Origin of the sequence: Streptomyces sp. NBC_01454 (assembly GCF_036227565.1) — a bacterium.
In the GTDB taxonomy this organism is placed as follows: Bacteria; Actinomycetota; Actinomycetes; order Streptomycetales; family Streptomycetaceae; genus Streptomyces.
Genome location: NZ_CP109460.1, coordinates 733,505 through 845,539, shown reverse-complemented (window position 1 = coordinate 845,539; position 112,035 = coordinate 733,505). Strand labels below are relative to the sequence as shown.

At 70.6% G+C, this 112,035-nt stretch carries 117 protein-coding genes and 3 pseudogenes (1 of these 120 running past the window's edge); 82 read left to right on the top strand and 38 right to left on the bottom strand.

Annotated elements, in window-relative coordinates:
• Window positions 1-7: 7 nt before the first annotated feature.
• Genes OIU81_RS03570 through OIU81_RS03545 form a run of 6 tightly spaced genes read right to left on the bottom strand, consistent with a single transcriptional unit; the run spans window position 8 to window position 16,369 of the window.
• Entirely contained in the window at window positions 8-1,786 is a 1,779-nt protein-coding gene (locus OIU81_RS03570) for an NAD(P)/FAD-dependent oxidoreductase (RefSeq protein WP_329143723.1), read from the bottom strand.
• A complete protein-coding gene (locus OIU81_RS03565) occupies window positions 1,767-5,717 on the bottom strand; it encodes a non-ribosomal peptide synthetase (RefSeq protein ID WP_329143721.1) in 3,951 nt (1,316 codons plus the stop codon). Before OIU81_RS03565 ends, OIU81_RS03570 begins: the two co-directional genes overlap by 20 nt.
• Window positions 5,714-7,369: an MBL fold metallo-hydrolase gene (locus OIU81_RS03560; RefSeq protein ID WP_329143720.1), complete on the bottom strand. Its 1,656-nt coding sequence runs from the start codon at window positions 7,367-7,369 to the stop codon at window positions 5,714-5,716. Before OIU81_RS03560 ends, OIU81_RS03565 begins: the two co-directional genes overlap by 4 nt.
• Complete coding sequence (locus OIU81_RS03555) at window positions 7,366-8,100, bottom strand: hypothetical protein (RefSeq protein ID WP_329143719.1); 735 nt, start codon at window positions 8,098-8,100, stop codon at window positions 7,366-7,368. The genes OIU81_RS03560 and OIU81_RS03555 overlap by 4 nt, the downstream gene beginning before the upstream one ends.
• Window positions 8,101-8,150: 50 nt before the next feature.
• The gene (locus OIU81_RS03550; protein ID WP_329143718.1) at window positions 8,151-15,125 is read right to left on the bottom strand and encodes a non-ribosomal peptide synthetase; all 6,975 of its coding nucleotides are present in this window, start codon (window positions 15,123-15,125) and stop codon (window positions 8,151-8,153) included.
• Window positions 15,122-16,369 carry a KamA family radical SAM protein gene (locus OIU81_RS03545; protein ID WP_329143716.1) on the bottom strand — a complete coding sequence of 416 codons (1,248 nt, stop codon included), beginning with the start codon at window positions 16,367-16,369 and terminating at the stop codon, window positions 15,122-15,124. Before OIU81_RS03545 ends, OIU81_RS03550 begins: the two co-directional genes overlap by 4 nt.
• 336 nt (window positions 16,370-16,705) lie before the next feature.
• Between OIU81_RS03545 and OIU81_RS03540 the strand changes: the two genes are divergently transcribed.
• The 7 genes from OIU81_RS03540 to OIU81_RS03510 all read left to right on the top strand — a co-directional run bounded on the left by OIU81_RS03540 (window position 16,706) and on the right by OIU81_RS03510 (window position 24,320).
• Complete coding sequence (locus tag OIU81_RS03540; RefSeq protein WP_329143714.1) at window positions 16,706-17,953, top strand: hypothetical protein; 1,248 nt, start codon at window positions 16,706-16,708, stop codon at window positions 17,951-17,953.
• The gene (locus OIU81_RS03535) at window positions 17,950-19,218 is read left to right on the top strand and encodes a 3-isopropylmalate dehydratase large subunit (protein ID WP_329143712.1); all 1,269 of its coding nucleotides are present in this window, start codon (window positions 17,950-17,952) and stop codon (window positions 19,216-19,218) included. The genes OIU81_RS03540 and OIU81_RS03535 overlap by 4 nt, the downstream gene beginning before the upstream one ends.
• Before the next feature lie 3 nt (window positions 19,219-19,221).
• On the top strand, window positions 19,222-20,310 hold the full coding sequence (locus OIU81_RS03530) for an isocitrate/isopropylmalate dehydrogenase family protein (RefSeq protein WP_329143710.1): 1,089 nt from the start codon (window positions 19,222-19,224) through the stop codon (window positions 20,308-20,310).
• Window positions 20,307-21,374 carry an agmatinase gene (gene speB / locus OIU81_RS03525; RefSeq protein WP_329143708.1) on the top strand — a complete coding sequence of 356 codons (1,068 nt, stop codon included), beginning with the start codon at window positions 20,307-20,309 and terminating at the stop codon, window positions 21,372-21,374. The genes OIU81_RS03530 and speB overlap by 4 nt, the downstream gene beginning before the upstream one ends.
• Complete coding sequence (locus OIU81_RS03520) at window positions 21,371-21,895, top strand: hypothetical protein (RefSeq protein ID WP_329143706.1); 525 nt, start codon at window positions 21,371-21,373, stop codon at window positions 21,893-21,895. The genes speB and OIU81_RS03520 overlap by 4 nt, the downstream gene beginning before the upstream one ends.
• Window positions 21,892-23,499, top strand: coding sequence for an MBL fold metallo-hydrolase (locus tag OIU81_RS03515; RefSeq protein ID WP_329143703.1), 1,608 nt, complete (start codon window positions 21,892-21,894; stop codon window positions 23,497-23,499). The genes OIU81_RS03520 and OIU81_RS03515 overlap by 4 nt, the downstream gene beginning before the upstream one ends.
• 137 nt (window positions 23,500-23,636) lie before the next feature.
• Window positions 23,637-24,320, top strand: coding sequence for a nitroreductase (locus OIU81_RS03510; RefSeq protein WP_329143701.1), 684 nt, complete (start codon window positions 23,637-23,639; stop codon window positions 24,318-24,320).
• A 143-nt stretch (window positions 24,321-24,463) separates the two neighbouring features.
• On the opposite strand, the gene OIU81_RS03505 is transcribed toward OIU81_RS03510, so the two are convergent.
• Window positions 24,464-25,741: a cation:proton antiporter gene (locus OIU81_RS03505; RefSeq protein WP_329143698.1), complete on the bottom strand. Its 1,278-nt coding sequence runs from the start codon at window positions 25,739-25,741 to the stop codon at window positions 24,464-24,466.
• A gap of 130 nt (window positions 25,742-25,871) precedes the next feature.
• A complete protein-coding gene (locus tag OIU81_RS03500) occupies window positions 25,872-26,702 on the bottom strand; it encodes an AfsR/SARP family transcriptional regulator (protein WP_329143696.1) in 831 nt (276 codons plus the stop codon).
• A gap of 788 nt (window positions 26,703-27,490) precedes the next feature.
• Here OIU81_RS03500 and OIU81_RS03495 point away from each other — a divergent pair.
• Complete coding sequence (locus OIU81_RS03495) at window positions 27,491-31,204, top strand: BTAD domain-containing putative transcriptional regulator (RefSeq protein ID WP_329143694.1); 3,714 nt, start codon at window positions 27,491-27,493, stop codon at window positions 31,202-31,204.
• A 41-nt stretch (window positions 31,205-31,245) separates the two neighbouring features.
• Here the strand turns inward: OIU81_RS03495 and OIU81_RS03490 are convergent, their stop codons facing one another.
• Together OIU81_RS03490 and OIU81_RS03485 are read right to left on the bottom strand one after the other, a co-directional pair.
• The gene (locus tag OIU81_RS03490; protein WP_329143692.1) at window positions 31,246-32,901 is read right to left on the bottom strand and encodes an APC family permease; all 1,656 of its coding nucleotides are present in this window, start codon (window positions 32,899-32,901) and stop codon (window positions 31,246-31,248) included.
• Between the two features lie 236 nt (window positions 32,902-33,137).
• On the bottom strand, window positions 33,138-33,296 hold the full coding sequence (locus OIU81_RS03485; RefSeq protein ID WP_329143690.1) for a hypothetical protein: 159 nt from the start codon (window positions 33,294-33,296) through the stop codon (window positions 33,138-33,140).
• A gap of 492 nt (window positions 33,297-33,788) precedes the next feature.
• Between OIU81_RS03485 and OIU81_RS03480 the strand changes: the two genes are divergently transcribed.
• Window positions 33,789-35,006, top strand: a complete 1,218-nt coding sequence (locus tag OIU81_RS03480; protein WP_329143688.1) for an MFS transporter — start codon at window positions 33,789-33,791, stop codon at window positions 35,004-35,006.
• Window positions 35,007-35,061: 55 nt separating this feature from the next.
• Here the strand turns inward: OIU81_RS03480 and OIU81_RS03475 are convergent, their stop codons facing one another.
• Both OIU81_RS03475 and OIU81_RS03470 read right to left on the bottom strand, forming a co-directional pair.
• Entirely contained in the window at window positions 35,062-35,733 is a 672-nt protein-coding gene (locus OIU81_RS03475; protein WP_329143686.1) for a DUF6445 family protein, read from the bottom strand.
• 47 nt (window positions 35,734-35,780) lie between these two features.
• Window positions 35,781-36,215, bottom strand: a pseudogene (locus OIU81_RS03470) (cbb3-type cytochrome c oxidase subunit I); the annotation flags it as partial.
• Window positions 36,216-36,631: 416 nt separating this feature from the next.
• Between OIU81_RS03470 and OIU81_RS03465 the strand changes: the two are divergent.
• Window positions 36,632-38,347 carry a sensor histidine kinase gene (locus tag OIU81_RS03465; protein WP_329154868.1) on the top strand — a complete coding sequence of 572 codons (1,716 nt, stop codon included), beginning with the start codon at window positions 36,632-36,634 and terminating at the stop codon, window positions 38,345-38,347.
• A 78-nt stretch (window positions 38,348-38,425) separates the two neighbouring features.
• Here the strand turns inward: OIU81_RS03465 and OIU81_RS03460 are convergent, their stop codons facing one another.
• Complete coding sequence (locus OIU81_RS03460; RefSeq protein ID WP_329143684.1) at window positions 38,426-39,166, bottom strand: response regulator transcription factor; 741 nt, start codon at window positions 39,164-39,166, stop codon at window positions 38,426-38,428.
• A 167-nt stretch (window positions 39,167-39,333) separates the two neighbouring features.
• Between OIU81_RS03460 and OIU81_RS03455 the strand changes: the two genes are divergently transcribed.
• Both OIU81_RS03455 and OIU81_RS03450 read left to right on the top strand, forming a co-directional pair.
• Complete coding sequence (locus tag OIU81_RS03455; RefSeq protein ID WP_329143682.1) at window positions 39,334-40,680, top strand: globin domain-containing protein; 1,347 nt, start codon at window positions 39,334-39,336, stop codon at window positions 40,678-40,680.
• 259 nt (window positions 40,681-40,939) lie between these two features.
• On the top strand, window positions 40,940-41,449 hold the full coding sequence (locus OIU81_RS03450; protein ID WP_443073921.1) for a pyridoxamine 5'-phosphate oxidase family protein: 510 nt from the start codon (window positions 40,940-40,942) through the stop codon (window positions 41,447-41,449).
• Between the two features lie 79 nt (window positions 41,450-41,528).
• Here OIU81_RS03450 and OIU81_RS03445 read toward each other — a convergent pair whose 3' ends face one another.
• The 3 genes from OIU81_RS03445 to folE form a co-directional block, all read right to left on the bottom strand.
• Entirely contained in the window at window positions 41,529-42,173 is a 645-nt protein-coding gene (locus OIU81_RS03445) for an NUDIX hydrolase (RefSeq protein ID WP_329143680.1), read from the bottom strand.
• A 29-nt stretch (window positions 42,174-42,202) separates the two neighbouring features.
• Window positions 42,203-43,471, bottom strand: a complete 1,269-nt coding sequence (locus OIU81_RS03440; protein WP_329154864.1) for an MFS transporter — start codon at window positions 43,469-43,471, stop codon at window positions 42,203-42,205.
• 301 nt (window positions 43,472-43,772) lie between these two features.
• Window positions 43,773-44,306: a GTP cyclohydrolase I gene (gene folE, locus OIU81_RS03435; protein WP_329143678.1), complete on the bottom strand. Its 534-nt coding sequence runs from the start codon at window positions 44,304-44,306 to the stop codon at window positions 43,773-43,775.
• 1,373 nt (window positions 44,307-45,679) lie between these two features.
• Between folE and rph the strand changes: the two genes are divergently transcribed.
• Window positions 45,680-48,295, top strand: coding sequence for a rifamycin-inactivating phosphotransferase (gene rph / locus OIU81_RS03430; protein ID WP_329143676.1), 2,616 nt, complete (start codon window positions 45,680-45,682; stop codon window positions 48,293-48,295).
• Window positions 48,296-48,586: 291 nt separating this feature from the next.
• Here rph and OIU81_RS03425 read toward each other — a convergent pair whose 3' ends face one another.
• The 3 genes from OIU81_RS03425 to OIU81_RS42225 form a co-directional block, all read right to left on the bottom strand.
• Entirely contained in the window at window positions 48,587-48,901 is a 315-nt protein-coding gene (locus OIU81_RS03425) for a VOC family protein (protein ID WP_329143674.1), read from the bottom strand.
• A gap of 140 nt (window positions 48,902-49,041) precedes the next feature.
• On the bottom strand, window positions 49,042-50,088 hold the full coding sequence (locus tag OIU81_RS03420) for a cytochrome P450 (protein ID WP_329143671.1): 1,047 nt from the start codon (window positions 50,086-50,088) through the stop codon (window positions 49,042-49,044).
• Between the two features lie 78 nt (window positions 50,089-50,166).
• Window positions 50,167-50,244 (bottom strand): tryptorubin family RiPP precursor, encoded by a 78-nt coding sequence (locus OIU81_RS42225; protein ID WP_353962383.1) that lies wholly within the window; start codon window positions 50,242-50,244, stop codon window positions 50,167-50,169.
• Window positions 50,245-50,563: 319 nt separating this feature from the next.
• Here OIU81_RS42225 and OIU81_RS42220 point away from each other — a divergent pair.
• The 3 genes and pseudogenes from OIU81_RS42220 to OIU81_RS03410 form a co-directional block, all read left to right on the top strand.
• A pseudogene (locus OIU81_RS42220) lies at window positions 50,564-50,644 on the top strand (transposase); the annotation flags it as partial.
• A 96-nt stretch (window positions 50,645-50,740) separates the two neighbouring features.
• Complete coding sequence (locus tag OIU81_RS03415; RefSeq protein WP_329143669.1) at window positions 50,741-50,872, top strand: hypothetical protein; 132 nt, start codon at window positions 50,741-50,743, stop codon at window positions 50,870-50,872.
• A 237-nt stretch (window positions 50,873-51,109) separates the two neighbouring features.
• Window positions 51,110-51,319, top strand: a complete 210-nt coding sequence (locus tag OIU81_RS03410) for a DUF6243 family protein (RefSeq protein WP_030069632.1) — start codon at window positions 51,110-51,112, stop codon at window positions 51,317-51,319.
• 126 nt (window positions 51,320-51,445) lie between these two features.
• Here the strand turns inward: OIU81_RS03410 and OIU81_RS03405 are convergent.
• Both OIU81_RS03405 and OIU81_RS03400 read right to left on the bottom strand, forming a co-directional pair.
• A pseudogene (locus OIU81_RS03405) lies at window positions 51,446-51,893 on the bottom strand (MFS transporter); the annotation flags it as partial.
• 143 nt (window positions 51,894-52,036) lie between these two features.
• Complete coding sequence (locus OIU81_RS03400) at window positions 52,037-53,101, bottom strand: NAD(+)/NADH kinase (RefSeq protein ID WP_329143667.1); 1,065 nt, start codon at window positions 53,099-53,101, stop codon at window positions 52,037-52,039.
• Between the two features lie 315 nt (window positions 53,102-53,416).
• Between OIU81_RS03400 and OIU81_RS03395 the strand changes: the two genes are divergently transcribed.
• The 3 genes from OIU81_RS03395 (at window position 53,417) to OIU81_RS03385 (ending at window position 55,518) form a co-directional block, all read left to right on the top strand.
• Window positions 53,417-53,542 (top strand): hypothetical protein, encoded by a 126-nt coding sequence (locus OIU81_RS03395; RefSeq protein WP_329143666.1) that lies wholly within the window; start codon window positions 53,417-53,419, stop codon window positions 53,540-53,542.
• 157 nt (window positions 53,543-53,699) lie between these two features.
• A complete protein-coding gene (locus OIU81_RS03390) occupies window positions 53,700-54,101 on the top strand; it encodes an RICIN domain-containing protein (protein WP_329143664.1) in 402 nt (133 codons plus the stop codon).
• Window positions 54,102-54,537: 436 nt separating this feature from the next.
• The gene (locus tag OIU81_RS03385; protein WP_329143663.1) at window positions 54,538-55,518 is read left to right on the top strand and encodes a hypothetical protein; all 981 of its coding nucleotides are present in this window, start codon (window positions 54,538-54,540) and stop codon (window positions 55,516-55,518) included.
• Window positions 55,519-55,763: 245 nt separating this feature from the next.
• On the opposite strand, the gene OIU81_RS03380 is transcribed toward OIU81_RS03385, so the two are convergent.
• Window positions 55,764-56,129, bottom strand: a complete 366-nt coding sequence (locus tag OIU81_RS03380; protein ID WP_329143662.1) for a peptidoglycan-binding domain-containing protein — start codon at window positions 56,127-56,129, stop codon at window positions 55,764-55,766.
• Between the two features lie 232 nt (window positions 56,130-56,361).
• Window positions 56,362-60,066, bottom strand: coding sequence for an nSTAND1 domain-containing NTPase (locus OIU81_RS03375; protein WP_329143660.1), 3,705 nt, complete (start codon window positions 60,064-60,066; stop codon window positions 56,362-56,364).
• Window positions 60,067-60,333: 267 nt separating this feature from the next.
• Here OIU81_RS03375 and OIU81_RS03370 point away from each other — a divergent pair, with 267 nt between their 5' ends.
• A complete protein-coding gene (locus OIU81_RS03370; RefSeq protein WP_329143658.1) occupies window positions 60,334-61,278 on the top strand; it encodes a peptidoglycan-binding protein in 945 nt (314 codons plus the stop codon).
• Window positions 61,279-61,414: 136 nt separating this feature from the next.
• Window positions 61,415-62,620: a GH25 family lysozyme gene (locus OIU81_RS03365; protein WP_329143657.1), complete on the top strand. Its 1,206-nt coding sequence runs from the start codon at window positions 61,415-61,417 to the stop codon at window positions 62,618-62,620.
• A 320-nt stretch (window positions 62,621-62,940) separates the two neighbouring features.
• On the opposite strand, the gene adh is transcribed toward OIU81_RS03365, so the two are convergent.
• The 3 genes from adh to OIU81_RS03350 all read right to left on the bottom strand — a co-directional run bounded on the left by adh (window position 62,941) and on the right by OIU81_RS03350 (window position 67,329).
• Entirely contained in the window at window positions 62,941-64,464 is a 1,524-nt protein-coding gene (gene adh, locus OIU81_RS03360; protein WP_329143656.1) for an aldehyde dehydrogenase, read from the bottom strand.
• Between the two features lie 67 nt (window positions 64,465-64,531).
• Window positions 64,532-65,857: a GAF domain-containing protein gene (locus tag OIU81_RS03355; RefSeq protein WP_329143654.1), complete on the bottom strand. Its 1,326-nt coding sequence runs from the start codon at window positions 65,855-65,857 to the stop codon at window positions 64,532-64,534.
• Window positions 65,858-66,048: 191 nt separating this feature from the next.
• Entirely contained in the window at window positions 66,049-67,329 is a 1,281-nt protein-coding gene (locus tag OIU81_RS03350; protein WP_329143652.1) for a glycoside hydrolase family 18 protein, read from the bottom strand.
• Window positions 67,330-67,675: 346 nt separating this feature from the next.
• On the opposite strand from OIU81_RS03350, the gene OIU81_RS03345 reads away from it, so the two are divergent.
• The 3 genes from OIU81_RS03345 to OIU81_RS03335 all read left to right on the top strand — a co-directional run bounded on the left by OIU81_RS03345 (window position 67,676) and on the right by OIU81_RS03335 (window position 71,358).
• Window positions 67,676-68,848, top strand: a complete 1,173-nt coding sequence (locus tag OIU81_RS03345) for an acyl-CoA dehydrogenase family protein (RefSeq protein ID WP_329143650.1) — start codon at window positions 67,676-67,678, stop codon at window positions 68,846-68,848.
• A 246-nt stretch (window positions 68,849-69,094) separates the two neighbouring features.
• The gene (locus OIU81_RS03340; protein ID WP_329143648.1) at window positions 69,095-70,231 is read left to right on the top strand and encodes a hypothetical protein; all 1,137 of its coding nucleotides are present in this window, start codon (window positions 69,095-69,097) and stop codon (window positions 70,229-70,231) included.
• Window positions 70,228-71,358: a phosphotransferase family protein gene (locus tag OIU81_RS03335; protein ID WP_329143647.1), complete on the top strand. Its 1,131-nt coding sequence runs from the start codon at window positions 70,228-70,230 to the stop codon at window positions 71,356-71,358. Before OIU81_RS03340 ends, OIU81_RS03335 begins: the two co-directional genes overlap by 4 nt.
• A gap of 37 nt (window positions 71,359-71,395) precedes the next feature.
• On the opposite strand, the gene OIU81_RS03330 is transcribed toward OIU81_RS03335, so the two are convergent.
• Window positions 71,396-71,812, bottom strand: a complete 417-nt coding sequence (locus tag OIU81_RS03330; RefSeq protein ID WP_329143645.1) for a hypothetical protein — start codon at window positions 71,810-71,812, stop codon at window positions 71,396-71,398.
• A 209-nt stretch (window positions 71,813-72,021) separates the two neighbouring features.
• On the opposite strand from OIU81_RS03330, the gene OIU81_RS03325 reads away from it, so the two are divergent.
• From OIU81_RS03325 to fxsA, 5 genes are all read left to right on the top strand, one after another.
• Window positions 72,022-72,462 carry an Lrp/AsnC family transcriptional regulator gene (locus OIU81_RS03325; RefSeq protein WP_026170119.1) on the top strand — a complete coding sequence of 147 codons (441 nt, stop codon included), beginning with the start codon at window positions 72,022-72,024 and terminating at the stop codon, window positions 72,460-72,462.
• Between the two features lie 56 nt (window positions 72,463-72,518).
• Window positions 72,519-74,168: an amidohydrolase gene (locus OIU81_RS03320; protein ID WP_329143642.1), complete on the top strand. Its 1,650-nt coding sequence runs from the start codon at window positions 72,519-72,521 to the stop codon at window positions 74,166-74,168.
• Between the two features lie 529 nt (window positions 74,169-74,697).
• The gene (gene lnt, locus OIU81_RS03315; RefSeq protein ID WP_329143640.1) at window positions 74,698-76,371 is read left to right on the top strand and encodes an apolipoprotein N-acyltransferase; all 1,674 of its coding nucleotides are present in this window, start codon (window positions 74,698-74,700) and stop codon (window positions 76,369-76,371) included.
• On the top strand, window positions 76,368-77,123 hold the full coding sequence (locus OIU81_RS03310) for a polyprenol monophosphomannose synthase (protein WP_329143638.1): 756 nt from the start codon (window positions 76,368-76,370) through the stop codon (window positions 77,121-77,123). Before lnt ends, OIU81_RS03310 begins: the two co-directional genes overlap by 4 nt.
• Window positions 77,124-77,205: 82 nt before the next feature.
• Window positions 77,206-77,793, top strand: a complete 588-nt coding sequence (gene fxsA, locus OIU81_RS03305) for an FxsA family membrane protein (protein WP_329143636.1) — start codon at window positions 77,206-77,208, stop codon at window positions 77,791-77,793.
• Between the two features lie 110 nt (window positions 77,794-77,903).
• On the opposite strand, the gene OIU81_RS03300 is transcribed toward fxsA, so the two are convergent.
• From OIU81_RS03300 to OIU81_RS03285, 4 genes are all read right to left on the bottom strand, one after another.
• Window positions 77,904-78,281: an RNA polymerase-binding protein RbpA gene (locus tag OIU81_RS03300; protein ID WP_006601711.1), complete on the bottom strand. Its 378-nt coding sequence runs from the start codon at window positions 78,279-78,281 to the stop codon at window positions 77,904-77,906.
• A 305-nt stretch (window positions 78,282-78,586) separates the two neighbouring features.
• On the bottom strand, window positions 78,587-79,927 hold the full coding sequence (locus OIU81_RS03295) for an MFS transporter (protein ID WP_329154862.1): 1,341 nt from the start codon (window positions 79,925-79,927) through the stop codon (window positions 78,587-78,589).
• Window positions 79,928-80,184: 257 nt separating this feature from the next.
• Window positions 80,185-81,474, bottom strand: coding sequence for an integrase (locus tag OIU81_RS03290; protein ID WP_329143623.1), 1,290 nt, complete (start codon window positions 81,472-81,474; stop codon window positions 80,185-80,187).
• A gap of 420 nt (window positions 81,475-81,894) precedes the next feature.
• On the bottom strand, window positions 81,895-82,257 hold the full coding sequence (locus OIU81_RS03285) for a hypothetical protein (protein WP_329143621.1): 363 nt from the start codon (window positions 82,255-82,257) through the stop codon (window positions 81,895-81,897).
• 248 nt (window positions 82,258-82,505) lie between these two features.
• Between OIU81_RS03285 and OIU81_RS03280 the strand changes: the two genes are divergently transcribed.
• The 23 genes from OIU81_RS03280 (at window position 82,506) to OIU81_RS03170 (ending at window position 93,830) form a co-directional block, all read left to right on the top strand.
• On the top strand, window positions 82,506-82,751 hold the full coding sequence (locus OIU81_RS03280) for a helix-turn-helix domain-containing protein (RefSeq protein ID WP_329143619.1): 246 nt from the start codon (window positions 82,506-82,508) through the stop codon (window positions 82,749-82,751).
• Between the two features lies 1 nt (window position 82,752).
• The gene (locus tag OIU81_RS03275) at window positions 82,753-83,172 is read left to right on the top strand and encodes a hypothetical protein (RefSeq protein WP_329143617.1); all 420 of its coding nucleotides are present in this window, start codon (window positions 82,753-82,755) and stop codon (window positions 83,170-83,172) included.
• A gap of 104 nt (window positions 83,173-83,276) precedes the next feature.
• Window positions 83,277-83,510: a hypothetical protein gene (locus OIU81_RS03270; protein WP_329143615.1), complete on the top strand. Its 234-nt coding sequence runs from the start codon at window positions 83,277-83,279 to the stop codon at window positions 83,508-83,510.
• Entirely contained in the window at window positions 83,507-83,941 is a 435-nt protein-coding gene (locus OIU81_RS03265) for a DUF6195 family protein (RefSeq protein WP_329143613.1), read from the top strand. Before OIU81_RS03270 ends, OIU81_RS03265 begins: the two co-directional genes overlap by 4 nt.
• Entirely contained in the window at window positions 83,934-84,338 is a 405-nt protein-coding gene (locus OIU81_RS03260; protein ID WP_329330846.1) for a hypothetical protein, read from the top strand. The genes OIU81_RS03265 and OIU81_RS03260 overlap by 8 nt, the downstream gene beginning before the upstream one ends.
• Window positions 84,335-84,703, top strand: coding sequence for a hypothetical protein (locus OIU81_RS03255; protein ID WP_329330844.1), 369 nt, complete (start codon window positions 84,335-84,337; stop codon window positions 84,701-84,703). Before OIU81_RS03260 ends, OIU81_RS03255 begins: the two co-directional genes overlap by 4 nt.
• Complete coding sequence (locus OIU81_RS03250; RefSeq protein WP_329330842.1) at window positions 84,700-84,921, top strand: hypothetical protein; 222 nt, start codon at window positions 84,700-84,702, stop codon at window positions 84,919-84,921. Before OIU81_RS03255 ends, OIU81_RS03250 begins: the two co-directional genes overlap by 4 nt.
• Before the next feature lie 44 nt (window positions 84,922-84,965).
• A complete protein-coding gene (locus OIU81_RS03245; protein WP_329330841.1) occupies window positions 84,966-85,211 on the top strand; it encodes a hypothetical protein in 246 nt (81 codons plus the stop codon).
• Complete coding sequence (locus tag OIU81_RS03240) at window positions 85,208-85,528, top strand: phiSA1p31-related protein (RefSeq protein WP_329330839.1); 321 nt, start codon at window positions 85,208-85,210, stop codon at window positions 85,526-85,528. The genes OIU81_RS03245 and OIU81_RS03240 overlap by 4 nt, the downstream gene beginning before the upstream one ends.
• Window positions 85,525-85,827, top strand: coding sequence for a hypothetical protein (locus tag OIU81_RS03235; RefSeq protein ID WP_329330838.1), 303 nt, complete (start codon window positions 85,525-85,527; stop codon window positions 85,825-85,827). Before OIU81_RS03240 ends, OIU81_RS03235 begins: the two co-directional genes overlap by 4 nt.
• Window positions 85,824-86,063, top strand: a complete 240-nt coding sequence (locus OIU81_RS03230) for a hypothetical protein (RefSeq protein WP_329330837.1) — start codon at window positions 85,824-85,826, stop codon at window positions 86,061-86,063. Before OIU81_RS03235 ends, OIU81_RS03230 begins: the two co-directional genes overlap by 4 nt.
• Complete coding sequence (locus OIU81_RS03225; RefSeq protein WP_329330836.1) at window positions 86,060-86,191, top strand: hypothetical protein; 132 nt, start codon at window positions 86,060-86,062, stop codon at window positions 86,189-86,191. Before OIU81_RS03230 ends, OIU81_RS03225 begins: the two co-directional genes overlap by 4 nt.
• A 91-nt stretch (window positions 86,192-86,282) precedes the next feature.
• Window positions 86,283-86,624: a hypothetical protein gene (locus OIU81_RS03220; RefSeq protein WP_329330834.1), complete on the top strand. Its 342-nt coding sequence runs from the start codon at window positions 86,283-86,285 to the stop codon at window positions 86,622-86,624.
• Complete coding sequence (locus tag OIU81_RS03215; protein WP_329330832.1) at window positions 86,624-86,920, top strand: hypothetical protein; 297 nt, start codon at window positions 86,624-86,626, stop codon at window positions 86,918-86,920. Before OIU81_RS03220 ends, OIU81_RS03215 begins: the two co-directional genes overlap by 1 nt.
• A gap of 134 nt (window positions 86,921-87,054) precedes the next feature.
• The gene (locus OIU81_RS03210) at window positions 87,055-88,092 is read left to right on the top strand and encodes a hypothetical protein (RefSeq protein WP_329330830.1); all 1,038 of its coding nucleotides are present in this window, start codon (window positions 87,055-87,057) and stop codon (window positions 88,090-88,092) included.
• 63 nt (window positions 88,093-88,155) lie between these two features.
• Window positions 88,156-88,587 (top strand): hypothetical protein, encoded by a 432-nt coding sequence (locus OIU81_RS03205; RefSeq protein WP_329330828.1) that lies wholly within the window; start codon window positions 88,156-88,158, stop codon window positions 88,585-88,587.
• A gap of 66 nt (window positions 88,588-88,653) precedes the next feature.
• On the top strand, window positions 88,654-89,775 hold the full coding sequence (gene bet / locus OIU81_RS03200) for a phage recombination protein Bet (RefSeq protein ID WP_329330826.1): 1,122 nt from the start codon (window positions 88,654-88,656) through the stop codon (window positions 89,773-89,775).
• A 71-nt stretch (window positions 89,776-89,846) separates the two neighbouring features.
• Window positions 89,847-90,371 carry a hypothetical protein gene (locus OIU81_RS03195; RefSeq protein ID WP_329330824.1) on the top strand — a complete coding sequence of 175 codons (525 nt, stop codon included), beginning with the start codon at window positions 89,847-89,849 and terminating at the stop codon, window positions 90,369-90,371.
• Window positions 90,368-91,336 (top strand): exonuclease domain-containing protein, encoded by a 969-nt coding sequence (locus OIU81_RS03190; RefSeq protein WP_329330823.1) that lies wholly within the window; start codon window positions 90,368-90,370, stop codon window positions 91,334-91,336. The genes OIU81_RS03195 and OIU81_RS03190 overlap by 4 nt, the downstream gene beginning before the upstream one ends.
• 71 nt (window positions 91,337-91,407) lie before the next feature.
• A complete protein-coding gene (locus OIU81_RS03185; protein WP_329330821.1) occupies window positions 91,408-91,773 on the top strand; it encodes a hypothetical protein in 366 nt (121 codons plus the stop codon).
• A gap of 133 nt (window positions 91,774-91,906) precedes the next feature.
• Entirely contained in the window at window positions 91,907-92,758 is an 852-nt protein-coding gene (locus tag OIU81_RS03180; RefSeq protein WP_329330819.1) for a hypothetical protein, read from the top strand.
• A complete protein-coding gene (locus OIU81_RS03175) occupies window positions 92,755-93,027 on the top strand; it encodes a WhiB family transcriptional regulator (RefSeq protein WP_329330817.1) in 273 nt (90 codons plus the stop codon). The genes OIU81_RS03180 and OIU81_RS03175 overlap by 4 nt, the downstream gene beginning before the upstream one ends.
• Window positions 93,024-93,830 carry a hypothetical protein gene (locus tag OIU81_RS03170; RefSeq protein ID WP_329330814.1) on the top strand — a complete coding sequence of 269 codons (807 nt, stop codon included), beginning with the start codon at window positions 93,024-93,026 and terminating at the stop codon, window positions 93,828-93,830. The genes OIU81_RS03175 and OIU81_RS03170 overlap by 4 nt, the downstream gene beginning before the upstream one ends.
• A gap of 53 nt (window positions 93,831-93,883) precedes the next feature.
• On the opposite strand, the gene OIU81_RS03165 is transcribed toward OIU81_RS03170, so the two are convergent.
• Window positions 93,884-94,090 carry a hypothetical protein gene (locus OIU81_RS03165; RefSeq protein WP_329330812.1) on the bottom strand — a complete coding sequence of 69 codons (207 nt, stop codon included), beginning with the start codon at window positions 94,088-94,090 and terminating at the stop codon, window positions 93,884-93,886.
• Between the two features lie 202 nt (window positions 94,091-94,292).
• Here OIU81_RS03165 and OIU81_RS03160 point away from each other — a divergent pair, with 202 nt between their 5' ends.
• The 9 genes from OIU81_RS03160 (at window position 94,293) to OIU81_RS03120 (ending at window position 99,666) form a co-directional block, all read left to right on the top strand.
• Window positions 94,293-95,207 (top strand): hypothetical protein, encoded by a 915-nt coding sequence (locus OIU81_RS03160; RefSeq protein WP_329330810.1) that lies wholly within the window; start codon window positions 94,293-94,295, stop codon window positions 95,205-95,207.
• Window positions 95,191-95,808 (top strand): DnaA ATPase domain-containing protein, encoded by a 618-nt coding sequence (locus tag OIU81_RS03155; protein ID WP_329330808.1) that lies wholly within the window; start codon window positions 95,191-95,193, stop codon window positions 95,806-95,808. Before OIU81_RS03160 ends, OIU81_RS03155 begins: the two co-directional genes overlap by 17 nt.
• On the top strand, window positions 95,805-97,175 hold the full coding sequence (locus OIU81_RS03150) for a replicative DNA helicase (protein WP_329330807.1): 1,371 nt from the start codon (window positions 95,805-95,807) through the stop codon (window positions 97,173-97,175). The genes OIU81_RS03155 and OIU81_RS03150 overlap by 4 nt, the downstream gene beginning before the upstream one ends.
• Window positions 97,172-97,477 (top strand): hypothetical protein, encoded by a 306-nt coding sequence (locus OIU81_RS03145; RefSeq protein WP_329330805.1) that lies wholly within the window; start codon window positions 97,172-97,174, stop codon window positions 97,475-97,477. Before OIU81_RS03150 ends, OIU81_RS03145 begins: the two co-directional genes overlap by 4 nt.
• A complete protein-coding gene (locus OIU81_RS03140) occupies window positions 97,474-97,671 on the top strand; it encodes a hypothetical protein (protein WP_329330803.1) in 198 nt (65 codons plus the stop codon). Before OIU81_RS03145 ends, OIU81_RS03140 begins: the two co-directional genes overlap by 4 nt.
• Complete coding sequence (locus OIU81_RS03135; protein ID WP_329330801.1) at window positions 97,668-97,979, top strand: hypothetical protein; 312 nt, start codon at window positions 97,668-97,670, stop codon at window positions 97,977-97,979. Before OIU81_RS03140 ends, OIU81_RS03135 begins: the two co-directional genes overlap by 4 nt.
• Entirely contained in the window at window positions 97,976-98,980 is a 1,005-nt protein-coding gene (locus tag OIU81_RS03130; RefSeq protein ID WP_329330800.1) for a DNA cytosine methyltransferase, read from the top strand. The genes OIU81_RS03135 and OIU81_RS03130 overlap by 4 nt, the downstream gene beginning before the upstream one ends.
• Window positions 98,980-99,231, top strand: a complete 252-nt coding sequence (locus OIU81_RS03125; protein ID WP_329143558.1) for a LuxR C-terminal-related transcriptional regulator — start codon at window positions 98,980-98,982, stop codon at window positions 99,229-99,231. Before OIU81_RS03130 ends, OIU81_RS03125 begins: the two co-directional genes overlap by 1 nt.
• Before the next feature lie 99 nt (window positions 99,232-99,330).
• A complete protein-coding gene (locus OIU81_RS03120; protein ID WP_329143556.1) occupies window positions 99,331-99,666 on the top strand; it encodes a hypothetical protein in 336 nt (111 codons plus the stop codon).
• A 166-nt stretch (window positions 99,667-99,832) separates the two neighbouring features.
• On the opposite strand, the gene OIU81_RS03115 is transcribed toward OIU81_RS03120, so the two are convergent.
• Complete coding sequence (locus tag OIU81_RS03115) at window positions 99,833-100,120, bottom strand: hypothetical protein (RefSeq protein ID WP_329143553.1); 288 nt, start codon at window positions 100,118-100,120, stop codon at window positions 99,833-99,835.
• Between the two features lie 158 nt (window positions 100,121-100,278).
• Here OIU81_RS03115 and OIU81_RS03110 point away from each other — a divergent pair, with 158 nt between their 5' ends.
• From OIU81_RS03110 to OIU81_RS03025, 18 genes are all read left to right on the top strand, one after another.
• On the top strand, window positions 100,279-100,692 hold the full coding sequence (locus OIU81_RS03110; protein WP_329330797.1) for a hypothetical protein: 414 nt from the start codon (window positions 100,279-100,281) through the stop codon (window positions 100,690-100,692).
• Between the two features lie 68 nt (window positions 100,693-100,760).
• Window positions 100,761-101,144 carry a hypothetical protein gene (locus tag OIU81_RS03105; protein WP_329330796.1) on the top strand — a complete coding sequence of 128 codons (384 nt, stop codon included), beginning with the start codon at window positions 100,761-100,763 and terminating at the stop codon, window positions 101,142-101,144.
• Between the two features lie 80 nt (window positions 101,145-101,224).
• Window positions 101,225-101,413, top strand: a complete 189-nt coding sequence (locus OIU81_RS03100; RefSeq protein ID WP_329330794.1) for a hypothetical protein — start codon at window positions 101,225-101,227, stop codon at window positions 101,411-101,413.
• A gap of 549 nt (window positions 101,414-101,962) precedes the next feature.
• Window positions 101,963-102,214: a hypothetical protein gene (locus OIU81_RS03095; RefSeq protein ID WP_329330792.1), complete on the top strand. Its 252-nt coding sequence runs from the start codon at window positions 101,963-101,965 to the stop codon at window positions 102,212-102,214.
• Complete coding sequence (locus tag OIU81_RS03090) at window positions 102,211-102,342, top strand: hypothetical protein (RefSeq protein ID WP_329330790.1); 132 nt, start codon at window positions 102,211-102,213, stop codon at window positions 102,340-102,342. The genes OIU81_RS03095 and OIU81_RS03090 overlap by 4 nt, the downstream gene beginning before the upstream one ends.
• Before the next feature lie 53 nt (window positions 102,343-102,395).
• Window positions 102,396-102,686 carry a hypothetical protein gene (locus tag OIU81_RS03085; protein WP_329330788.1) on the top strand — a complete coding sequence of 97 codons (291 nt, stop codon included), beginning with the start codon at window positions 102,396-102,398 and terminating at the stop codon, window positions 102,684-102,686.
• Entirely contained in the window at window positions 102,686-102,931 is a 246-nt protein-coding gene (locus OIU81_RS03080; RefSeq protein WP_329330786.1) for a hypothetical protein, read from the top strand. Before OIU81_RS03085 ends, OIU81_RS03080 begins: the two co-directional genes overlap by 1 nt.
• A gap of 83 nt (window positions 102,932-103,014) precedes the next feature.
• Entirely contained in the window at window positions 103,015-103,365 is a 351-nt protein-coding gene (locus tag OIU81_RS03075; RefSeq protein WP_329330784.1) for a hypothetical protein, read from the top strand.
• A gap of 16 nt (window positions 103,366-103,381) precedes the next feature.
• Complete coding sequence (locus OIU81_RS03070; protein ID WP_329330782.1) at window positions 103,382-104,056, top strand: DUF6205 family protein; 675 nt, start codon at window positions 103,382-103,384, stop codon at window positions 104,054-104,056.
• Window positions 104,057-104,106: 50 nt separating this feature from the next.
• On the top strand, window positions 104,107-104,433 hold the full coding sequence (locus OIU81_RS03065; protein WP_329330781.1) for a hypothetical protein: 327 nt from the start codon (window positions 104,107-104,109) through the stop codon (window positions 104,431-104,433).
• Entirely contained in the window at window positions 104,430-104,561 is a 132-nt protein-coding gene (locus OIU81_RS03060; RefSeq protein ID WP_329330779.1) for a hypothetical protein, read from the top strand. Before OIU81_RS03065 ends, OIU81_RS03060 begins: the two co-directional genes overlap by 4 nt.
• Window positions 104,558-104,821: a hypothetical protein gene (locus OIU81_RS03055; protein WP_329330777.1), complete on the top strand. Its 264-nt coding sequence runs from the start codon at window positions 104,558-104,560 to the stop codon at window positions 104,819-104,821. Before OIU81_RS03060 ends, OIU81_RS03055 begins: the two co-directional genes overlap by 4 nt.
• Window positions 104,821-105,318, top strand: coding sequence for a hypothetical protein (locus OIU81_RS03050; RefSeq protein WP_329330775.1), 498 nt, complete (start codon window positions 104,821-104,823; stop codon window positions 105,316-105,318). The genes OIU81_RS03055 and OIU81_RS03050 overlap by 1 nt, the downstream gene beginning before the upstream one ends.
• A gap of 128 nt (window positions 105,319-105,446) precedes the next feature.
• Entirely contained in the window at window positions 105,447-105,650 is a 204-nt protein-coding gene (locus OIU81_RS03045; protein ID WP_329330773.1) for a hypothetical protein, read from the top strand.
• A 211-nt stretch (window positions 105,651-105,861) separates the two neighbouring features.
• A complete protein-coding gene (locus OIU81_RS03040) occupies window positions 105,862-106,161 on the top strand; it encodes a hypothetical protein (RefSeq protein ID WP_329330772.1) in 300 nt (99 codons plus the stop codon).
• Complete coding sequence (locus tag OIU81_RS03035) at window positions 106,158-106,397, top strand: hypothetical protein (RefSeq protein WP_329330770.1); 240 nt, start codon at window positions 106,158-106,160, stop codon at window positions 106,395-106,397. The genes OIU81_RS03040 and OIU81_RS03035 overlap by 4 nt, the downstream gene beginning before the upstream one ends.
• A gap of 119 nt (window positions 106,398-106,516) precedes the next feature.
• A complete protein-coding gene (locus OIU81_RS03030) occupies window positions 106,517-106,804 on the top strand; it encodes a hypothetical protein (protein WP_329330769.1) in 288 nt (95 codons plus the stop codon).
• Window positions 106,805-106,963: 159 nt separating this feature from the next.
• A complete protein-coding gene (locus OIU81_RS03025) occupies window positions 106,964-107,302 on the top strand; it encodes a hypothetical protein (protein WP_329330767.1) in 339 nt (112 codons plus the stop codon).
• 46 nt (window positions 107,303-107,348) lie between these two features.
• Here OIU81_RS03025 and OIU81_RS03020 read toward each other — a convergent pair whose 3' ends face one another.
• The 5 genes from OIU81_RS03020 to OIU81_RS03000 form a co-directional block, all read right to left on the bottom strand.
• Window positions 107,349-107,609, bottom strand: coding sequence for a hypothetical protein (locus OIU81_RS03020; RefSeq protein ID WP_329330765.1), 261 nt, complete (start codon window positions 107,607-107,609; stop codon window positions 107,349-107,351).
• A 229-nt stretch (window positions 107,610-107,838) separates the two neighbouring features.
• The gene (locus OIU81_RS03015; RefSeq protein WP_329330763.1) at window positions 107,839-108,240 is read right to left on the bottom strand and encodes an NUDIX hydrolase; all 402 of its coding nucleotides are present in this window, start codon (window positions 108,238-108,240) and stop codon (window positions 107,839-107,841) included.
• Window positions 108,241-108,275: 35 nt separating this feature from the next.
• Window positions 108,276-109,067, bottom strand: a complete 792-nt coding sequence (locus OIU81_RS03010) for an aminoglycoside phosphotransferase (protein ID WP_329330761.1) — start codon at window positions 109,065-109,067, stop codon at window positions 108,276-108,278.
• A gap of 223 nt (window positions 109,068-109,290) precedes the next feature.
• Window positions 109,291-110,106 (bottom strand): hypothetical protein, encoded by an 816-nt coding sequence (locus OIU81_RS03005; protein ID WP_329143506.1) that lies wholly within the window; start codon window positions 110,104-110,106, stop codon window positions 109,291-109,293.
• 137 nt (window positions 110,107-110,243) lie between these two features.
• Entirely contained in the window at window positions 110,244-110,645 is a 402-nt protein-coding gene (locus OIU81_RS03000) for a DUF6907 domain-containing protein (protein ID WP_329143504.1), read from the bottom strand.
• 248 nt (window positions 110,646-110,893) lie between these two features.
• On the opposite strand from OIU81_RS03000, the gene OIU81_RS02995 reads away from it, so the two are divergent.
• The 3 genes from OIU81_RS02995 to OIU81_RS02985 form a co-directional block, all read left to right on the top strand.
• The gene (locus OIU81_RS02995; RefSeq protein WP_329143502.1) at window positions 110,894-111,649 is read left to right on the top strand and encodes a GntR family transcriptional regulator; all 756 of its coding nucleotides are present in this window, start codon (window positions 110,894-110,896) and stop codon (window positions 111,647-111,649) included.
• Window positions 111,650-111,793: 144 nt separating this feature from the next.
• Complete coding sequence (locus OIU81_RS02990; RefSeq protein ID WP_329143500.1) at window positions 111,794-112,024, top strand: helix-turn-helix domain-containing protein; 231 nt, start codon at window positions 111,794-111,796, stop codon at window positions 112,022-112,024.
• Window positions 112,024-112,035, top strand: the 5' portion of a protein-coding gene (locus OIU81_RS02985; protein WP_329143498.1) for a hypothetical protein. 186 nt of this gene lie beyond the right edge of the window; only the first 12 of its 198 coding nucleotides appear in the window; it begins with the start codon at window positions 112,024-112,026; its stop codon lies off the right edge, out of view. The genes OIU81_RS02990 and OIU81_RS02985 overlap by 1 nt, the downstream gene beginning before the upstream one ends.

Sequence of the window (112,035 nt, the reverse complement as noted above, 5' to 3'; positions counted from 1 at the left end):
ACACGCCCTAGAGCCGCAGCTCTATCGGCAGCGCGGCCGGTGTCGTATCGGGCTCCGGTGCGGGGGCGTCGAACAGCGCCGTGAGGATCCCGTACGTCCGGTCGAGGGGCCGCGGTGGCGTCGTGGGCTTGAACAGGCCGTCGGCCCGCCACCGTTCGGGGTCCAGGCCGATCGCCCAGGCGTTGAGCCACGGGTGCTCGTCGAGGTGCGCCCGCCGCTCGGGCATCGTGTCCTCCACGGCGATGAGGAAGATGGCCTGCGCCACCTCCTCGAGCACGGTCATGGAGTGGCGGTGGTCCGCCACGAGTTCGGCCACCGACTTGCCCTCCACGAGGTTGCGTTCATACGCCTCCTGGAGGAACGGGATCTTGTAGTAGTCGATGAAGCGGAAGCTCCGGCCCCGTCCCGCTTTCCGTTCCCACTGCTTGAACAGCCGCTTGACCTGCACCGTGAGGGCGTACAGACCCGGGGTCGCGGCGCGGACCGCGGCGGCCTTCTCCTCGTCGAGGAAGATGCCGTTGTACATCTGCGGGGTCGCCGTGGTCCAGGAGAGCAGCGTGTCCCAGAGGAACGACAGCGTCATGATCAGTGGCTCGCCGAAGTACGAGTACGAGCTGTGGATGTTGTACTCGAGCCAGTCGTTCTGACCGAGCACGAAACGACTCAGCTCCTCGACCCGCTCCGGACGCAGCGCGTCCACGGCGTCCTCGCCGATCAGCTCGATCAGGGCCGAGTTCTCGAAGGCGATCATGTTGGAGCCGGGCGAGTAGAACGGGTCGGCGAAAGCCGCGGCCTCGCCCACGCAACCCCAGCGGTCGGCCGAGAAGACCTGGCTGGAGGTGTAGCTGTAGTCGCGGACCGCGAGGAAGTCGAGCACCTCGTGAGGGCCCAGCGCGGACGCGACCGCCGGCTCGTGCCGCTCCAACCACTCGACGGCACCGGCCAGGGTGCTCATGCCGTCGATGTCGTGCAGTTCGCCGGACGTCACGATGCCGACGCTCGTATTGCCGGAGCCGAGCGGAATCAGCCAGACCCAGTATCCGGGGCCCATCAGATGGACCGTGGAGAGCCGGCGCCGGCGGCCCGGCACCCGCTCGTGCCAGTCGGTGTCGTCCTCGGAGACGAAGTCCTCGACGTCGAGACGGCCCGCGACGCGGAACCACGCGGCGTTGAACCGGCCCTCGGTGGGCCTCTGCAGCCCCAGTTTGCGCTGGAGGTACCGGGCCCGCCCCATGGCGTCGACCACCCATCGGCAGCGTGCGCGCCGGGGCACCCCGTCCCCGTCGACGTACTCCACCAGGTGTGCGGTGTCCTCGGGGCCCAGGTCGACCTCGCGGACCGTGCTGCCGGTGGCGATCTCGATGCCGGCCTCGCGGTTCATCTCGTACAGGTCGTTTTCCAGGACTCCGCGGTCGATCTGGTACGTGCTCCGCCCCGGCAGGGCCGACAGCCCGATTTCGGGGGCGTCCGCAAACGGCTCGCCGGGCCGGCCGAAGAAGTAGCGCAGGCCCAGCTTGGGCAGGTGTGCGTCCGCCATGTACTCGGCGAGGCCGAGGACGGTGGAGAAGTAGAACCCCGCGATGTCCACCGTCGACTCGCCGACCTTGTGGGCCGCCGGCGGCACCGGGTAGGTCTGCCCGTCGATCACCAGGACCGAGGCGTCGGGCTGCTTGCGGCGCAGATGGCGGGCGAACGTGGCGCCGGCGAGTCCGCCACCGCAGACCACGACGTCGTACCAGGGCGTGTCGTCGGGGGTCTCGGCGCGCTCAGGACTGAACAGTGTCACGGGATTCCTCCGGATTGCCGGGTACGGCGCGGTAGCCCGGGGTGTCGGTGGCGGGCGAGGACAGGGCCTCGGACCAGAGGGCCATCAGCCGTTCGGCCGAGGCCTCGTCGAGCCGGTCGAGGTCGTGCTCAAGGGTGGCGACGAGCTGGGGTGCGCCGTCGGGGGGCGCCGGTTCGAGCGACACCGCGAGCACCACCGGGTGGTGGAGTTGGCCGAGGGCGACGCACTCCTCGACCAGGGTCAGCCGGTCGACGGCCTGGCGGGCGTGATGGAAGTGCACGAAGTTGAACCACGCCGCGACCGCCTCGCCGTCCGCGACCCGTCCGGCCAGCGGGAAACCCGCGTAGGGCTCCAGCGCTTCGAGACCGGCCTGCACCGTTGCCGCCGAGGGTGGCTGCGCAGTGGCGTCCCACCGGGAGCTGACCGGCAGGATGTTCCAGAACAGCCCGGTGGTGCCGAGCGGGTCGGTGAGCCGCTCCGACCGGCCGTTGGCGACGACGCCGACCGTCAGCGCCGAGGCGCCGTCGTGACGGTGGAGCGCGGAGAGGAAAGCGGCGAGACAGCGGGCCTTGGGCGAGAGGCCCTCGTTGCGGGCGGGCGCGAGGATCGCCTCGACCCGCTCGGGGGGCACGACGACCTCCGTGTAGCCCATGCGCCGGAACTCCCGGCGTCGCGGGGTGGCCGGGCCGTCCGGGAGGGTGGCGAGGGTGTCCGCCCAGAAGGCCTGTGCCCGCGGGTCGTTCGCGAGTGTCCGCTCCAGCGCGACGAACTCCCGGTAGGAGTCCGCCGTGGGCGCCGCGGTGTCGGGGCGGCCGCCGGCGCGGAGGGTTGCGTAGTCCTCGAAGAGTTCGTTGCGCAGCTGGACTCCGCTCCACCCGTCCGTCAGCGCATGGTGCGCGGACATGACGACATCGACCTCGGTCGCGGAGCGCACGACGATGACGAAGCGGGTCCACGGTGCGGCGCCGTCGGTGTCGAACGGGGCGGCGAGGTCCGCCTCGACGACGGAGTTCAGCGCCGTGTCGGCCTCGTCCTGCGGGGCCGATTCGACGGTGTCCACGGTGTCGACGGGGGTGGCGTCCGCGGGGAGCACACACTGCAGCAGACGTCCCGAACCGGCCGCGCGGATCACGGTGGTGCGCAGCGACCGGTGCCGTTCGACCAGGCCGCGCAGGGCGCGCCGCAGCACATCGACGTCCAGAGCGTCGCCGTCGCGCAGCCGCCATCCCGCGATACAGCGGTAGGCGTGCAGCGCCCGCAGGTCCGGTTCGGCGGACCACTCGACCATGCGCTCCTGAAGGTGCGTCAGCGGGTAGGCGTCCTCGCACCGCGCCGGCAGCTGCAGCGTCTCGTCGTCGGTGAGGCTCACCGCTTCGCTCGCGGCCGGCGCCGCGGGCCCGGTGTCGTCGCCGCGTGCGGCCACCATGCGGGCGAGCGCGCGCACGGTCCGGTGCTCGATGATGTCGCTGGTGCGCAGGGCGATCCCCGCCTGCTCCGCGGCCTGCACGGCCTGGATCAGCCGGATCGAGTCGCCGCCGAGCTGGAAGAAGTCGTCCTCGGCGTCGATCGCGGTGATGCCCAGGACGGTCGCCCATCCTTCGAGCAGGCTCGACTCGACGGGGTTCGCCGGCGTGCTGACCGGGCGCTCGGCCATCCGCCGCTCGTGCAGGTCCAGGAGGGCGCGACGGTCCACCTTGCCGTGCTCGGTGGTGGGGAAGGCGTCGACGAGGTGTACGGCGCTCGGGACCATATAGGCGGGGAGCTTCCGGGCGAGATGCTCGGAGAGTTCGTGCGCCGGCACCTCGCCGTGCTCCGGGCCGTGGCCGCCCGGCGCGCGGACGAAGGCCACCAGAACCCCGCGCTCGGCATCCGTGGCCACCACGGCGTCCGCCACGCGGTCGTGCGTGCGCAGCGCGTTCTCGATCTCGGTGGGCTCCACCCGGAACCCACGGATCTTGACCTGCTGGTCCCGGCGGCCGGCGAAGACCAGTTCCCCGTTCTCGTCCCAGCCGCCGAGGTCGCCGGTGAGGTGCAGCACGCCGCCGTCCGGGCGGAACGGGTGCGGGACGAAGCGGCGGGCGCTCTGCTCGGGGTCCCCGATGTACCCGGACGCCACGCCGCGCCCGGAGATCGCGATCTCGCCGATGACATGGCGCGGGAGCAGATTCCGGTCCTGGTCCAGGACGTAGACCTGCATGTTCGCGCGCGGCCGGCCCAGCGGCACACTGCGGTAGTCGCGCTGCGGGTCCACCCGGTGCAGCGTCGTGTTCACACACGCCTCGGTCGGGCCGTAGCCGTTGTACACCGCGACGCCGCGGGCCGCGTACGCCAACAGGTCCGCCGTGTTGGCCGGTTCCGCCGCCGAGATGAGCACCCGCAGAGCGGTCAGCCGCAGCGGATCGAGGGCGCTCAGGTAGGAGGGGGTCATGGTGGTCGCCGTGACGGCGTGCCCGGCCATCAGGTCCTGGAGGCGGCGCGGATCGGCGAGCTCCTGCTCGTCGGGGAGGACCAGCGCCGCACCCGCGAGGTGGGTCATCACGATGTCGAGCAGCGCGCCGTCGAACGAGAGCGCCATGAACGCGAGATAGCGGTCGTCCGGGCCGAGGCCGAGTTCGGTCACATGGTCGAGGGCGACGTTCACCACGCCGGCGTGGTCGAGGACGATCGTGCGGGGGGTGCCACCCGAGCCCGAGGTGGTGATCACCGCGGCGGCGTCGTTGCCCCGTGGCGCCGGCCAGGTCGGTTCGGCCGGTGAACTGTCCGCCGTGCCCGCGGGGAACTGCAGGTCCAGACAGCACACCGCGAGCGTGGGCAGATCGGTGAGGCGGTGCAGCAGACTGGAGTGCATCGCCAGGATCTTGGCCTTCGAGGCCTCGGCGATCTGCGCGATGCGGTCGGTCGGGGCGTGCGGATCGATCGGGACGTACGCGGTCCCGGCGAGCACGCACCCCCACAGCGCCACGAGGGTGTCCTCCGTGCGCGAGACGAGGACGGCCACCGCTTCCCCTTCGGCCAGACTCAGCTCGTCGCGCAGATGACGGGCGAACTGCTCGGCGCGGGCGAGCAGTTCGCCGTAACTCATGGCCCGGCCGCCCGCGAGGAGGGCGGTGGCGTCGGGCGCGGCGGCGGCCACCGCCCGGAACCGGGTCGCCAGCGAGTCGTCCGGGGTGTGGGCGGGGACGCCGGTGGCGGTGAGGGTGTCGAGTTGGTGGAGGATCTCGTCGTCGTCGAGCAGGTCCAGGCTCGCCACCGCGACATCGGTGTGGTCGAGGTGTTCCAGCACCTTTTCGACGAGTCCCACGACATGATCGCCGAACCAGACCGGGAACCGGCCGTGCCGGTCCTCGAACTCGAAGCTGCCCTCCGCCCCGTCGATCCTGATGACCAGTTCGGTGCTGTCGTCGACCGGCACGGCCTCGTGCAGCCGGGTCTCGGCGACCACCAGACCGGTGTCCGTCGGCCCGTCCGCCTGCGCCCACAGCTCGCGGACGGGAAAGCCCTGGAGCGTGTAGGCCGTGGCGACGTGGTGCCGGACGTGCTCGAGCAGCGACTTGAAGCTGCCCCGCCGCTCCGGGCGGAAGACCAGCGGCACCCGGTCGTCGTGCCGGTAGGGGCTGTCGACCTCGTGCAGCAGGGGAGTGGACAGCCAGACCACGTCGTGCAGCGACGTGCGCTGGACGGCGACCACGAGGGCGGAGAGCAGGACGACGAAGTCGCCCAGCGCCTGACCACCGCTCACCGCGGTGACCCGGCGACGGCTCTCCGGCCCGAGAGTGACGCGGCGCCGCGTCCCCGGGGCGGCCGTCTCGGTGGTGACGACGGTGTCGGCCCAGTGCACGGCGTCCTCGACGGACGGCATGGCCGCCAGCCACGCGGCACGCTGCTGCTGGTGGGCCGGGCCCTGAAGGGCCTCGATACGAGAGATGCTCACGACACACTCCAACGCTTCGCACCGTAGAGCCGCTCGGAGTGGCGGCCCTGCGCCCGGCAGACCTCGACCAGACGCGTGGCTTCCCGGATGGCGAGGGACTCGTCGGTGTACGGGATGCCCAGCAGCGGATAGAGCCAGGGCTCCTCGCCCATCGCGTACACATAGACCTCCGCGCCGCGGAAGCGCTCGACGACATCGAGGGCCTCCGCGCAGGTGGACGCGCGCCCTCGCCGGCTCTGGTCGTGGTCCCGGTTGAGCGGATGGGCGAAGTACGGCGCATAGACCCAGCTCGCCGGCGCGCCCTCGCACTCCATGCCCAGGAACAGCAGGTCGATGTCGCCGACCAGGTCGTGCACCCGGTCGTAGAGCGCCGGGTTGACGTTGGCGGTGTCGGCGCCGAGCAGTACCGTCCGTCCGCCGAGACGGACGTGGTAGGTGGACTTCGACCGGATCGCCAGGTCGTGGTGCTCGCCGACGAACGGGATGGCGGTGATCGCCCCGTGCGGAAGGTCCACGACGTCGAGCTCGCGCACCTCACGGACGTCGGGGAAGCCCAGGTGCTCGACGACGAGGCGCAGCGACGGGTCCATGAGCCCTCCGCCGTCGTTGCCGGGCACGATGACCGTGCCCACCTTGTGCCGGATCTGCAGCAGCGTCTCGGGCAGGACGTGATCGTGGTGGGCGTGGGTGATGAGGACGTAGTCGATCCGGTCGGGCAGATCCGCGAAGGAGCGGCGCGGCACGTCGGATGCGTGCGCGTAGGGGATCACGGGGTCGACGAGGACGCTGACCTCGCCGTCCTCCAACAGCACACAGGCGTGCCCGAAGTAGGTCACCCGGAGGGGGCCCGGTCCGGCCGGCGGGTCCTCGCGCTCGCCCGGCGTCCGCGGGGGCGTGGTGGTGAACAGCTCACGGAAGCGCGGACGGGTGCCGGCGTCCAGGCCCAACTCGTCGGCGAGCGCGTCCGGATCGACGGGTTCGCCGCGGGCGCGGAACAGTGCGTCGAGGGCCGGCGAGGCGAAGGGTACGCAGAGTTCCACGGCGCCCTCCCAGGCCGCGTCGTCGGCGGCGTCCGGGTCCTCCGCCACGGGCAGGCGCGGAGTGGAGAACGCGAACGGGCGGTCGCCGTCGCGGTCCGTGCGCACCAGCCGCAGACACTGCCCCGACGGGTCGGCCAGCGCGTCGGCGTAGAGCAGCCGTTCATAGAGTCGGCAGCGGGCCCGGTTGTGGCGGTCGTACTCCAGCTCGACCAGGCCCCGCAGCGCGGCCGGGACGGCGGGGTACAGCGGTTCCAGCGCGCCACCGGTCATGCTCTCGAGAAGCTCGTCGAGCTCGCCGAACGCCGACACGAAGTCCTGCTGGCGCTTCGCCTTGGTACGCGTCGCGTCCAGCAGCGCCTGGACCTCGGCGACCCGGGCGCCGCCGAGGTCGAGGAACGGGCCGCTGCGCGTCGCCGGGTTGGCCGCAGCCGCGGCGTGCATCGCCGGGGAGCGGACATAGGACTCCATCATCCGCAGATGACGCTCCATGGTGACGAACGCGGCAGTCGCCGGCGAGACCAGGTGCACCCACGCATACCAGCGGTCGACCAGCGGCTCGACCTCGACATCGCCGCGGAGGAAGTGCCCGGTGGTCTTCTGCGACCTCGTCATGAGCCCTCACCCCCCTCCGCCCGGGCGCTCAGGCCGGCCAGCGCCGACTCGATCTCCACGAGGTCCTCGACGACGAAGTACCGGTTCTGGAGCCGGAGGATGTCGTACGTCGCGCGCCGCACCACCTCCGGGTCGAAGGGCTCGGTCGGGGTGGCCGGGTCGAGGCACTGCTGGATCTCGTCGGCCGAGGACAGGATGGCGCCGCCCAGCGCCCGGAGCCCGTCGGGGGTCCGTATCAGACCGGCCTCCAGCGTGGTCCACATGATGTTCTGCAGCAGCGCGAGGTCATCGGGGCGTGCGGCACACCGGACCCCGATGCGGCCGAACTCCTGGTACAGGTCCGCCGTGCGCGGGTGGGCCAGGAAGGGACCGTGACCGAACAAGTCGTGGAAGAGGTCGGGCAGTTCGGCGAAGCGGACCTCCTCGGGCTTGCGCATCCGGTTGGTGACGGGGAATCGCCGGTTCAGGAGCATGGTGAAGAAGTCGTCCCCCTTCACCAGGCCGTCCACCGCGACGAAGGTCCAGCCGGTGATCGCGCGGACGCGCTCGTTCACCGGGTCGAGATCGGGCACCTGGTCGTCCGGGAGGCCGAGCAGCTCGAGCCCCTCCAGGTAGAGGGCCGGTGCGGCCGACGGCACGAGATCCAACTGCTGGCGGTAGAGGTGCCGCCAGACCTCATGGTCGACCCGCTCATGGTGGTGCTGAGCCGACAGAATTTCCTGAGTGTCCACCTCTGCTCCTTTCAGCGGGGACGGGTTCACACCGGTCCCGGGATCAGCGCTCAGTAGCGCAGCTCGATGGTCAGGGGGGCCGGGGACTCCGCCGGCCGCGCACCCACGGCCGCGTCCAGCGGGGCGTCGGCGTGATCGAGGAGCGTCCCCACGATCCGGAGGAAGGCGCGCCCGAGTTCGGCGAGTGTGTCGTCGTCGACGCGGGCGCGCGGGGCCACGATCTCGACGTCCAGGGTGTCCGTCCGCTCGGTGATGTCGAACCACAGCGCGGTGTGGGCGCCGAAGACCTCTTCCGTCCAGGGGACATCGGTGGCGCCGGCCCGGGGCTGGAGGGTCAGACCGATGTCGGCGAGTGGCGCGTCGGCGTCCAGCCCCAGCGCCCGGCCGATCTCTCCCGGCGGAATCCGCCGGTGGGCGAGCGCGTCGACCACCGACTGGCGTACGGAACCCAGCAGGGCGCGGAACGGCTCGCGCGGCTCGATGTGGTCGCGGAGGGCGACGGTGTTGATCAACGGGCCGAGCTGCTCCTCCAGGACCCGCCCGTCCCGCAGCGACACCGGCGACATCACGACGAGGTCGGTCTGCCGGGTCATGGCGAACAGAAACGCCTTGACGACGGCGTGCAGCCCCGCGAACAGAGTTGCCTCGGTGTCTTTGCACAGTGCCCGCAGGGCGCTGGTCCGGGGGGCGTCCACCGTCACCCGATGGCTGCGCCCGAGGAAGTCCCGGGGCCCGGAGGGGTGGCCGATGCCCAGCGGGGTGAGATCGGGACGGGTGCGGTGGGCGCCGGCCATCCGCCCGGTCCACCAGGCGAGCTCGGCACGCCCCTCGGGGCCCTCGAGGTAGGCGAGTTGGTGGGCGGCGATATCGCGGAACTGACGTTCCGGACGCCGGGGGGCGGCCCGGCCCGCCCGCTGCGCCTGGCGGTCCCGCTGCCACCACCGGGCGAGCACGTCGCAGGACATGCCGTCCCACACGATGTGGTGGGCGGTGACCACGCCGAGCGTCGACGTGCCGGGCCGCCGGACCAGGTGGAGCCGGAACAGCGGGCCCTCGGCGAGGTCCAGCGGCCGGGCCGTCTCCTCGTCGAGGAGTGCGCGCAGATCCTCGGCCGTGGGGGAGCGGGACAGGTCGGTCAGCCGGAGCGCGTCCGCGTGGCCGTGTGGACGGACCCGCTGCCGGGGGTGGGCGCCGGCCAGCGGGAAATCGGTGCGCAGGATCTCGAAGGACTCGACGAGCCGGGCGAACGCCGCCCGGTCGGCCGCGGGGTCCCACGGTGTCCCGAGGTCCAGGATCTCGGGTGTCGCCGCCGGTGTCTGCGGGGCCCGGAACTGATCGAGCAGCCAGAACTCCGACTGCGCGGGCGACAAGGGGTAGGTGTCGGAGTCCGGGGCCGTGGGGAGCGCGTCCGGCACGGTGGTCGACTGATCCACCGCCGAGGCGCGACGGGCGTCGATCAGCTCCGCTTGGCGGCCGAGCGTGGAATACGTCAGCACGTCCTCAAGACCGAGGACGACGCCCAGTTCCTCCTCCACCCGGGTCACCAGCGCCACGGCCAGCAGGGAATGGCCCCCGACGGTGAAGAAGTTGTCGTCGGGGCCGATGCCGGGCTGTCCCAGCAGGTCGCTCCACAGCGCCCCCAGCGCGGCCACCGTGTCGGGCGCGCCGCCCGTGGCGGCCTGATCCGTCACCGTCGGCTCCGGCTGCTCCTCCGTCTCGGCAGGGGGCTGCGGGGAGCCGGCGTACCGGGCGCGGAGCGCGTCCAGGTCCACCTTTCCGTTGCCCGTGGTCGGCCAGTCGTCGACGGGGACGAACGAGGCGGGGATCATGGGCGCGGGCAGGAGTTCCTGCAGTCGCCGGCGCAGGGCGGGGATCCGCTCCCGGTCGCGGGCGTCGAGGTAGGCCACTATCGACGGGGCGTCGGCGGGCCCCGGCCGGACGTCGGTCACGGCGTCGCCGGCCAGCAGCCCCGTGCCCAGGATCGCGGAGCGGACCTCTTCGAGTTCCACCCGATAGCCGCGGATCTTGACCTGGCGGTCCCGTCGGCCGACGAACACCAGGTCACCGGAGGGGAGGCGCCGGGCGAGGTCTCCGGTGCGGTACCACCTCCGGGCCGGGCGGGCGTCGGGGCCGCCGCCCGCCCCGTCCTCCCGAACGCCGGGGCCGGGCGGATGCACCCCGAAGACCCGGGCGGTCTCCTCGGGCCGGCCGAGGTAACCGCGGGCCACCGCGGGCCCGCTGATGACGATCTCCCCGACGCTGCCGTCGGGAACGGACTGCCCGTCCGGGTCCAGCAGTTGAACGCTCATCGTCCCGATCGGGCGGCCGATGTTCTGCACGTCGGACGGGGCCCCGGGCGCTGCGGAGGGGTCGAGTCGTTTGAAGGTCGTGAGGACGGTGGTCTCGGTGATGCCGTAGCCGTTGACCATGTCCACCCCGGGCAGGTGCCCGGCGAAGCGCCGCACGGCCCCGGGATTGATGGGTTCTCCCCCGAATATCACGTAGCGCAGGGAGGCCGGCGCCAGTTCCGGGCGGCGGTCGAGCGCGTCCACCACGCGCTCGAAGGTGCTGGGGACTTGGGCCAGGACGGTCACCCGCTCCCGCACGAGGACCGGGAGCAGCCGCCGCGGGTCCCGGCGTGTGGCCTCGGGAATGATCACGACCCGGGCGCCGCGGGAGAGCGGCAGATGGAGTTCCCAGACGGAGAAGTCGAAGGCGAACGAGTGCGTCGCGGTCCAGACGTCGTCGTCCCGGAACTCGAACGGCCAGCCGCCGGCCCACAGGAGCGCGTGGGCGTTTCGGTGCTCCACCACGACACCCTTGGGTGTGCCGGTGCTGCCGGAGGTGTAGATGACGTACGCGGGGTCCGCCGGGCCGGCGGCCGGCGGGAGGTCGGCCGCCGCCCCGCCGTCGTCGGGCGGCTCGGGTGCGTCGTCGAGGGCGAGCACGGGGAGCCCTTCCCCGCCCTCCGGGAGGAGGCCGTGCGCGTGACCGTCGACGACCAGCAGGACCGGCCGGGCGTCCTCGAGCACGGCGCGGCCGCGCGCCGCGGGATGGGTGGGATCGATCCCGAGGAAGGCGCCGCCCGCCTTGAGGACCGCGAGCTGGATGACGGGCACCCGCTCGGAGCGCTCGACCGCGTAGCCGACGAGCTGCCCGGGGCCCACGCCGAACTCGTCGCGCAGCCGGCGGGCGAGCCGGTTCGCCCGGCTGTTGAGTTCCCCGTAGGTCAGGACCCGTTCCTCGCACACCACGGCGGTCCGCGCGGGGGTGAGACGGGCATGACGCTCCACCGCCGTGTGCAGCAGGACCGGTTCCGCCGGGGCCTCGAGTGCGGAGCGGGCCACGGCGGCGGCGGTCGTGCCGGGGGAGTCCGGGAGCGCCGCGAGGATGCGCGACAGCCCGGCGAGCCAGCGCTCGATCGTCGTGCTCATGAAGAGGTGGGAGTCGTACTCGATCTCGCCGCGCAGCCCGTCCTCGTCCTCGACGAAGGTGACGATCATGTCGAGCTTGCCGACACCGCGGTCCACGTCGACCCGGCGGGCGCGGGGCTCCCCCCACACCGACTCCGTCCGGGCCCCGGGCGCGTTCTGCAGGACCAGCATCACGTCGAACAGGGCCGAGCGCTCGGGGTCGCGCACCAGGCCGAGGTCCCGGACGACGAGGTCGAGGGGGTATTCCTCGTGGGCGAATGCGTCCAGGGCGGTCGACCGGACGCCGGCGAGGAGACCCTCGGGAGAGGCCTCCGGGTCCACGGCGATCCGGAGCGCCACGCTGTTGACGAAGGAGCCGAGGACGTCCTCGAGGTCGACGTGCGGGCGACCGGCCACCGGGGTACCGATCACCAGATCGCGCTGGCCGGTCAGCCGGTGCAGCCAGGCGGAGGTCGCGGTGAGCAGGGCCATGAACATCGTGGCCCGGTGCTGCCCGGCCCATGACCGCAGCGCGTCGGTGACGTCGGGGCCGAGCACAAAGCGCTGGACGTCGGCTCCGGGAACCTTCGCGGAGCCGCGCGGGGCGTCCAGCGGGAGGCCGAGGGCCGGCAGCGGCCCGGCCAGCTGACCGGTCCAGAAGCCGCGCATCCGCTGCCCCGCCGGTCCGGCGAGCCGCGCCTTCTCCCAGGCGGCGTAGTCGCGGTACTGGAGGCGGGCGGGCGGCAGTTCCGCCGGGCCGTCCCCGGCGGCCGGCGCCCGGCACCGTGCGGCCAGCTCGGTGAGCAGCAGCGTCAGCGACCAGGTGTCGCTGATCAGATGGTGGATCACGAGGTACAGCACGGTGCCCCGGTCGGGTGCCGGCTCCGCGGCGGCCGGGGTGATGAGGCCGAGCCGCAGCAGGGGCCCGGCCTCGGTGTCGAACGGCCGCTCGCTCACCGCCCGCAGATGGCGGGACGGGTCGGCCGCCGCACTGACCTCCACGGGCACCCAGCCGGGTCGCGGGGGCAGGATGCGCTGGACGAGTTCGCCGTCGTCCAGCGAGAACGTCGTGCGCAGGATCTCGTGCCGGACGGTGAGTTCGTCCAGCGCCGTGCGCAGGACGGCGGGGTCGGGGACCTCGGTCAGCTCGATGCCGACCGCGATGTTGTACGCCGAGGACGTGGCGTCGAAGCGGCTGGTGATCCAGTGGCGGAGCTGGCTGTGGGACGCCGGCACCGTCTCGGCCGGCGGCGTGGGCTCCAGGCGGGCGACCCGGCACGAGGCGTGGTCACAGCCCCGGATCACCTCCGCCTGGGCGCGGATCGTGGGATGCGCGAAGATGCGGAGCACGTCCAGGCGCCCGCACAGGCCCGCTGCCGCGCGGGTGGCCACCCGCGCGGCGTCCAGCGAGGTGGCGCCCCGGGCGATCAGGTCGTCCTCCGGGCCGATGGCCGCACCGTTCAGCACGCCGCGCCACAGGGCGAGGAGGGTGTCCTCGACCGATGCGGACGGGGCGGGGAGCGGGTCGGTCGCCGAGCCGCCCGGAAGCGCCGGGTATGCCGTCGGAAGGGCCTTGAGATCGACCTTGTCGTGCACGGTCCGGGGGAAGGCGTCCAGCACATGGACGATCTCGGGGACCATGGTGGACGGCAGCAACTCGCCCAGGTGCGTGCGGAGGTCGTGCGGAGCGGGCGGGGTGGCGGACGCGTCGTGGGTCACCCAGGCGACCAGCCGCTCGCCGCCCGCCTCCGCCGACGGGCCGCCGCCCACGGTACGGACGAGGGCGTCGTCCACGGCGGGATGGCGGCGCAGCACGGCCTCGATCTCGGCGGGCGCGATCCGCTGCCCGCGGACCGACAGCTCGTCGTCGAGCCGCCCCAGGAACTCCAGGTTCCCATCGTTGCGCCACCGGGCCCGGTCGCCGCTGCGGTAGAGCAACTCCGGCCCCGCGACCGGACGTTGCACGAAACGCTCGTCGGTCAGTGCGGTGTCGTTCAGATAGCCGGCGGCGAGACAGCGGCCGCGCACGAAGAGCTCACCCGGCACCCCGAGCGGCGTGAACCGTCCGTGACGGTCGAGCACGGCGACACCGACCCCGGGGATCGGACGGCCGACGGGCACGGGCTCGCCGACCGGTCCGGCCGAGCAGTCGACGGACGTGACGTCGACACAGACCTCGGTCGCTCCCCACCCGTTGAGCAGGTGGGCGCCCCCGCGGCGGCCGACGACATCCTCGAACAGCTCGACCAGCCAGGGGTGCAGGGTCTCGGCACCGGCCAGGACCCACCGCAGCGACGCGAGCGAGGGGAAGAGGCCCAGCGTGACCACGTGCTCGAGCAGACTGCGCAGCGGAGAGGGCACCAGGTCCACGACGGTGACGCGTTCGCGGTCGATGGCGTCGAGCACCCGCGCCGGATCACGCTCGTGGCCGGTGGGCAGGAACCAGACACGTCCCCCGACCGGCAGCAGACGGAACATCTCGCAGATGGCGGGATCGAACGACAGCGCCGTCCGGCCGAGCGACACGTCCTCCGGGCCGAGTCCGAGGCGGTCGATGAGCCACTGCTGACGGTTGACGAACGACCCGTGGCGGATCAGGACCCCCTTCGGCTCGCCACGGGAGCCGGAGGTGAACATCAGGTACGCGAGATCGTCGCCGTGCAGCCGCGGACGGTCCCGGTGCGCGTCGGCCGGCCCGAGGTCCTCGAGGACGAGGGCGGGGTGGTCCGTCGTGAGCGCGGCGCGCCCGGCGCGGGTGGTGACGACCAGCCGCACCCCGGCCGCCGCCAGGAGCTGTTCCCGCCGGGCCGCGGGCAGACCGGGGTCGAGCAGGAAGAACGCGCCGCCCGCGGTGAGCACACCGAGGGCCGCGGTGAGCACCGCGCACGACCGCTCGGCGACGACGGCCACGACCTCCCCCCGCGTGATCCCGTGGTCCAGTAGGGCCCCGGCCACCCGATCGGCGCGCTCCACGAGTTCCTCATAGGTGAGGCTCTCGGCGGCACAGGCCGCCGCGACCCGCTCCGGGTGGCGGCGGGCCGCGGCCCGGACCCGCTCGTGCATCGTCGTCTCCGCCGATACCGGAGACGGCTCGCCCGTGAGCCACTGCCGCTGCTTCTCGGTCTCGTCCGGGGACAGCACGGGGAGCGCGGCCAGCTCCTGCCCGGGGCGGTCCGTGCCGGCGGTGAGTACGCGGGTGAGCGCTTGGTGAAGACCGGGACCGGACGCGTGCGGGTGCTCGAGAACGAGCGTCGGCGCAGCGCCGTGCCGCAGCGTCAACTCGCCCCGCCCCGCGGGTCGTTCGCCTGCCTCACTGTCGGCGACCTGGACGGTCCAGCGCCCCGCGGGACGAGGGGACGGGAGCCGGCCGGCGATCGCCGAGCGCACCTGCGCGAAGGTGGACGAGGGGGAACAGTCCACGACGACGTGGTGCACCGCGACCCTCCCGGACGCCGCGTCCGCCGGCTCGACCGTGACGTCCAGGACGAGTGGGTCCCGGTCCTCGTACCGCTCGAGCACGACCACGGCGGCCGCGAGCACATCGTCGACGCAGTGCCCGCCGCCGTCACCGTCTCGCGGCCGGAGGGAGGGCCCGGAGTGCACCGTGCTCATGACGCGAAGCCCTCCGCGTCGTCGGTCGGTGCCTGGGGGGCGGACAGCCGGTCGGACACCGTGGGCACGTCGGTGTGCGCGCGCGGCGGCTTCGGTCCCCGCAGCGGCGGGGTCGTGCCCGAGCGGTACCCCGACGGTCCGTGGTACTCGGAGACCTCTCCCGCCCAGTTGCGCAGCACCGCCCGCTCCGGTGACAGGCTGAGCAGGTAGTTTGGACCGACCGGGATCTTCCCGCCACCACCGGGGCTGTCGATCACATAGGTCGGGACCGCGAAGCCGCTGATGTGGCCCCGCAGGCCCTCGATGATCTCGATGCCCTTGGTGACGCTCGTCCGGAAGTGACCCGCGCCCCGCACCGAGTCACATTGGTAGAGGTAGTAGGGGCGCACGCGCATGCGGACGAGTTCGGTGCACAGCCGGCGCTGTACCTCGACGCTGTCGTTGATCCCCGCCAGCAGCACCGTCTGCGCGCCGAGCGGCACGCCGGCGCGGGAGAGGCGGGAGCAGGCCTGGGCGAGTTCGGGGGTGAGTTCGTAGGGGTGGTTGACGTGGATGTTCAGCCAGATCGGGTGATTCGCCGCGAGGAGTTCACACAGTTCGTCGTCCACGACGAACGGGTTGAAGACCGGGGCCCGGGTGCCTATCCGTATGATCTCGACGTGCGGAATGCTGCGGAGTTCGGTGATGATTTCGGCCAGCCGCTTGCGTGCCAGCGACAGCGGATCTCCGCCGGTGATCAGGACATCGCGCACCTGCGGCGACTCCCGGATGTAGCGAATTTGCTCCGCCCAATCCGAATGGCTGTAGTTCTGCTTCCCGTCGCCGACGAAGCGACTCCGTGTGCAGTACCGGCAGTAGGACGTGCAGGCACTCGTCACGAGCATCACGAGCCGGTCGGGATATTTGTGAATGATCCCGCGCACCGGCTCGTGCTCGATCTCCGAATTGGCGTCCGGAAGCCGTCCGTCGAAGGCCTCCATCTCCCGCGAGCTGGGGATGACCTGGAGGCGCAGCGGGCAGTGCGGGTCGTCCCCGTCGATGAGGCTGAGGAAGTACGGGGTGATGTCGACCCGGAAGAGGTCGTCCCCGGCGAGTGCCGCCTCCTCGTCCTCGGTGAGCTTGATGACCTCGCGCAACTGCGAGGCGCGCCGCAGCCGGTGTGTCATCTGCCATCGCGGATCACTCCACTCGGCCTGGGGCACGTCCTCCCAGCGAGGGTGACGAGCGCTTGCTCCACTTTCCATGCCGATTGACACCTGAAACCTCCGGCTGCATCCGGACGAGATTGCTGGCAAATGAGACTGGCGGGTGATTACTGCTGTCCCGAGTCCCCACCAGAACACAGTCCTGACGGCCGTTCAAGAGCGTCCGAATTATCCTTCAGCTCGCTCGCCGGATGCCTTTCAGGTCCTGTTTGGATCGCGTTTAGGCCCGGCTTTAGATGCCCCTTGGAACGCTGGTGCGCCGGCGGGCCGATCTGGTACACCCATTGCTGCACAGCTCTCTGCGCGGTGCTTTTTCTTTTCGGTCGGAGCGGATCCCGTCAGGCTGTCTGGCCAGTCTCGATCAGAGGTGGAGTGATGTCTGGGAGTGCCGAGGAATTGTTCACGTGGAATCCGCGTTCACGCGGCCTTGAGCACGTCGGAATCGAGGACGACAGTCTGCGGGACGGCTTGCAGGGTGCGTTTGTGCACCACCCCTCCCTCGAAGTGAAGAAGGTGCTCGTCGAGTCCTCCGCGGCGATCGGCGTCGAGGCGGCCATGCTCGGGTTTCCCTCGAGCTCACCGGCCGCCTTCGCGGAGGCGGCCGAGCTCGTCGAGCACCTCGACCGCCGCGGCCTCGCGACGGTCCCGCGCTTCCTGGCGCTGGCCGACCCGGCGAGCATCGCACCGATCGCCCGGCTCAACCGGGGCACCGATCGCGACGTGTGGGCCGACTTCTTCGTCGGGTGCAGCCCGCTGCGGCGGCGCGTCGAGGGCTGGACCCTCGACAGCGTCCTCGAGCGCATCACCGCGGCGGGGACGGCGGCCCGGGACGGCGGCACGAGGTGCGGCGTCAGCCTTGAGGACGCCACGCGCACGCCGCCGGAGGAACTCGAACAGCTGGTCCGCACGGCGGTCGGTGCGGGGGCGGAGGTCCTCACCGTCTGCGACACGGTCGGGGAGTCGACACCCGAGGGCGCCGCACGGATCGTGCGGGCGGTGCGGGCGGACGCGCAGCGCGCGGTGGCTGAACTCCCCTCCGCCCGCGGCACGGACGTGAAGATCTGGTGGCACGGCCACGACGACCGCGGGCTCGCGGTGGCGAACGCCCTCGCCGCCGCCGAGGCCGGGGCCGACACCCTCAGCGGCGCGTTCCTCGGCCTGGGGGAACGAGCGGGGAACACCGCGCTCGAATCGGTCCTGATGTACCTCCACCAGGCCGGACACCAGGGCTACCGGATGGACCGGGTGGTCGGGCACTGCCGCCGGCTCGCCGAGGCGACGGGATCGCCGGTGCGGCCGAACGCCCCCCTGATCGGTGATCAGGCCTTCGCGACCTGCACCGGGACCCATGTCGCGGCCTTGGTGAAGGCCCGGCGCTGGGGGCGGGAGGCGGAGGACCTGGTGTTCTCGAGTGTGCCCGCCGCCGTGCTCGGACGCACACAGTCGATCATGGTCGGTCCGACGAGCGGACGGGCCGCCGCCCGTGAGGCGCTCGCCTCGGTCGGGGCGCCGGTCGATGACGAGAACGTCGAGGCGGTGCTGGCACGGGCGCGGTCGCGCGACCGCTGGCTCGAGCCGTCGGAGATACGTGAACTGCTCGCCGTGGGAGGTGCGTCCGCATGATCCCGCAGACCATGACCGACAAGATCCTCGCGCGGGCCGCGGGCCGGGACCACGTCGTCGCCGGCGAGATCGTCGAGGTCGGGATCGACATGGCGTTCACCCACGACCCGGTGTGCGAGGGCCTGCGCCGCGAGTTCCGCGCCGCGTTCGGCCCGGACGCGACCGTGTGGGACCCCGAGCGGATCGCCCTCTTCGAGGACCATCTCGTCCCGGCCAAGGACGCCGAATCGCGACGGCTCGCCGCCGGCATGGCACAGTTCGCCGCCGAGCAGGGCATCTCGCACCACTACCCGTACGGCGCGAACTACGGCATCTGCCACGTGATGATGTGCGAGGAGGGGCTCGTCCAGCCCGGGACGGTGGTGCTCGGCACGGACTCGCACTCGGTGACCTATGGGGCGTTCAACGCCTTCGGCTCCGGCGTCGGCATGATCGACATGGTGAACGCCTTCTACACGGGCGATCTGTGGTTCCGGGTCCCGGAGACCATCGAGGTCCGTATCGAGGGCGAACTCGCGCCGGGTGTCCTGGCCAAGGACGTGATCCTGACCCTGCTCGGCGACCTCGGCATGGGGGGCGCCTCGGGCCGGTCGATCGAGTTCACCGGCTCCACGATCGACACGATGTCGGTCGAGGAGCGCATGACGCTGTGCAACATGGTCGTGGAGGCCGGGGCGGTCAACGGGATCATGGCCCTGTCGCCCGCCGCCGCCAACTACCTGGCCGCCCGCCCGCGGATCGTCGACTACGAGCCGGTCACCAGCGACCCCGGTGCCCCGGTCGCGCGGCGCCTGGAGTACCGCGCCGAGAAGCTGCGCCCCGCCGTCGCCTACCCCCACCGGCCGGACAACGTGCACTCGATCGACGAGGCGATGGCCGACCGCATCCGGGTGGACCAGGTCTACATCGGGTCCTGCACCGGAGCGAAGTACGACGACATCGAGGTGGCCGCCGCCGAGCTGGCCGGCAAGCATGTGGCGCCCGGAGTGCGGCTCATGATCGTGCCGGCCACCATGGGGATCTACCGTCGGCTGACCCTGTCCGGCACGATGGCGACGCTCCTCGCAGCCGGGGCCGTCGTCGAGTCGCCCGGCTGCAAGGCGTGTTACGGCGCGCACGGCGGGGTCGTCGGCGACGGCGAGGTCTGCCTGTCCACGACCAACCGCAACTTCCGCGGACGGATGGGCAACCCCAAGTCGTCCGTCTACCTGGCCTCGCCGATCGTGGCCGCGCGCAGCGCGCTCGCCGGCCGGATCACGGAGTAGCCGATGACCCCAGCAACGGTACCGACGGTGCTCGTCCTTCCCGGCGAGGGGATCGGGCCGGAGGTCGTGGGCGCCGCCCGCCACGTCCTCGAGCACGTCCTCGACCGCGCCGGACTGGACGCCACGATCCGCGAGCACGCCGTGGGTCTCCCCGCGTACGAGCGCACCGGGCAGTGGCTGCCCGACGCGGTGCGCGACGAGCTCGACCAGGTCGCGGCGACGCCGCGCGGCGCGGTCCTGTTCGGTGCGACCGCGGATGAACCGATCGGCGAACTGCGCAGTCGCTACGACCTGTTCGCCAACCTCCGGCCGGCCCGCCCGCTGCGCGCGCTGCGCGACGTCTCGCCCCTGCGGCCGGAGCGTCTCGACGGCGTCGACCTGCTGATCGTGCGCGAGCTCGTGTCGGACGTCTACTACGGGCGACGCCGCACGGGGACCGACGCGGGACAGCGGTGGGCCGGACAGGAGATGTACTACCGGGAGGACGAGATCCGCCGCATCGTGCGGTGCGCCCTGCGGCACGCCGGGGCCCGGCGAGGCCGCCTCACCCTGGTGCACAAGGCCAACGCCATCCCCGACGTCTTCGGGCTGTGGCTGGAGGTCCTCGCCGAGGAGGCACCGGCCCACCCAGACGTCGAGGTCCAGGACATGTACGCCGACACGATGGCGATGCAGATGGTCCTGCGGCCGGCCGACTTCGACGTGATCGTCACCAGCAACCTGCTCGGCGACGTGCTCTCAGAGATCACCGGCGCGGTGTGCGGCTCGCTGGGGCTGCTCCCCTCGGCGACCCTGAGCCCCACCGGGTTCGCGCTCTACGAGCCGGTCGGCGGCACGGCCCCCGACATCGCCGGCACCGGGCGCGCCAACCCGCTCGGGACGATCGGTTCGGTGGAGCTGATGCTGCGTCATACCTTCGACGCCCCCCGATGGGCGGACGCCCTGGCCGGCGCCGTCGAGCGGGCGGTCGAGTCCTGGCGCACCTGCGACATCGCCGGCCCGGGGAGCGCGTTCTGCACCACCGACGAGATGGCCACCGCGGTCTGTGACGCGTTCGACGCCGTGGTGGCGGAGGAGGAGACCCCGCGATGACCCCATCCCACGCCGGCGGACCGGGCGGACCCGCCGCCGACGCACCGCAGGACTATGACGACGCGGTGCGCCAGGCCGGCTACCGCGGGGTGTTCGGCCCGGAGACCTCGTTCCTCGGGCTGCCACGCTGCGCACAGAGTCCCGCCGGGTATGCGGGCGCCGACGTCGTGATCCTCGGCGCGCCCTTCGACGGCGCCACCTCCCACCGGCCGGGAACCCGGTTCGGCCCCCAGGCCATCCGCCGGACCGACTACCTGCCGCACGTCCCCTACCGGCCCCATCTGGGGCTCGGCGTCGACCCGTTCAGCACGCTCAAGGTCGTGGACGCCGGTGACGTGCCCACCCCTCCCGGGGACACCGAGCGCGCCCACCAGCTGCTCGAGCGCGCGGTGAGCGAGGTCGTGGCCGCCGGGGCCATCCCCTTCACGCTGGGCGGGGACCACTCCATCGCCTGGCCGACGATGCGGGGGATCGCCGGCCGGCGCGGTGCCGGGACCTTCTCGGTGGTCCACTTCGACGCCCACGCCGACATCGGGGACACCAGCGACTTCGGCTCGAAGTACGGACACGGCACCGTCATGCGCCGGCTCCTGGAGTCCGGCACCGTGCCGGGGGACCGGTTCACCCAGATCGGGCTGCGCGGCTACTGGCCCGGGCCGCGCACGCTCCAATGGGCGGCCGGCCTCGGGGTGCGGTCGGTCACGATGTCGGAGCTGCGCTCGCGCGGGCTCGACGCCTGCCTGGACGAGATCCTCGACCAACTCGGCTCCGGCCCCCTGTATCTGACGATCGACATTGATGTCGTCGACCCGGGCATGGCCCCGGCGACGGGGACGCCCGAACCGGGCGGCCTGACCAGCCGTGAGCTTCTCGACGCCGTACGGACCTGCGCCCAGCGCGTGGACCTCGTCGGCGCGGAGATCGTCGAACTCTCCCCGCCCTACGACGGGCCGGGGGAGATCACGGCCTTTCTCGCGAACCGGATTGTGCTGGAGGTGCTGTCGGGGATGGCGTGGAAGCGTCGCGCCGCCCCGACGGCCGGGAACGGAGGGTTGCCGTCGTGATAATCAGTGGCCTCGCCTACGGGGTGGGGGACTTCGTGGACACCGACGTGATGAGTCCGGGCCGTTACGAGCCCTACGAGGGGGCGGCGCAGCTCGCCCGGATCGCCCTGGTCGACTACCCGGCGAAGACCCCGTTCGTCGACCCGGAGACGGGGACCTCGCCCTTCAAAGTGATCTTCGCCGGGACGGAGTTCGGCTGTGGCTCCAGCCGTGAGACCGCACCACAGGCGCTGCATTACGCCGGGGCCCGCGTCGTCATCGCCCGGTCCTTCGGCAACATCTTCTTCCGCAACTGCGTCAACATGGGCCTGCTGCTTCCCGTCGTCATCGACCACGGCTTCGACGAGTCGATCACCGGCGAACCGGTCAGTGTGGACATCTCCCGCCGGGTCGTGAGCTGTGCCGGCCGACAGCGGGAGTTCGCCGACCTCGGAGCCCTGCAGGGCATCGTCGACGGCGGCGGACTCACCCCCTACACCCTCGACCGGGTCCGGGCCGGACAGGGAAGGCGTGCCCGATGAATGCGATCCCGCACACCCGGCAGCCCGTCTCGCTGCGCCCCGACGTCGTGGTCGAGCCACTGGTCGACCACTGGTACGCGTGGTCGCACCTGCTCTCGCCGGGCACGGCGGCCCGCAGCATCGCCCGCCGACACCTGCCGATCATGACGTCCTACCTGGACGCGCCGGCGGTGCACCAGCGGTCGTCCCGGACCGCGGCGCTGGCCGGCGGACCGTTCATGGACCTCGGCGGGGACCGCTCGGCGGACGTCCAAGCCCTGATCGAGACGACCCGGCGGCGCGCCGCGCGGCTGCTCGAGTTCGACGCCGCGGTGGACGCACTGCGGGACCTGCTCGCGAAGGCCGGCCCGGGCGCGCCCCTGGAGGGGCTCTACCCCCTGGTGCCGGAGCCGCTCAAGGGCTATGTGGAGCTGGTCTACGACCTGCAGGACAACGCCTCGTTCCGGCTGATCGAGGCGCTGCTGTACCGCAGCGACCACGCCTGCACCGACGGCCAGTCGCTCGCCCTGGAAACCCTCCGGGCCGACCGCCGCCCCTTCGCCCTCTCCACCCCCCGTCTGGAGACCGACGAGCGGACCGTGCTGCCGGTGGCCTTCCGCCACCCCGGCGTCGACGTCCTGTTCTCCACGCTGCGCACACCGAGGCCCTTGGGCGAGGTGGCGGAGGCCCTGGAGCTGACGCCCGACGGGGCGCGGAAGCTGGCGCCTTACTTCACCGCGGCCGAGACCCCCGCGACGGCCCCGCGCGGGGAGCCCGTCACGGAGCCGCGCCTGCGCTACCTCGGACACGCCTGCGTGCTGGCCGAGAACGACCGGGGCTCGGTCCTGGTGGACCCGCTGCTGCCGCCCGCTTTCCCCGGCGCCGGGCCCCGCCTGCTCGACAGTGACCTGCCCGACCACATCGACCACGTTCTGATCACGCACGGGCATCAGGACCACTTGGTGCTGGAATCGCTGCTGCGCCTGCGCACCCGGATCGGGACGGTCGTCGTGCCCCGGTCGGACGCGGGCTCGCTGCAGGACCCGTCGCTGCGGCTGGCGTTGGAGGCCGCGGGCTTCCCCCGGGTGATCGAACTCGGGGAGCTGCAGCAGATCGAGACGGCGGTCGGCCGGATCACCGCCGTGCCCTTCTTCGGCGAGCACGGCGACCTCGCCATCTCGAAGTCCGCCTGGCTGTTGGAGGCCGACGGGCGGTCCGTGCTCTTCGCCGCCGACACCGCCACGGTGGACCCCGCGGCCTACGCGCACGTACGGCGGGCCATCGGCGAGGTCGATGTGCTCTTCCTGGGCATGGAGTGCGAGGGGGCCCCGCTGACCTGGCTCTACGGGCCCCTTTTCACCCACGAGCCCGCGCGTGAGATGGCCGTGCGCCGCCGCCTGAACGGCAATGACGACCTCGGCGCCATGGCACTCGCCGAGGCGCTGGGATGCGACCGGGCCTATGTGTACGCCATGGGCCACGAGCCGTGGGTGTGGTACCTGACGACGACGACCTTCGACGAGAACGCGGTGCCGGTGCTGGCGGCCGAGCGGTTCGTGGCGGCGTGCCGCACCCGGGGGATCGAGGCGCGGCGCCTGCACGGTTCGTGCGACCTGCCGTGGTGACGGGGCCTCTCTTTCCCGCACCGCACGGCTTCTCCGGCACCGTCCCACCGGCGTGACGCGGCGCCGCCACGCACCGTGCCCGGCCCGGATCGTCGTGGCGACCGGTCCGCGGAACACCCCCACAGAAAGGAGAGGTCGTGACGTCTCTCGAAACGTCTCTGGAGCCCCTGGTGGCCGAGCGGCTCATCCGTGGCCGGCGCGCGGTCCGTGCCTACCGGCCCGATCCGGTACCGGACACCGTCATCTCCGCGGTGTTCGACCTGGCGGCCTCGGCCCCGTCGCACTCGAACACCCAGCCGTGGTCGGTCGACGTCGTCAGCGGCGGGGCCCGCCAACGGCTCGGCGAGGCACTGGTGCAAGCCGCCGAATCGGGGAAGCCGACCCCCGATTTCCCGCTGCACCCGTACACCGGGACGGCCGCGGAACGCAGCTTCGCGGCCGGCGCGCTGATGCACGAAGCACTCGGGATCGCGCGGGGCGACCGTGCCGGGCGGCGGCGGGCGTTCCTCACGGGGCTGCGCTTCTACGGCGCGCCGCATGTCGCGCTGCTCTCGGTCCCCGCCGACGCGGACGCGCGCATGACGGCCGACCTCGGCATCTACGCGCAGACCTTGATGCTCGCCATGACGGCCCACGGCGTCGCCAGCTGCCCGCAGGGCGTGCTCGGGTTCTACGCCGACGCCGTGCGCTCCGTCCTCGGCCCCTCGACGGACAAGCTGCTGTTCGGCATCTCCTTCGGCTACCCCGAGCCGGAGGCCGCGGCCGCCATGCCGGCCATCCCTCGCGCGCCGCTGACCGAGACCACGCGGTTCCACGACTGAGCGGAACGGGGCGTGCGCGGAACCGGGTTGGCGCGGGACGGTCGGCGCCGCGCCAACCCGTAGGTGGTCCTCACGATCCTGACCCCGACCCTGACCCCGACCCTGACCCCGACCCTGACCCCGATCCCGATCCCGATCACGAACTACGGCCGCCTTGCCGAAGGGTGCGCCCCGTCCTCGTCCTTCGGACCCGGCGCCGGAACCCGTGCCCCGAGCGCTCCCTCGCCCTGCGCGGACGAGCCGATGCTCGCACGCAACAGCGGTCCCGACACGACCGTCGTCACGACGGCCATCACGACCATCAGCGAGTAAAGGCCGGGATCCAGGATCCCCAGGGAGAGGCCCACCGTCAGCAGCACCAGCTCGGTCAGGCCCCGCACATTCATCAGCGTGGCGAGCGCCAGCGCCGACCGGTGGTCGAGGCGGGCGGCCCGGGCCCCGCCGTAGACGCCGAGGAGCTTTCCGCCACTCGCGACGAGCAGGATCATCAACAGCTCCCCGATCGCGGCGGCATCGAGGTGCGAGAGGTCCACGCGGAACCCGGCGACCACGAAGTAGATCGGCATGAGGAAGGACGCCAGCGGCTCGACCGAGGTGCCCAGCCCCTCCCGGAACCCGCCGCGCAGCCCGGAGCGGGGCACGGCGAGGCCGAACAGGAAGGCCCCGAAGATCAGATGCAGCCCCATCCACTCCGTCGCGGCGCCGGAGGCGAGCACGCCCGCCATCACGAGCGGCGTGGTCGTCCGCTGCGGGAGCCGCCGCACGACACGGCAGCTCAGCAGCCGCGGGACCGCGCACACCATGATCGCGGCATAGGGCAGCAGCAGGAACAGGCGCCAGGAGTGCCCTTCCGACCCGACGACGGCGACGACGACGGCGAGCACCGTCCAGGCGATCACATCGCCCACGGCCGCCAGCGCCAGTGCGAGCCCGCCGACCCTGCTGGTGAGCAGGCCACGGTCGACGATGATCCGTGCGAGCACGGGGAAGGCGGTGACGGCCATGGCCGTGCCCAGGAACACGACGAACACCGCCGGCTGCCGGCTCGGATGATCGTCGAGCAGCCGGAGCGCGAACAGCGACCCGAGCCCGAATGGCACCACGAGCGCCCCGGTGCCCAACCAGCCCATCGTCGCCGCCTCCTGGCGTACGGCGCGACGGTCGAACTCGAGCCCCACCAGAAACATGAACAACGCCACGCCGACGTTCGCGAAGGCGCCGAGCAGCGGACGGATCTCGGTCGGGAAGAGCGTGTCGGTGAGTCTGCCCCCGAAGAGGCTGGGGCCCAGGAGCACACCGCCGACGATCTCCCCGACCACCGAGGGCTGGCCCAGGCGGCGCGCGAGGGCCGCCATCGACCGGCAGACGAGAACGAGGGCGGCGAGGGCGAGCAGCATCGCGCTCGCGTCCGGGGCGCTCATCGCGCCACCGGAAGGGCGCGGAGGGGAATGACGATCACGGTCCCTCTTTCCTGTGGGCGAGGCCGGCGCGGCTGCGGCGGCCGATCGAAGGTGACGGGTGAAGGGATTCCCCTCGCTCGCGCCCTGCGGATCAACAGAATTGGGATGCCGCCGGAACTCCTGAAGGCCGCAGATCGCTGACGCGCGACGCCACGGCGGAGGCGATGACACGCTTGGCCCGTCCGACGTCGTCGGTCGAGACGATGTCCTGCATCGTCCGCAGGTCTCCGCCCGGATTGATCCCGAGTTCGCCGGCGAGTGTCTGGCGGGCCCGGTGAAAAACCCGAAGGGATTGCGCGCGGTGGCGCGACAGAAAGAACGCCAGCATCAACTGCTGGTACAGGATTTCGTTCAACGGATACTGCATCAGGTGTAGCGAGAGGAACTCGATCACCTCGTGGCACAGGCCTGCGCTGAGCTGCGACCAAGCGGCCAGCTCGACGCAGTCTGCGCGGGATTGCTGCAGCCACGAGTCAAAGCTGCCGAGGATCGGTCCGGAGCAGGCTCCGCCGAGCGGTGTGCCGCGGCAGAGCGAGAGCCCCAATTTCCACTCGCGGGCCGCCGACCTGTAGTCGCCGTTCACCATGTGGCGATGGCCGTCGATCCGATGGCGGTGGAACAACTGGAGGTCCAGTTGCTCGCCCTGGAGCCGCATGAGGTAGCCCGGGAATTGACTCCATATGACGTCCCCCTGCGACTTGTCGCCGAGTTGCTGGCGCAGCTTGGAGATGTGTACGTAGATCGCGTCGCGTGCCCGTTGTGGCGGTTGGGCCCATACCTCGCCGATGAGGTCGTCGACGGTGACGATACTTCCCGCTTTCACAAGAAGAGTGGCCAGAATTATCGAGAGGTTCCGGGATCGAATCGGTCGAGGTTCACCGTTGATGACGAGGCGGACCGGCCCGAGGATTGCATAATGCACGGAACTAGACCCTTCACATCACATGCCTGACGAGCATGGCAATCGGCACCGAAACGGTGCTTGTTGACGTTGCGTCAGCTTCGGAGGGACAGGTCTGGAGGCCGGCAGGGGGCGCCGGAGGGGAGGGTGGGCGTGGCACTCCTAGGGTTGCCCCTCCTGGGAGTGGCGCTGCCTGGTCCCGGTGACCGTCCCGCCGCAGAGTCGCGACATGACGTCCGACCCATTCACCGAACGGGAGGCGCCGGCCCTCCCTCGCGCAACCGGCCGGTCAGCTCCGCCCCGCGGTCACCGGGGCCGTCCCGCCACCGGTCGTCGGCCTCTCACCACAACTTCGGTCATGCGCCGGCCGTTTGCGGACCCCGGAGGGTGGCCGTGGAACTCCTGCGGTCGCGGGATTCACCAACAATCCGTTGCGCATCGGACCGATACTCCTTCCCGTTGCGGGGCGGCCTCGGTGAAGGTCTGGCCGGCGGGTGACGGCGAAGGCGTCACCGGAGGCTTCGACCGTGGCCTCACCGTTCGGCGTGGTTTCCGATGACGGGCATCCTGCGGCACCGCCCTTGCGGTGGCCTGGCCGGGAAGCTGCCGAATTCTTGCCGTCCACTGCACGGTTTTTGGCCAATCCGGCCGAAATCCCAGCGGGGGCCTTGCCGTTCGCCTGCCGACGGCGACGATGATCTTGGAACGCCCCCATTTCCTGTGTAAGGCTCCGCTTCGGGAGGGCACCGGCCGCACTGCGCCACCCGCCCGTCGGCACCACCGCGCGTGCGAGAACGATTGGGAGCGATATGCCTTCATTCCTGACGCCGAACCCGCCCCCGACCACCCCGACCCCCGCGGCCGGACCGCACGAGCCCCTCCTGCTGAGCGTTCTGGGCCCCATGTCGGCGCGCCACGGCGGCCGCGACCTCCCCCTCGGTCCGCCACGCCGCAAGGCCCTGCTCGCCCTGCTCCTCATACGCCTGGGGCGCGTGGTGCCCACGGAACTGCTGATCGAGGAGTTGTGGGGCGCGGAGCCCCCGCGGCAGGCCGTCGCCACGCTCCAGAGCCACTTATCCCACCTGCGCCGCGTACTGCAGCCGGCCTCCGGGCCGGACCGCCCCACCGTGCTGCGCCACCGCGCGCCCGGCTACGTCCTGGAACTCGCCGCCGAACAGATCGACGCCTGCCGCTTCGAGCACCTGATCGCCGAAGGGCGGCTGCTGCAGGAACGCCGCGACCCGCGCGCCGCGCGAAACCGGTTCACGGCAGCCCTGTCCCTGTGGCGGGGTTCGCCCTACGCGGAGTTCGACGGTCATCCTCCGCTCAGCGACGAGAGTTCGCGTCTCGAAGATGTCCGGCTCAACGCCGTGGAGTCGTGCGCGGAGGCCCAACTCGCCCTCGGTGAAGCCCAGGAAGTGGCCGCCGGCCTCGACCGCGAGGCACGTCTCCACCCGGCACGAGAACGCCTGGTCGGCCACCTCATGACGGCTCTGTCCCGGCTCGGGCGGCAGGCCGAGGCGCTCGAAGTGTACGAACGGACCCGCGTCCATCTGGAAGAGGAGTTCGGCGTGGGCACGGCCGCCGAACTCCGCAGAGTCAGGACCGCGATCCTGCGCCAGGAGCCGGGGGTGGGCGCGCCCACCGCCGAACCGCACCCCGACCTCCCCGAACCTGCCGGGCCCGCGCCGGGCGCCGCGGCGATCGGGGCAGCAACGGCGCACGACGGCGCAGGCGCGCGCGGGGCGAAGGCGCGCCCGCGGCACGCGGCACCGGAGCCCGAACGGCCCGCGGTGGCGGAGGCGTCCGGTGGGTTCGGCGGGGGAGCGGCGGCCGGGACATCCGAGGGGTTCGCCAGGCCGGTCGCGGCTCCGGACGACGAGCCCTTCGCACCGGACCGCAGTGCGCACGCTCGCCAGGACGGCACGCTGACCGCGGGACCGGGAGGCACCGAAGGCGCCGTAAGCGCCGGGGCGCAGACGCACGGGCACCAGCCGGACAGACCCCCCGCCGAACCCCGACCCGGCCCCGCCCGCCGGCCGCTGACTCTCACCACGCCCCCGCGCTCGACCACCCCGGATTCATGGGAACGCGCGCGTCCGGCGCAGGAGACGACGGCTCGGGAATACGACGACACGAGCACCGAGACCGTACGACCGGTGTGCGGCGGCCCGGGCGCCGCGTCGCCGTTCACCGGCCGCAGCCAGGAGTTACAGCGCCTGACCGCCGCGGCGGCCAGCGCCCTCGCCGGTCACGGTCACGTGGCGGGCGTCCTCGGCCCCGCCGGCGTCGGCAAGACCCGGCTGCTCCTCGAACTCGTACCCCGGCTGGGAACCCCCCGCGCGGGCCAGGACGGTCCCGATCAGGAGGATGCCGGCCTGGAGGTGATCTGGAGCCACTGCTTCCTGGGCGAGGGCGTACCGCCCTACTGGGTGTGGACCCAGATCCTCAGACGACTGTCCACGACCCGCCCGGACGCCTTCCGCGAAGCGGCGAAACCATTCGGCACCCTGCTCGCCCCGCTGATGCCCGAGCGCGCGGCCCGGCCCGCCCCACCGGCCCCCGAATCCGACTGGGGCCGGGCCCGGTTCCTCACCCACGACGCGGTCTGCGAGGTCCTGCTCACCCTCGCCGCCCAGCGCCCCCTCGTCCTGCTCATGGAGGACCTGCACTGGGCCGACACCGCCTCCCTGGACCTCCTCAGACTGCTGAGCACCCGCAGCCAGGGCCACCCGCTCGGCATCGTCCTGACCGCCCGTGAGCACGAGATCGAGTCGGACGCGACGCTGCGCCGGATGCTCTCCGAGGTCCTGCGCGGCCCCAGGAGCGAGACCCTGCGGCTCGGCGGGCTGTCCCGCCGCGCCGTCGCCGCCCTCGTCGTCGCCCTGGCCGGGCCCGGCGTCGACGCGGGTGTCGTCGAGGTGCTGCACCGGCGCAGCGAGGGCAACCCGTACTTCGTCATGCAACTCCTCTCCCTCCTGGGGGACGCCCGCAGCCTGCGGCGGCCCGACGCGGTGGACGTCCTGCTGACCCGAGTCCCGACGGGCGTCCGCGAGGCGCTGCACCAGCGCTTCGCCGCACTGCCCGAGTCGGTGCTGCGCGTGCTGCGGCTGTGCGCCGTCATCGGCACCGAGGTCGACACCGACCTGCTGGAGCGCACCGCCACCGACGACGAACGGGTCACCGCGGCACTGGAGTCGGCGATCCGGGCCGGGCTGCTCGGCGAGGACCCCCACCACCCCGAACGGCTCCACTTCACCCACGCCCTGGTCCGCGAGACGCTCATCGACGAGCTCCCCCGCGAGGACCGGCAGCGGCTGCACGCGAGGGTCGTCGAGGGGATATCGGCCCGCAGGCTCGGGCAGATGGACGACGAGGAGATCGAGCGGATCGCCCACCACGCCTGGCACGCCAAGAGCGCACTGCCGACCGCCGAAACCCTTCCCCTGCTGCTGCGCGCCGCCGAACAGGCCGAGCAGCAACTCGCCTACGAACAGGTGGAGACCTGGCTGCGCCGCGCGGTGCACCTGCTCGGCCTGCTGCCGCCCGGCGACCCCTCGGCCGCGTCCCTGAACCAGCGGCTGCACATCCAACTCGGCCAGGTGCTGGCCACCACCCGTGGCTACGGCCACGCCGAGGCCGAAACGGCACTCGCCCGCGGATGGGCCCTCGGCGCGACCACCCACTCTCCCGAGGACCCGTCGGTGCTCTGGGCCCTGTGCGCGGCGTACATCGTCACCGGCCGCTATGACGCCTCACGCCAGTTCTCGGGCCTGCTCCGGGAACTCGCCGACCGGACCGGCCAGCCCGTCGCGGTGCTCGGCGCGGCCTACGGCGAGGGCATCGTCCTTCACATCCGCGGCCAGCTGCGGCAGGCGCTCGCCGAACTGGAGCACGGCGTCGCCATGGCGGACGAGTACGCCAGCGAGGGCCACTCCCTGGCCCGCACCTTCCAGCACGACCCACGCGTCTCCTGCCGTTCCTACGACACCTTCACCCACTGGCTCATGGGCGACCGCACGACCGCCACGGCACGCCGCCGCGAAATGCTGCACCTCACCGAGTACGAGAGCAGACCCTCCGACCGCTGCTTCGCCCTCTACGTGGACGCGGTCGTGGCGGCCTGGGAAGGCGACGCACACACGGCCCGCTCCTCCGGCGCCGAGGGAGTCCGCCTGGCGGACGAACACGGCCTTCGCTACTGGAAGGCCATGCTCGGGGTGCTGGAGGGCTGGGCCCTCACCCACTCCGGACAGGAGGACGGCCTCCCCCTGATGCACTCCTCACTCGCCGAACTCCACCACTCCAGAACCCACTTGCGCCGCCCCCTCCACCTGGGCCTCTTGGGCCAGGCACAGCACCGCGCCGGAAGGACGGAGGACGCGAAGACCACCCTGCGCGCTCTCCTGGCAGCCGTGGGCCACAGCGACGAACACGTCTACCTCCACCCGGAACTCCCCGCCACCCGCCTCCTCCACGACCTCCTGGGCCGCGGGGCGGCGGAGGCGGTGGCAGCGGGGTGAGGAGCCCGTCTCCAAGCTGTTCCGGCCCCGGCGCGGTGCCCTCAGACCGAGGCCATCGGGCGTGCGTCGTCGGAGGCGGCTGAGGATGTCGGGCCGGCTTCGGGGGCCAGGGACGGGTCGCTGGTCAGGCCCCGTTCGTGAGCCCTGACCCCGGAGCGCACCGCCCAGAAGTAGAAGACCGGGGCGGTGACCGCGATCAGCGCGGTGCCCAGCACGCCGGGGAGCAGGCCCCGCCCGCCGAACTCCGTGCCGCCCAGCGCGGACACCAAGGCCGTCCACACCAGGAAGGCGACCATCCACCAGGCCGCGGCGAACTGCCGCAGCAGCCGACGCTCACCCCGGCGCCACAACACCAGCGCCGCGACCGGAACGGCCACCAGCGTCAGCAGAGTGATCTTCCCGGTCTCCGGCCACTTCGACCAGTACAGCGCGCAGGCGGCGAAGGCGAAGGTGACCGGGCACAGCACCCCGGCGGCCGGCAGCCGGAAGGGACGGGGCAGCTCCGGGCGGGTCCGCCGCAGCACCCCCACCGCGATCGGGCCGATCAGATACGAGATGACCATGGCCGCCGACACCACGCCGGCCAGCGCCTGCCAGCTGCGTCCGACGGTGAGCAGCAGCACGACGGAGAAGCCGAGGTTGAGCCACATCGCGGGGCGGGCGGTGCCGTAGCGGGGATGCACGGCCGCCAGCTTCCGGGGGAAGAACCCGGTCTCGGCGAGGTTGGTGACCAGGTACGCGGCCGAGGCGACATTGGCGATGTTGGACCCGGCCGGCGAAATGAACGCGCCGAACTGCAGCATGGTGACCACCCAGTGCAGCATCAGCAGCCCCGCCAGATCGGCAAACGGCGAGTTGAGGTTCACGCCCTGCCAACCGCCGGACCGCGCCAGCAGCTCGGGCGGCACCGACCCCAGGTAGGCGACCTGCAGCGCCAGGTAGATCACCAGGCCCAGGGAGAGCGCACCGACCAGGGCGATCGGGATGGCTCGGCCGGGGTTCTTCGCCGCTCCGCCGAGATTGACCACGGCCTGGAAGCCGTTGAAGGCGAAGACCACACCGCAGGTGGTGACGGCGGTGAGCACGGCCGGCCATCCGTACGGGGCGAAGCCGCCGTGGGCGGTGAAGTTCGAGGGGTGGAAGCCGGACCCGACCAGGGCGAGCACCGCCAGCACCGGTATGGCGAACTTGACCAGGGTGAGCACGGTGTTGGCACGGGCCAGCAGCTGGACCGACCAGAAGCAGGTCAGCCAGAGCGCGAGGGTCAGGACCAGCGCCACCACCGTGCCGGAGAGGGTCAGCTGGTGGGTGGCCGGATCGACCAGCCCCTTCGCCCAGCCGAAGCTCCAGGACGTCATGTACTGGGTGGCCGCTATCGACTCGATCGGCACCAGTGAGGCGGTCGCGATCCACACCGCCCAGCCGGTGAGGAAGCCGAGCACCGGGCCGTGCGAGAGGTGTCCGTAGCGGGCCATGCCGCCGGGGATCGGGTAGGCCGAACCGACCTCGGCGTACGACATCGCGATCAGGCCGATGAAGACGACACCGATCACCCAGGCGACCAGCGCCGCGGGGCCCGCCACCTGGGCGGCGGAGCCGGCCCCGAAGAGCCATCCGGAGCCGAAGATCGAGCCGATGCCGATCATGATGAGGGCGAAGAGGCTGAGCCCCTTGCGCTCGCCGGCGCTCATATCCATGGGAAGTGTCGTCCGTCCTGGTATTGCGCACCCCGCACTGCTGGAGGGGCCGCTGCCATCTGCCGCCGACCACCCTATTTCCGGCCACATACCGGGAACGCCGCCGCGCTGCACGAACACCACACGCACCGGCCCCGCCAGGACACGAACGGGAGGCCAACAGCCCCGGCCGCACGGCCCGTTCGCCCCCCACCCGCCGCTCGCCGGCGGCCCGGGAGATCACTGCATGAGACGCGTCACAGCGACGGGCTGAGCGGGCGCTTGTCGGCGGGGGCGCCTGTACGGCCGCGGGCGGTGCGGCGGCCGTACCGCCAGGCGGCGACGGCGACGAGGGCGGCCAGGGCGAGCGAGCCCCGGCGCCACCCCCGGGCCCCGGCCCCGACCCCTGCCTTCATCCATCTCGTATCGCGATCGATGTCATGAAATCTATGTGTTGGACTCATGATCCAGGCGGAGGAATGCTTCGGTAAAGGTCTTATTCGCCAGGGTTTGGGGAGTTCCATGCCGTTCGTAGCTGCTCGTTCCGCTGAGGTGGGGTACGCGGTCGCAGCAGAGGGGCCGGGGCTGATGCGCGTCCATGGCACGGGCGGCAACGCCGACCCGCTCTTCAGCGGGAGCGGCCGCACCACTGATGGGGGCAACAGGCTGACGGGCATTCCTTCCACTTGGTTTCGGGTCTCCGGACCTAGACCCAACGCCCGATACCAGCCGGGCTCTTGAGAACGTAGCTTTCACCTCAGTTCCCGTGAAGAGGAACCGGCCGCGGGTGAAAGCAGCTGGGCCTGCGCGCATTCCGATGGACCCTGCAGTCCATCGACGGCGCGTCACTCCCTACCGGCACGCACCTTATTCACCCCTGCTTTCATTTACCGATTTGAGGTATGGGTATGACCACACAACTCCCTGTCAGTGTGCCCGTCGAGGGCGGGAAGATTTCAGGGACCGGTGAACCGAAATTCCCGTTGCCGGCGCTGCTCGCCCTGGCCACGGCTGTGTTCATCACCAGCCTGACCGAGACGTTGCCGGCAGGTGTGTTGCCTGCGATGAGCTCTTCGCTCGGGGTCAGCGAGTCCGCGATGGGGCAGTCGGTGACGATCTGTGCCGTCGGGACCTTCCTCACGGCGATCCCCCTGGCAGCGGCCACCGCGAAGTGGCAACGCAAGCGGTTGCTGCTGACCTCGATGGTGGTGTTCGTCGTGGCGAACACTGTCACGGCGCTGTCACCGGACTACACGCTGACCCTTGTCGCCCGGTTCGTCGCCGGAGTGGCAGCGGGTCTGGCCTGGGCCACGCTGTCCGGATACGCGCGCCGCATGGTCGCGGTTCACCTTCAGGGCAAGGCCATGGCGATCGCCATGGCCGGCATTCCGGTCGCTCTGTCGCTCGGAGTGCCCGCGGGGACCTTCGTCGGGAGGGTGCTCGGCTGGGGGGCGGCGTTCCTGGCCATGTCCGTGCTTGCCGTGATCGTGATTGCGTGGATCATGGCCACGGTCCCGGACTATCCGGGGCAGCAGGAGCGCCGGAGCCCGATCCTGCGGGCCCTGGCGGTCCCGGGCGTGAGCCCCGTCCTGTTCGTCACCTTGGTGTTCGTACTGGCTCACACCATCCTCTACGCCTATGTCGCCACGTTCCTCGCCGATCTCGGTATGGGTGGCTCCACCGATCTGGTGCTGTTGGTCTTCGGCGTGGCCTCGCTGGTGAGCATCTGGTTCGTGGGGGCGCAGGTCCACCGCCGGCTGCGGCTCATGATGGTCGCCTGCACCCTCCTGGTCGCCGTGGCGGCAGCCGCTCTCGCCACGTTGTCCGACGTCACGGCACTCGTCTATGTCGCGGCGGCACTGTGGGGTCTGGGGTGGGGAGGTGTCCCCACCCTCCTGCAGACCGCTGTGGGCGATGCGGGAGGCGACCGGGCGGACGCCGCCCAGGTCATGCTGGTCACGCTGTGGAACGTGGCCATGGCGGGCGGGGGCATCGTGGGCGGGGTACTCCTCGACCGGCTCGGTCCGCCCTCCTTGCCGTGGAGCATTCTGCTGCTCATGGCCCCGGTGCTCATCGTCGTCATAGCCGCCCGGGGGCACGGCTTCCCCGCCACGCGCCGGACCTGAGCGCTCGGCCACGTCCCCGCCGGCCCCTCCAGTTCGCCGTAGGGGCCGGGGCAGGTCAGGCCATCCAGAAGAAGACCGCCGTCATCCGCTTCTCCTCCATGGTGGTGCCCCAGTAACCGGTGGCCGTGTGGATCAGGTTCGCGGAGTAGAGCAGCAGCCGGTTGGCGCGGTGCGGGACGCGGACGTCCTCGACGAAGGAGTCCGGCGCGACGAAGCGGGTGCCGAGGGCGTCGACCAGATTGTTGTGCGGAGCGGCCACCTGGTTGCCGCCGAGTGCGCCACCCGGCAGACGCTGTCGGTAGAAGCTGGTGCCGAAGTCCTTGGGGACCAGGGAGTTGAGGTACAGCACGGCGGCGTAGCGGCAGAGGGCGCGGGAGTCGGTGTGAGGGCGGGGCTCGCACTCGCCCTCGCCGACGATCTGGACGCAGTTGTGGTTGACGGTGCCGCTACCTGCGGGACGTTCCGCCCAGATCTTCGGGGCACCGGTCGCCTTTTTCACCAGCCTCTCGACTCGGGCCAGCTCGCCGGGTTCCAGCGCCGGCATGGTGCGCAGGCCCGGCCAGCTCTCGGGTTTGTGGGGGTAGCCCTCGGTCCAGTCGTCCCGGGCCAGACAGCGTTCCCGTACGGCAGTCGGGTCCGGCAACACGTCATCTAGTACCCAGTAATCCCGGCCACGAGTCGGCTTGCGGTAGGGGAGGACCGGGAGGGTGGCAGGGTGTAGGGGCATGACAGGGAACGTAGTTCGGCCTTTGGCCGAGATCGCCACGCAAGCGGTCAACCTTCAGTCAAGGGTTGTCCATTCCTTCCTGTGAATTTGCTGTGTATTTGCCGTGTCCCCGAAGCGTGACCTCTCCTTTCTCGGTGTTCGGCGGTGGGGCGGTACGCGGTGAGCTCGCCGAAGGCGGGGTGATGAAGGTCAACGGCGGGGGATTCACTGCGAATTCGGGGCGGCGAGGTGAAATTGCGGCGCGGCGGCGGGCAGGAAGTAGCTCATTCCAGGGAGCGGCCGTAGCCCCAGGGGTCGCCTGTACCGGCGGGGCATACCGGCGGGCCGAGCCGGTGCTGCACGAGGAAGGTGAAGCGGAATCCCACGGTCAGCGTCCAGAAGGTGATTTAGCCGAGGCGTTCGTCGAGCATTGTGCCGGTGAACTTGGGCCACCGGAAAGGGAATCCGGCGAACATCGCGTAAACCACCGTGCCGATCAGCGAGCCGAAGAGGAACCTTGTGCCGGCGCGGCGGCCGGTGCGTGACCCGGCCGCTCACCGTTTCCCCGACCGCCGTTGTCCGTACTTCCCCACCAGCCATGGTGCTGTGTCCTCCACCTCGCAAATGTGCGTCGGGCCGGGAACGGCCGGAGCCGGGAAGAGCCATCGGCACGGGGGAGACCGGCCCTTCCCGGCAGACACATCGTCGGCCGTCCACCTCCGTGGCCCGCAGGGCCGAACAGCCCTCTTCCGCCCCGCGACCGGCCCCCGGTGGCGGGCCGGCCGGCCCCCGTCGCCGACGCCGCCGGGTGGCCGGTCGGCACCGGTGTGGCTTCGCTGATCACGTAGGCTGCCGAGCAGACGTACGGGATCTTTGGAGCGGGACGGTCATGTCCGAATCGCTGCAGTACGCACCGGCCATGAGCGGTCCGCACGGGCCGCAGCTCCGCGAGCCGGACCGGGTGCGCGGCCTGCTCGACGCCGTGATGAGCCTGGGGCGGGGGCTCGAACTCCCGCAGGTGCTCAAGGGCATCGTGGAGGCCGCGGTCACCCTCACCGACGCGGAGTACGGTGCGCTCGGCGTGGTCGGGGACGGGCAGCTGGCGCAGTTCCTGCCCGTCGGGATGTCCGACGAGCTCATCGGGCTGATCGGCCGCGCGCCCTGCGGTCGCGGCATCCTCGGGGAGTTGATCCGCAACCCCGAGCCGCTGCGGCTCACGGACCTGAGCCGGCACCCGCACAGCTTCGGCTTTCCGGCCCACCATCCCCCGATGCGGACCTTCCTCGGGGTGCCGGTCCGGGTCCGCGACGAGGTGTTCGGTAACCTCTACCTCACCGAGAAGCGCGGCGGCGGCTCGTTCGACGCGGACGACGAGGCCGTGTTGACCACGTTGTCCAGCGCGGCGGGAGTGGCGATCGACAATGCCCGCATGTACCACGAGAGCCGCCGCCGCGAGCGGTGGCTGGAGGCACTGGGCGAGATCACCCGCAGCCTGCTGTCCGGTACCGGTGCCGACGAGGTGCTGAGGCTGATCGCGGAACGCGCTCTGGAGGTCGCCGGCGCGGACTGCGCGGCGGTCCTGCTGCCGGTGCCCTCGTCCGCGGACCAGCTGACGGTGGCGGTGGCGTGCGGTACGGGCGCGAGCCGGATCCTCGGGCTGCGGGTGCCGGCTGACGGTTCACTGCCCGGGATGGCCGCCCGCAGCGGCCGGCCCGTGGTCAGTGCCGATCTACGGGCCGACCCACGGGCGTACCCGCTCGGCCCCGGCGCCTGGCGCAACGGAACCGAGCACCCGCCCCAGGGCGAGGAGCCGGACGACGCCGCACTGAACGGAGCGCCGGCGGAGATGCACGGGCCGACGGTCGCCGTCCCGCTCCAGGTGGACACCGGCTGCGGCGCCCTGCGGCTGAGCCGCCTGGCCGGGCGGCCGGCCTTCGACGACGCCGAGGTCACCCTGATATCGGGCTTCGCCGACCAGGCCGTGATCGCCCTCGAACTCGCCCGCCGGCGCGCCGAGTCGGAGGAGCTGACGGTTCTTCACGACCGTGACCGGATCGCCCGGGACCTGCACGACCTCGCCATCCAACGGCTCTTCGCGACCGGCATCACGCTGCAGAGCGCGACCCGGCTGATCGACCGTCCGGAGGCCGCCGAACGGGTCGGCCGCGCGGTCAACGACCTGGACACCACCATCAAGATCATCCGGTCCACCATCTTCGGACTGCGCACCACCGGGGACGGCAAGGAAGGCCGCGGTCTGCGTCGCGACCTGACCGAGACCGTGCAGCGGGCGGCCGGTCCCCTCGGCTTCAGCCCCTCGCTGCGGATCGACGGACCGGTGAACGCCGCGGTCCCCGACGACCTGGCACCGCACCTCGTGGCGGTGACCGCCGAGGCCCTCAGCAACGCCGCCCGCCACGCCCACGCCCGCCATCTGGACGTGACGCTGTCGGTGACCGCGGCCGCGGCGACGCTGACGGTGACGGACGACGGGACGGGCATCGGGGACGCACCGCACACCGGAGGCCTGGCCAACATGCGGGCCCGGGCCGACATGCACGACGGCCGACTGGCCGTCGAAACACCGGAGGGTGGCGGAACCCGGATCGTCTGGCGGGTACCGTTGCCCGACTGACCCGATCCGTTCCGGTGCCGCCCCGGCATCACCACACGGGAAGGGCAGGTCAGTCCCCTGGAGCTCCCGGCGCCGCCGTCACGCCCGTGGCCCGGCCCCCTTGAGTCGCTCGACGACCATCGCCGCCTGCACCCGGCGTCCCACCCCCAGCTTGGACAGGATCGCGGACACCCGGTTCTTGACCGTCTTCTCCGAGAGATGCAGCCGATCGCCGATCTGACGATTCGTCAAGCCCTCGCCGATCAGCTCCAACACCTCCCGCTCGCGCGGTGAGAGCCGATCGAGTTCGGACGTCTCCGCCTCGGCCGCCTCGCCCCGGTCCGGGTCGCGCAGCCGCTCCATCACCCGCGTCGCGGTGCGCGGATCCAGCATCGACTGCCCCGCCGCGACCGTACGGATCGCGTGCACCAGCGCGGTGCCGTCGATCTGCTTGAGCACATAGCCGGATGCCCCGGCCATGATGGCGTCGAACAACGCCTCGTCGTCGTCGAAGGACGTCAGCATCAGACAGGCCAGCTCCGGCATCCGGGCCCGTAACTCCCGGCAGACCACGATCCCTTCGTGGTCGCCGTCGGGCCCGTCGGTGCCGCCCAGCCGCACGTCGAGCACGGCCACCTGCGGCCGGACCGCCGGCACCCGGGCGAGGGCCTGCCGGGCGTCCCCCGCCTCCCCGACGACCTCGATGTCCCCCTCCGCCTCCACCAGGTCCCGCACCCCGCGGCGCACCACTTCGTGGTCGTCGAGGATGAAGACACGCAGCGGCGTCGCGGGGGCGGCGACGGGCGCGCCAGGGGCAGGGGGAACGGGCTGCTGGTTCATGCACTCTCGCTCTGTGGTTCACGCGGATCGGCCGGGCACAAGGGTCCGGCCACGAGGTTCGCCGGTCCCGGCGGCCCGCACAAGGGCCGAACGGCCCCGGGGGATCGGGGCCCTTCGGGCACGGCACCGCCTTGCGACACTGACGCTCCCGTCAGGAGGTCGATTCCATGCAGCGGTCCTACCCGCCCGCACGCTCCGCTTCGCCGTCCGTGCCGTCCGTGCCGTCCGGACGGTCCGCCGCCGGTACCGTCGGCGGCGAGTACCATGCCCTGCTCGCCCGGCACGACGCCATGCGCCTGCGGCGGCGCATCCTCGGCCGGCGCCGGGCTCCCGAGCCGGAGACGGCCGCCTTATACGACGGCGCCGCGGACCAGCGCCTGATCACCCCATACCTCGACCTGGTCACCCCGTTCGGCGACCTGATCGCCCACCTCTACGACGAGATGTTCGCCCGGTGGCCCTCCCTGCGAGCGCTGTTCCCCGCGTCCATGGACTTCCAGCGCGCGCATCTCGCCCGCGCCTTCTGGTACCTGATCGAGAATCTGCACCGCCCCTCCGAGGTGGCCGCCACCTTCCGGCAACTCGGCCATGACCACCGCAAACTCGGGGTGCGTCCGGCGCACTACGAGGCGTTCGAGGCGGCACTGTGTACGGCGTTGCGGCGCACCGCCGGGCCCCGGTGGACCGGGGCGGTGGAGGCGGCCTGGGTGCGGATGCTGCGGTTCGCCGTCGCGTCGATGGTCGAGGGCGCCGACGCCGCGCTGGCCGAACCCCCGTGCTGGCAGGGGACGGTGACCGCCCACGAGCGGCGCCGCCCGAACCTCGCGGTGCTGCGGATCAGGCCGCACGAGCCGTACCCGTACCGGGCCGGCCAGTTCGCGGCGGTCGAGTCCCCGCTGATGCCCCAGGCGTGGCGACACTACTCCCCGGCGTCGGCACCGGCGCCGGACGGCGAGGTGACGTTCCACATCCGGCGCACCGGCCCCGGCGGGGTCAGCGACGCCCTGGTCAGCGGTACCCGGGCCGGCGACATCCTGCGGCTGGGCCCGGCGCACGGCACGATGACGCTCCGGGACGAGGACCGCTCCCGCGATCTGCTGATGGTGGCGGGCGGCACGGGCTGGGCGCCGGTCAAGGCACTGCTGGAGGACTGGGCGGGCCGCCGCCGCGGCACCGGCGGCCTTCCGTCGCCCCCGGCCGGCCGGGTCCACCTCTTCGTCGGCGCCCGCAGTCACGCCGACCTGTATGACGCCGCGGCGCTGGCTGAGTGGGCGGCACGCCACGACCGGCTACGGGTGGTCCGGGTGCTGGACGACGACGTCACCCCGTCGCACGACGACCCGTCGGCCGGGTACGGCCCGCTGGCCGAAGCGGTGGCGCGGGCCGGGCAGTGGTCGCGGCACCTCGCCTTCGTCAGCGGCCCGGCGGCCATGGTCGGAGCCACCGTCGCGCGACTGACCGCAGCCGGCATGCCCGCCGACCACATCCGCCACGACCCGATACCGGACCACTGACCCCGCCGGCGGGCCGCTGCCCGGCGCACACGGCAACGGGAGGGTGACCGGCGCGGCCCAGTGACGCCCACCGGACCCGGAACGCCGCGTGCTTCCAGACGGGCCGAACGGCCCCTGGCGGCCCGCCACCAGGCCCCTTTTACTGGCCGGCATCTCAATACGTCAGCTGCGTGAGTGGCGACAGCTGCGTCACCTGAATCGCCTGCATCAGCTGTGTCACCTGATTCAGCTGCGTCACAAGGACAGGGAGCAGTACGCCGTGAACGACTTCCCGGCCCGGCACACCACCGGGACCGCCACCGACTCCGTACTGGCGGCCTGGGCCGACCGCGAGGCGTCCCGCCACCGCACCGAACTGGACCGCGCCGAGTCCCTCCGCTTGTTGGGCAGCGTCTCACTGGGCCGGATCGTCTTCACCCAGGACGCCCTGCCGGCCATCCGCCCCGTCAACCACCTCCTCCACCACGGCGAGGTGATCATCCGCACTCACGAGGGCGCGGCACTGACCAGCCTGACCGAACACGCGGAGGCCCAGGGCGTGGTCGTCGCGTACGAAGCCGACGCCATCGACCCGGCCACCCACTGCGGCTGGAGCGTGGTCGTGACCGGCTACTGCCACCTGGTGACCGATCCCGCCGACCTGGCGCACTACGAAGCGTTGCTCCACCCATGGACCGATCACCGGATGTCCCACGCACTACGGATCCGCCCGCACTTGGTCACGGGGGTGCGGTTGTCCCCGAGACGTGACGCCCCGGAACGTAGGTGAGACAGTCGCCCCTCGTCGACGTGGTCGGGCGAGAGCCATGCGCTTCCCTCGCGGGGCCCGAGTGGGCCGCTCACTGCGTTCACTTGGGAGTACGCGGGACGGCGGCGAGGAGTCTCTCGGAATACTGCCCGATGATGCGTTCCACCGCGAACGTCGTGCGGCAGGAACGTGCTTCGTCGAGAGTGAGCCACACGGGTGCCTCACCTTCCTCCTGCACGGTCACCTCCCTACGGGCTCCCGCTTCCCGGGGCTCATCGACCTCCAGCAGATAGGCGTGCCAACGATGCGCGTCGGAGCCCCTTCTGCACACGTCCCCTCGCAAATACTCGTCCGCAATAAGCCGGAGACCCCCCTTCGCTGCGCGGATTCCCACTTCCTCCCACAGCTCCCGCGCGGCCGCGCACTCGGGTTCCTCCCCGCGTTCGACATGGCCCGCGGGGACGGTCAGTGAGTAGGGAAAGGCGGTGCGCTGGAAGAAGAGAAACCTCGCGCGGCGGTCGCGTACGAAGACACCGGCACTCTCATGCCAGTATTCGCCGTCTGTATCGGTCCACCAGCGGATGCGGGGGTCGACGACGATGGCTCTCTCCGCCGCGCGGCCGCACGAAGCGCAGGTACAGCGTTTCCTTCCGTCCACGACGATCCATGTGACCGCCTCGGCGTGGCAGTACAGGCAGAACTCGCCCTGGGGGTTGTCCCGCAACAGAAGGAAGTCGATGTTCATCCTGCCCTTTCCGAGGTGAAGGACTGCCGTCAGCTGGTACAGCAGCCGGGAACGCCACACTTCCGTGGCTCGGTCACGGTCCCGTGCGGTAGGGCCGGCTGATGTGCGTCGCCGTCCCCCAAGAGTTCCGGTCCTCCCCTCTTCTCCTCACTCTCCGGCGCGTCGAGCGCCCGGAACACACCGGCTGTCGAACCCCTTGCGGACGTGCGCGCGGTCATCAGCAGCAGGACCGTGCCCACTCCGCCGAAGACCAGGGTCGCGGCAGCGACGGCGCCGAATCCCGCGGCGGCGATGAGCAGTCCGAAGAGCGGTGGTCCCAGCAGAGTCCCCACACTGCCGAGCTGGTTGAACATCCCGTTGGCGATATCGACTTGCTCAGGACGGCTCACCGAGGCGGGGAGGGCAGCGAAGACAGCGGAGATGAGCAGTCCGTCGACGACAAGAACAAGCGTGGCCGCTCCGCCGCTGACCACGAGGGGGAATTCGGCCGAGAAGGCGGGAAAGCAGGCCACCGGCATCACGACGCCCAGCGGGGCCAGCGCGGAGAGGGCCAAGCCGCGCCGCAGCAGCCAACTGGCGGCGAGCCCTCCGATCGCGCTCCCCAGGCAGACGACTGCCATCACGGTCCCGGCCACCGCCGGCGTAGCCTGGCGGAACTCGGTGAGGAACGGCGGAAGCACCATCACCACGGCGACGCCGACCAGGCACAGGCTTCCGTACGCCACACCCAGCATCAGTGCCCCGTTCCAGTCGCCGGCTTGACGGTGAGCGCACGGGACCGCCGTCCTCGGCAGCCGAGGCAGCACGGCGGTGAGTACGACGGCCATGATCAGCGGACCAAGGGCCGTGAGGGTCAGCCATTGGTTCCACGTCCACCAGGATGCCAGGGCTCCGCCCGCGGCCGCGGCGATCGCGAGCCCCGTCGGGACGCACGTGCCCCACAACGCGAGCGCTGCCGACCGAATGCCGCCTTCGGTCCTGCGCGTGAGAACGACCGGACCCGCCACGAACACGAGCAGGTAGCCGACTCCTTCAGCGAGGCGCGAGCCCAGCAGCAGCCCCCAGGATCCGGCGGCCGCGCTGCCGACGGCTGCCACCGACATCACGAAGAGCCCGCAGGACAGGGCCCGTTCGGCGCCGAAGCGGCGGACCCACCATCCCGCCGGGAAACTCAGAAGTGCGCCCACGGCCGTGATGCTCGAGGTGGCCCAAGCGAGCGCACCGGCCGACAGCCCCAGTGACGAACGCAGGGCGGAACCCGCCGGTGAGACGGCACCCAGACCGACCGCCGCCAGCACGCCGGCGAGCCATGTCACCAGTACGTACTTCCAAGGCGACTTCGAAGTACGGCCGTGACTGCGTCTCTTCCTCTCGCCCACGGATTCTCCGTCAGTTGTCGGGCGGCCCGGGAGGGCCGGCTGTGGCTTATGGGTTGTTGCCTGCTCCAAGAAGCGCGGAGAGGGCCGCAAGCACGTCCGGGCCGTCATGGCCTTGGCCCGCCGCCGCGCCCGCGTCCTGCGGGCGCCTCCGCGTGACCGCCCGTGGCCGCGTGGCGGGAGGGTCGATGACTGAACCCACCTCCCGCCACGCGAGTCCGGATCAGTCGTCCAAGCCGAACTTGGCCATCAACTCCTGATCGCCCGCCACGTAGGAGGTGTCGGTGGTCACGGTCTGGTCGGAGGGACCACGGCTGCACATGCAGAGATGGCGGCTACGGGAGGTGACTCGCACGGCTTGAGCGCCGCCGGAGGACATGATCTCTTCAGCGATGTCCTTGACGAGGTACTCCTGGATCTGGAAGCGCCGACTGAACGCCTGCACGAGACGAGGGAATTTCCCGAGTCCGAGGATGCGGTCACCCGGCACGTAGGAGATGTTGACCTTCCCGAAGAACGGCAGGAAGTGGTGGGCGCAGATCGAGAAGAAATTGTTCTCCTGAATGCGCACCACGCCGGTGTGCTCGCCGTTCACCAGACAGGTGGTCTTGAGGATCTTCGCGGTGTCGATCTCATAGCCACTCAGCAGTTCGCGATAGGCCCGGACGATGCGATCCTCGCACTCCGGGCCGCTATACCACCCGAGCGCTCTCGTGTCGGTGGTGACATTAGTCTTGAGCCATTCTTCAATGGTCACTTGTTGCCTCCATTCCTGCTTGCACCAAAGGATCCGAAACCCGGTGGAGGCTTTTCACTATCCACCCGCTCGCGTTCATTGAGAATATACATTCATTAGCCCACACCCGATCAGAGCAATGTCCAGGTGATGTGCTAATGGCTAAGTATTCAAATCCGCACGGAAAATCGACGTTTTTCTGATGATTGAACCGAGTGGGCGACGGGAATGCGGGGCTCGAATGGGCAGGGGCAACGTACCTTCCGGGAGCCGGAGCACACCCGCTCATTCGTCACCTCGTGCCGTGCGAGGCCGGTGCGCCCCGCCGGTCCGACGCTCGGTGCGCGTAGCCGACGGACACGACGAGTTCTCGGAAAGGTCAGAACGACGCGTCGCCACGCCGGAATCTCACTCCGGCGTGCCGGAGTCGATCCGGCCGAATGCGCCCGTCGCGCGGGACAGAGAATCCAGGTCCTGTTCCGTTACTGCGCCAAGTTCCTGCCCGGAGCGCAGAACATGCCACTCGTCTGCTTCTGATCGAAGATTCCACGCGGAAGTGGGACGGCGCTCGGGATGGTGCCGATGAAGACAGACTCAGCGTGAATGCGACCCGGAAATGCCCCGGAACCGCAGACCAGGAGCAGGGAATCGGTAGGAGATATGGAGAGGGAATGTGCATATCTCGCGGCGGTGTGAGTGAGCGACGCGAACGGCGCCGTCGTGGGCGCCGGCACAGGACCCGACAGGGCCGAGCACTTCCTCGCGTCCGTCGGCATAGCCGCAGTCCTCATCGGCTGCCGCCGACTCACCCAGTGATCCCATGTCTTGTTGCCGGGTATCGCTGGCTCCGAGGTCCAGGCACAGAAACCCGACGGCTACGGGGCCTCGTTGGCACCTGACTTTCTCCGGTACCTGGCAGGCCGTGAGGGCTGGGTCGAGGGCGTCGTCGCCGTGCTCGTTGCGCGCGGCACGTCGGCTCCTCCGTGCCTGCCTGAACATCTCGATGCCGATGACCACCCGCGTGTGCGTCACTGGGCCGATGGGACATCCGCCTGGGCCAAGAACGCGTACCCGTACGCCACGCCCCACCGCTTTGCGAGAGGCTTGTCAGTTCCCGCGGACGGCAAAGACAAAGGCAAGGAGAGAACTCTCCTTGCCACTCCTAAGTTATAGCGCGCTGGGGGGCTTGCGGCAAGACCCGGGGCGTGCCGCAGAATCGTCGGCCGATGCCACAACCTGCGGAAATGGGAGCACGACGTGCGTGTGTTGTTGTCGGTGTATGGGGGACGCGGTGACATCGAGCCGGTGGCGGGACCAGTGGGGCGGTTGCGGGTGCCGGTGATTCGACCGGCCACCGCAGTGCGACGGAGCACGGCTGCCTCGGAGGTATCGCGATGACCGAGCGGTACGTGCGGGATCTTCAAGGGATTGACGAGACGCAGGTCGCGGTCGTTGGCGGCAAGGGCGCGCACCTGGGCGGGCTGTCGCGGATCGAAGGCATCCGTGTGCCGGGTGGCTTTTGCGTGACGACGGACGCCTTCCGGCGGATCATGGCGGAAGCGCCGTCAATCGGCGATCGGCTCGATCAGTTGTCGCGCGTGGACCCGGACGACCGGGAGGCGATCCGCACACTCAGCGCGCAGATTCGCCGGACCATCGAAGGGATTGCCATCCCGGGCGATCTCGCGGCGGCGATCACCGGCGCGCTCGCCCAGCTCGGTGAGCAAGCCGCCTACGCCGTCCGATCCAGCGCGACGGCGGAGGACCTGCCGACGGCCTCCTTCGCCGGCCAGCAGGACACGTACCTGAACGTCGTGGGGCCGACGGCGATCCTCCAGCACGTCAGCCGGTGCTGGGCCTCGCTGTTCACCGAACGGGCCGTGACCTACCGCCGGCGGAACGGCATCGACCACCGCACGGTCCACATGGCCGTGGTCGTGCAGCGGATGGTCTTCCCGCAGGCGGCCGGCATCCTGTTCACGGCCGACCCCGTCACGGGCAACCGGAAGGTCGCCACCGTGGACGCCGGCTTCGGCCTCGGCGAGGCCCTGGTCTCCGGCCTGGTGAACCCGGACGTCTTCAAGGTGCGACACGGCGAAGTCGTCGCCAAGGCGATCGCCGCCAAACAGCGTGCCGTGCACGCCCGGCCGGCCGGCGGTACGCAGGAAGTGGCGATCGACTCGCAGCGGCAGGAGCAGCCGGCGCTGACTGATGCGCAGGTCGTGCGGCTCGTGCAGCTCGGGCGGCGGATCGAAGCGCACTTCGGCAGCCCGCAGGACATCGAATGGTGCCTGGTCGATGATGTCTTCCAGGTCGTGCAGAGCCGGCCGATCACGACGCTCTTCCCCCTTCCCGAGACCGGTGACCAGGAGAATCACGTCTACGTCTCCGTTGGTCATGGGCAGATGATGACCGACCCCATGAAGCCCTTGGGACTCTCCATCTGGCAGCTGACGGCCATGGTGCCGATGCACGCGGCCGGCGGGAGGCTGTTCGTCGACGTCACCCGGAGACTGGCCGCACCCGCGAGCCGAGCCGCCCTCCTGGACGTGGTGGGGAGAGGCGATCCGCTGATCAGGGACGCTCTGGAGACCGTCCTCGACCGCGAGGATTTCGTCCCGTCGCTCCCGGACGCGGGTCCCGGCGGGCCGCCGGCCGGCGGTGCGTCCGCCCCGATCGAGACCGATCCGGCCCTCGTCACCGAGCTGATCGAGCGCAGCAAAGCGTCCATCGCCGCCCTGGAGCGCGACATCCGGACGAAGTCCGGACCGGCGCTGTTCGACTTCCTGCTGGAGGCCTTCGAGGAGCACAGGCGAGTCCTCAGTGATCCGCTGAGCATGCAGGCGATCATGGCGGGGATGGAGGCCACGTGGTGGCTCAACGACAAGCTGCAGGAGTGGCTGGGCGAGAAGAACGCGGCTGACACGCTCACGCTGTCCGCCCCCGACAACGTCACGTCGGAGATGGGACTGGCGCTGCTCGACGTCGCGGACGTGATCCGCCCGCATCCGGAGGTGGTGGCGTTCCTGCGGGGCGTCGAGCACGTCGAGTACGCCGGCGAAAGAGCCTTCCTGGACGAGCTGGCGAAGGTCGCGGGCGGGACCGAAGCGCGCGAGGCCCTGGAGGCTTACCTCGACCGGTACGGCATGCGCTGCGTCGGCGAGATCGACATTACGAGGCCACGTTGGCGCGAGCGCCCCACCACGCTCGTGCCCGTGATCCTCGACAACGTCAGGAACTTCGAGCCGGGCGCCGCCGAGCGGCGCTTCGCGCAAGGGCGGCAGAAGGCGCAGAAGAAGGAACAGGACGTGCTGTCACGCTTGCGGGCCCTGCCGGACGGGGACCGGAAAGCCGACGAGGCCAAGCGGATGATCGACCGGGTCAGAACCTTCATCGGGTACCGGGAGTACCCGAAGTACGGCATCGTCAGCCGCTACTTCGTCTACAAGCAGGCCCTGCTGGCGGAGGCCGAGCGCCTCGTGCAGGCCAACGTGCTTCCTGAGAAGGAGGACATCTTCTCCCTCACGTTCCAGGAACTCCACGGCGTCGTGCGCTCGCACCAGGTGGATGACCAGCTCATCCAGCAGCGCAAGGAGGCGTTCCGGTCGTACCACGCGCTCACACCGCCCCGGGTGCTCACCTCGGATGGTGAGGCCGTCACCGGGGCGTACCGGCGCGACGATGTGCCGGCCGGCGCCCTGATCGGCCTACCGGTTTCCGCCGGGACCATCGAGGGAAGGGCCCGCGTCATCCTTGACATGGCGGAGGCCGATCTCGATGCGGGCGACATCCTGGTCACGACCTTCACGGACCCCAGCTGGTCGCCGCTGTTCGTCGGAATCGCGGGCCTGGTGACGGAGGTGGGCGGCCTGATGACCCATGGCGCAGTGATCGCCCGGGAGTACGGCTTGCCGGCTGTCGTGAGCGTGGAGCAGGCCACCCGGCTGATCCGGGACGGGCAGCGGATCCGCGTGCACGGAACCGACGGGTACGTCGAGATCCTGCCCTGACCGACCACACCGAGAAGCCGCATCCGTAGCTTCCGACCAAACAACGCGGAGCAGTTGATGACCGCCCCACGACCGCCGCCCGCAACGCGCACACGCGGACACGACCCGTGCACCGTAGTGACCACGCCGGAGGTGGCGGCGGCGCCCGCGCCCGCCCGCAGGAGAGTGCGGCCCCAGAGCGGAACGGTCGCGTTCCTCTCTACGGGTCCAGGCTTGTCGCTTCCGCCACCTGATCGCCATGCGAGCGCAGGACCTGACGCGCGGTGCGTCCGTAGCCTGGAGCAATCTGCGTCAGTAGTACTGGACCAGGCAGAACTCGTGCCCTTCGGGATCGGCCATCACGACGACCACGCCCTCGTCGACGTCGTCGACCGAGACGTCCAGGTGCAGGCGTACCTTGCCGGGCTTCGGCTCGGCCACGGGCTGGAAGACGAGGAGCCGATGGTCACTCCGACCCAGCGGTTCGTCATCTTGCCGGCACCCTTCTTGTGCCGGACAGCTTGCTCCGGCATGGGCCACCACATCGGTCCCGATGACACGCCCGTGGGGCGCCCGGAGAGCCCAGAGCGCCCACAGTCCATATCGGCCGCCACCGCGGGTCTGCATCGCAGCGGATACCGCGCGCCCCGGCAGATACCGCACGAGACCAGCCAACAGCCCCTACGACTCCACGAGTTCAACCTCAGTACCTGCGCGCGATGATCTGCGCGGACACACCGCCGATATGCCGTCAGGTTCCAGGACCGTCACGGTCGAGTCATCTGCACTTCGGACACTTCGAGCAATCCGTCGAGTTCGACCTTCCCCCTGGTCTGGTCCGGACTCACCACCAGGCCGTCCCGGCGCACGAGGTCCAGGAGCCGTTCGGCCAGGGGCAGGACCATATGCCGGCCCCAGCATCGTTCGCTTACGTGGCCGAAGGGGAGATATCCGGGGTGGGTGTCTCCGTCCAGCTCGTCCCAGCGGTCGGGATGAAAGGTGTCGGGCTCGTCCCAGAGCTTGGGGTCGCGGTGGCTCAGCAGGGGAAGCAACAGGACATCGTCTTTGGGGCCGATTCGTGCGTCCACGTCCGAGAACTCCGGAGAAGCCACTCGCAATATGTTCCATGAAGGGGGAAGCAGCCGGAGCGCCTCAAGGATGATGTTCCGGTTCGATACGTCATCGTTGAACGGAGCCCCGAGCCACAGGGCGTTGGTGACCAGCGCGGATACGGTGAAGCACACCGGCGCTGCCACCCGCCGGTACAGGTACATGGCATAGCGGCGGTCACCGTAGGTCGTGGAATCGAGAACGAGCGCGGCAAGTTTTGACAGTGGCACGCCCTGCCCAGGCCTGCCCAACAAAGCGGCGCCGGAGGCGACGGCCGACCAGGTCAGTTTCGGTGTCAACTCCAGCCGGCGGTCGACCAGAACCCGAAATCGCAGACGTTCGTTTCCGAAAACGAGATTCCGCAGGTAAACATGCGCCACATGCGGCCACCGGCCGGTCAGGTCGACCGCGTCATCGAGGGGACGTTGCAGCGCGTTTCGCACGTCCGAGCCCACGGCCTGCATAAAGGTGGACGCATCGGTACGGCCGACGAGCCGCCCCTGGACGGGCTTGAAGGTGGGCCTCTCCTCCGCGTTGGCCGGCCTGCTACGGAGCAAGCTGTCCATCAGATCGGCGCCGGATATACCGATCGTGTCGGGCTCCAGACGGAACAGCGACGCACCGCGATAGCGACGTAACAGTTCGTCGATTCTCGGCGCGAACTCGATGACCCGACCGCTCCCGCCGACGCGGTGCATAGGCATGGGTGAACTCCGTGGGTTAGGCAGCTCGCGCCGGCCAGAATTCCTGACCGACGCGAGCCCGGCAGGGAAACTACCTGATTAAATCCAGCCGTACCAGGCGTATGCCTTGAGGCTCTTTTCCGGGCGGAACTTCTTGACGATGCGAACGAGTTTCATGAGCACCTCCATTTGTATGGTGAGCGCGATACTTATTCGACGGCAGGAGATATGGAGACCGGAAAGAATTCCCGGCATTCATTTCAGCTGACGTGGAAAGTGAAGACCTGTTCGACGAATGTGTCAAGTGACTCACATCACTGTCTGAATTGACTCATTCACGTTTCGAATTCATGCAAGTTCACATCTCGGCAAATCACTCTTAATTTACCCATTGATGCCTAATGTGGACACCGGAAGGGGGTGGATGGCATCTAATGGGGTGATTTATTCCTGCATGGGTGACATGCACATGCTCTGTCGGCTCATCCCGTCGAAGGTCATGTGGTCCCTGCTCCGGCGCGGTTGGCTCTCCCACGTCGCCTTCACCACCCCGGAGCACCTCATCCAGCGCCTCCGACGAGCTCATGGACGGCTGCCTCCGGGAGGGGAGCAGGTGTCCGTTGAGGGCGCGAAATCCCGCCCCTTCCGCAGGAGTTGCGGATCCGAAAACCAGGTGAACCCGCTCAAGAAAGAGCTGATGGACCTGGCGAAGCAGCGGACCACCGGTAAGGTCTACTACGGGGAGAGCGGCCCGGGCACCGGGCACGAGCAGGCCGTGACCACCGGCGGGTGCTGGCCGGGCTGAGATTCCCGGAAGGAAACGGCCGACCCTGGGCGCTCGCCGAAGGCCCGGCCGACGCCGGGGCGGCGAAAAACTTGGTGTGCGGGGCCGACGGAACCGGGTAATGTCTTTGTCATGTTCTTCCAGACGCCGATTTACGAGTGAGAGCGTGACGGGCCCCTGCTGACGCCCTTCGACGTCGCCGCGCCCGTCCCCCACCGATGAATCCGTAGATCACTTCACATCATTCCGGGAGAACCCGTGAGCAAGAACATCAACAACCCCGTGGGCATGGGCGGCGGCCAGCGCAAGAGGCTGTCCCGCGCCGAACGGCAGAACAACGGTCCGCACCGCAACCTCGACCGCCAGGGTGCCGCCGACCAGAAGGCGGAGCTGGTGCGCAAGATGCGCGAGAAGGCAGGCGCAGCTGAGGGCGCCGGGCAGACGGGCGACGACACCGCACAGAGCTGACGCACCGCCGCCGCAGGGCGGCACCGCACGGGGCAGGGCCCGGACCGCGACGCGCGGTCCGGGCCCTGCTGCCGTACCGGGGCCCTGCCGCCGCACCGGGCGCGGCCGGTCCCGCTCCTCTCGGCCGACCACCCGGGGCAGCCGCAGATACAGCAGCCCCGTCACCGCCACCACCCCGAGCTGCACCAGCAGCGTCACCACCAGCGCGTTCCCCGTGTCCAGCCCGGGCGACACCGCCAGGAAGAGCGTGCCGAGCGTCGCCACCCCCACGGCCGGCGAGGACTGCTGCGCGGTCACCATCACCCTGCTGCCCACCCCCGCTCGGTCCGCCGGAGAGCACGATCCGCAGCAGCACCGGGAGCTGGAAGCCCTGGCCCAGCCCGGCCGGCAGCAGACTGGGGAGCAGGTCCACGACCCCAGGTCCGGCCAGTCGCGCCGGACCGCCGGCACCAGCAGCACGAGGCCCGTCCCCTGGATCAGCGCACCCGGCGACCGTGACCCGGCCGCCGTACCTGCCGATCAGCCTCGGCCCGGCGAGGGACGCCCCGAAGAAGGCGACCGCCATCGGGGCGAGGGTCGGCTCAAGGGAGGCAAGGTGACCACGTTATGGCGTAGCGGTGCCACGTTTCCGTGCGGCTGACGCAGCGCGCTGTCGCCGTGCGCAGCCTACGGGTCCCGTCGATGAGAGACGCTCAGAGTCGATGAGCGGCGCTCGGGTCAGTCGGTGTCCGTGGGCAGGGGCGGCAGGCGCAGGTGTGCGAGGTCATCGGGGGCCGGGGTGGTGTGGGGCCACAAGGGGGTGATGCCGGCGTCGTCTGCCGCGGGTGCGTCGGTCAGGCGCATGCGCTCACGCAGTCTGCCGTAGAAGTCGGTCGGTCCGAGCCGCACGACGCGCAGGCGCTGGGGAGCCGCGTAGACACCGATCCAGTCTCCCGGGTCCAGGACGCCGCACAACTGGCCGTCGACACTGACCGCCGCGCGGCCGGAATGTCCCAGCACGCGTAGCGCGACCGCCTCGTCGGGGGCGGCGACCACCGAGCGGTTGAAGGTCATGTGCGGAGCGACAGGGGTGAAGACGATGGCGTCGGCTGCAGGGGAGATGACGGGGCCGCCGGCGGCGAAGCTGTAGGCCGTGGATCCGGTGGGGGTGGCGACCAGGACGGCGTCGGCGGAGTAGGAGGCGAGCAGCCGGCCCGAGAGGTATACGCCGAGGGAGACCTGCCGGTCGCGTGCCAGTTTCTCCAGGACGATGTCGTTGAGGGCCGTCAGGTCAAGCGCCACCCCCCAGTCCGGGGCGACGGCACAATCGGGACGCACCAGCGGAGGCGGCAGCGCGGGACCGCGGCCGTAGCGCAGGAGGGCCTCCATTCCCTCAGGGAGTCTCAGGGGGCAGGACGCCCGCATGGTCAGTATCAGGCGGGTCTCGATGTCCACTTGGTCGCGATGGACGGCGTCCAGCGCGCGCTCGACCCCGTCGGCCGGGACCTCGGTCAGGAAGCCGAGAGTGCCCAGGTCGACACCGAGGACCAGCGCGTCGTCCTGTGCGGCCAGGCGTGCTCCGCGAAGGAAGGTGCCGTCTCCTCCGAGTGTGACGATCAGGTCGGGGCTGCCGGCAGCTTCGACCTCCTCCCGCGCATCCCGCCGTTGCTCGTCCTGACTCCACACGTCGATGGCGACGCAGCCGACGTCCTGGCGCACGCACCACCGTCGGACAACGTCGGCGGCCGCCACGGCGGCGGGACGTCCGCCGTGGACGACGAGGCCCACCCGTCGCACGCTCACGCAGCGCCCCTCTCCACGATGGCCTGTTCGCTCCCGCTGAGGGGCCCCGGTCCGGTCGGTCGGCGGCTTCCCGTCCGTCCCGAAAACCGGTCATGCGCGACGGGCGCCATGACCGCATCCGGCGGACCAGGGCGCCAGTCGGTGAGCGGAGCGCGGACCGAACCTCTCCGACGCACCGTCCCGGAGACCGCTGCCCCAAAGGCCGATAGTTTCCTGTTTGGGAGCATTTGTTCACTTCCGGTGCATCTTAGCGGGCGTCTCGCTCTCCATGGGGGCGGCAGCTCACGCCAGGCGACGTCAGTTCCCGTCCGCCGGATGCCCGGAGGGCGCCCGCGGCTCGCGGTGGGCGCGGCCGAGGTCGCCCGGCGGCACGTCGACCAGCCGCACCGGACAATGTTCGTGGGCCTGATCGACGACGCCGGGGCCGAGGCCGGCGGATGAGCCGAGCCGGCTCGATGCCGTCCCCGTATTGGCGGGCTCCCCGGACTCTTCGGTCTCCTTCAGAGCGGAGTCGGCGAGGAGCCCTGGCGGCGTCTGTTGCGTTTCCACGGGGAATGTCCGATTCCCGTATCACGGAGTTGGCGCAGCCTCCGAGCTGATGGCGGCGCATCAGCGACCGTTCGATTCCCGCCTCATGATCGAGGGGGCTATTTCTCTGTCTACGCGCCGCTTCCGCAGCGTCGTCTTGTTCTGTGCCTTTGTTTTCGTCGGCCTCATGGGTACCAGTGGTGCGACTGGCGTCGCGCAGGCTGCCCCTGCCGATGCGCAGGCGTTGCTCACTGCTCGCTTCAAGAACCTGGCGACGGAAATGCGCCTGGAGGTGAGAGACGAGTCCTATGACGAGGCCGCAGTCGTGCAGCAGTTCAAGTGCAAGGGCGGGCAGAACCAGGTGTTCGGCGTCGGCTCGAATGACGTGGGCGGCACGGCTTTCTCCACGCGCCGCTCGTACAAGTGCGTCGAACCGCGTGACGGCACGTACGACGGCGCGGGGGTCCAGTAGTGGACCTGCAACAACAGCTTCGCGCAGCAGTGGCGCATGGACACCATCCACGACCACGTCGTGGTACTTCGGCACCTTGTGAGCGGTAAGTGCCTCGAGGACATCGGCCGACCCGACGGGAACCGGCGCGAGGGGGGCCTCATGCCGTGTACGGGAACCTCCAACCAGGCATGGCGCCACACCCTCACGTAGAGCCGGGCCACGCTGTCGTGAGCCCTGTTGAAGCCCGGCGTTCCGGCGCGGGCAGCTGGACCGCCGGCCGGCGAGGCTGACCACGGCGGGGGGGTCCGGGCGACGTGTGACTGCCCCGCACGTGTGTTGAGCGTTCGTTTACCCTCGCGCGCCACAGTGGGAGTGCGAGGGTAGGGCGACGGGAACCGACCTGTGGGGCGGTCGGTCGCGCCGTGCACCACGACGGAGTGGGGGAACGCAGCACATGACCAACGCCGCATACACGAACAGGGCGACCCTGACGTACTCGATCGCCTTCATCGGATACGCGGACCTCGAAGGGGAGGTCCAGAGCGTCTCGCACCAGCCCCTGCGCGGAGGCAACTACTACCAGGACCTGGCGGAACCGAAGGACTGGGACGGCGCCCTCAAGGGCATCCAGCACCGGACGGACGCCGAACGGCAGGTGGTGAACCTCCTCGCCGACGAGATCTACAGCCACCTGGGATGCCGGAGCAACGCCCAGTACACCTCGCGCATCGGCGCGGTCCGCAGAGGCACGGTGATCCTGTACTCCGACATGGGTCCGTGCCACTCCTGCCGGTCGGTGATCAAGGATTTCCGCAGGGATTTCCCGACCCTGACCCTGGACATCCGCTACCGCAACGCGTTGCGCGGCGGCGGCTCCGCGGCCCTGATCCCGGCCGGTGACGGCTTGTCCGGGAATTACGGCATCGGTGACGCCACGCAGCGCGAGGACGAGCTGTGGGCCAAGATCTACCCGGGTTCTCCCGTGGCCGCTGCCACCGGGGCGTACGACGTCAAGGTCGCCGGGCCGGGCGGTCAGGCCTTCGCCGGCACCGTGAGCGGGATCGACCAGCAGCCCCACAGCTCGTATCTGTACCCGGCGCCGAGGGCCGCAGCGGCTCCGCTGGACGAGGTGGCCGCCGTCATGGACGGGATCGCGCGGGGCATCAGCACCAAGATGGAGCCCGGCCAGCTGATGCGGCCGCAGGCTTTCCGGCGGTGGATCGGGAACATCGAGGGCACCGTCCGGCTCGACTGCGAGCGGGGGCCCAGTGGGGACGGCCGGACGGCGGTGGCGGCGTTCATCGAGGACTTCCCGAAAGTCGAAGTCGAGGTGGCCTACCCGGGCACGGCTGCGCAGGCCGACGGCTGCGGCTACTCCGACGCCACCGAACAGGACGACGGCACCTGGCTGATGGCCTTCTCCGCCGCCCGCTGACACCCCGCCCGACGAGCCTCGGCGGTGTGTGGAGGGGCGCCTGTGTCCCCCAGGCGCTCGTCCCCTCACCTGCCCCACAGCCTGCTCGCACACTTCACGGGTGCAGGTCGGGGTGAAGCCGAACAGGTCGTGACGGCCAACCGCCGTGCGACCGCCGCCTCTTGTGAAGCGACGGTCGCGGCGCGGTCATTGCCCGGGACCGGACGGCAGGTCGCCCTCCGGCCCCGGGCGGAGGACGGAGCCCGTCAGCTGTGGGTGCTGGGGACGTAGTCGTAGCAGTCGTGTCGCCATGTGCTGTCGCCCTGAAGGTTGTCCAGCACGCTGTTACCGGTCTGCCGGCCCACGACGCCGTCGGTGGAGGCGCCGGAGGCGGACTGGAACTTCTTGACCCAGGTCCGGGTCCCGGACCCGAAGCCGCCGTCCACCGCCAGCGGCCAGCCATGGCCGGTCCGCCACGCCCAGTCGTCGACGGCCTCCTGCACGCACTTCACTCCCCAGCCCTGGCTCCCGTACTGGAGTGTGGCCGCGGCGGGCGAGGCGTCCGCCGTCGTGGACAGACCGCCGGTGATCACAGTTACGGCAGCGGCCAGCAGGCCGAGCCTCGCAGTCATCTTCGGAGTGGACATCTGCTTTCCGTTCGTTCGTCGGGATGGAAGCAGTGGCCCGTGACAGCGGAGCCCGCGGCTGCGCCGGCCGGTCCCGCTCGTGCCACCGAACCCTGTCTAGCCCGATGTGGTTGTCCGGTGTCGACGAGCCGGCACCGGACAACATCGTCCGGACAATGACGACGGAGCCCCGCAGGTCAGACGGGTGGTGCCGGTGCGCTCACCGCTGCCGGCCGCGTCAGGAGCAGGGCTGGTTCAGGGCCAGTTCGGGCACGTACCGACGCCACTGCTGCGCGGTGACACCGCCGGTCGCGGCGCACAGCCGCCGGATCGCCCGGTCGGGATCGAGGGTCCACAGTCGTACGGTGCGATCGTCGCTCGCGCTCGCGAGGGAGTGGCCGTCGGGGCTGAAGGCCACGTCGTCGATCGGCCCGGTGTGGCCGACGAGAGCGGTACCCAGCTGGGACGGGTGGTCCGGGTCGGTGACGTTCCACAGCCGTACCGTGTGGTCGACGTTGGCCGTGGCCAGGGTCCGGCCGTCGGGGCTGAACGCCACTCCGTAGACACCGCCGCTCCGGGCGGCGAGGGGGTGGCCCAGCGGGATGGGCCTGGCCGGACGGGTCACGTCCCAGAGCCGGGTGGTGTCGTCCGCGGAGGCCGTGGCCAGCACGTGCCCTCGTGGGCTGAACGCCACGGCGGTGACCGGTCCGTTGTGGACGGTGAGCGGCTCACCCAGGCCGGTGGCGTTCGCCGGCCGCGAGACGTCCCACAGGCGGACCTGCCCGTCGTGCAGGCCCGCGCTCGCCAGCGTCCGGGCGTCCGGGCTGAAGGAGACCGAGTTGACCTCACCCTGGTGGCCGGTGAGCGGGTGTCCCACGAGCGCGGCCCGCGTGGGGTTCCGGACGTCCCACAGCCGGATGGTGCCGTCCCGGCCGGCGCTGGCCAGGAGCTTGCCGTCGGGGCTGAACGCCAGTTTCCGTACGGCGTTGTGATGGCCGGTGAGAGGGCGGCCGAGGGGGGTGGGCCGTGACGGGTCGGCGACGTTCCACAAGCGGATGGTGTGGTCGGTGCTGCCGCTGGCCAGGATGTGCCGTACGGGGCTGAAGGCCACGGTGTTGACGTAGCTCCGGTCCGGCAGAAGGGTGCTCGGGAGGTGCCAGAGTCTGACGGTGTGGTCGGCCCCGGCCGAGGCCAGGCTGTGCCCGTCGGGGCTGAACGCCAGCCAGTAGACGTATTCGGTGTGTCCGGTGAGGGGCTGCCCGATCGGGACGGGCGCGGAGGGATTCATGACGTTCCACAGGCGGACGGTGTGGTCCGCTCCGGCGGTGGCCATGACTCGTCCGTCGGGGCTGAAGGCGACCGCGTACACGGTGTCGTGGTGCGCGGTCAGGGGCGCCCCGAGCGGCACCGGGTCGGCCGGGTCCGCGACGTTCCACAGCCGGACGGTGCGGTCGTTGCCCACGCCCGCCAGGAGGCGGCTGTCGGGGCTGAAGGCGACGGCGTACACGGTGTCCTTGAAGCCGGTGAGCCGTCCCAGACGCCGTGGGCCGGCGGGGTGGGTGACGTCCCACAGCCGAATGGTGTGATCGTGCCCCGCGCTGGCGAGGGTGCGGCCGTCGGGGCTGAACGCGGCCGAGGCCACGGCACCGTGGTCGTGGCCCTTCAGCGGTTGTCCGAGCCGCTGCGGGTGGGCCGGATCGGCGACGTTCCACAGCCGGACCGTACCGTCGTCGCTCGCGCTGGCGAGCGTGCGTCCGTCCCGGCTGAAGGAGACGGAGAAGACGTAACTCGTGTGGCCGGTCAGCGGCTGCCCCCAGGGAGCGGGGTGTGCCGGGCGGGTGACGTTCCACAGCCGGACCGTGCGGTCGCGTCCGGCGGAGGCCAGGGTGCGGCCGTCGGGGCTGAAGGCGAGCCAGTAGACCCACTGGCTGTGGCTGGCGACGGGGCGGCCGAGCGGCACCGGGGCGGCGGGGTCCGCGACGTTCCACAGGCGGATCATGCCGTCCGCTCCCGCCGCGGCCAGGGTGCGGCGGTCGGGGCTGTAGGCAACCGCGTACACGGTGCCGCTTCCGGCGGCCAGGGGCCTGGACACCGGGGCGCCGGCGGCGTTGATCAGGTCGGTGCGCAGCTTCGGCTGCGGATGGATGCGGTAGGCGGCGATGTCGAGTTGGGCGGCGAGCGAGGGGTCGGTCTCCCGCAGCTGGCCGGCCTCGGCCTGCACCTCCCCCGCGATGGCGTTGTTGCGCTCGGCATGGGCGGTCGCGCTCTTCTTGAACGCCACGACGGCGGCCACGGAGGCGACGAGCGCGAGGACGCACACGGCGGCGATTCCGGCGCGGCGCAGCCGGGCCGCGCGGCCCGCGTGCCGGACGGACGCGGCGAGGAACTCCTCGATGCGGGGCCCGGAGACCAGCGCGTCGCCGCGGGTGGCGGCCCACTGACGCGCCGCGGCCAGGACGCCGCCCCGGTACAGCGCGCCCGGGTCGCGCCCCTGCCGTTGCCAGACGGCGGCCGCCTCGGTGATCTGCTGGTGCATGAGCAGACCGGCCCGGTCCTCGTCGATCCAGCGGCGCAGCCTGGGCCAGGCGTGCAGCAGCGCCTCGTGGGTGATCTCGGCGCCGTCCCTGTCCAGGGTGACCAGCCGCGCCCGGGCGAGCAGATCCAGCACGGCGCCGGTGTCCGGGCCGAGGTCCGCACGCGGTACGGGTCGTTTGGTGTCGTCGGTGCCCTCGCCGGGGGCCACCATCCGCAGCAGGACGGACCGGGTGAGCCGCTGCTGCTCGGCGGTCAACTGCTGGTAGAGGGCCTCGGCGGTGTTGGCAAGGGCGTGCGGGATGCCACCCGCGGCCTCGTAGCCGCTCAGGGTCAGCGTGTTGCCGCGGCGGCGGAGCCAGGTTTCCCGCATGGCGTGGGAGACCAGCGGCAGGACGTTGGCCTGTCCGGTGGCCTCCGCCACGACACGGGCCAGCAGCGCCGTCTCCACGGCGCATTCGCGGCGGACGGCCGGCCGGCTGACGGCACGGCGCAGTTCCTCCGTCGACATGGGGCCGACGAGCAACTGGGCGTCCTGCAGGGCCGCGACGAGTTCGGGGTGTTCCGAGCAACTCGCGTAGAAGTCGGCCCGGACGCCGATGACCACGCGGGTACGGCTGTTGGCGGCCTGGGCCGCCGTCAGTAACGCGGAGATGAAGCGGTCGCGTTCGTCCTTGCTCCGGCAGAGGGTGAAGACCTCTTCGAACTGATCGACGACCAGCAGCAGATCCGTGCCGTCGGGGCGGTCCCCTGTGGCCAGCGCCTGCAGCACCGCCTGGTGCAGGGCCCGGGGGTCACCGCTCAGCTCCCCGTGCAGTTCCGGGGCCGTGCCCCCGGCAAAGGCCGCGAGACGGGCCGCGCACTCCTCCAGCGGATGTGCTCCCGGGGTGAACAGCAGGGCCGGCCACCCCTGGTCGCCGTCCGGGTCGCCCCCGCTCATGCGCGGGACCAGACCGGCGCGCAGCAGCGAGGACTTGCCGGACCCCGACGCCCCGAACACCGCGACGAACCGGTCGGCACGGACCCGGGTGACCACGTCGTCCGTGAGTTTTTCGCGCCCGAAGAACCAGGAGGCGTCCTCCGGCTGGAAAGCGGCAAGGCCCACATAGGGGCATGGCCGGTCCTGTTCCGGGCCCGCGCGGTCCCGCCCGTTCGGCGACGCGGGGGCGAGGCCCGCGGCGACCTCGTGCCAGCGCCCCTTCCATTCCTCCTCGTCGCCCCCGCAGGCCCGGACGAAGGCGAGCGCGACCTCCAGACTGGGCAGCTTCCGGCCCCCGGCCGCGTCCGCGAGTGTGGTCGAGGAGTAATGCGCCTTCGTCGCGAGTTGGCGGTAGGTGGGCTTCCCCGCTTTGTCCCGCATCAGGCGCAGCCCCGCAGCGAAGTCGGTCAGTGCGCTGCCGTCGTCCTCCAACGGCTGTTCTTTCCTTGGCACTTGTACTGCCCCCCGCATCCCTGAGGTGTCGCGGCGAGCTTATTGTCCGGAGCCGGTTGTCCGGAGCCTCTTCGCCGACACCGGACAACGTGACCTGCCGTAGAACCGACTTGGCGACGGCGGACGCGGGGGAGCCGCCGACGCCGACCGGGGGCGAATCAGCGGTCGTACGGCCGAGGCGAATGCCGTGTGCACGCTCCTCCCGGGTCTCACCTTCTCTTCTCCCTGAACATGAGGAGTTCCGAAATGCTCACGAACGCTCCTGCAACCCGGCGTCCGATGTGGCGCTCCCGGCGGACTGCCGTCGGTCTGCTGACGGCCGCGGTCGCGGCCGGTGCCCTGGCGGTCGTGCCGGGCCAGGCTTCAGCGGCCATCTCGTCAACGGTCAGGCCGGCCGCCGCCTCGTCGCAGATCAAGCTGGCCCAGCGCGACCTGAACGGCCTGGCCTACCACGCCGGTGACGTGGACGGTGTCGGCGGCCCCAAGACCAAGGCGGCGACGCAGTCCTTCCAGAGCGACCGGTGCCTCGGTGTCGACGGCGTCATCGGCCCGCAGACGCTTGCCGGACTCACGTCCGTGGTCAAGCAGGTGCAGGCCAAGGCCGGAGCCCCGTCCAACGGCGACTACGGGACGCCCACGACCAGCGCGGTGAAGAGCTATCAGGCCGCCCACCATCTCTCCGCGGACGGCATCGCCGGAGAGCAGACGATGAAGGCCATGGGCATCGAGCGGTTCGTCAAGAGCTGCCACGCCACGACCGGGCTCCGGGCCAGGATCGTGAAGACCGCCAAGAGCCAGATCGGGGTCACGGCTGACTCCCATGAGTGCGTTCCCGGCAAGCCGTACAGCGTGTGCAACGAGTGGTGTGCGGCCTTCGCCACCTGGGTCTGGCGGCAGTCCGGTGCCGACATCCCCTTCATGACCTACGTGCCCCGCGTCTACGACTGGGCCGTCGCGCACCACCGGTGGGTCGGCACCAGCGGCCTCGGTACCGCGAAGCCCGGAGACCTCATCATCTTCGGCAGCGCGCACAACCGATACCACATCGGCGTCGTCGACCAGGCCAACGGTGGGACCGTGCGCGTCATCTCGGGCAACACGTCCAACCCCGCCCGTCCCGGCCGGCACGGCGTCTACGACAAGAGCTACCCGCTGTCCGGATCCGTCTTCTACGGCCTGGTGCGCCCGTAGCGGATCACGCCCAGCCCTCCCGTCGGTCCCTGTCGGCGCCTTGAGCGCCGCAGGGGCCGGTGCACGGCGTCGCAGGCCCGGGAGGGCCTGCGACGCCGGCCATGACCGACCACGGAACCAGAACGGAGAGACAGCGATGAGGTATCCCCATGCCCGCAACGGCGCGGTGGGCAGGGCCGGGTGGCGGGTCCGCGGTGCGGCGGTGCTCGCCGCCGGACTCGCGGCCCTGTGCATCGACGTCCACGGCGTGGCCCACGCGGCCACCACCGCGGCCACTGAGGCGGCCCGGTCCACGGCCCAGGTGCGCGGGCTCGATGTGAGCGGCCACACCCCCCGTGTCGATTGGCAAGCGACGGCCGCCAAGGGCGCCGCCTTCGCCTACGTGAAGGCGACCGAAGGGGTCAGCTACACCAACAGCTACTTCTCGCAGCAGTACAACGGGGCGGCCGGTGCCGGTCTGATCCGTGGCGCCTACCACTTCGCCCGCCCGGACGCCTCCGGCGGACGTGCGCAGGCCGACTACTTCCTGGCCCACGGCGGCAAGTGGACGCGCGACGGCAAAACCCTCCCCGGAGCCCTGGACCTCGAGGCCAACGGGCACGGTGATACCTGCTGGGGGCTCAGCCACCACGCGATGACCAGCTGGATCGCGGAGTTCGTGAAGGAGTACCACGCCCGCACGGGGCGCCACCCGGTGATCTATACCCCCGCCGGCTGGTGGGCGACCTGCACCGGGAACTACCGGGGGTTCGGCAGGACCGACCCGCTGTGGATCGTCAACCAGTCCGGCACGCCCACCCCTCTGCCCGCCGGCTGGAACACCTACACCGTCTGGCAGACCGCCGCCTCGGGTGCCTTCCCGGGGGATCAGGACGTCTTCAACGGCAGCCTGAAGGACCTGAAGACGTTTGCCCTGGGTGACTACACGCCTCCGCTGCCGGCTCCCAGCTGGCCTCTGATGCAGCAGGGGCAAGCAGGCCGGCAGGTGACCACCTTGCAGTACCTGCTCGGCGCCCACGGGGCGTCCCTCACGGTGGACGGCCGGTTCGGGGCGGGAACCCGGGACGCCGTGGTCTCGTTCCAGAGGTCCCAGGGGCTGACGCCCGACGGCATCGTGGGGCCGAACACCTGGCAGCACTTGATCGTCACCGTGCGGCACGGCGACACCGGAGCGGCCGTGCGGGCAGTCCAGGACGAGTTGAAGGCCCATGGCGCCGCTGTCACGGTGGACGGCCGGTTCGGGGCCGGAACCCGGGACGCCGTGAGTGCCTTCCAGAAGTCCAGGGGGCTGACCGCGGACGGCGTGGTCGGCTCGAATACGTGGATGAACCTGGTGAGTTGATACGGCGGCCGAGTCGCTCAGTCCACTGACCCCGATCCGCCCGGCCGGCGCCGACGCCCGGTCGTGGTGGATCGGGGACCGGGTGGGTGACGAGGGCGCGGATGCCCTCGACGATCAGGAGTGGGACCGCGTCAGTCAGGGGGCGCAATCTGCCGGGTAGACCGGATAGTGGTCCATGACCGGTCCGGAAACGCTGGTCGGTCACGGGATGCCGGCGGGAGAATCCGGGAGTGACAACGCAGACCGGGCGTTGCTCCGAACGGGCCATACGGAAGGCGCCTGACGGGTAGAAGTCCAGGTCAGGCGCCCTTTCTTGAGCCCTAGAAGAACCCCAGCTTCTTTGCCGAGTAGCTCACCAGCAGGTTCTTCGTCTGCTGGTAATGATCCAGCATCATCTTGTGGGTTTCCCTGCCGATTCCGGACTGCTTGTAGCCGCCGAATGCCGCATGGGCGGGGTAGGCGTGGTAGCAGTTGGTCCATACGCGGCCGGCCTGGATGGCGCGGCCGGCGCGGTAGGCGGTGGAGCCGTCGCGGGTCCAGACGCCCGCGCCCAGGCCGTACAGGGTGTCGTTGGCGATGCCGATGGCGTCGTCGAAGTCGGAGAACGGTGCCACGGCGACCACCGGGCCGAAGATCTCCTCCTGGAAGACCCGCATGCCGTTGTTGCCCTCGAAGATGGTCGGCCGGACGTAGTAGCCGCCCTCCAACTCGCCGCCCAGTTCGGCCCGGGAGCCACCGGTGAGGATGCGGGCGCCTTCCTTCTGGCCGATGTCCAGGTAGGCGAGGATCTTCTCCAGCTGGTCGTTGGAGGCCTGGGCGCCGATCATGGTGTCGGTGTCCAGGGGGTGGCCCTGGACGATCTTCTCCGTACGGGCCACCCCGGCCGCCAGGAAGTCGTCGTAGTGCCCGCGCTGGATCAGTGCCCGCGACGGGCAGGTGCACACCTCGCCCTGGTTGAGGGCGAACATGGTGAAGCCCTCCAGTGCCTTGTCCTGGAAGTCGTCCGCCATCGACGAGACGTCGTCGAAGAAGATGTTGGGGCTCTTGCCGCCCAGTTCGAGGGTCACCGGCCGCAGATGCTCGGACGCGTACTGCATGATCAGACGGCCGGTGGTGGTCTCGCCGGTGAACGCGACCTTGGCGACCCGGGGGCTGGAGGCCAGCGGCTTTCCGGCCTCCGCGCCGAAGCCGTTGACGATGTTGATCACGCCCGGCGGCAGCAGATCGGCGATCAGGCTCATCCAGAAGTGCACCGACACGGGGGTCTGTTCGGCCGGTTTGAGGACCACGGCGTTGCCGGCGGCCAGCGCCGGGGCGAGCTTCCAGGTCGCCATCAGGATCGGGAAGTTCCAGGGGATGATCTGGGCGACCACCCCGAGCGGCTCGTGGAAGTGGTAGGCGACGGTGTCCTCGTCGATCTCCGACAGGGAGCCCTCCTGGGCACGGATCGCCCCCGCGAAGTAGCGGAAGTGGTCGATGGCGAGCGGGATGTCGGCCGCCAGGGTCTCCCGTACGGGCTTGCCGTTCTCCCAGCTCTCCGCGACCGCCAGCTTCTCCAGATTCTGCTCCATCCGGTCGGCGATCTTGTTGAGGACGGCGGCGCGCTCGGCGGCGGGGGTGCGGCCCCAGCCGGGCGCGGCCGCGTGGGCGGCGTCGAGGGCGCGCTCGACGTCCTCGGCCGTGCCCCGCGCGACCTCGGTGAACGGCTGTCCGTTGACCGGCGTCGGATTCTCGAAGTACCGGCCCAGCGCCGGCGCGACGTACTCGCCGCCGATCCAGTGGTCGTAGCGGGGCAGATAGCTCATGACGGCGTCGGCGGAACCCGGGCTGGCGTAACGGGCCATGGGGCGGCCTCCCAATCGCTCTCGGCGCGGTGCCCGCCACTCCCGTGCGACGGGCGATGCGCGCAGGCTAGGGCCGCGGAGGTTGCGCGAAGGTTGCGACGCGCGAGGGGCCGGGGGTGGGCGCCGTACCGGCCCGGGAGGCGCCCGTCAGGCCGTAGGCGGCGCGCAGCCGGTCGGCGGTGGCCATCGGCGCGGTGCGGGCGGGCGAGCGCTCCGGCAGGGCGTCCACCAGGGCCTCCCAGATCACCAGGTCGTCCTCGCCCCAGGGGGTGCGCGACCATTCGCGGAGCAGACCGGGGTCGTGCGCGCCGAGCAGCGCACACCGTGTCCGGTCCTCCAGTGCACCGCGCAGCCGCTGGACGCCCGGCGCCTCCGACAGTGGCAGCAGCGGACCGCGGTAGGCGGCCAGCGCGGAGTGCACATCACCGGCCGCCAGCGCCTCCTCGACCGTGCGCACATCGGTCTCGACGGGCCGGCTGAGCCGGTACGGACGAGAATGGAGCAGAGTGCCGACGAGCTGCCGCAGCCGGGACAGCTCGGCCCGCAGCGTCACCGGGCGCCGCTCGCGCTCGCCGTACAGCAGCACCGAGAGCTGATCACCCGTGAGCCCCTCGGGGTGCCCGGCCAGCAGCACCATGATCTCGCTGTGCCGCCGGCCGAGCCGCCACCGCTCGCCGTCGACGACCAGCAGCGCCTCGTCCCGGCCGAGCGCCGACAGAGACACGCCCCACTCCGGGACGCCCGCAGCGAGATGGGCCTCCGCGGCGCGGGCGGTGGCCTGCACCAGGGCCAGGCTGTGCGGGCTCGCCAGATGGTCGCCGCCGGTGATGTCCACGGCGCCCAGCAGCCGCCCGGTGCGCGGATCGTGCAGCGGGGCGGCGGCACAGGTCCAGCGCTGCACCTGCCGGTTGTAGTGCTCGGCGGCGAAGATCTGTACCGCGTGATCGGCGGCGAGGGCGGTGCCCGGCGCGTTGGTGCCGGCGTGCCGCTCGTCCCAGCGGGCGCCGACGACGAAGTTCATCCGCTCGGCGCTGCGCCGCACCCCGCGGTGTCCCTCCACCCACAACAGCCGTCCCTGCGGATCGCAGACGGCCAGCAGATGGGCGCCGTCCTGCGCGAAACTGCCCAGCAGCTCGCGGAAGACGGGCATGGCACGGGCGAGCGGATGCCCGTCCCGGTAGGCGCCCAGAGCGGACTCGTCCAGCTCGATGGGCGCGGCGCCGTCCGCCGCGGCCCGGGCGTCGGCCGAGCGGCGCCAGGAGTCGGCGACCACTTGGCGTACCGGTGGTGCGACGGTCCCGTCGGCCAGGAAAGCCGCATGGGCCCGGCGCACCGTGCGGGTGCGCTCCACCGGGTCGGCACCGGCTTCCATCGCCAGCCAGGGGTTGACCACGTGACACCTCTTCGATACGGCTCCTGCCCTTGGGGCGATGGTGCTCGTACGGGACGGAGCCGTAAACCCCGCGGGGGCGCACGACGCGCTTCCGCGCCGCCCTGTCGGGTGATTGCCAACGAGCGGGAGACGGTGCCCACGGCGAACGGGCGGGAGAAGCTGCCTCCCGCCCGGCCCGCGGCGTCCCCGCGTTACGTGATCGACTTGATCAGCTCGCCGTTGGTGGTGTCGCCGCTCAGTTCCCAGAAGAAGGTGCCGCCCAGACCCTGTGCGTTCTTGAAGGCCATCTTGCTGCCGATGGTCTGCGGGGTGTCATAACTCCACCACTGATCACCGCACTTGGCGTAGGCGGTGCCGCCCACCGTGCCGGTGGCCGGGCAGCGGGTCTTGAGCACCTTGTAGTCCTCGATGCCGGCCTCGTATCTGCCCGGCGCCGCGCCGGTCGCCGTGCCGCCCGGCGCGTCCTGGGTGACGCCCGACCAGCCGCGGCCGTAGAAGCCGATGCCCAGCAGCAGCTTGCTCGCCGGCACACCGAGGCCCTTGAGTTTGGTGAGGGTGTCGGTGGTGTTGAAGCCGGCCTTCGGGATGCCGCTGTACGAGGTGAGCGGGGAGTGCGGGGCTGTGGGGCCCTTGGCGTCCCAGGCGCCGAAGTAGTCGTAGGTCATCGGGTTGTACCAGTCGACGTACTGGGCCGCGCCCACGTAGTCGGCGGCGTCCATCTTGCCGCCGGCCGAGGCGTCCGCGGTGATCGCGGCGGTCACCAGAGCGTGCGAGCCGAATGTCGACCGCAGTGCCCGCATGACCCCGGTGAAGGCGTCCTTGCCGCTGGTGTCGCAGGTCAGGCCGCAGGCATTGGGGTATTCCCAGTCGATGTCGATGCCGTCGAAGACATCGGCCCAGCGCTTGTCCTCGACCAGGTCCCGGCAGGACTGGGCGAAGGCGTCGGGATTCCTGGCGGCCTCGGCGAAGCCACCCGACCAGGTCCAGCCGCCGAACGACCAGATCACCTTGAGGCCCGGGTGCAGCTTCTTGAGCTCGCGCAGCTGGTGGAAGTTGCCGCGCAGCGCGCCGTTGTCCCAGGTGTCGGCCGTGCCGTCGACGCTCTGGTCGGCGGTGTACGCCTTGTCGTAGTCGGCGTAGGAGTCGCCGATGGTGCACTTGCCGCCCTGCACATTGCCGAAGGCGTAGTTGATGTGGGTCAGCCGGGCCGCCGACCCCGACGTCTCGATGTTCTTGACGTGGTAATTGCGGTCGTAGACACCCCAGTTGGTGAAGTATCCGACGACCTTGTCGCCGGCGACCTTGCCGGTGGAGGCCGGCGCGGCGGTGGCCGGGCGGTGCGTGGCGGGGGCGCCGGTGGGGGCGGCGGAGGCGGGTCCGGCGAGCAGGGTGCCGGCCAGCGCCGCGGTACACAGCGCGGTGACGGCGGCGATCAGTCTGCGCGGTGTGCGCATCCGGTGCGGTCTGAGCATGTCGTGTCTCCTCGAGGGGGCGAGGGATGGTGCCTGACCTGACCTGCGTTCCGAATTGGCATGAACGCGTTGAACGTTGCAGCAGAAGGTAGAAGGACTAGACCACTGCGTCAATGGTTCGGACCAATTTCCCGGACGACGGGGACCGGGACCTGATCTCCACGGCCCGTGATGATCAACCCGTGACGCGGAGCCTCCGATCGGGCATACTCCTAGCGCCACCGTCGCAGGTCATCGCCTTCCGAGACCCGGAAAGCGATCACCGGACAGGCATGATGGAAACCGGCGCCGCCGCCCACCCCGCGCGCGTGTCGCCGCAGCGCCCGACAGGGAGGAGAGCGCCGCCATGACCGAGTACGGCCCCCAGCCGGTGGACCGCAGGTTGCCCACGGAGGAAGCCCGCGATCTGCTGACACTCGTACGCGAGCTCGCCGAGCGCGAGATCAGGCCCACGGCGGGCGAGGAAGAGGACGCCGGGCGCTTCCCGCGCGAGACCTTCACCCTGCTGTCCCGATCCGGTCTGCTCTCGCTGCCCTACGACGAGGAATTCGGCGGCGGTGGCCAACCCTACGAGGTCTACCTCCAGGTCGTGGAGGAACTCGCCGCCGCCCGGCTCACCGTCGGCCTCGGCGTCAGCGTCCACACCCTCGCCTGCCATGCGCTCGCCGGCTTCGGCACCAAGGAGCAGCGCGCCGAACACCTTCCGGACATGCTCGGCGGCGGCCTCCTCGGCGCGTACTGCCTCTCCGAGCCCTCCTCGGGCTCCGATGCCGCGTCCCTGACCACCCGGGCCACCCGTGACGGGGACGACTGGACGCTGGAGGGCACCAAGGCCTGGACCACCCACGGCGGCGTGGCCGACTTCTACACCGTCCTGGCCCGCACCGGCGGCAGCGGTGCCCACGGCATCACCGCCTTCCTGGTCCCCGGCGACGCCGAGGGCCTGAGTGCCGCCACCCCCGAGCGCAAGATGGGCATGAAGGGCTCCCCGACGGCCCAGCTGCACTTCGACGCCGTCCGCGTCCCCGACGCCCGCCGCCTCGGGGACGAGGGCCAGGGATTCGCCATCGCGCTGTCCGCCCTGGATTCCGGGCGCCTGGGTATTGCGGCCTGTGCCATCGGCGTCGCCCAGGCGGCGCTGGACGAGGCGCTCGCCTACACCGCCGAACGGCAGCAATTCGGCCGCCCGATCCTCGACTTCCAGGGCCTGCGGTTCATGCTCGCCGACATGGCCACCCAGATCGAGGCCGGCCGCGCGCTCTACCTCACCGCCGCCCGGCTGCGCGACGCCGGTCTGCCGTTCTCCAAGGAAGCGGCGATGGCCAAGCTGTTCTGCACGGACACCGCGATGCGGGTGACCACCGATGCCGTCCAGCTGCTCGGCGGCTACGGCTACACCCTCGACTTCCCGGCCGAGCGCTATATGCGCGAGGCCAAGGTCCTGCAGATCGTCGAGGGCACCAATCAGATCCAGCGGATGGTCATCGCCCGCCATCTCGCGGGCCCCGAAACGCGCTGAGCGCCGGCGGCGGAGCGGACCGGGGCGACGCCCTCGGCCCGCTCCGCCGCGGCCTGTTCCACTGCTCCCCACCCCGCGACCGCGCCAGGCAGCGGCGGACCGTGCGCACGTCCGGCGCCCCGCCCCTCCCGCGTCCGGGCCTGGCCGTCCGACGGAAGCTGACGTACCGTCAATTCCCGCCGTGTGGGCTGCCTTTCGCCTCTCCTGCGGCGCACCCCGCCGACCGCGCCCGCCCAGGAGGAGACCGTGCCCGACCGCCCGATCGCGCTCGACGAGTACCCGATCCACCAGGTCCCGCTGTCCATGCGGCATGTCGCCACCGGCGACCGCAACGCCTACGACCGCTGCATCTTCCACGTCATGGACCACTTCGGCCGCGCCCTGCTGATCGCCGGCCTCGGGGTCTACCCCAACACCGGCGTCATCGACGCCTACGCCACCCTCCGCCTCGGTGACCGGCTGCACGTCGTACGGGCCTCCGACGCGCTCACCGACGACCGCCTGGCCCTTACCGTCGGCCCGCTCACCATTACCGTCGAGGAGCCGCTCACCCGACTGCGGCTGACCTGCGCCGCGGACCCCGACGACCCGGACGGCCTGACGTACGACCTGACCTGGCACGCGGCGTTCCCGGCCACCTGGGAGCCGCACCACACCCAGTACCGCGGAGACCGGCTGATGCTCGAAGGCCGGCGATTCGTCCAGGCGGGCACCTGCACCGGGCGCATCCGCGTCGCGGGGCAGGAGCTCGCCGTCACGGCGGGGGAGTGGACCGGCACCCGTGACCGCAGCTGGGGCGTCCGCCCGATACCGGGCGAGGACGGCGGGCGGGCCGCCGAGGAGCTGCGGCCCGAGGGCTTCCACTGGCTCTGGTGCCCGGTGCGCTTCGACGACCGCTTCGTGATGGTCATCGTCCAGGAGGACGCCGACGGCCACCGCACCCTGAACGAGGCCGTCTCGGTCCGCCGCGACGGCGCCCGTGACGTCCAACTCGGCTGGCCGCACAGCGACATCACCTACCGCCCCGGCACCCGACACCCCGAACGTGCCGTCCTCCACCTCACCGGACCCGGCCGCACGCCCCTCGACCTCACCGCCGAGATCCTCACCTCCTCGCCCCTGGCCGTGGGCGCCGGCTATCCCCCCGCCGACGACTGGCAGCACGGCACCTGGCGCGGCCACGGCTGGACCGACCGCCGCAGCTTCGACCTCTCCGACCCGGCGGCCCACCCGCTCGCCGCCTACGGCGTCACCGACCATGCCGCCCGCTTCACCCTGGACGGCCGGACCGGGCACGGCATCTTCGAGCACGGCAGCTTCGGCCGGCACGACCCGAGCGGATTCGCCGGCTATGACTCCGTCGCGGGGGAGGACGGCCGATGACGGACCACCCGCTGCCCGGGGACCGCTCCGCGGGCGCCCCGGACGCCCGGCGCCCCCGCACCACCACCCGCGACCCCGAGATGCTCACCCGCCGCCTCACCGCCTGGCTCGGCACCCGGCTCCCCGGCGCCCGCGCCCGGGGCGCGACCGTCCCGGACGCCAACGGGATGTCCAGCGAAACCCTGCTCTTCGACATCGACCATCCCGACCCGCCGGAGTCCGCCTGCGCGCTGCGCCTCGCCGCCGACCCCGCCGCGTACTGCGTCTTCCCGCGGTACGACATGGCGCGGCAGTACCGCACCATGCGCCTGGTCGCCGCCCGCACCGACCTCCCGGTGCCCCGCACCCTCTGGCTCGAGGAGGACCCGGCGCACCTCGGCGCCCCGTTCTTCGTGATGTCCCGCGCCGCCGGCCGCGTCCCGCCGGACGTCATGCCCTATACGTACGAGGGGAATTGGCTCCACGACGCCACCGACGCCGAGCGCGACCGGCTGGAAGCCGACAGCGTTTCGGTCCTCGCCCGGCTGCACGACCAAGTCCCGCTCGCCGAGGCCGAGTTCCTCGCCACGCCCGGTACGGGCAGTGCCCTGAGTCGCCATGTGGAGGCCCAACAGGCTTACTACGCCTGGGTCGTTGACGGCCGGCCGCGCTCCCCGCTGATCGAGCGCGGCTTCGCCAGGCTCGCCGAGCACTGGCCGCCGGATCCCGGTGAGACCGTACTGAGCTGGGGAGACGCCAGGATCGGCAATATCGTCTACGACGGCTTCGCGCCGGCCGCCGTCCTCGACTGGGAGATGGCGGCCCTGGGCCCTCGCGAACTCGACCTGGGCTGGATGGTCTATCTCCACCGCTTCTTCCAGGACCTGGCCGAAGGCAGCGGACAGCGGGGACTGCCCGGCTTCCTGTGCCGTGACCGCGTCGAGAGCGTCTATGCCCACCTCACCGGGCACCCGCCCCGCGACATGGAATTCCACACCCTCTACGCGGCCCTGCGGCACGCCATCGTCATGCTGCGCGTGGCCTACCGCCGGATCCACTTCGGCGAGGCGCCGGCCCCGGCCGACGCCGATGCGCTGATCCTCCACCGGGACACCCTGGAGGCGATGATCGAGGGCCGCTACTGGTGAGGCCGGAGCGCCCGTGCGAACGGGCGCGGAGCGGCACTCAGGCGCGCGGACGCATCCGCGGCACCCGGGCCGGCCGGGTGCCGGGCTCGCCGACGTGCGAGAACGGCTGGCGGCGCCAGTCCAGGCCGGCGGGCAGGGTCAGCAGCACGGCCGCGTCCTGCTCCTGGGTGTCCAGGGCGTCCTCGGCCTCCGGGGCCTCGGACACCGCCCGGCCGGAGCCCTGGCACACCGTCAGACCGAACGGGTTCCACGGCGAGGGGCACCGGGCGTGCTCCGGGAGGACGTCCTCGTCCGCCAGCAGCGCGATCGGCTGGCGGCAGTCGGGGCAGGTCACGCGGTAGATCTCATAGGTGTCGAACGAGTCGTCCTCGCCGGAGGCGTCGAGACTGTCGCCCTCCTGGGCGCCGGCGTTCGCGGCAGCGGAGTCCTGCTTCAGGCGTCGCATGATGTCCATCCCCCTCGGGTGGGCCGATCGGATCGCTGACTTCCTGTGACGGGCGGTCCTGGCCACCAGCAGCAATTCCCTTCATGCCCCGCGCATAATCGCGGGCGTCCGGCGGACACCGGTTCACCCATGTGGCATTGGTCACACAACCCGGCGCGAAGGTGCTCACGAGCCGGCGCGCGGTGCGCATCTGCGCCCGCGCACAGTAGGTTGAACGGGTGGAGGAGTTGGACCGACAAATCGTGGATCTGCTCGTCAAGGACGGGCGGATGAGCTACACCGACCTGGGCAAGGCCACCGGCCTGTCCACCTCGGCGGTGCACCAGCGGGTGCGCCGCCTGGAGCAGCGCGGTGTCATCCGGGGCTATGCCGCCATCGTGGACCCCGAAGCCGTGGGCCTGCCGCTCACGGCCTTCATCTCGGTCAAACCCTTCGACCCCAGCGCGCCGGACGACATCGCCGACCGCCTCGCCGAGGTGCCCGAGCTGGAGGCCTGCCACAGCGTCGCCGGCGACGAGAACTACATCCTCAAAGTCCGGGTGGCCACCCCGCTGGAGCTGGAGCACCTGCTCACCCGCATCCGCACCCTGGCCGGCGTCTCCACCCGCACCACCGTCGTGCTCTCCACCCCCTACGAGGCCCGCCCGCCGCGTATCTGACCGTTGATCGCCCCCCGCGTGCGGTCCGGTCCCGCTCAGGGGCCAAACTGTCCGGTATGAGCGCGCACGTTCCCGAACCGGCCCGGCAGCATCCCTCCCGCACCGTCCTGCTGCGTGGTGGCGAGGTGCACAGCCCCGCGGACCCCTTCGCCACCGCCATGGTCGTGGAGGGCGACCGCATCGCCTGGGTCGGCGAGGAGGGCGCGGCCGACTCCTTCGCCGACGGCGTCGACGAGGTCGTGCAGCTCGACGGTGCGCTGGTCACCCCGGCGTTCACGGACGCACACGTGCACACCACCGCGACCGGGCTGGCGCTCACCGGGCTCGACCTGTCCGGCGCCGGCGCCCTGCCCGAGGCGCTGGCCCGGATCCGCGCCTACGCCGCCGCCCGTCCCTCGGACCGGGTCCTGCTCGGGCACGGCTGGGACGCCGCGCTCTGGCCGGAGGGCCGGCCCCCGTCCCGTGCGGAACTGGACGAGGCCGCCGGCGGCCGACCGCTCTATCTCACCCGGGTCGACGTGCACTCCGCGGTCGTGACGACGGCACTGCTGGACCTGGTCCCCGGCGTGCGCGAACGCACCGGATTCCACACCGACGCCCCGCTGACCGGCGCCGCCCACCACGCGGTGCGCAAGGCCGCGTACGCCACCCTCACCCCCGCCCAGCGCACCGAGGCCCAGACCGCCGCCCTGGCGCGGGCCGCCGCGCTCGGCATCGGCACCCTCCACGAGTGCGCGGGCCCGGACATCTCCGGCGAGGACGACTTCACCGGACTGCTCGCCCTCGCCCGGCAGGGGACCGGCCCGCGGGTGGTCGGCTACTGGGCCGAGGCGGTCGCATCCGCAAAGGATGCGCAGCGGATCCGCGAACTCGGGGCGATCGGCGCCGCGGGCGATCTGTTCGCCGACGGTTCCCTCGGGTCGCACACCGCCCACCTCCACGCCCCGTACGCGGACGCCGCCCACACCGGCGTCGCGCAGCTGGCCGCCGAGGACATCGCCGCCCATGTCGCCGCCTGCACCGAGGCCGGGCTCCAGGCCGGTTTCCACGCCATCGGTGACGCCGCGCTCACCCACGTCGTCGACGGCGTACGGGCCGCCGCCGAGCGCGTCGGCCTGGGCCGGATCCGGGCCGCCCGGCACCGCGTCGAACACGCCGAAATGCTCACCGGGCGCACCATCGCCGGCTTCGCCGAGCTGGCCCTGACCGCCTCCGTCCAGCCCGCCTTCGACGCGGCCTGGGGCGGCACGGAGGGCATGTACGCCGCCCGCCTGGGCGCCGAGCGGGCCCGCACCCTCAACCCGTACGCCGCGCTGCTCAAGGCCGGTGTCCCGCTCGCCCTGGGGTCCGACAGCCCGGTCACCCCGCTCGACCCCTGGGGCACCGTGCGCGCCGCCGTCTTCCACCGCACCCGCGCCCACGGCATCTCCGCGCGCGCCGCGTTCACCGCCCACACCCGCGGCGGCTGGCGTGCCGTCGGCCGTGACGACGCGGGCGTCTTGGTGCCCGGCGCGCCCGCCGACTACGCGGTCTGGCGCACCGGCGAGCTGGTCGTCCAGGCGCCCGACGAGCGGGTGGAACGCTGGTCGACCGACCCCCGCTCCGGCACCCCCGGCCTGCCCGATCTCACCCCCGGCAACGACCTCCCGGTGTGCCTGACCACGGTCGTCGGCGGGCGAACGGTCTTCGGGCCGCCGAACGAGTGACATCGCGCGGCCACGTGCCGTCGCGGACCGCGCTTGCCGCTCCTTGGCTCTCCCGGGGGCGCTCGGGGCTGACCTGGGGCGACGCGAAACGACGCAGGCGGAGCACCTGTTGACAGCAGGCGGTCGGCGGCCGGTAGGTTCGGCCGAGTCCACCACAGGACGTCCGACCGGCAGACCTCCGCGCAGTCGTCGAACGCAGCTGGGCCATGGGGCGGTGTGCCACTGGGCACGCCACCACTGGGAGCCAGGTCCAGCACCAGCGGCACGGGGCGACGGAACGTCTCGCCCGATCGGCAGGTGCGACCCGGGTGGGGCCCGGACGCTCAGTAGACAACGGCTCTCGGTCGACCCGCAGCCAGCGGGTCCCAGGTCGGCCCGAAGGGCGCCGGGCCCCTATCCGCACCACGCTGCGGCCCGCCCGCGGCCTCCCGCGGCGTTCTTCACCTTTCGTGCACCCCGCATCCGCAACCCCGGTCTCCCGATGTACGGTCAGCTCACCACCGCACGACCTGCAGGAAGGCCCGCGACCGTGCCATCGGGTTCCGATACCACCGAAGAAGCCGTCAGCGGCACCTCGCCCGACGGCCCGGTGCCCGCCGCCGAGCAGGGTGCCACCGCTCTGACGGCGCGGCCCCGGCGCGCCCGGCGGCTGGCCGCACTGGTCCGCCGGGAGGCGCTGCGCACCGGCCTCGCGGTGGTCTGTGGCCTGGCGCTCGGCCTCGCCTTCCCGCCGTACGACCTGTGGCCGCTGTCCCTGGCGGCCGTCGCCGCGCTGTCCCTGCTGACCCGCGGCCGCAGCGCGCGCCAGGGGGCCTGGACGGGCTTCGTCTTCGGGCTGCCGTTCTTCCTGATCCTGCTGAAGTGGCTGCATGTCGTCGGCTGGGACGCGGTGGTGGGCCTGTCGGTCGCCGAGGCGCTCTTCATGATGCTGCTGGGCGCCGGGCTCGCCGTCACGTCGCGGCTGCCGCTCTGGCCGCTGTGGACCGCCTGCCTGTGGGTCACCGAGGAGTGGGCCCGCGACCGGCTCCCGTTCGGCGGCTTCCCCTGGGGCCGGCTGGCGTTCGCCCACACCGGCTCTCCGTTCACCCCGCTCGCCGCGCTCGGCGGCGCCCCGCTGGTGACCTTCGCCGTCGCCCTGGCCGGTGCCCTGATCGCGGCCTGCGCCGCCGTTCTCTGGAAGCTGCGCGGCAACGGGACCCTGCGCCGGGCCGTGCCGGTCTTCGAGGCGTTCGGGCTGGCCGCCGCCGTCACCCTGGCCGGTCTCGCCGTCCCCGTCCCCACCAAGGCCGACGACACCGCCGACATCGCCGTCGTCCAGGGCAATGTCCAGCAGGCCGGTATGGACTTCCTGGGCCGCCCGATGAAGATCCTCGACAACCACGCCGCGGCCACCGAGAAGCTCGCCGCGGACGTCCGGGCCGGCCGGGCCAAGAAGCCGGATCTGGTCATCTGGCCGGAGAACTCCTCCGACCTCGACCCGTTCCAGTACCCGCAGGCGTACGACCGGATCGACCGGGCCGTGAAGTCCATCGGGGTGCCCGTCCTGGTCGGTGCCCTGGTCGACCACCCCTCCAAGGCGGGTTACGTCTTCAACAAGGGCATCGTCTGGGACCCGAAGAAGGGCCCGGGCGCCTCCTACACCAAGCAGCATCCGGTGCCGTTCGGCGAGTACGTCCCCTTCCGGGAGCAGCTCAGCAAGATCATCACGCGCTTCCAGCGGGTGCCCCGCGACTTCTACCCCGGCAACCACACCGGGGTGCTCCAGCTCGGCCCCGCCCGGCTCGGCGACGTCATCTGCTTCGAGGTCGCCTACGACGAGATCGTGCACGACACGGTCGACGCCGGCGCCCGCGCCCTGGTCATCCAGACCAACAACGCCACCTACGGCCGCACCGGCCAGCCCGAGCAGCAGCTGGCGATGTCCAAGCTGCGCGCCGTCGAACACGGCCGGGCCGTTGTCACCGCCGCCACCAGCGGAATCAGCGCGGTGGTCGCCCCGGACGGCACGGTCACCCACCAGATCCCCGAGTTCACCCGAGGCGTGGTCTCCGCGCGCATTCCGCTGCGCGACGAAACGACGCTCGCCGACCGCGTCGGTGCCGCCCCCGAGTGGCTGCTCGCTATCGTGGGTCTCCTGTCCTGTGCCGCCGCGGTGGTCAGCGGCAGGCGCGGGCGTACGAAGGACGAGAAGGGGCAGCAGTGACAGACGGTCAGCGGCAGTACGGTCCGCTCGGCACCACGTTGGTGATCATTCCGACCTACAACGAGGCGGAGAACATCAAGCCGATCGTCTCGCGGGTGCGGGCCGCCGTCCCCCAGGCACACGTCCTGGTCGCGGACGACAACAGCCCCGACGGCACCGGCAAGTTCGCCGACGAGCTGGCCGCCGACGACGCGCACGTCCACGTCCTGCACCGCAAGGGCAAGGAGGGTCTCGGCGCCGCTTACCTCGCGGGCTTCCGGTGGGGCATCGACCACGGCTACGGCGTGCTGGTCGAGATGGATGCCGACGGCTCGCACCAGCCCGAGGAGCTCCCGCGGCTGCTCACCGCCCTCAAGGGCGCCGATCTCGTCCTCGGCTCGCGCTGGGTGCCCGGTGGCCGCACCGTGAACTGGCCCAAGTACCGCCAGTTGATCTCCCGCGGGGGCAGCACCTACTCCCGGCTGGTGCTGGACCTGCCGCTGCACGACATCACCGGCGGCTTCCGGGCCTTTCGCGCGGAGGCCCTCCAGGGGCTGGGCCTGGACGACGTGGCCTCGCAGGGCTACTGCTTCCAGGTCGACCTCGCCCGCCGCGCCGTGCAGGCCGGCTACCACGTCGTCGAGGTCCCGATCACGTTCGTCGAGCGGGAGCTGGGCGACAGCAAGATGAGCCGGGACATCGTCGTGGAGGCGCTGTGGCGGGTCACCGCCTGGGGGATCGGCGCGCGGGTGGACAAGATCCGCGGCCGCTGACGCCGCGCACCACCGGACGGCCGGTGCGCCGCCGGGCGGGCCCTCACCGGGGGCTGCGCCGCGGGCCAGGCACACTTGAGGCATGACGTTCGGAGCCACGCCCTCGCCGAGTCCCCGCCCACCCAAGCGTTCACGCGCCCGCCGGTACATTCCCTTGGGTGTCGCCGCCTGGATGGTGCTGGAGATCTGGCTGCTGACGGTGGTCGCCGAGGCCACCAGCGGGCTCACGGTGGCGCTGCTGCTGATCGCCGGCGTGCTCGTCGGCGGCTATGTGATCAAGCGGGCCGGCCGCCGCGCCTGGCAGAAGCTCACCGAGAGCATGCAGGGCGGCGGCGACCCGGCGGCCCCCGGCGGCCGGGCCCCGTCCGGCAACGGCACGTCGGGCAGCGGCAATACGCTCCCGATGGCCGGCGGGCTGCTGCTGATGGTGCCGGGGCTGGTGTCCGACGCGCTGGGGCTGCTCTGCCTCTTCCCGCCGACCGGCAAGCTGATCCAGCGCCGTGCCGAGAAGCTGCTGTCCCGGCGGACGCAGCACACCCCGGGCACGTTCGGTGACGCCTTCCAGCAGGCCAGGATGCACCGGCCGGACGGGAAGGTCGTCCAGGGCGAGGTCATCCGCGAGGACGAGCCGACGCCGCCGCGCCGCCAGGACCCGCCGCTGACCGGCTGAGCACCCCGGCCCCCGGGTCCGGGGGAGTCGCGGACAGCGAACAAGGGCCGGGGTCACTGCACTGCGCAGTGACCCCGGCCCTTGTTGTGCTGCTCGGTGCAATCCCGCCGTCAGGCGGACTTGCGGTTGGTGTCGCGCGGATGCACGGCAATGTTCATGGTGCCGGAGCGCAGGACTGCCAGCCGTTCGGCCAGCACCTCCTCGAGCTCCTCGCGGGTGCGCCGCTCCATGAGCATGTCCCAGTGCGTACGCGCGGGCTTACCCTTCTTTTCCTCAGGGCCATCGCCATCCACCAGAAGCGAGGGTGCACCACATACCTTGCACTCCCACTCCGGCGGAATCTCGGCCTCAACCGAGAACGGCATCTCGAATCGATGTCCGTTCTGGCATGCGTACTCCACCGCCTGGCGCGGGGCCAGGTCGATGCCGCGGTCGGTCTCGTAGCTGGTCACCACGAGTCGCGTGCCGCGGAGAGCTCGCTCACTCATGAATCGTGCCTCCCGGGCTTGTCGCCCACAGGACAGGTGTCGCTGTCGTCGTCATCCGGTCAACGTCCGGTCGGCGGTGAAGATTCCCGCATTCGGGAGATGCGCCCACCCGTCGCCCACCACCGCCCATGATGGAGGCGCTGTGCGCCGCTGCCTTCCTTCGTGCCGCCCCTTGTTGTACCCACCATTGCCCGGTTTGTCACATCTGGCAGCAGATGTCACCCAGCGCCATACATGCTTGAGCGCGCAGTAACGGTCCGCCTGGTGAGCCAAAGGCGTACACTACCGCCCCGCACGCTCTGGGCCTAAATCCGGTCAGGCACAGGATTTCCGGCCGCCGCGATCGCCCGCCCCACCGGCACCCTCGCCAGCAGGACAAAACCGATCAAAAAGAACGCCACGAGGGACACGATCGCGTTCCGATAGCTCCCGGTGAGCTGGTAGGTCACCCCGAACACCAGCGGCCCCAGCCAGCTCACGCCCCGGTCGCTGATCTCGTACGCGGAGAAGTACTCCGCCTCCCTGCCGCGCGGCACCATCTGCGAGAACAGCGAGCGCGACAGTGCCTGGCTGCCGCCCAGCACCAGGCCGATGCCGGCGGCCAGCGCGAAGAACCACACGGGTGCCCGGGCCGGAAGGGCGTAGCCGGCCGCGAGCGTCAGCGTCCAGGCGGCCAGCGAGCCCAGGATCGTCCGCTGTGCGCCGTACCGCCGGGCGAGCCGGCCCATCAGCAGGGCGCCCGCCGCGGCCAGCACCTGTACCAGCAGGACGGCCACGATCAGCGTGGTCTGGTCCAGCTTCAGTTCCTCCGAGCCGTACACCGACGCCTGGGTGATCACGGTCTGCACCCCGTCGTTGTAGACGAGGTAGGCCAGGAGGAAGGAGAGGGTGAGGGGGTGGCGGCGCATCCCGCGCAGGGTCTCGGCCAGTTGCCGCCATCCCTGGCCGAGCGAGGCGCCGCCCGCCGCACCGGGTGCGCCGGTGGCCGCCGTCCGGCGGTCGCGCAGCCGGCGCAGCGGGATCAGGGAGAACGCGCCCCACCACAGCCCCGCCGACGCCAGGCAGAGGCGTACCGCGGTGCCCGCGGAGAGGCCGAAGGACTCGTGCGCGCCGTAGAGCACCAGGTTGGCGAGCAGGACCAGTGCCCCGGCCGCGTAGCCGAGGGCCCAGCCCCGGGACGAGACCGCGTCCCGCTCGTCGGGGGTCGCGATCTGCGGCAGGAAGGAGTTGTAGAGCATCATCGACACCACGAACGACACGTTCGCGAGGACCAGCAGCGCCCCGCCCAGCAGATAGCGGTCGCCGTCGAGGAAGAACATCCCCGCCGTCGCGGCCGCGCCCGTATAGGCGCAGCACCCCAGCAGTGGCTTCTTCCGGCCGGTCCGGTCGGCCAGGGCCGCGGCGAGCGGCATCGCCAGCACGGACAGCAGCAGCGAGACGGACACCGCGTACGGGTAGAAGGAGCCGGCGCGCACCGGGATGCCCAGCGGGTGCACCAGGCCGTCCGCGTCCGCCGCGGCCTTCGTCACCGAGGTCAGATACGGCCCCAGGAAGACCGTCAGGACGGTCGTCGAGTAGACGCTGTTGGCCCAGTCGTACCAGTACCAGCCGCGTTGTTCGCGGCGCCGGGCGGCCGGCTCGTCCATGGCGGCCGGCCCGTCCACGGCCCCGCCCACGGCTTGTGTGCCTTCCACGCCCGCCCCCGTCATCCGGTCCCTGTTCACCGCGGCGGACCGCCGGCGGGGCCGCGGCGACCGGACCCGGTGCCCCCGGTCGGATTCGGCACCCCGGTCAGACCCAGCACCCCCGCTCGGTCAGCACCGTCCGCAGCGTCTCGATGTGATCGATTAAGCGGCACTCACTCTCGCATCTTCCTGAGCTGCAACGACAACCCCTTGCAAGATCAAGTGGGAGAGGGTTGGGAGACCTGACGCTTTCGGAGCACCTGGCGGGCCGCCTCCACCGACGACTCGTCTCCCATGACCTTCTCCCACCGCTCCTGTAGAGCCTCGACGATACGCAACTCCATCGGCACCGTGACCTCGGAGTACGTGCCTTCTACGCCTTGCAGCCTATGACCGAGCCGTTCCTCCGAGGCCACCCGCGAATGGCCGTCCTCGTCCAGCCACTGTTTCTGTGCGTGCCGCAGGCCGTGAGGGACCATCCCCTGGAGGCCCTCAACGGCCGGTACGGCGCCCCGCGCCCACCGTCCGCCCCGTTCCTCCGCCCCGTCCACGGCAGGCCGCCAGTAGCACGGGTAGAACCTCGTCCCCAGCAGGTGGCCGCCGCCGGCGGAGGGGAACACCCAGTCGCTCTCGTGGCTCTCCAGCAGTTGGCCGTGCAGGGCGTGCAGGAACGGGGGGAGGACCAGCGCGCGGGCGGACCCGTACTTCGGCAGCTGGAGCGTGGGCACGCCCTTCGCGTACTGGTGCTGCCACTGCACGCGCAGCGCGGACATGCCCCCGTACCGCTTCAAGGCCTTCGTGCGGCGCCGGACGTCGGGATCGGAGCCCGGCCAAGTGGGCGAGGCGAATTCCCGTCGGAGGCCGTACATCTCACGGAGCCTCATCCCGGTGAAGGCCTTCGTGAGCATGAAGACGTAGCCCGTCAGGCCCCACACCTCGTGGGCGTTCACGGCGAGCTGCACGACCTGCTCGGTGGTGGGTGTCAGCACCTCCGGCTCCTCGGGTCGCGTATACCGGCCGCGCCGGCGGCTGGTCCGGGGGACCGGTGTCTCAGCGATGAGGGGCGGCCTGTGATCGACCGCGTCGGTCATGAGTAGCCCGAACAGAGAGAGGATGCTGCCCGCGTAGTGCGCGGAGTACCTGGCGCGAGTCATCTTCGCCCAGCGTTGATACTGCGTCGTTGTGATCTTCCGCAGTGACACGTCCCCCCATTGGGGGATCAGTTGGGCTTTGATGATCGATTCATAGGTCACATACGACGTGTCCGCGAGGTCGAGGCCGGCCAGCCACGACTTGGCCCAGCCTTCGAAGAGGATGTTTCCGTCGGCGTTGCTGATGTACCGGTCGTTGCGGACGTCCGATTCGCGATCAAGCCCGTACTCGTAGGCGACAGCCTCGTCGGCGAACCCGGACTTGCTGTCGTAGATCTTCTTCCCGGTCTCGGGGTGCACCTTCCCGGTGTCCCAGCGGACTCGGCACTTCGACCCACGCCACTCGACATACGGCATTGTGATTCCTTGGGGTCTTCCCGCGGTGGCCCGGCGGGTGCCTTCCCCGCCCCGCCGTGGCCCCCGCGTGGACTGACTAGTCGTGCCGGCCCATCAGGCAGCGCCGGCACGCGTCACAGTCTCCTCCTTGACGCCTTACCAGGTCCCGCATGATGCGCCGTGCGGCGGCATCGTGCAGTACCTGGGGCGTCGCCACACACACGAGCTTGCCATCGATCAGACCTCGGAAACCGTGGAAGCCGGGGCCGAGATCAGCGGTGACCATTTCGTGCATGGTCCCCCCTTTCGGGACGAGGGAACCTCCCAAGTGACTACTGATAGTCGCACATTGAACGACTTTCGTGACCGGGTTTGCGCGAGTCGATCTGCCGTATGGCGGTAACGAGTTGGACAAAGCCAATGGTTGTACGCGCGGAGGGGTCAATTCCCAACATTTGGCAGCCTGCCGCGCCGACGAAGCTCTTCGATTACGCGCTGTTTCAGCTTGCGGATGTCGGCGGCTGACAGTCCGTCGCTGACGGCGATGGCGGCGTCGGTGACCGCGCGCCCGATGTCACCCTCGAGGTCGTCGCTGGTGACCGGTGAGGCGACGGCGCCATCTGTCAGCCGGTCGGCGACGGTGGGGTCACCGCCGCGGAGGATCTCCTGGCAGGAGCCGGACGCCCATTGGAGCACCGTCTCGACCTTGCCGTAGGTGAGGTCTCGGACGGGCTTGCCGTCTTCGAGCTTCATGTACGTGTTGATCGTGATCTTGGCGCCATTGGCTACGTCGATCTTGTTCATACCCAGGTCGACCCGTCGCCGCCTGATCTGGTCGGCGAGCCGGCGGAGCGCTGTGTCGTCTGCAGGGGGAGGCATGGCGTCATGGTCCCAGGAACTAGCAGGAACAGCTAGGAACACCCAGCTTATGGCCGGTTCCTTGATGTTCTCGTAACTCTGGCCAAAGGTTCACGCCTCAATCGTTACGAGGATCTACAAGTTACTACGTGGTACTGCTAGTTTCTACGAGCGTAAGCACGTACATTCTCGTCATGAACAACCCCCCAGCCACCTGCCAGGTGAACGGGGCGGCGATACGAGCGACACGGAAGCGCCAGGGCCTCGGCATACGTGAGACCGCAGAGGCAGCCGGGATCAGCCGCAGCTACCTACAACGGCTGGAAACCGGCATCCGGGAGCAGATGCGACCGCCCACATACGCCGCACTCCGCAAAACGCTCCACGCAACAGACAAGGAACTCCTCGTCCCCCACGAGGAAACCAACGAGAGAAGGTGACATGCCCAGTCCCGAGGAGACCCCCACAGCCACAGACCCGGCCATCGTCAAGGCCGTCCGCGACGCCCTCGCCACAGGAGAACTGCGCGACATCGTCGTTGCCGCCGCCGTCGAGTCCTTCAACAGCGGCGACCTGACCTTCACGCCGAAGGAGGCCGCCGCCGCCCTTGGATGCGGTGTCCGCTTCCTGCTCGACGGGTGCAACAAGCACGGTTTCCCGTACATCGACATGGGCAAGTCGAAGCGCTTCGGCCCCCAGGAGCTTCGGGAGATCCGGAACATGCTCCGGGTCCCGGCCAAGCCGTCTCGCCTGGCTGCCGCTCGGCGCAGGTCCGCAGCGGAGAAGGGCCCCGACAAGCCGACCGGCCGGCGGCAGAAGCCTGCCGACGGCCGCCCCTTGGAGCTCGCCCTCACCGGCTGAGCCCCCGCGCCGCCTAGCTGCGGCCTACGGGCCCAGCCGCCGGGCTCTGACACACCGGCAACCGGGCCCTAACGCACCACCCCAACTCTGAAAGGGCATGCGTCATGACCATCGTCTCACCCGCCTCGACTCCGGCCTCACAGGCCTCTCCCGACCCGGCGGTTCTTCTCGAAGTCCAGCAGCGGCTGCTGGCGGATCCGGCTCACTCCGACGCGGCGGTGTCCGCGACCTCGATGTCCCTCTTCCTTGTGCAGCACCCGGAGGTCCGGGTCGCCGAGAACGAGGACTACCCCGAGTGGGCCGCCCAGTTCACCAGCATCGAAGGGGATGCCCGATGACTACGACCACTCATCTGACCGTGGCAGACCTCGCAACCTTGGCCTTCACCAAGTGGGAGTCCGAGGGCGAAGCCAAGGGCGACGAGATGTTCGAGGAGCACCGCGAGGAATTCCTCACCTTCGCCCGCGCCAAGGCCCGCTGCGTCCTCGGCGAGGAGGCTGCCGCCCAGCTGGATTGGCAGTACACCGGCACGCTCGACTTGCCGGCGGACACGGAGCAGGCTACGGCGAGCCTCGGCGAGGGCCGTGCTGAGTACCTGCGGTATCGCGTCGTCGACAGCGACGAGGTGACGTTCACCCTCGTGCAGCCGTGCGGCACATGCGGGCATGACCAGATCAACGAGCTTCGCGACCTCACCCACCTCGGCGGTCTCCTGGAAACCGCCGCCGACCTCGCGAAGGCCGTGCAGGGCGGTGTCGACCGTGGCTGACCGTGTGAACCGCATCATCGCCGACGCGATGGACAAGGCCTACCCGCACCCGTGGGAGGGCCAGGACAAGTACCCGGTGATCGTCGAGACGGTCCAGCGGTATCTCGTCTGGGTGGAGGCCGACGATCTGGAGGAAGCCGTCGAGTGCTTCGGCGACGACCCCGATTGGTACGAGGCAATCACCCCCCAGAACCAGATCGAGAGCGGCTACGACTGGTCGGTAGAGGCCCCGGAGGACCACAACTGGGACTGGGAGGTCTACCCCTTCACCCGGGTTGAGGGCCCCCGCCAGGCATGCACCGAGTGCGGAACGGTCGCCCACGACGTCCAGCGGAAGCCCTGGCACAAGGAAGGCTGCACCCGCTCCGGCGCTGCCAAGAAGCAGGTGACGGCATGAGCGACCGCCTGACCGAGATCGCGGCCCGCGCGGCCGCCGCAACACCCGGGCCGTGGACCGTTCACGAGGAGTGGCCCGGCTCCGTCTTCCACGGCGGCGAACCCAACCTCCTGCCCATCGCCCGCACTACTGGCCGGATGGCCGAGGCCAACGAACGGTTCATCGCCCACGCCCGCGAGGACGTGCCGTGGCTGCTCGCGGAAGTCGAGCGGCTGCGGACGGTCATCGCCGCGCTGGCGGAAGGCACCGAGACGCTGCATGCCCGCGTCGCTGAGCTGGAGCCGGACTCCAGCATGCTCGCCGCCCTCTACGCAGCTGGCGTGGACAACTGGGAAGGGTACGACGAGGCGTGTGAGGGCCGGTGAACGCCGAGCAGTTCAACGCCAGCTACCCGATCGGCACGCCGGTCGTGGCCTACCCCGGCTTCCGGCCCGAGAACGACCCGACTGCCACGCGGATCGAATCGACCACCCGCAGCCGGGCCACGCTCCTCGGCGGCCACACCGACGTTGTGTGGGTCCACGGACACGGCGCCTGCATCGCCCTCACGCACATCGACGCGATCGAAGGCGGCGTCTCGTGACCGCCCGCCCCACCCCCGTACCGCACTCCGCACCTGGAGGAACGATGACTGACAGCTCCTTCGCTACTGACACCCATTTCTCCGGGGCCCTGGTCCTCGGCAACGACGAGGCCCGGGCCGACTACAGGAGGGGGATTGACGGCCGGACGTTCGGCATGGTCCACGTCGGTCGCCGCATGACGGTGCACGTCGCGGATGCCACTCCGGAGACGCTGGACAGCCTGGCTGAGGCCTTCGCTGAGCTGGCCGCCTGGAAGCGCAACGGCGGGATCCGGGCGGTGGCGTCGTGACCCGGGCCGCGCTGCTCCGGGCGGCAGCCACCAACCAGAACCTGCGGGCCACGGACCGTGCCCAGCTCCTGTGGGCGGCCCGTGAGTTCACCGAGCTCGACGGCACCGAATACGACCTCAGCCTCACCTGGATCGACGTCCGGGGCTGCCCTTGGCAGTGGACCGGCCGCCGCACTGCCGACGGCGTGCCGATCATGCGGTCGCCGCTCGCGATGATGCCGCTCGACGAGGTGTACGCCACGTGGGCGCCCCTCGTCCCGGCACCCCGCCGGCCCATCGCCGCCGAAGTGCGGGCCGCCCTGCGAGGTGCCGCATGAAGCTCGTGATGATTGGCGGACGCACCTTCGAGACGACAGACCCGAAGCTCTTCTCGTCTGCCTACCTGGCCGGAAAGACCGCGGTCCGGCGGGGCGAGGACACCGACGCTTTCCTCAAGCAGCTGCTCGCCCAGGGCGATTTCGCCGCGGCCAACGGCTACCTGCAGGGCCTCGCAATGGACGCCCGGGTGCGCCTGCCGGAACACCCTGTCGACTGCCTGTGCCGGCGCTGCGTCCACGACCGCGAGTCCCTGATGCGGCACATCCACCGCATTTGGCGAGAGCAGGTGCCCGCATGACCGGCGGGACGCACCGCTCGGTGCGTATCAACCGGCTGCTCGGCGAGATGCGCGAGGCGCCGCTCACGACGTGGACGACCGGCCAAGTCCGCCGCCTCTACTCGGCCCTCGGCTTCGGGCCGCAGCGCTCCACTGCCCGCGGCGACCTGCAGCACCTGGCGGCGCGCGGCAGGGCCATCGAGGTCGGGCCGGAGAACCGGCGGGGATACCGCCTCAACCAGGCAGGTGCCCGATGAACGAGACCGGCCTCCCGCTGACCGCCACTACCGACCCGGACTTCGCAGCCTCGATCGCGGCCGGGCTGACCGAGTCCTTCGCCGACTACTGCACCCGCACCGCCAAGCCGGACGAGGAGGCCACGTGACCGCCGCCGAATGGATCGCCGCCGGACTCGGCCTCATCTCCGCCGCAATGATCGTCGCCTCCCAGCGAGGCAACCGCACCAGGGAGGACCAGTGAAGCTCTTCAACCGCATGCCTCGCCGGACCAGCTCTGACGTCGAGCTCGCACGGGTCCGGGCCGAGAACGTGGACCTCCGACGCGAACTCGGCGACGTAGAGGGGAAGTACCTCCGCGCCCTCGAAACGATCGACCGCAATGTCGGCGACCGCGCAGAGCTCGCCAAGCAGGCGGCCAACGCCACCCAGCGCATGTTCGAAGCCGAACTCGTCACTAAGTGCATCACCGACGAGAACGCCGACCTCAAGGCCGACAACGAGCGTCTCCGCCGCGAACTCCTGGCCCGTACACAGCCGGTCGCCCAGGTCATCCCGCTACAGAAGAGGGGGGCCGCCTGATGTACACCCCCACCCGCGCTGAGGTCGCCGACGTGTTCGACGGTGTGGGTGTCCTCGACTTCGAGGATCACGAAGCGGCCCTCACACACGACCGCGAGAAGGCGATCGCCGCGCTCGACGCGTTCCACCGCCTCTACTGCGAGGAGTCCCTCGCCGACATGGGCATCGTGCCCGACCGGGACATGGCGACCGGATGGGCCCGCTTCGAGAGCCGGACCGACGGCAAGCGGACGGTCGACTCCGGCGACCAGCCGGACCATCCCGCCGCGTTCCCCGTCACCTGGCTCTACCTCTGATACCGCCGCCCCGCACCCCAATCCCGCGCCGCGGGGCGGCACCCAACACCACATTCGGAGGGCACCGCCATGCCTGAAACGGCACGGAACCGGCCCCACCAGCACGACTCAACTCTCACTCAAGGAGACACAGCATGAGCGTAACGATCAACGCCCATCAGCTCGGACTGCTCATCGACAAGACCATCGGCCACATCGGCGGCGAGTACACCGCCCCGCTCAACGGGATCCGCCTCGACGTCGACACCACGTTCCTGTACGCCGTGGCCTCCGACCGGTACACCCTCGCCGTCGCCCGCTACCGCCTCCTTCACGACGACCAGGGCGGCCAGCCTTTCGCCCGCCTCATCCCCGGCGAGTACTTGCCCTCCCTCCGCGAGTGGGTCAGCAGCCAGACCGGATCCACCTACATCAGCATCTCTGCGGAGGACCACTACGTCGAATTCGGCGGCACGCACACGGAGCTGCGCATCGGCGTCGACCCCGGCCTGGAGTACCCGGACTGGCGCGGCCTGCTCCGCACCATCACCGAGCACACCGTCGAGGGCGAGCCGTTCCCGGCGCTGAGCGCCGGCTTCATGACCCGCTGGGCCGCCACCGGCGACAACCTCCGCGTCCGCGTCACCGCCGCCCAGAAGGCCGTACTCGTCTTCGGCGAGGACTTCATCGGCGCCCAGATGCCCGTCCGCTACGCCGGCGTCGGGCCGATGAAGGACGAGACGTTCGACGCGGTCCGCAGGCAGTGGGACAAGACTCTCGCCGCCGGGGCCGAGGGCCTCGACATGGCCACCGACATGCCCGACGAGGAAGACCGTCCGCGCTACGAGGTGACGACGGACGTCTACGAGACCGGCGAGGCGCTGCTGCAGCAGGTACTGCGGTCGGGAATCGACATGCACGGCAAGTCGAGCAGTGCCCCGGACGAGTTCCTCGCCCACATCAACGCTGGCGTCCACGGGTGGATGGCCTACCGCTTCCTCGACGCGCTCCACACCGCCGACCCGCGGTTCGCTCGGGCCATCGCCGCCGAGGTCGCGGATGAACTCGACTCCGGGGAGATCAGCGAATTCGCATGGGACGCCGCCAAGGAAGCCGGCCACAACCCGCAGCAGTGGCACGACGAGTACGAGGCGTACCGCAAGACGCGCAAGGCCGAGAAGACCGCTGCCTGACAACCCGCCCGGCCGCCCCGCCCGCCGCAAACAGGCGGGGTGGCCACCAACCAAGGAGAACACATGCCCGACAAGCCCTACACCGACAACGACCTCCGCGCCGAAGCCGCGCGCCAGCATGCCGCCCTCACCGGGTACCCCGAGTTCATGTGCGTGGGCGAGCAGATGGCCGACGGCATCGTGGAGTCCACCCAAGAGGATGGAGCACCTCGGAACTGGGACAGCGTGCTGCGCCTCAACGCCGACGACTACGAGCAGTTCGACGCCGCCCAGCGCCAGGTCCATGACCTCATCACCCGCGCCGCTGACCTGTCCAAGTGGGCGGTGAACCTCGGCGCCGACGGGCTGGATCCCGTCACCGGCAACCTCAACATCAAGGACTCCGTCGGCGAGGACCGCGTCCGCATCCACTTCGCCTTCGCGCCCGACATGGACCAGGCCACCCGTCGCGAAATCGTCGACCGGATCGCCGACGCCATCCGGCACCACAGCTGACCACACCCCACGGCCGCCCGCCCCGCACACCGCAGGCGGCCACCCAGCACCCCGAAAGGACAGCACATGAGCACTGACCTAGTCCAGGCAGGCGGCGCACTCGCCATCCGCCCCGACCAGACCGACTGGACCCCCCAACAGGGCGCCGTCCTGCGCCAGTCCGGCATCGACAACCAGGTCGCCAGCGAAGAACTGTCCGCATTCCTGCACCTGTGCCAGCGCACCCGACTGGACCCCTTCTCCCGGCAGATCTACCTGATCGGCCGCTGGGACAACCGGCAGCAGCGGAAGGTGTACACGCCTCAGACCAGCATCGACGGCTACCGCGTCATCGCCCACCGCGTCGTCGCAGAACAGGGTGGACACCTCGGCTACGAGGACAACATGTGGTGCGACAAGGACGGCCGCTGGCAGGACGTGTGGCTGTCCGACGCACCGCCCGCCGCCGCCAAGGTCACGGTGATCCGGAACGGCCAGCGGTTCCCCGCAGTAGCCCTGTTCCGCGAGTACGTGCAGACCAACAAGGACAACCGTCCGATCGGGCTGTGGGGCAAGATGCCCGCCGGCCAGCTGGCGAAGTGCGCCGAAGCACTCGCGCTGCGCAAGGCGTTCCCGCACGACCTGGCCGGCGTGTACACGGCCGAGGAGATGGCGCAGGCCGACAACCCGGTGCCCGCTGACGAACGACACCTGCGGCAGGTTCAGTCCGGCGAGGGAGACCCGTGGGCCACGCCGGGCCCGCAGCGGAACGCGGCGGTCAAGGGCAGGTCGCAGCCAGCACAGGACTTCGCCGACGATGCAGCCAAGGCAGCTGACCAGGCCGCCGTCAAGGAAATCTACCGGCAGGCGCGCGCGGCCGGACTCCTCGACGAGACGGTGAAGACCATCGATCGCGAACTGCTGGAACTCGGCGCCTACCTGATCGCACGCGGCCAGGAGCTCGCCGCGCCGGCACCGGTCGGTGCCGCTGACGCCACTGGTGGAGACGCCGAGCCGGTCGCGACCACCGTCGTCGGCAGCCCCGAGGACGAGCACGCCGCCGCCATCGACGAACTCCGCGAAGCCGCCACAGCCGCCCGTCTGGAGGACTTCGACAACGGCGCCCGGATGGCCCTCGGCATGCCCATAGAGCAGGCAAGCGCGGACGCCATCCGCGCCCTCGCTGAGCAGATCCGCCCCGCCGCCTGACATCACCCGCACGTCGGCCGCCCCCGGGGCAAACGGGGGCGGCCACCTACCCAGCAAACCACGGAGACCCCATGGACCTGCAACAGCTCGCCCTCGAGGAGGCTGCTCTCAAGAGCCTCTCCGACGCCGTCACCGACCGTCTCAAGGAGGTGAAGACCGCCATGCAGGAAGCGCTCGTCGAAACCGGCGCCTCCCGGGTCGACGCCTCTCTCCCCGACGGGACGAAGGTCGCCACCATCTCCCGTTCTGACGCTAAGCCGGCGGCCGTCGTCACCGACTCGGACGCCTTCCTCAGCTGGGTGCGCAAGAACAGCCCCCACAACGTCACCACCCGGCTCGTCACCGAAGTACGACCCGCCTACACCACCGCGCTCCTCGCCGAGATGACCGCTGCCGGCGCCGCTGTGGTCGCTGACAAGGAGACGGGCGTCATCGAGGACGTCGACGGTGTCGAGATCCGCGCCACCCGCTCCCTCACCCACTCCGTCCGGCCCACAAAGGACGGCCGCGAGCGGATCGCCGCCGCCTGGCGCGACGGGGAGCTCGGCCACCTCAACCTCCCCCAGATCGCTGGCCCCGCGAAGGAGGCGTCATGACCTGGCACACCGAACCCCTCCTCGGCTTCGACCTGGAGACGACGGGCATCAACGTGGAAACGGCGCGCATCGTCACCGCCGCAGCCATCGACTACAAGCCCGGCGACAGCATCGACACCCTCCCTGACCGCTCCCGACTGTGGCTTGCCGACCCCGGCGTCCGCATCCCCGCCGAAGCGACCGCGGTGCACGGCGTCACGACCGAGCAGGCCCGCGCGAACGGCCGGCCTGCGGCAGCGGTTGCCGATGAGATCGCTGACGTACTCGCCGCCGCACTCTCCACCGGCATCCCGGTCGTGGCGATGAACGCGAGGTATGACTTCACCGTCCTCGATCGCGAGCTCCGCCGTCACAACCTGCGCACCCTGCAGGACCGGATCGGCGGCGAGGTAACCCCAGGCCCGGTCGTCGACCCGTTTGTCCTCGACAAGCAGGCCGACAAGTACCGGCGGGGCTCCCGCAAGCTCGAGGCGCTCGCTGCCCACTACGGCGTGGCTCTGGCTGCCGCGCATACCGCTGACGCCGACGCCCTCGCGGCAGCCGAAGTCGCCGTGGCCATCGCCGAGAAGTACCCGCAGCTGCAGGTGCACCCCGAACAGCTGCATGCCTGGCAGGTCCGGTGGGCGGCCGAGCAGGCGTCCGGGCTGCAGGAGTACCTGCGCAGGACGGATTCGCACGCGGTCGTCGACTCGGAGTGGCCCCTCGTGCCACTGACCGAGGAACGCAAGGTCCGCGGCGTGCTGGCTGACCTCGCCGAGCGGTGGGAGCAGATGGCCAAGAGTGCACCCGACTTCGGCGACGAGCTGTTCATCGACGAGCCCACCCCGGTCCAGTTGCAGCAGTTCGAGCGCGCCGCCACCTACGGGCGGGCCGCCGCAGACCTCCGCGAGGTACTCCGCTCCGGACGCATCCCTCACGGCTTGATGACCGACGCCGAGCTCGACCAGCACAGCACCGCCCAGTAAGGGGCCCCGGGCCGGCCCGCGGGCAGTGCGGGCCGGCCACCCCACCAGCATCACACCCTCGGGAGTCATCCATGACCCGCAAGCTCACCACCGCCGAGCGCCTGGCATCTGTCGACAAGGACGAGCGGCTCGACGACATCGTCGACCGCGCCAGCAGCTGGAACCGGTTCCTCGTCCAGCAAGCCGTGTTCGCCTTCGGCCGCACCCGCGACACCTTCTCCGCAAACGACCTCCGCGACGTACTCCCGGAGCTGTCCCACGGGTTCCTCGGCGCAGCGATCAACGGCCTGCGACAGGGCGGAGTCATCGAGCACACCAAGCAGTACGTGCCGTCCACTTCACCGGCCACGCACGGCCATCCGATCGCCGTCTGGCGCCTGTCCGTCAAGGGCCTGCTCATAGCTGAGGCCCGCCGGCCACGGAAGGCCGCCGCGTGAGCCCCCTCCGCCGGCTCGCCAACCGGCTCCGACGCCCCCAGCCCCTCCGCTTCGACTCCCAGGTCGCCGCATTCGAAGCCATCATGCGCCGCCCCGCACGCCGCCGCCGCAACACCCGGAAGGAGCCCCGACCATGACCCGCACCCCGCCCCAGCACGGACAACGTGCCTGCTACCTCCGCGGATGCCGCCGACCCGAATGCGCTGCCGCCCACAAGCGCTACTGCAAGGAATACGACCTCCGCGTCCACCGGGAAGGCCGCCGCAACATCGACGCCACACCGGCAGCGGAACACCTGAAGCAACTCGCCAGCCAGAAGTGGACACAGGAAGGACTCGCCAAAGCCATCGGCTGCGGCACCCACACCGTCTGCAGCCTCCTCAACGGCAACCAGAAGAAGATCCGGCCCGAAACAGCCGCGCGCATCCTCGCCTTCCAACCCACCCCCAACGTCGAACCCGGCGGCTACTGGACCGACTCCACAGGAACAACCCGCCGGCTCCGAGCCCTGGCTGCCATCGGACACCCCCTCTACCAGGTCGCCGACGCCGTCGGAATCGACCACGGCACCATCCGCCCCATCGCCGCAGGCACCCGCCAGAAAGTCAGCAAGGCCCTCGCCAGCCGAGTCGCCCGCCTCTACGCCACCCTCGTCCGCCAGCCCGGCCCCTCACCGACGGCCCGCGGAATCGCACGAGCCCGCGGATGGCACGGCCCCGCAGCCTGGGGAGAGGACATCGACAACCCGGCCGCGACACCCGAGACCGACCAGGAAGCCACCGACCTCGACAGCCGACGCGAACTGGCAGCCCTCCGCCGCGCCGAGATCGAACACCTCGACTCCTTCAACGTCCCCGAACACGAGATCGCCGACCGGCTCGGCATGGCCCGCGCCTACGTCCACGACCTCATCCGCGACATGCGCAAAGAACGGTTCGCCAAGCCGGCAGTGACAGGCGTCAGCGACCTCGAGGCGGCGGCATGACCCGCCGCGACTGGCGCGACCAGGCACTCTGCCGCGAAACCGACCCCGACGAATTCGTCCCCGACGTCTGCCACCCCAGCATCGTCGCCCCACTCAAGGCGATCTGCGACAAATGCCCTGTCTACAGCACCTGCCTAACCGAAGCGCTGGCCGAAGAACACGGCCTCCCCCACCAGCTGCGCAGCGGTGTTCGAGGCGGCAAAACGCCCCGCGAACGCCACGCCATCGAACGCAGCCGCAGGCAGCAGAACATGGAGGCCGCAGCATGACGATCCGAGAGCACGGCACCTACGTCAAGTACAAGCTCGACGGCTGCCGCTGCTACCCCTGCTGCTTCGCCGAAAGCCGGTACCGGAACAACCGGGCCCGCGCCATCGCCTACGGCACCTGGCAGCCCTACGTCGACGCCGACCCCGTCCGAGCCCACGTGAAGTCCCTCGGCGAATTCGGCATCGGCTGGATGCGGCTCGCCAAGCTCGCCGGCGTGCCCCGCGGCACCGTCTCCAAGCTCCTCTACGGCGACTCCGCCCGCGGCATGGGCCCGTCGAAGCGACTCCTGCCGAAGAACGCCGCCGCCCTCCTCGCCGTCGAGCCCACCCTCGACAACCTCGGCGCAGCAACCCTCATCGACGGCACCGGCACCCGCCGTCGACTCCGGGCACTCGTCGCCGGCGGCTGGCCCCCAGCACGACTCGCCGCCCGGTTCGGCTGGCATCCGTCGAACTTTGCCTACACCCTCTACGGCGACCGGCAGGTCAAGGTCGGCACGGCTCGCACCGCGGTCACCTTCTACGACCAGCTGTGGCGGACCGACCCCCGCGACCACGGAGTCCGGCAACACGTCTACGACCGGGTACGCCGACAAGCCGCCGAAGCACGTTGGGCGCCCGTCGGAGCCTGGGACGACGACCAGATCGACGACCCCACGGCATTCCCCGACTGGACCGGCCGATGCGGAACCAGCGAAGGCGCTGCAGCCCACCACCGCATCAAGACCCCGGTCTGCCCGCCCTGCCGTGACGCGCGCGCCGTCTACCGGGCCCAGCTCCGCCAGCAGCCGGCCGCCGCCTAGACACACCAACGCCCCGCGGAAACCGCGGGGCGAGAAGGGAGGGGAGAGGGATGTCAGTCGTCGCTGCCAGCCGACTCGTTGTTCTTCGCCAGCCGGCGCTCGATGGCCTGCATCTTGCGCCATGCGGTGACCTGGGCGTGGACGTGGCGGCGGATGTCGTCGGCGCGCGAGGTCCCCTTCGCCTCGCACAGCTCGCCGTATGCGGCCCACGTGGCGTCGTCGATGCGCACCATGCGGCCGGGCGTCCCCTTCGTGGTCATGGCGACAGCGTAGCTGACTGTGCAGTGACTGCACACCCCACCCGCCGAGAGTGTGTTGCTTATGTATTGCGGGTGACTACACACCCTGCGGTAGGATCGAACCGCATCAAGGGCGCGAATCGCGCCCCTTTGAAGCCTCCATGAGGGCTGTCTCAAACCGAAACGAAACCGCAGCGGCATCCCTCCCGAGAGAAGAGAACCAATGGGCTACGAGCTCCGCCGCCAGATCCGCGAGGTGCTGGGACCGAACGTCACCGGACTCCAGCGCGCTGTCGCACTGGAGATCGCCGATGACGCCCGGCATGACGCTGATGGGCGCCGGAGCAAGGTCGCCTTGAAGGATCTCGCCCGCTGGACGGGAGCCAAGGACACCGCCGTGGTGCGGAACGCGCTCAAGCGGCTGGCTGAGGCCGGCTGGGAGTTCCGTGTCGCCATCGGCAAGGGCAGGGACGGGCGGGTCTTGTACGCGGTCCCCGGCCATGCCATGGAGTTCCGCGTTCCGTACCCACCAGAAGGAGCCCTCGCTCACCCAGAGGGAGCCACGGCTCACTCTGACGAAGAAGGCGAAGGGGGAGCCACGGCTCACTCAGAAGGAGCGGGGGCTCACTCAGAAGGAGCCGTGGCTCCTTCAGAAGGAGCCACGGCTACCCCCCCTCCACATTCCACAAGCCACACACCACTAACTACTGCTGGCGCGGCCAACGAGACCTCCACCGACAGCAGCGACGAACCCGACCAGCCGGCGGCCCCGAACACCCCCGCCGAAGCCAAGAAGGCGGCCAAGAAGCCCAACCGCAAGGCGAGCGACAAGAAGCCCGACCAGCACGAGACCGCCGACGAACTCGCCAAAGCCTTCTGGGCCCGCCACGGCAAAGGCCGAGCCCAGTCCTACATCGCCGTCCGCGGCATCATCCGCACCGCCATCGGCAACGGCGTCGAACGCAACGACCTCGCCCGGGCCCTGGACCGCGTAGTCCGCGAAGGCCGCTCGATCTCCGGCCCGACGCTCGACATCGCCCTCAACGCCATCCGGCGTACTGGCGGCAGCAACTCCGGCCCGCAGACGGCACCCCGCTACATGACCGAAGAGGAGAAGAAGAGTGCACTCCAGTTCTGACAACCCCAGCCCCGCCCAAGGCGTCATCATCGAGCGCCGGGCTGTGGCCCTCCGCAAGTTCGACGACCGCATCCCGGTCATCTACCGCAAGCACATCGATCTCCCCGAGACGGTCGCCGACTGGATCGCTGGCTGGACTGGCAGCAGCTTGTTCCTCACCGGCCCGATCGGGGTCGGCAAGACGCTCACCGCGTGGCGCACCTGCCGCCGTTGGCTGGAGGCGCAGTACGCGCCGGGCGAGCCGTGGCAGGGGACGCCGCTGATCCAGACGTGGCGGTCGACCGCGCTGTTCGACGCGCTCCGGCCCGATGCCGCCGACGGGCAGGGCCGGGTCCTGCTGAAGGAGCTTCAGCGCTGTGAGCTTCTGTTCATCGACGACTTGGCTGCGGCCCGCGCGTCGACGTGGACGCAGGAGCGGCTCTTCGAGCTGTTCGACGAGCGGTACATCAACCGCCGCCCGGTGATCATCACGTGCGATGTGCTGCCCAACGAACTGGCCGAGGTGACCGGCCCGCGGGTCGCCTCCCGCCTCGCCGAGATGTGCCGCAACAGCGTCGTACTGCTCGAGGGCAACGACTTCCGCAAGGGGGCTGCTGCGTGACCACCGACATCGACCTGTGGGCCGGCGACCAGAACGCCCCCATCCCGACCATGCCCTCCGACCTCGAGGCCGAACAGATCCTCGTCGCCTCCGCCATGGCCAAGACCGACCTCGTCGACGACCTCGCCGCCAACGGCTTCGACCCCGCAGACATCAGCGACGAGCGCTACCGCTGGACCTGGTACGCCATCGAAGACATCCGCGACCAGCTCACCGCGGGCGAGATCCGCTGGCAGGCCGTCGCCCGGAAACTCCAGGCCTGGCACGCCGACGGCCGCATGACCTCCCGGCCGCTCACCATCGACGAACTCGCCCAGCTGTACAACCAGGCGATGCCCGGATCCGCCGACTACTGGGCCGAGCGCGTCACCCGGGTTGCTATCGCCGCCCGTACCGCGGCTCTTGGCGTCACGATGCGCGTCAAGGCCACCTCGCCGGCCTTCGACCCGAGCAGCGACATCGCCGAAATGCAGGCCGAGATCGACAACCTGGTCCGGCCGACCGCCGTGTCGCAGGCATCAACCCTCGGCGAACTCCTGCCCGACGCGCTCGTCCAGGCCGTGACGCCGCCCAGCGCCGAGGACCGTATCCCCACCGGATTCATCGACCTCGACGGCCTGCTGTGCGGCGGCTGGGCACCCGGCCAGCTCGTCGTCATCGGGGCACGCCCGGCCATGGGTAAAACCACGGTCGCCTCCAACTTCGCCCGCGCCGCCGCGATCAAAGCCAGCATCCCGACCTACTTCGCGTCGCTGGAGATGGGCAAGAACGAGCTCGCGCAGAGCATCATGTGCGCGGCCGTCACCATCCCCCTGCACCACGTCAAGCAGGGCATCGTCGACGACACCGCCATGTCCCGCGCCGCGTCCATGGCCCCGTCGCTGTCTGCCGCGCCGCTGCACATCGACGACGCGCCGCTCGTCACGCTCCCTGGGCTGCGGGCCACGGTCCGCCACCTCGTCCGCACAGCCGGCCTGCGGCTGCTCGTCATCGACTACCTGCAGCTGATGCAGGCGCCGCGCGCTGAGTCCCGGCAGGTCGCCGTGTCGATGCTGTCCCGCGGACTCAAGCTCCTCGCCAAGGAGTTCGGGATCACCGTCATCATGCTCGCCCAGCTCAACCGGGGGCCGGAGCAGCGCACCGAGAAGAAGCCGATGGTCTCCGACCTCCGCGAGTCCGGCTCGATCGAGCAGGACGCCGACATCGTCATCCTGCTCCACCGCGAAGACGCCTACGAGAAGGAGTCCCCGCGGGCCGGCGAGGCCGACCTGATCGTCGGTAAGCACCGGGGCGGGCCCACGGCCACGATCACCGTCGCGTTCCAGGGGCATTATGCACGTTTTGTCGACATGGCGGCCGACCTGTGACCGCCTTCGACCCGGCCGACATCGCGGCCCTCCGCCAGCAGGGCGACCTCAAGGAATTCCTGCTCTCCCTCGGTGGACGAGCCCCCGCCAAGCGGGCGGCCCGAAGTGAACCCGAGGGCGCCGACTACACCATCCCGCACCTCGGCGCCTGGCCGCTCGGTACCGCGGCCACCGGTGTCGCACCCGCCGAGCATTCCTGCCCCAGGTGCAGGGCGCAGGCGCGACCCTCCCTGGTCGCGATCCCCGGCGCCCGGCGAGACCACCCCGGATGCGCCAACGACTACAGCCAGGAGGCCGCGTGATCACCGACAGCTGCCCGTCGTGCACGACCCGCGGCATAGCCCCCGCCGAAACCCGCACCCGCGGTGACCGCGCTGTCGACGGCTACGAGTGCCCGAACTGCCGGCACGCGTGGGCCACGGTCCGCGACCTGACCGCCTACTCCGAACTGCACGCCCGCCGCGCCCAGCGCCGAACCAGGAGGTCCGCCGCATGACCCAGATCCTGCCGATCGGCACCCCCGTGTGGGTTGCGCAGGGCGAGCAGCCGAAATGGGGCCGCGGCCGCCCCCACGTCGTGGGCGAGGGCGTCGTCATCGGCCATCTGCCGTGTGACACGTGCTGGCAGCGGTACCTCGACGGCGGTGGGCGCGTGACCGCCGACGGCTACCGGGCCGCAGCCGCCGACTGCCGGGAGCCGGCCGGCTACGTGGCTTCCGTCAAGGGCCTGCCGCTTGTCGTCACGCCCGATGACCCGACCGTCCTCGCCGTGCCGATCACGTCCGACGAGCGGAGCGCGGCATGAGCGACTACGACTCCGTCGACCTGTTCGCCGGGCCGGGCGGCCTGGACATGGGTGCGGCTGCGGCCGGGTTGCGGCCGGTCGGCATCGAGTGGGATGCGAACGCGGTCGCCACCCGGGTGGCCGCGGGGCTGGCCACGGTTCACGACGACGTGCGCCGGTACGGCCCGGCCGATTTCCCGGACGCACGCCGCCTGCTGGGGGGTCCGCCGTGTCAGACGTTCACCGTCGCCGGTACGGGCGCTGGTCGCCGGGCCCTCGACCTGGTGGTCGGGCTGCTGCACCGCATGGCCGCCCGGGACGACATCGCCGCGGAGTTGGCCGGTCTGGATGACGTGCGGACGGGCCTGGTGCTCGAGCCGATGCGCTGGGCACTGGAGGCCGCGGATGCTGGCCGGCCGTACAGGACGGTTGTCCTCGAGCAGGTGCAGCAGGTGCTTCCGGTGTGGCTGGCCTACGCCGAAGTCCTGCGCGCCGAGGGCTACTCGGTGGCCGCGGGCGTGCTGCGATCGGAGCAGTTCGGGGTGCCGCAGACTCGGCGGCGCGCGGTGCTGGTGGCCCGCCTCGACGGCGTGGCCGTGTTGCCCACGCCGACGCACCGCCCGTACCGGGCCGGCGTCCCGCGGGATGCGGGTGACGCCCGGCTGCTGCCGTGGGTGTCGATGGGCGAAGCGCTCGACCGGCCTGGCCCGTTCACGGTGATCTCCAACTACGGGACCGGTGGCGACCCGAAGAACCGCGGGCGTCGCAGCAGCGCCGAGCCGGCGTTCACCGTCACCGGCAAGATCAGCCGCAACCGGATCGTCGACATGGCTGGCCGCGAGCTCCCGAGGTTCAGCCACTCCGAGGCCGGCCAGTTGCAGGGCTTCCCCGCCGACTACCCGTGGTCCGGCAACGACATCGCCCAGCAGGCCGGCAACAGCGTGCCGGTGCAGCTCGGCGCCGCGCTCGTCGGTGCGGCCGTCGAGCATGCCACCACCCCGGCGCTGGAGGTGGCCGCGTAATGCCCCGGATCCTCGACGGCCACCTGAGCCGAGGCCAGTTGGCGGCGCTGTTGCTGGCGGCGAACGGGCTCACCAGTCGGCAGATCGCCAGCGAGCTCGGGACGACCGAGTCCGGGATTCACCAGCGCGTGAACGAGGCGACGCACGCGCTGGGGGCCCGATCTCGGACGCATGCGATCGCGATCTGCATCGCCCGCGGCCTGATCGCTATTGACGACATCGCCATCCCCGGTCGGCAGCGCGCCGCCTGACGCCCGCCTGAGCCCCGCAATCAACCGCGGGGCTCCCGGGCCCCACTTCCACCCGCCGAGGCCGCGAGACGGCCGTACAGCCCCACTGGAGACGCATCCATGAACCACCGCCAGAAACCACAGACCCCCGAGACGGCCGTCAGCGGCCCGCAGGACGCCGAACGCGGCACGGACGACGCCCCGGACGCCGGCACCCGCGACAGGCCTCCCAGCGCCCACACAGAGCCCCCAGCCATCCGCCAACTCCGTGCCGAACGAGACCTCCTCGCCCGCACCGTCGCCGTCTACACCATGCGATCCACCGCCGACGTACTCGCCGAAACCCGAGAAGCGCTCGGCTGGACGGACAACCGGTCGACCCATCGGCCGCAGGCAGGAGACCCGTCAACCGCAGGCCACAGTGCCGCCGACCCGTCCGGCGGGGGTGCGCTGTGAGGGCGATCTGCGCGCTGCTGGCCAGCCTGTTCGCCTACATGGTGCTCGGCCCGATCGTCGCGCCGGTGCGGCTGGAGATACGGGCGCCCGTAGCACACGGCCGGCCGTGACCGGGGCATGCGAGAGCCGCACGCCGATCGGTGGCGTGCGGCTCGGGTGGGGCAGGTCAGGCGTCGCCAGTGGCCTTGTCGGCTGCGGTGCGGGCGCGGAACAGCTCGGCGCGGCTTCGGTACTTCTCGGCTACCGGGATGTCGTGCTCGCGGGCGAGGCGGCGGAAGACCTCGGGGGTCATGCCTGTGGCGTCCGAGAGTTGTGCGGCGGTGGCGCCGTTGCGGAGTTCCGCTACGGCGAGCTCGCGAACGGTGGGCTTCAGCTCGCGTTCGGTCAGCAGGGCTTTCCGGTAGCGGCTGAAGGTGCGGGCCGTTTCGTCGTCGGGGGTCCAGTCGCTGGTCATGGGGTCATGGTCGCACGTCATCGGGGCGATGGGTAGTGCAGTGGGTAGCCCTACACGCAAAGGATCATGTAGGGCTACGTGTATGGCTATTGCATCCCAACGCGTAGGGGTGCATGATGGAGTCATCGCCAAGCGCACCAACCGCAGGGGAGACGGATATGAACGCCATCACGTGGACTGACGAGACTGACCGCCGACTGCGCCCCTACGCCAGCGCCAATCGCTGGGCTGTCACGTTGGACGCCAAGACCTACAAGGTCGAGCGCATGCCCGCCGCTTACCACGTGTGGGACGGCCTGGACTGGCTCGGCATGTACGTCGACCAAGAGGACGTAGAGGCGGCCATCACCGCCCACGCCCCCGCCGAAGAGGCCGAGGTTGAGGCTGAGGGCGCCACAGATGCAGACGTCCTGGCAGCCTTCGAGGCCAAGGCCAACGAGGTCGCCAAGGCCAACCAGTGGACGATCGCCCGCGCAGAGACAGTGATGCTCGCCTACCTCCGCGACCACAGCCCCGCCGAAGCCGCGACCATCGCAGCCGCACTCCTCGGGCGAATGGGGCGCGCCGCCTGACTCGCAGCCCGGCCCTTCGCGGGCCGGGCCCTGCGTCACCACCTGCACATCCGCGTCAAGGGGGACCCATGTACCGCACCGTCACCGCCATCCGCCGCACGATCGCCGCCGCTCTCACCACCAGCCGGCACCTCCGCTTCACGGCCCTCTCCGGCGAGGTCGCCGCCCTGGTCGCTGCGGGCCGGTTGGTGCGCACGGGGGATCTGCTGGACCGGCTCGGCGCGGACCTTCCCGACGGTCAGCGGTCGTGGTTTGGCCGCCACGTAGCCAAGGCCTACCGGGCCGCGCACCTGGGCGCCGACGCGATCCGGGTGTGGGCGCAGCACCGCACCACCGGCCGCTGGATCCACGTCCACGTCTACCGGCCCGCCGACCCGGCCCTGTTCGCCGGCCTCGCCTCCTACGGGCGCACCCGGCATCTCGTCCAGGCCCAGTTCGCGGAGGCGGCCTAGAACCCCGGAGCCGACCGTGGCCGCCCGCGGGACGTTCCTCGACCTGCTCGCCATCCCCACCGCCGCATGAGGAGGCAGTTATGACCGACATCCGAATTTTCCCGCGCTACCTGCAGTGCGGCGACGTCATCACCTCGGACCCTCGCCGCGACTTCCACGTTCGCGAGCTGGTCGTCGACGAGTTCGGCGACGTGACCATCAACCCCGGAACGCGAGACAAGGCGTTCATCAGCGCCGATCAGACCGTCACCATTCGTCCCCGCGCCTGAAGGAGAAGCGATGCCGATATACCTTCCGGTCCCAACACCGGCTAACGGAGGCCCTGACGGGCAGGGCTGGACGCGCATGTCCCTTGCCTCTATGGGCGGGCTCTCCTCGGATCAGTGCGCCCTGCAACCCCGTGACCTCACGCACTTCTGGGAGTCTCTGGACACACGGCGCGCTCGCTATGGCGGCTACGGGCCTTGCGTCAGCGCCGGAGACTGCGGCGGCTGCCCTGTCATGCGCCGCCCGCCTCGGACTCTGGACGCCCTGACGGACCGGGTCCTGGTTCGCGTCGACCATCCCGATGGTCGGCCGCATCTGATGAACCGGCCCGAAGACGGCTGGGCTTCCCTTGCGGCCCGCTGGACGTGGAGCGAACTGGCTTCCATCTCTGGCTGGGAGATTGGCCGAACCTTCCGCGATGAGCACGGACGGTGCTTCTGGCTCACCCGCTGTGATTCCTAACGCAGCTTCCACGCCGCCCCAAGCCCCCACCGCGGGGCGGCCCCTCCTGCCTCCCGCTTCCCGCCCGCTCTACCCCGAAGGAGTCCGCCGTGTTCCCGCAGGAAGTCCGCACCAGCCCCGTTCGCGAGGACGGTAAGAAGCTCACCGTCTCCACAGTCAAGATCGCGCACCGGCGGTACAGCACCGTCGTCTTCGACGATCACTCCGACCGTCGGCACGCCGGCAAGCGCATCGGCAGGCACATCATCGGCACCGGCGAAGTGCGCAGCGACACTCGCGAAGAGGCCATGGATGCCCACCGGGAGGCGTTGCAGGCCGCCCGCTCCGAGGTCATTCGATGACCGCCCCGGTCCCGCTCTTCCCGGAGCCGTCGATACGTGAGGTCGCCCGGGACGACGAGCGTTATTGGGCCGACCGCTACGGCCACGACCCGGACCCCGACGACTACGACGACGCCGAAGCCGCATGAACCCCGCGCCCGCCCCGGTCTGGGGCGGGCCACCCACCTCGAGGAGAAGCACCGTGACCAGCATCGGAATCACCAGCAGCATCACCGCAGAGTCCCGAACCTACGAAGTGATCGTGTCCGTCTCCGGCGCTCCGCCGGTAGAGGCCGGATACCTGCACAGCCCGGAGACCTTCACGGCCACCGGCGTGCGCATCGCCTACCGCGACAGCGAGGTGACCGCGATCAGCATTCTCACCACGACGGACACGCTTCACACCCACATCGAGGAGCCGGACCTGTGGGAGCCGTGGATTCGCGAACTCGTCGAGCAGTACCGGCCAGTCGCCGTAGCTGAGGGTGCGTGATGACCACCCGTCTCGACCCCGGCACCCGCGTCTTCCACGGCGGCCAGATCTGGGCCCGCACCCTGCCCGGCGGCACCGGCGTCATCGTCCGTGTCGAGGGCCCGGACCGGCACGGCGACTACGAGTACCTCGTGCGCACCGGCGCCAACATCTCCCGACGGCCCGACCCCGACAACCCGGAGGTCGACGAACGGTGGTGGTCATCCCGCCACACCCGGCAGGCCTATGAGGAGCCGACGTGGTGACCGCAGCCTCCAGCCGGCAGATCAAGGCCCAGGTACTCGCCCGCCGGGCAGCCTGCAACACCTAACCCGAAGGAGAACCGCCCGTGTCCTATCCCGAGCCGCCCGACACCCCGACCATCGTCGCCATCTGCGGTAGCACCCGCTTCATGCGCGAGATGGCCGACGCTGACCGCGACCTGACTTGGGCCGGCCGCATCGTCATCAAGCCCGGCTGCAACATGAAGGAGCCGCACCCGCTGTGGGCCGATCCGGACGAGGCGGAGGCGGGGAAGGTGCGGCTGGACTCCCTGCACCGGGCGAAGATCCGCCTCGCAGACGAGGTGCTGGTCGTCGGGGACTACATCGGGGACTCGACCCGCGCCGAGATCGCCTACGCCCGGTCGCTCGGTATGCCGGTCCGGTTCACCCACCCCCAAGTCGACCCCGACGCCTGACCGAAGGAGTATCCCCATGGGCTACGAGTCCCGCTGGTCTGGTGAGGTGCGGATTGACCCGCCTCTCACCTGGGCCGAGATCAAGAACAGTCCCGTCGCCTTTCAGGATCTGAAGCTACGTCTCGACGAGACGGTGGAGGACACCGCCACTGGGCAGGTCCGCACCGTCACCGCTGCCGCGATCGTGCCGCTCACCACCGAGGCGTACAACGGCTACGAGATCGAGGAGGAGTTGACTGCGTTCGCTGAAGTGCACAGCGCTACGCACACGGTGGCCGGCCGCATCCAGGCCCGCAGCCCTGACGGCGACCTGTGGGCCTACAGCGTGGACGGGCCGAGCGTCACCCGCATCGAGCCGGCCACCGTCTGGCTCGGCGACCCGGTCCCGCCCGCGATTGAGCAACAGGTGCGGGACCTCGTCGCCGACGAAATCCACCGCGCCGACCGGCCGACCTTCGCCGAAGGGGAGCGCACCGACCTGATCGTCTCCATCATGCGCAACATCCACGTCCACATCGCCAGCGACGGGCCCGACGCCCCGTACTGGACACCCGAACCCGACCGTCCCCTCACGCACTGCTCGGCCGGCCTGCTGCCTATCGGCCCCGCCCCCTTCGAACCGTGCATCGAGATCGGGCCCCACGACAACCACCGCAACGCCGCAGGCGACACGTGGACCGACGACCTGTGACCCCGGTCTGCCGCACCCCGCGGCGGGCCCACACCACAAGGAGCAGCAGCATGGCCAGTACAACCGACAGCGACTGCATCCCCCGCGAGCACACCGACGGCGAGCCCTGCGGCCCGTGCGAGCGGCGGCAGGCCCACGCAGAGGGCGAGCACGCATTCTGCGGTGACGAATGCGGCGCACCCCAGGTGGAGCAGTCCATCACCTATCGGGTCGAGTCCCGCATCGGCGGCGATGAATGGCAGACCCTGGGCGTTCGCTTCCACTATGCCGAGCAGGCAAAGGCCGAGCGGCGTCTCGCCGAGAAGCGCGAGCGACTCCCGCACATGCAGCATCGCCTGATTCGCCGTATCACCACGACCATCGAGGAGGTGCTGTGACCGACGAACTGCGGCAACGCGCCAACGCCGGCACCCGCCCCATGCCGGCCGCCACGTTCACCTGCGGCTGCCGAACAAACCAGGGCTGCACCTGCCCATACCCCATTGACACCGAGGAGCGGCAGTGACCGACGACCCCGGCCCGAACCTGACGCCCGGATTCGTCAACGCTCCCGGCTCGACCAGCGAACTCCTGCCCGCCGAGATCCTGGCCGCGATCAACGTGCCGCCGTACCTGTCCACCGCCTGCGACACCGCACTCCGCGTCGAGCCGGCGGATGTCCCGGACGCCACCGGGTGGGCCCGGCGGCTGCACTCTCGGTGCCGGCTGAACAACAAGTTCACCGGTGCACCCTGCCCGTGCAGCTGTCACGACAAGGGGGCGTGATGCCCGACCAGGAGTCGCCTGTCCAGCAGGCCCGGGAAGCAGTCCTCGATCTCACCCTGGCCGCGTTCAAGGACTGCCCGAACCCGGTGGTCGAAGCGCACGCCAACAAGCTCGTCGACGCCTTCGAGTCCGCGGTGCGTGACGAAGAGGTAGACGCCTTCAACCGGCAGCCCATCCTGCGGCACTGCCTGCACCCGGGCTGCCTGCGCGAGTTCGACATGGGCGCCAGCCTGGGCGGGGGGCCAGTGCGGGAATACTGGTCCAGTGAGGGGTGGAAGCAGATCAGGCCCACCGTTGCCACCGGCTACATCTGCCCCGACCATGCCCCGCTCCTGGAGCATCACCGGCCCAGCTGGGACCGGCACACCGATGAAGCAGTCGTCCTGCGCTGCGCCTGCGGCTGGGGCTCACCCGTCGCCCGATGGCAGGGCTACGCCGTAGCCGCCTGGCAAGACCACCTTCTCACGGGCGAACTCACCGCGCCTGCGTCCGGATAGCGCACGATCGGCACCCGAACACGAGGCCTCATCCGCGACATGAGCGATGAGGCCTCAGCTGTACCCGCAACCCAATCAACCCTCTTCGTGCAGGTGGAAGGGGGTTTTCTACTGCCTCAAGGAGACCGATGCTCAACAACCTCAGCAATGCCGCCCCCGCCGTCCTCGTCGCGACGATCGTCTACCTCGCCATGGTCCTCACGTACAAGCTTCTGGCGCTGAAGACCGTTGCCGGCCTGATCCGCCAGGCTCTACTCGGGAAGGACGCAGTGCAGATCGCAGCAAAGGCCAAGGAGATCTTTGTCGAGGCGTGCAGGATTCGACAGAAGTAGCCAGCCTCCAAAGTCGCCCGTCAACCCCGCCCAGCATGATCGGGCGGGGCTTTCGCGCGGCTGTTCGGCGATAGGGATCCGCGGGAAGATCCCTCGCTAGGCGCGGCGCGAGGTTGGCGATGCAGTACCAGAGTGGTACCAGATTCGCTACGGTTGGGCCCGAGTTACGTGATTCACGAGGATCACGCAAGCCGCCGCGTGGGAGGACCCGATGAGCACCGGACCGTGGACCGTCGACAGCATCGCCCACGCCCTCCCACACTCCGAGCTACGCGCTCAGTTCATGCGCGAAGCCACCTTCACCAACGTGCGTGAACTCCCCGCAACCCTCGAACGCTGGGTCGAATTCATCGAAGACTTCGAAGCCGGCCGCGACCGCCTCGAACACCTCCGCACCCTCGTCCGAGCAAACGGCCACCCCCCGGCCAGCTACACCGCTAGCCTCATCGACGTGACCCCGGACGAACTCCGCTCCGCCGCAGCCGACACCAGCCGCAGGGGCGCCGCGTGACCTACCGGCTCCACCTCGACCCGGCCCTCCACGCCGCCTTCAAGGCCCTGCCAGACCAGGCCCGCGCCGACTTATCGACCTGCCTCCTCGAGGCCATGGCCGACCCGCTCGCCCACTCCGAGCCCTACGGCATCGACGACGGCATCATGCGCACCATCGCCCGCGGCCGGATCGCTGGAGTCATCCTCATCGGCGACAGCGACATCACCCTCGTACAGCTCAACTACGCAGGCTGACAGCCCCACGGCGACGGCCCCCGCCCGAACGGGCGGGGGCCGCACTGCTGCGCCGGGCAGTCGACAGGGATCTGCGCCCCACCGCCGGCCCGATCGACCCGCCGGGTTAGCATCCCGCCGTGAGCCACGACTTCCCCCACGACCTGGTACAGCTGCAGCGTCACCTCCACGCCGCCACCGCCGACCTGCGGGCCTTCCTCCACGCCCACCCCGAACCGCCCGAGCCGATCAACGGCACGGCCGGCTGGAGCGCAGAGGACAAGGCGCGCGAAGTCGAGCTGCGGCAGCGCCTGCAAGACCTCATCGACCAGGTCCACACCCACCCGTACTGGGACACGCTCAGCGGGACCGACCTCGTCACGGCCCGCATGCGGCTCAAGCACGTCGACGACGAGCCGGGCGACTGACCGCGCCGGACACGCGAGACCCTCGCCCCAGGACAGGGCGCCGCATTGCGTTGACCAGCAGAAACGGCACACAGGGGGAACGGCCCAAGCGGAATGTGCCACCCTGTGCCCAGGCGCGGGGCCTAGCCGCGAGGCGCGTGGCAACAAGATTGGCCCACCATGCCCATCGGCAGGATCAACGCCGCCAAGTTCATCGCCCGCAAGCTACCCCCACCCCACGAAGAACAGCTCGGCGACGAACACACCCACCGGATCCTCAACCGTGCCCACGCCAACTGGTGTACCCCGCCCGGCCACCACACCCCCTGGCGCGACTGCTACGACGGAGCAGACATGCTGCCCATCCCGCAGAAAGCCAGGCTCTTCCTCGACCCCGCCGGCCAGCCGCTAACCCCACCGAACCACCTGCGCGGGCAGCAGCTAGCCGAAGTCGAGCAGGCGATCCGGCTTGCCGTGTGGGCGGACCGGGAGGCGCGTCAGCTGGGCGTCGACCGCTAACAATCGAGGCCCCTGCCCGAACCGGGCAGGGGCCTCTCTGCGCTGCTCAGACCGTCACGGCGTCCTCCCGCAGAAACGTCGCCGGGCACTGCCGGCAGTACAGCGACCGCGCCCACCGCTCCCGCGCCTCCTCCGCCGCCGCCGTCAGCCGGGAGAACCAGAAGCCCAACCCGACGCCGCCGACCAGCAGCAGGACGCCCCCGCCCACCGCGCCGCTCACCAGCAGCAGTACCCCCGCCGCGACCGCGCCGATCGGCAGCAGCCACTGCGCCACATACTCCGGCGGCTGACCGTACTTGCCGCGCAACGGCGACTCTCCCGGCAGCGACGCCACAAACTCCGGCAGATGCAGAACCTGGCCACTGCCCTTACACCGCGGACACGCCAACGCCATCCCAGCCCCCTCGTCAGAAGAGCGACAGCTTGCCAGCGGAACCGCAGATTCGGCAGAGGCGCGTAGTGGCGAACATCGGTGTGAGCGAACAACAGAAGCCCCCACTCGATCCCAGGTGGGGGCTTCGTCGCGCCGCGGGTAGCTACTCGGCCGGCGCCAACTCGGCGTCGAGGTACTCCTGCACCATCGGCGCCAGCGGGTACGGCACATAGTCCGTGATCTCCCCGTGCGCGACCCACGCCACCTCGGCCAGCTCCTCCGCATCGGCGACATACGCCTCGCCGGAGATCGGAGCGCAGGCCACGTAGTGCATCAGCCGGCCCGTCTTCGGATGCACCCGGTCACCCAGGGTCTTGACCACCTCGACGGTCAGCCCGGTCTCCTCCTGGGTCTCGCGCACTGCCGCCTGCTCCGGCGACTCGCCGGCCTCGAGCTTGCCCGCCGGGAACTGCCAGCGCAGCTCACCCTCCTCGACCGCGCGGCGCACCAGCAGTACGCGACTATCCCGCACGATCACGGCAGCCGCTACCGGCCTCTCGCCCATACCCACTCCGTCCATCGCAGACCACTGTCGATTGGCTACGGCACAGCGACTGTCGCCCCGAGAAGCGCCGCGAACCGGGCGTTGCTCTGCCGAGCACCCGCCGCGCCCACGACCGACTCCCACTGGCGGCACGTCCCCACCACCAACGCCTCCAACGCCGCCGGATCGGCCGCCCGCCACGACGGGAACTGCCACGCCCAGCCGAGCGCCTCGGGGGCCGACACGTCAGCCTCCAGCAGCCGCACCGCCGTATAGGTCACATCCACCCAAGCAGGTCCGGCAGCAGGCATCGCCCAATCCACCAGCCAAGCCCGCCCCGCCCCGACGAGCAGGTTGTGCGGGTTGGTGTCGGTGTGGAGCAGCGCATCCCCGGACAGCAGAACCAGCTCGCCGGCGTCCAAGACATCGGAGAACCGGTCCGCGAACGACGGAACCCCCGCGGGAGCTGCAACGCCCTGCACCGACTGCAGCACCCCGGCGACCAGCTCACGGTCCGCCGGCCGAGACAAGTCCGCATGCTCGCCGTCGACATGATCGAAGACCAGCAGATCCCAGCCGTCGGCCACAACCTGCCAGCGCAGCACCGGACTCGCCGAACACACCTGCGGGTTGACGGCCAACTCCCAGCGTTGCGCCGCGCGGCCCCGCCCGTCCTCGACAGGCACACCCTTGACGAAGAACGCCCCAGCGCACGTGACCAGCCGCGCCGCCACGGCGCAGGTGAGACCATCAGCGATCGGCTCCGCCGCCAACACGGCCCCGGTGCGCGCCTCAATCGCCGCACGGGCAGCGGCAGGCAGGTCAGCCCAGTCGATCCGCAGCGCCATCAGAGACCTCCTCGACAGTGGTGGGGCCGACTACTCGGCCCCACCACCATCATTCAGGCGTCGCTACGCAGTCGCCCCGCATTTGCGGCAACGCGTTGCACCCGACCACTGCACCCAGTCGTGATCACACTCGCTCACAGCCAAAACCCCTTCGAGTTGATCCTGATTTGCGGTAGTCCCATTGTCCCGCACCCCACGCTTGATCGGCGGGGATTTCAGCAGGTCAGCGGGGGAATCTCGCCAGCCAGTCCGGCACCGGTTTGTCGTCGCTCGTGTAGTGCATCAGGGCGTACTTGTAGCTCAGCAGGTCCATCGACCGCACCGAGTCGGGGCTCTTCAGGATCGCCGGACTCTCGCGCTCCAGCTGGCCGAGGGCCGCCTGCCGCTGCTCCCTGTAGATCCGTGGCCGCTTCTTCTCGAACTGGAGGAGCAGCCGGCGTAGCCGGTCATCGTCAAGGTCGTTCGCGGCCTCGTACAGGTGGCGAAGTTCCTCGCGTCGTGGATCTTGCGGGCCGGCTTGCTGGCCCGCACGAGCGGCAGCGAGTGCGGAGGAGTATTCCAAGCCTTCCTCTCCTTCGTCCGTCTTCTTGTCCATGTTGTCGTCCGTCTTACAAGTACTTAGGGACTGGTCTACCGAACGCTGGTCGACCGAGCGCTGCTCCGCCGAGTACTGGTCGACCGAACGCGGAGAACCCGTACTCGGTGCGACCTGCGGCAACCTCTCCGGCGCCGTGGACACGTAAGTCGTCGTCTCCCACCGCCCCCGGTCCCCGCGCCGCCGCACATGGACGACATAGCCCTCCCGCTCCAGCTCGCGCATCGCCATCTGTAGCGCCTCCCGGCCCTCTGCCGTGTAGCCCTCCTTGCGCGAGGTGGCGCCCCACCCAGCCAGCTTCGCCAGCGTGATGTCGTTGTCCGGCGGATAGCTCAACAGCTCCAGCAGCAGGCCCTTTGCTCGCCAGCTGATCCGGCGGCTCCTCGCCACCGCGTTGTCCACGCCGGTCCAGCCGGTCTCCGGCAGAACCCTGACGACCTTCATCGCGCCCCCGCCCACAGGCAGGCAGACGCGCAGCCCAGTACACCCAAGGCCAACTCCTGGATCTCGCGGGACCACGCCCGCGGGTATGAGAACGGCCGGGCAGCTCTAGGGCTGCCCGGCCGGGGAAGTGCGGGGTGTCAGCCCATTTGGGCGCGCAGTACGCGCAGCGTGTCCACGAACGCCTGCGCCTGAGCGATGAAGATGTCGGCCTCAGCCGCCGACAAGTCGATGTCCGTCATGCCCTGCACGTAGAGCACCGCCTCGCCGACCCCGTCACCCTCATCGCCGCGCGACAACTCCGCCGTCAGGATCACCGGGCTATCGTCGGAGAGCGGACGCGGATTGCCGAGCACGTACTGCGGTGACCAGTGCCACGTCGCCGTCGGCCCAAAGTGGTGGCCGGCGACATGACAGCGATCCTTGCACCACGCCGGACAGGGAGTCGGATGCGAGGCGGCCTGGGGAGTGGAGGGCTGGACCGGAACGACGGGCGTGGCGGTCGACACGGCGACGGCAGGGGCAGTGGTTGCTACGCTCATGGGTGACTCCTCTTTGACGAGACGGATCACTGATCAGCGAGTTCGCAGCTCGCTGAGCCAAGGCCGGACGGCAGCAACCGTCCGGCCTTCGTGCGTTCGTAGTGACGCAGTGGCTACACAGCACACCGTAGCGCTCTAGAGCAATTTATGGCTAGTGCCGACTCGGGCTGCTCCCAATCCCGCGCCAACCCAATGGCAACTACAGCAGGTAACGTTGCTCTAGATGAATCCATGTAGAGGGAGGTCACGTGCCACGTAAGCCCGGCGAACCGCTGAAGTACCGGGAGATCGCCAACGACTTGCGTAGGCGAATCGATGACGGAGAGTTCCAGGTCGGCGACAAGCTCCCCCCTGAGAGGAAGCTTCGGGAGGAGTACGCCGTAGCGCTAGGCACCGTCCGGCAGGCTCTCGGTGCACTTCGCGACGAGGGGATTGTCGAGTCTCGCGTCGGCTCCGGCGTATCCGTCCGAGCATGGCGCCCGATCGCTCGCAACGCCCTCAAGAGGCTGTCGACTGAGCAGTGGGGTGAAGGGCGATCGATGTGGGAGGTCGATGTCGAGGACCGCCAGCTCCAGGTCGATGACGCTCAAATCGAGCAGTTGCCTGCCACGCCGGAGGTTGCGCGCGTTCTGGAGCTCGATGAGGGGGAGCTCGTGTGGCGTCGCGGTCGGAGGTATCTCGTGGATGGGGTGGCCGTAATGCGCGCCACATCGCACATTCCGGATGACCTGGCGCGGGGGACGCGCATCACCCAGATCGATACTGGTCCTGGCGGGATCTATGCGCGCCTCGCCGATGCAGGGCACAAGCCGGCGCGCTTCCGGGAGGAGTTGCGGTGTCGTATGCCGGCGGCCTCCGAGGTTGCGGACCTGGCCCTCCCTCCCGCGACGCCCGTGGTGGAAATCAATAGGTACGCCTACGACTCGGCTGATCGGGTGGTCGAGGTGAACCGCATGGTTCTGGACGCGTCCAGGTACCTACTGCTGTACGACTTTCCTTCCTGACCTGCGCTTTCCAGCCCCCGCCATCGACTGGCGGGGGCTTTTTGATGGCCTGGATTCGCTGTATTGCTATGGAGCGCTCTTGATTGCTCCATAGCAATGTGTTTCTATCTAGGTGTCAGCCCGTCGACCGCATGGGAGCACCCAATGACGCCATCCTCAGCCGCTCCTGTGAGCGACTACCTCACCACCGGCCAGGCCGCCAAGCGCATCGGCAGCACCCCGCAGCACATCCGCGAACTCATCCGAATTGGGGCCATCGAGGCGATCAACATCGCCAAGGGATCTGTACGTCCCCGCTTCCGTATCGCGGAGGAAGCCGTCGAGGCTTTCCTTCGCGACGCCGCCGTCACCCCGGCGATCGGCGAGGTGGCCTGATGACTACCTCC

Bases quoted from the DNA above. Each gene is read 5' to 3' on its own strand.
- OIU81_RS03380 (WP_329143662.1), bottom strand. From the start codon at position 56,129: ATGACTGCGAGGCTCGGCCTGCTGGCCGCTGCCGTAACTGTGATCACC.
- OIU81_RS03545 (WP_329143716.1), bottom strand. From the start codon at position 16,369: ATGGAAAGTGGAGCAAGCGCTCGTCACCCTCGCTGGGAGGACGTGCCC.
- OIU81_RS03025 (WP_329330767.1), top strand. From the start codon at position 106,964: ATGCCCATCGGCAGGATCAACGCCGCCAAGTTCATCGCCCGCAAGCTA.
- OIU81_RS03445 (WP_329143680.1), bottom strand. From the start codon at position 42,173: ATGAACATCGACTTCCTTCTGTTGCGGGACAACCCCCAGGGCGAGTTC.
- OIU81_RS03255 (WP_329330844.1), top strand. From the start codon at position 84,335: ATGAGCGACCGCCTGACCGAGATCGCGGCCCGCGCGGCCGCCGCAACA.
- OIU81_RS03295 (WP_329154862.1), bottom strand. From the start codon at position 79,927: ATGGACGAGCCGGCCGCCCGGCGCCGCGAACAACGCGGCTGGTACTGG.
- OIU81_RS03275 (WP_329143617.1), top strand. From the start codon at position 82,753: ATGCCCAGTCCCGAGGAGACCCCCACAGCCACAGACCCGGCCATCGTC.
- OIU81_RS03080 (WP_329330786.1), top strand. From the start codon at position 102,686: ATGACCACCCGTCTCGACCCCGGCACCCGCGTCTTCCACGGCGGCCAG.
- OIU81_RS03345 (WP_329143650.1), top strand. From the start codon at position 67,676: ATGACCGAGTACGGCCCCCAGCCGGTGGACCGCAGGTTGCCCACGGAG.
- OIU81_RS03050 (WP_329330775.1), top strand. From the start codon at position 104,821: ATGCCCGACCAGGAGTCGCCTGTCCAGCAGGCCCGGGAAGCAGTCCTC.
- OIU81_RS03160 (WP_329330810.1), top strand. From the start codon at position 94,293: ATGGGCTACGAGCTCCGCCGCCAGATCCGCGAGGTGCTGGGACCGAAC.
- OIU81_RS03270 (WP_329143615.1), top strand. From the start codon at position 83,277: ATGACCATCGTCTCACCCGCCTCGACTCCGGCCTCACAGGCCTCTCCC.
- OIU81_RS03550 (WP_329143718.1), bottom strand. From the start codon at position 15,125: ATGAGCACGGTGCACTCCGGGCCCTCCCTCCGGCCGCGAGACGGTGAC.
- OIU81_RS03110 (WP_329330797.1), top strand. From the start codon at position 100,279: ATGAACGCCATCACGTGGACTGACGAGACTGACCGCCGACTGCGCCCC.
- OIU81_RS03245 (WP_329330841.1), top strand. From the start codon at position 84,966: ATGACTGACAGCTCCTTCGCTACTGACACCCATTTCTCCGGGGCCCTG.
- OIU81_RS03540 (WP_329143714.1), top strand. From the start codon at position 16,706: ATGTCTGGGAGTGCCGAGGAATTGTTCACGTGGAATCCGCGTTCACGC.
- OIU81_RS03015 (WP_329330763.1), bottom strand. From the start codon at position 108,240: ATGGGCGAGAGGCCGGTAGCGGCTGCCGTGATCGTGCGGGATAGTCGC.
- OIU81_RS03280 (WP_329143619.1), top strand. From the start codon at position 82,506: ATGAACAACCCCCCAGCCACCTGCCAGGTGAACGGGGCGGCGATACGA.
- OIU81_RS03065 (WP_329330781.1), top strand. From the start codon at position 104,107: ATGGCCAGTACAACCGACAGCGACTGCATCCCCCGCGAGCACACCGAC.
- OIU81_RS03370 (WP_329143658.1), top strand. From the start codon at position 60,334: ATGCTCACGAACGCTCCTGCAACCCGGCGTCCGATGTGGCGCTCCCGG.
- OIU81_RS02990 (WP_329143500.1), top strand. From the start codon at position 111,794: ATGACGCCATCCTCAGCCGCTCCTGTGAGCGACTACCTCACCACCGGC.
- OIU81_RS03165 (WP_329330812.1), bottom strand. From the start codon at position 94,090: ATGACCACGAAGGGGACGCCCGGCCGCATGGTGCGCATCGACGACGCC.
- OIU81_RS03320 (WP_329143642.1), top strand. From the start codon at position 72,519: ATGAGCGCGCACGTTCCCGAACCGGCCCGGCAGCATCCCTCCCGCACC.
- OIU81_RS03560 (WP_329143720.1), bottom strand. From the start codon at position 7,369: ATGACGAGGTCGCAGAAGACCACCGGGCACTTCCTCCGCGGCGATGTC.
- OIU81_RS03010 (WP_329330761.1), bottom strand. From the start codon at position 109,067: ATGGCGCTGCGGATCGACTGGGCTGACCTGCCTGCCGCTGCCCGTGCG.
- OIU81_RS03425 (WP_329143674.1), bottom strand. From the start codon at position 48,901: ATGCAGACCCGCGGTGGCGGCCGATATGGACTGTGGGCGCTCTGGGCT.
- OIU81_RS03005 (WP_329143506.1), bottom strand. From the start codon at position 110,106: ATGAAGGTCGTCAGGGTTCTGCCGGAGACCGGCTGGACCGGCGTGGAC.
- OIU81_RS03395 (WP_329143666.1), top strand. From the start codon at position 53,417: ATGCCCGGAGGGCGCCCGCGGCTCGCGGTGGGCGCGGCCGAGGTCGCC.
- OIU81_RS03335 (WP_329143647.1), top strand. From the start codon at position 70,228: ATGACGGACCACCCGCTGCCCGGGGACCGCTCCGCGGGCGCCCCGGAC.
- OIU81_RS03265 (WP_329143613.1), top strand. From the start codon at position 83,507: ATGACTACGACCACTCATCTGACCGTGGCAGACCTCGCAACCTTGGCC.
- OIU81_RS03175 (WP_329330817.1), top strand. From the start codon at position 92,755: ATGACCCGCCGCGACTGGCGCGACCAGGCACTCTGCCGCGAAACCGAC.
- speB (WP_329143708.1), top strand. From the start codon at position 20,307: ATGACCCCATCCCACGCCGGCGGACCGGGCGGACCCGCCGCCGACGCA.
- rph (WP_329143676.1), top strand. From the start codon at position 45,680: ATGACCGAGCGGTACGTGCGGGATCTTCAAGGGATTGACGAGACGCAG.
- OIU81_RS03135 (WP_329330801.1), top strand. From the start codon at position 97,668: ATGACCCAGATCCTGCCGATCGGCACCCCCGTGTGGGTTGCGCAGGGC.
- OIU81_RS03230 (WP_329330837.1), top strand. From the start codon at position 85,824: ATGACCGGCGGGACGCACCGCTCGGTGCGTATCAACCGGCTGCTCGGC.
- OIU81_RS03215 (WP_329330832.1), top strand. From the start codon at position 86,624: ATGTACACCCCCACCCGCGCTGAGGTCGCCGACGTGTTCGACGGTGTG.
- OIU81_RS03090 (WP_329330790.1), top strand. From the start codon at position 102,211: ATGACCGCCCCGGTCCCGCTCTTCCCGGAGCCGTCGATACGTGAGGTC.
- OIU81_RS03290 (WP_329143623.1), bottom strand. From the start codon at position 81,474: ATGCCGTATGTCGAGTGGCGTGGGTCGAAGTGCCGAGTCCGCTGGGAC.
- OIU81_RS03070 (WP_329330782.1), top strand. From the start codon at position 103,382: ATGGGCTACGAGTCCCGCTGGTCTGGTGAGGTGCGGATTGACCCGCCT.
- OIU81_RS03485 (WP_329143690.1), bottom strand. From the start codon at position 33,296: ATGAAGGCAGGGGTCGGGGCCGGGGCCCGGGGGTGGCGCCGGGGCTCG.
- OIU81_RS03465 (WP_329154868.1), top strand. From the start codon at position 36,632: ATGAGCGGTCCGCACGGGCCGCAGCTCCGCGAGCCGGACCGGGTGCGC.
- OIU81_RS03385 (WP_329143663.1), top strand. From the start codon at position 54,538: ATGACCAACGCCGCATACACGAACAGGGCGACCCTGACGTACTCGATC.
- OIU81_RS03040 (WP_329330772.1), top strand. From the start codon at position 105,862: ATGAGCACCGGACCGTGGACCGTCGACAGCATCGCCCACGCCCTCCCA.
- OIU81_RS03205 (WP_329330828.1), top strand. From the start codon at position 88,156: ATGCCCGACAAGCCCTACACCGACAACGACCTCCGCGCCGAAGCCGCG.
- adh (WP_329143656.1), bottom strand. From the start codon at position 64,464: ATGGCCCGTTACGCCAGCCCGGGTTCCGCCGACGCCGTCATGAGCTAT.
- OIU81_RS03495 (WP_329143694.1), top strand. From the start codon at position 27,491: ATGCCTTCATTCCTGACGCCGAACCCGCCCCCGACCACCCCGACCCCC.
- OIU81_RS03285 (WP_329143621.1), bottom strand. From the start codon at position 82,257: ATGAACAAGATCGACGTAGCCAATGGCGCCAAGATCACGATCAACACG.
- OIU81_RS03235 (WP_329330838.1), top strand. From the start codon at position 85,525: ATGAAGCTCGTGATGATTGGCGGACGCACCTTCGAGACGACAGACCCG.
- OIU81_RS03225 (WP_329330836.1), top strand. From the start codon at position 86,060: ATGAACGAGACCGGCCTCCCGCTGACCGCCACTACCGACCCGGACTTC.
- OIU81_RS03300 (WP_006601711.1), bottom strand. From the start codon at position 78,281: ATGAGTGAGCGAGCTCTCCGCGGCACGCGACTCGTGGTGACCAGCTAC.
- OIU81_RS03535 (WP_329143712.1), top strand. From the start codon at position 17,950: ATGATCCCGCAGACCATGACCGACAAGATCCTCGCGCGGGCCGCGGGC.
- OIU81_RS42225 (WP_353962383.1), bottom strand. From the start codon at position 50,244: ATGAAACTCGTTCGCATCGTCAAGAAGTTCCGCCCGGAAAAGAGCCTC.
- OIU81_RS03180 (WP_329330819.1), top strand. From the start codon at position 91,907: ATGACCCGCACCCCGCCCCAGCACGGACAACGTGCCTGCTACCTCCGC.
- OIU81_RS03390 (WP_329143664.1), top strand. From the start codon at position 53,700: ATGGCGGCGCATCAGCGACCGTTCGATTCCCGCCTCATGATCGAGGGG.
- OIU81_RS03455 (WP_329143682.1), top strand. From the start codon at position 39,334: ATGCAGCGGTCCTACCCGCCCGCACGCTCCGCTTCGCCGTCCGTGCCG.
- bet (WP_329330826.1), top strand. From the start codon at position 88,654: ATGAGCACTGACCTAGTCCAGGCAGGCGGCGCACTCGCCATCCGCCCC.
- OIU81_RS03515 (WP_329143703.1), top strand. From the start codon at position 21,892: ATGAATGCGATCCCGCACACCCGGCAGCCCGTCTCGCTGCGCCCCGAC.
- OIU81_RS03190 (WP_329330823.1), top strand. From the start codon at position 90,368: ATGACCTGGCACACCGAACCCCTCCTCGGCTTCGACCTGGAGACGACG.
- OIU81_RS03330 (WP_329143645.1), bottom strand. From the start codon at position 71,812: ATGGACATCATGCGACGCCTGAAGCAGGACTCCGCTGCCGCGAACGCC.
- OIU81_RS03460 (WP_329143684.1), bottom strand. From the start codon at position 39,166: ATGAACCAGCAGCCCGTTCCCCCTGCCCCTGGCGCGCCCGTCGCCGCC.
- OIU81_RS03530 (WP_329143710.1), top strand. From the start codon at position 19,222: ATGACCCCAGCAACGGTACCGACGGTGCTCGTCCTTCCCGGCGAGGGG.
- OIU81_RS03210 (WP_329330830.1), top strand. From the start codon at position 87,055: ATGAGCGTAACGATCAACGCCCATCAGCTCGGACTGCTCATCGACAAG.
- OIU81_RS03045 (WP_329330773.1), top strand. From the start codon at position 105,447: ATGCTCAACAACCTCAGCAATGCCGCCCCCGCCGTCCTCGTCGCGACG.
- OIU81_RS03490 (WP_329143692.1), bottom strand. From the start codon at position 32,901: ATGGATATGAGCGCCGGCGAGCGCAAGGGGCTCAGCCTCTTCGCCCTC.
- OIU81_RS03120 (WP_329143556.1), top strand. From the start codon at position 99,331: ATGAACCACCGCCAGAAACCACAGACCCCCGAGACGGCCGTCAGCGGC.
- OIU81_RS03100 (WP_329330794.1), top strand. From the start codon at position 101,225: ATGACCGACATCCGAATTTTCCCGCGCTACCTGCAGTGCGGCGACGTC.
- fxsA (WP_329143636.1), top strand. From the start codon at position 77,206: ATGACGTTCGGAGCCACGCCCTCGCCGAGTCCCCGCCCACCCAAGCGT.
- OIU81_RS03480 (WP_329143688.1), top strand. From the start codon at position 33,789: ATGACCACACAACTCCCTGTCAGTGTGCCCGTCGAGGGCGGGAAGATT.
- OIU81_RS03000 (WP_329143504.1), bottom strand. From the start codon at position 110,645: ATGAGCGTAGCAACCACTGCCCCTGCCGTCGCCGTGTCGACCGCCACG.
- OIU81_RS03475 (WP_329143686.1), bottom strand. From the start codon at position 35,733: ATGCCCCTACACCCTGCCACCCTCCCGGTCCTCCCCTACCGCAAGCCG.
- OIU81_RS03195 (WP_329330824.1), top strand. From the start codon at position 89,847: ATGGACCTGCAACAGCTCGCCCTCGAGGAGGCTGCTCTCAAGAGCCTC.
- OIU81_RS03185 (WP_329330821.1), top strand. From the start codon at position 91,408: ATGACCCGCAAGCTCACCACCGCCGAGCGCCTGGCATCTGTCGACAAG.
- OIU81_RS03115 (WP_329143553.1), bottom strand. From the start codon at position 100,120: ATGACCAGCGACTGGACCCCCGACGACGAAACGGCCCGCACCTTCAGC.
- OIU81_RS03130 (WP_329330800.1), top strand. From the start codon at position 97,976: ATGAGCGACTACGACTCCGTCGACCTGTTCGCCGGGCCGGGCGGCCTG.
- OIU81_RS03125 (WP_329143558.1), top strand. From the start codon at position 98,980: ATGCCCCGGATCCTCGACGGCCACCTGAGCCGAGGCCAGTTGGCGGCG.
- OIU81_RS03105 (WP_329330796.1), top strand. From the start codon at position 100,761: ATGTACCGCACCGTCACCGCCATCCGCCGCACGATCGCCGCCGCTCTC.
- OIU81_RS03505 (WP_329143698.1), bottom strand. From the start codon at position 25,741: ATGAGCGCCCCGGACGCGAGCGCGATGCTGCTCGCCCTCGCCGCCCTC.
- OIU81_RS03170 (WP_329330814.1), top strand. From the start codon at position 93,024: ATGACGATCCGAGAGCACGGCACCTACGTCAAGTACAAGCTCGACGGC.
- OIU81_RS03350 (WP_329143652.1), bottom strand. From the start codon at position 67,329: ATGCTCAGACCGCACCGGATGCGCACACCGCGCAGACTGATCGCCGCC.
- OIU81_RS03420 (WP_329143671.1), bottom strand. From the start codon at position 50,088: ATGCCTATGCACCGCGTCGGCGGGAGCGGTCGGGTCATCGAGTTCGCG.
- OIU81_RS03365 (WP_329143657.1), top strand. From the start codon at position 61,415: ATGAGGTATCCCCATGCCCGCAACGGCGCGGTGGGCAGGGCCGGGTGG.